General features: G+C 60.7%; 102 protein-coding genes and 4 pseudogenes (1 of these 106 running past the window's edge). 56 read left to right on the top strand and 50 right to left on the bottom strand.

The window, feature by feature from the left end:
* Positions 1-377: the 5' portion of a hypothetical protein gene (locus KSW38_RS20035; RefSeq protein WP_216926704.1), read on the bottom strand. 43 nt of this gene lie to the left of the window's left edge; the window shows 377 of its 420 coding nt (coding positions 1-377); its start codon is at positions 375-377; the stop codon falls past the left edge of the window.
* 195 nt (positions 378-572) lie between these two features.
* Here KSW38_RS20035 and KSW38_RS20030 point away from each other — a divergent pair, with 195 nt between their 5' ends.
* From KSW38_RS20030 to KSW38_RS20020, 3 genes are all read left to right on the top strand, one after another.
* Positions 573-1,082, top strand: a complete 510-nt coding sequence (locus KSW38_RS20030; protein WP_216926703.1) for a TIR domain-containing protein — start codon at positions 573-575, stop codon at positions 1,080-1,082.
* Positions 1,083-1,309: 227 nt separating this feature from the next.
* On the top strand, positions 1,310-1,927 hold the full coding sequence (locus KSW38_RS20025) for a macro domain-containing protein (RefSeq protein ID WP_308169453.1): 618 nt from the start codon (positions 1,310-1,312) through the stop codon (positions 1,925-1,927).
* Positions 1,924-2,385, top strand: coding sequence for an HIT family protein (locus tag KSW38_RS20020; RefSeq protein ID WP_216926702.1), 462 nt, complete (start codon positions 1,924-1,926; stop codon positions 2,383-2,385). Before KSW38_RS20025 ends, KSW38_RS20020 begins: the two co-directional genes overlap by 4 nt.
* 64 nt (positions 2,386-2,449) lie before the next feature.
* Here KSW38_RS20020 and KSW38_RS20015 read toward each other — a convergent pair whose 3' ends face one another.
* The 8 genes from KSW38_RS20015 to KSW38_RS19985 all read right to left on the bottom strand — a co-directional run bounded on the left by KSW38_RS20015 (position 2,450) and on the right by KSW38_RS19985 (position 11,328).
* Entirely contained in the window at positions 2,450-3,721 is a 1,272-nt protein-coding gene (locus KSW38_RS20015; protein WP_216926701.1) for an RNA-binding domain-containing protein, read from the bottom strand.
* A 496-nt stretch (positions 3,722-4,217) separates the two neighbouring features.
* Entirely contained in the window at positions 4,218-4,565 is a 348-nt protein-coding gene (locus KSW38_RS20010; protein WP_216926700.1) for a hypothetical protein, read from the bottom strand.
* An 83-nt stretch (positions 4,566-4,648) separates the two neighbouring features.
* Entirely contained in the window at positions 4,649-4,885 is a 237-nt protein-coding gene (locus KSW38_RS20005) for a hypothetical protein (protein WP_216926699.1), read from the bottom strand.
* Between the two features lie 1,890 nt (positions 4,886-6,775).
* The gene (locus KSW38_RS20000) at positions 6,776-7,129 is read right to left on the bottom strand and encodes a hypothetical protein (RefSeq protein WP_216926698.1); all 354 of its coding nucleotides are present in this window, start codon (positions 7,127-7,129) and stop codon (positions 6,776-6,778) included.
* A gap of 1 nt (position 7,130) precedes the next feature.
* Entirely contained in the window at positions 7,131-7,901 is a 771-nt protein-coding gene (locus tag KSW38_RS19995; protein ID WP_216926697.1) for a ParA family protein, read from the bottom strand.
* A 641-nt stretch (positions 7,902-8,542) separates the two neighbouring features.
* Entirely contained in the window at positions 8,543-8,674 is a 132-nt protein-coding gene (locus KSW38_RS23665; protein ID WP_256449765.1) for a hypothetical protein, read from the bottom strand.
* Between the two features lie 405 nt (positions 8,675-9,079).
* Positions 9,080-10,681 (bottom strand): MarR family transcriptional regulator, encoded by a 1,602-nt coding sequence (locus tag KSW38_RS19990; protein WP_254186729.1) that lies wholly within the window; start codon positions 10,679-10,681, stop codon positions 9,080-9,082.
* 401 nt (positions 10,682-11,082) lie between these two features.
* On the bottom strand, positions 11,083-11,328 hold the full coding sequence (locus KSW38_RS19985) for a hypothetical protein (protein ID WP_216926695.1): 246 nt from the start codon (positions 11,326-11,328) through the stop codon (positions 11,083-11,085).
* A gap of 659 nt (positions 11,329-11,987) precedes the next feature.
* Between KSW38_RS19985 and KSW38_RS19980 the strand changes: the two genes are divergently transcribed.
* From KSW38_RS19980 to KSW38_RS19970, 3 genes are read left to right on the top strand one after another with little or no spacing between them, the layout of a single operon-like run.
* On the top strand, positions 11,988-12,455 hold the full coding sequence (locus KSW38_RS19980; protein WP_254186728.1) for a hypothetical protein: 468 nt from the start codon (positions 11,988-11,990) through the stop codon (positions 12,453-12,455).
* Positions 12,456-12,899: a hypothetical protein gene (locus KSW38_RS19975; protein ID WP_216926694.1), complete on the top strand. Its 444-nt coding sequence runs from the start codon at positions 12,456-12,458 to the stop codon at positions 12,897-12,899.
* 6 nt (positions 12,900-12,905) lie between these two features.
* On the top strand, positions 12,906-13,820 hold the full coding sequence (locus KSW38_RS19970; RefSeq protein WP_254186727.1) for a hypothetical protein: 915 nt from the start codon (positions 12,906-12,908) through the stop codon (positions 13,818-13,820).
* Here KSW38_RS19970 and KSW38_RS19965 read toward each other — a convergent pair.
* Positions 13,817-14,965: an alpha/beta hydrolase family protein gene (locus tag KSW38_RS19965; protein ID WP_216926693.1), complete on the bottom strand. Its 1,149-nt coding sequence runs from the start codon at positions 14,963-14,965 to the stop codon at positions 13,817-13,819. The two genes, KSW38_RS19970 and KSW38_RS19965, sit on opposite strands and share 4 nt — an antisense overlap.
* A 574-nt stretch (positions 14,966-15,539) precedes the next feature.
* Between KSW38_RS19965 and KSW38_RS19960 the strand changes: the two genes are divergently transcribed.
* Genes KSW38_RS19960 through KSW38_RS19915 form a run of 10 tightly spaced genes read left to right on the top strand, consistent with a single transcriptional unit; the run spans position 15,540 to position 26,716 of the window.
* Positions 15,540-16,613: a M23 family metallopeptidase gene (locus KSW38_RS19960; RefSeq protein WP_216926692.1), complete on the top strand. Its 1,074-nt coding sequence runs from the start codon at positions 15,540-15,542 to the stop codon at positions 16,611-16,613.
* The gene (locus KSW38_RS19955; RefSeq protein ID WP_216926691.1) at positions 16,613-17,137 is read left to right on the top strand and encodes a hypothetical protein; all 525 of its coding nucleotides are present in this window, start codon (positions 16,613-16,615) and stop codon (positions 17,135-17,137) included. Before KSW38_RS19960 ends, KSW38_RS19955 begins: the two co-directional genes overlap by 1 nt.
* Positions 17,138-17,178: 41 nt before the next feature.
* Positions 17,179-18,357, top strand: a complete 1,179-nt coding sequence (locus KSW38_RS19950; RefSeq protein WP_216926690.1) for a MinD/ParA family ATP-binding protein — start codon at positions 17,179-17,181, stop codon at positions 18,355-18,357.
* Between the two features lie 14 nt (positions 18,358-18,371).
* A complete protein-coding gene (locus tag KSW38_RS19945; RefSeq protein WP_216926689.1) occupies positions 18,372-18,716 on the top strand; it encodes a hypothetical protein in 345 nt (114 codons plus the stop codon).
* Positions 18,717-18,719: 3 nt separating this feature from the next.
* Entirely contained in the window at positions 18,720-19,502 is a 783-nt protein-coding gene (locus KSW38_RS19940; RefSeq protein WP_216926688.1) for a hypothetical protein, read from the top strand.
* The gene (locus tag KSW38_RS19935; protein ID WP_216926687.1) at positions 19,483-21,366 is read left to right on the top strand and encodes a hypothetical protein; all 1,884 of its coding nucleotides are present in this window, start codon (positions 19,483-19,485) and stop codon (positions 21,364-21,366) included. The genes KSW38_RS19940 and KSW38_RS19935 overlap by 20 nt, the downstream gene beginning before the upstream one ends.
* A gap of 25 nt (positions 21,367-21,391) precedes the next feature.
* Entirely contained in the window at positions 21,392-22,954 is a 1,563-nt protein-coding gene (locus KSW38_RS19930) for a hypothetical protein (RefSeq protein ID WP_216926686.1), read from the top strand.
* On the top strand, positions 22,951-24,618 hold the full coding sequence (locus KSW38_RS19925) for an ATP-binding protein (protein WP_216926685.1): 1,668 nt from the start codon (positions 22,951-22,953) through the stop codon (positions 24,616-24,618). Before KSW38_RS19930 ends, KSW38_RS19925 begins: the two co-directional genes overlap by 4 nt.
* Positions 24,615-26,339 carry a type IV secretory system conjugative DNA transfer family protein gene (locus KSW38_RS19920; RefSeq protein ID WP_216926684.1) on the top strand — a complete coding sequence of 575 codons (1,725 nt, stop codon included), beginning with the start codon at positions 24,615-24,617 and terminating at the stop codon, positions 26,337-26,339. Before KSW38_RS19925 ends, KSW38_RS19920 begins: the two co-directional genes overlap by 4 nt.
* A complete protein-coding gene (locus KSW38_RS19915; RefSeq protein ID WP_216926683.1) occupies positions 26,336-26,716 on the top strand; it encodes a DUF4913 domain-containing protein in 381 nt (126 codons plus the stop codon). The genes KSW38_RS19920 and KSW38_RS19915 overlap by 4 nt, the downstream gene beginning before the upstream one ends.
* A gap of 853 nt (positions 26,717-27,569) precedes the next feature.
* Here KSW38_RS19915 and KSW38_RS19910 read toward each other — a convergent pair.
* Positions 27,570-28,730, bottom strand: a complete 1,161-nt coding sequence (locus tag KSW38_RS19910) for a hypothetical protein (protein ID WP_216926682.1) — start codon at positions 28,728-28,730, stop codon at positions 27,570-27,572.
* Positions 28,731-29,033: 303 nt separating this feature from the next.
* Between KSW38_RS19910 and KSW38_RS19905 the strand changes: the two genes are divergently transcribed.
* Positions 29,034-29,837 (top strand): hypothetical protein, encoded by an 804-nt coding sequence (locus KSW38_RS19905; protein ID WP_216926681.1) that lies wholly within the window; start codon positions 29,034-29,036, stop codon positions 29,835-29,837.
* Positions 29,838-30,300: 463 nt separating this feature from the next.
* Here KSW38_RS19905 and KSW38_RS19900 read toward each other — a convergent pair whose 3' ends face one another.
* The 5 genes and pseudogenes from KSW38_RS19900 to KSW38_RS19880 form a co-directional block, all read right to left on the bottom strand.
* Positions 30,301-30,579, bottom strand: coding sequence for an aspartate 1-decarboxylase (locus KSW38_RS19900; protein WP_377652247.1), 279 nt, complete (start codon positions 30,577-30,579; stop codon positions 30,301-30,303).
* A 168-nt stretch (positions 30,580-30,747) separates the two neighbouring features.
* Complete coding sequence (locus tag KSW38_RS19895) at positions 30,748-30,978, bottom strand: hypothetical protein (RefSeq protein WP_216926680.1); 231 nt, start codon at positions 30,976-30,978, stop codon at positions 30,748-30,750.
* A 157-nt stretch (positions 30,979-31,135) separates the two neighbouring features.
* Positions 31,136-32,302 (bottom strand): bifunctional 2-methylcitrate synthase/citrate synthase, encoded by a 1,167-nt coding sequence (locus KSW38_RS19890; protein ID WP_308169454.1) that lies wholly within the window; start codon positions 32,300-32,302, stop codon positions 31,136-31,138.
* Positions 32,299-32,678, bottom strand: a pseudogene (locus KSW38_RS19885) (beta/alpha barrel domain-containing protein); the annotation flags it as partial. The gene KSW38_RS19890 and the pseudogene KSW38_RS19885, both read right to left, overlap by 4 nt.
* 448 nt (positions 32,679-33,126) lie before the next feature.
* Positions 33,127-34,326, bottom strand: coding sequence for an FAD-dependent monooxygenase (locus KSW38_RS19880; RefSeq protein ID WP_428982412.1), 1,200 nt, complete (start codon positions 34,324-34,326; stop codon positions 33,127-33,129).
* A 135-nt stretch (positions 34,327-34,461) separates the two neighbouring features.
* Here KSW38_RS19880 and KSW38_RS19875 point away from each other — a divergent pair, with 135 nt between their 5' ends.
* From KSW38_RS19875 to KSW38_RS19860, 4 genes are all read left to right on the top strand, one after another.
* The gene (locus KSW38_RS19875) at positions 34,462-35,250 is read left to right on the top strand and encodes an IclR family transcriptional regulator (RefSeq protein WP_216926678.1); all 789 of its coding nucleotides are present in this window, start codon (positions 34,462-34,464) and stop codon (positions 35,248-35,250) included.
* A 116-nt stretch (positions 35,251-35,366) separates the two neighbouring features.
* Positions 35,367-36,500 (top strand): cupin domain-containing protein, encoded by a 1,134-nt coding sequence (locus tag KSW38_RS19870; protein ID WP_216926677.1) that lies wholly within the window; start codon positions 35,367-35,369, stop codon positions 36,498-36,500.
* Positions 36,497-37,321 carry a fumarylacetoacetate hydrolase family protein gene (locus tag KSW38_RS19865; protein ID WP_216926676.1) on the top strand — a complete coding sequence of 275 codons (825 nt, stop codon included), beginning with the start codon at positions 36,497-36,499 and terminating at the stop codon, positions 37,319-37,321. Before KSW38_RS19870 ends, KSW38_RS19865 begins: the two co-directional genes overlap by 4 nt.
* Entirely contained in the window at positions 37,321-38,076 is a 756-nt protein-coding gene (locus KSW38_RS19860) for a maleylpyruvate isomerase family mycothiol-dependent enzyme (RefSeq protein WP_216926675.1), read from the top strand. Before KSW38_RS19865 ends, KSW38_RS19860 begins: the two co-directional genes overlap by 1 nt.
* A 165-nt stretch (positions 38,077-38,241) precedes the next feature.
* Here the strand turns inward: KSW38_RS19860 and KSW38_RS19855 are convergent, their stop codons facing one another.
* Positions 38,242-38,568, bottom strand: a complete 327-nt coding sequence (locus KSW38_RS19855; RefSeq protein WP_216926674.1) for a hypothetical protein — start codon at positions 38,566-38,568, stop codon at positions 38,242-38,244.
* A 339-nt stretch (positions 38,569-38,907) separates the two neighbouring features.
* Positions 38,908-39,612, bottom strand: coding sequence for a mycofactocin system transcriptional regulator MftR (mftR, locus tag KSW38_RS19850; RefSeq protein WP_216926673.1), 705 nt, complete (start codon positions 39,610-39,612; stop codon positions 38,908-38,910).
* Positions 39,613-39,709: 97 nt separating this feature from the next.
* Between mftR (KSW38_RS19850) and KSW38_RS23895 the strand changes: the two genes are divergently transcribed.
* The 7 genes from KSW38_RS23895 to KSW38_RS19815 all read left to right on the top strand — a co-directional run bounded on the left by KSW38_RS23895 (position 39,710) and on the right by KSW38_RS19815 (position 49,193).
* Positions 39,710-40,264 carry an alpha-hydroxy-acid oxidizing protein gene (locus KSW38_RS23895; RefSeq protein WP_428982409.1) on the top strand — a complete coding sequence of 185 codons (555 nt, stop codon included), beginning with the start codon at positions 39,710-39,712 and terminating at the stop codon, positions 40,262-40,264.
* Between the two features lie 69 nt (positions 40,265-40,333).
* Positions 40,334-41,611 carry a cytochrome P450 gene (locus KSW38_RS19840; protein WP_216926671.1) on the top strand — a complete coding sequence of 426 codons (1,278 nt, stop codon included), beginning with the start codon at positions 40,334-40,336 and terminating at the stop codon, positions 41,609-41,611.
* 1,200 nt (positions 41,612-42,811) lie between these two features.
* Positions 42,812-44,512: a thiamine pyrophosphate-binding protein gene (locus KSW38_RS19835; RefSeq protein WP_216926670.1), complete on the top strand. Its 1,701-nt coding sequence runs from the start codon at positions 42,812-42,814 to the stop codon at positions 44,510-44,512.
* 55 nt (positions 44,513-44,567) lie between these two features.
* Complete coding sequence (locus KSW38_RS19830) at positions 44,568-45,806, top strand: FAD-dependent monooxygenase (RefSeq protein ID WP_216926669.1); 1,239 nt, start codon at positions 44,568-44,570, stop codon at positions 45,804-45,806.
* Positions 45,803-47,497 carry an FAD-dependent oxidoreductase gene (locus KSW38_RS19825; RefSeq protein ID WP_216926668.1) on the top strand — a complete coding sequence of 565 codons (1,695 nt, stop codon included), beginning with the start codon at positions 45,803-45,805 and terminating at the stop codon, positions 47,495-47,497. The genes KSW38_RS19830 and KSW38_RS19825 overlap by 4 nt, the downstream gene beginning before the upstream one ends.
* Positions 47,494-48,504 (top strand): substrate-binding domain-containing protein, encoded by a 1,011-nt coding sequence (locus tag KSW38_RS19820; RefSeq protein WP_216926667.1) that lies wholly within the window; start codon positions 47,494-47,496, stop codon positions 48,502-48,504. Before KSW38_RS19825 ends, KSW38_RS19820 begins: the two co-directional genes overlap by 4 nt.
* 512 nt (positions 48,505-49,016) lie before the next feature.
* Positions 49,017-49,193: a hypothetical protein gene (locus KSW38_RS19815; protein ID WP_216926666.1), complete on the top strand. Its 177-nt coding sequence runs from the start codon at positions 49,017-49,019 to the stop codon at positions 49,191-49,193.
* A 210-nt stretch (positions 49,194-49,403) separates the two neighbouring features.
* Here the strand turns inward: KSW38_RS19815 and KSW38_RS23890 are convergent, their stop codons facing one another.
* The 7 genes and pseudogenes from KSW38_RS23890 to KSW38_RS19775 form a co-directional block, all read right to left on the bottom strand.
* Positions 49,404-49,649, bottom strand: a complete 246-nt coding sequence (locus KSW38_RS23890; RefSeq protein WP_216926665.1) for a transposase — start codon at positions 49,647-49,649, stop codon at positions 49,404-49,406.
* A 19-nt stretch (positions 49,650-49,668) separates the two neighbouring features.
* Positions 49,669-49,822: pseudogene (locus KSW38_RS19805) on the bottom strand (IS1380 family transposase); the annotation flags it as partial.
* Between the two features lie 658 nt (positions 49,823-50,480).
* Positions 50,481-51,272 (bottom strand): SDR family NAD(P)-dependent oxidoreductase, encoded by a 792-nt coding sequence (locus KSW38_RS19795; protein ID WP_216926664.1) that lies wholly within the window; start codon positions 51,270-51,272, stop codon positions 50,481-50,483.
* 40 nt (positions 51,273-51,312) lie between these two features.
* On the bottom strand, positions 51,313-51,795 hold the full coding sequence (locus KSW38_RS19790) for an HtaA domain-containing protein (protein WP_216926663.1): 483 nt from the start codon (positions 51,793-51,795) through the stop codon (positions 51,313-51,315).
* Positions 51,792-52,112 carry a 2Fe-2S iron-sulfur cluster-binding protein gene (locus KSW38_RS23660; protein WP_216926662.1) on the bottom strand — a complete coding sequence of 107 codons (321 nt, stop codon included), beginning with the start codon at positions 52,110-52,112 and terminating at the stop codon, positions 51,792-51,794. The genes KSW38_RS19790 and KSW38_RS23660 overlap by 4 nt, the downstream gene beginning before the upstream one ends.
* A 1,289-nt stretch (positions 52,113-53,401) precedes the next feature.
* The gene (locus KSW38_RS19780) at positions 53,402-54,655 is read right to left on the bottom strand and encodes an NAD(P)/FAD-dependent oxidoreductase (RefSeq protein ID WP_216926661.1); all 1,254 of its coding nucleotides are present in this window, start codon (positions 54,653-54,655) and stop codon (positions 53,402-53,404) included.
* Positions 54,656-54,779: 124 nt separating this feature from the next.
* On the bottom strand, positions 54,780-55,991 hold the full coding sequence (locus KSW38_RS19775) for a M24 family metallopeptidase (protein ID WP_216926660.1): 1,212 nt from the start codon (positions 55,989-55,991) through the stop codon (positions 54,780-54,782).
* A 397-nt stretch (positions 55,992-56,388) separates the two neighbouring features.
* Here KSW38_RS19775 and KSW38_RS19770 point away from each other — a divergent pair, with 397 nt between their 5' ends.
* Positions 56,389-57,498: a zinc-dependent alcohol dehydrogenase gene (locus KSW38_RS19770; protein ID WP_216926659.1), complete on the top strand. Its 1,110-nt coding sequence runs from the start codon at positions 56,389-56,391 to the stop codon at positions 57,496-57,498.
* 57 nt (positions 57,499-57,555) lie between these two features.
* The gene (locus tag KSW38_RS19765) at positions 57,556-58,398 is read left to right on the top strand and encodes an HpcH/HpaI aldolase family protein (protein ID WP_216926658.1); all 843 of its coding nucleotides are present in this window, start codon (positions 57,556-57,558) and stop codon (positions 58,396-58,398) included.
* Between the two features lie 41 nt (positions 58,399-58,439).
* On the opposite strand, the pseudogene KSW38_RS23885 reads toward KSW38_RS19765, so the two are convergent.
* The 4 genes and pseudogenes from KSW38_RS23885 to KSW38_RS19745 all read right to left on the bottom strand — a co-directional run.
* Positions 58,440-59,182: pseudogene (locus KSW38_RS23885) on the bottom strand (IS30 family transposase); the annotation flags it as partial.
* 246 nt (positions 59,183-59,428) lie between these two features.
* Positions 59,429-59,776: a DUF4286 family protein gene (locus tag KSW38_RS19755; protein WP_216926657.1), complete on the bottom strand. Its 348-nt coding sequence runs from the start codon at positions 59,774-59,776 to the stop codon at positions 59,429-59,431.
* A gap of 13 nt (positions 59,777-59,789) precedes the next feature.
* Positions 59,790-60,176 (bottom strand): hypothetical protein, encoded by a 387-nt coding sequence (locus KSW38_RS19750; protein WP_216926656.1) that lies wholly within the window; start codon positions 60,174-60,176, stop codon positions 59,790-59,792.
* A gap of 292 nt (positions 60,177-60,468) precedes the next feature.
* Positions 60,469-61,626 carry an epoxide hydrolase family protein gene (locus KSW38_RS19745; protein ID WP_216926655.1) on the bottom strand — a complete coding sequence of 386 codons (1,158 nt, stop codon included), beginning with the start codon at positions 61,624-61,626 and terminating at the stop codon, positions 60,469-60,471.
* Between the two features lie 227 nt (positions 61,627-61,853).
* On the opposite strand from KSW38_RS19745, the gene KSW38_RS19740 reads away from it, so the two are divergent.
* From KSW38_RS19740 to KSW38_RS19705, 8 genes are all read left to right on the top strand, one after another.
* Positions 61,854-63,035, top strand: coding sequence for a PucR family transcriptional regulator (locus tag KSW38_RS19740; RefSeq protein WP_216926654.1), 1,182 nt, complete (start codon positions 61,854-61,856; stop codon positions 63,033-63,035).
* A gap of 71 nt (positions 63,036-63,106) precedes the next feature.
* Positions 63,107-63,940 (top strand): mycofactocin-coupled SDR family oxidoreductase, encoded by an 834-nt coding sequence (locus KSW38_RS19735; RefSeq protein WP_216926653.1) that lies wholly within the window; start codon positions 63,107-63,109, stop codon positions 63,938-63,940.
* A 38-nt stretch (positions 63,941-63,978) separates the two neighbouring features.
* On the top strand, positions 63,979-65,451 hold the full coding sequence (locus tag KSW38_RS19730) for an aldehyde dehydrogenase family protein (protein WP_216926652.1): 1,473 nt from the start codon (positions 63,979-63,981) through the stop codon (positions 65,449-65,451).
* 593 nt (positions 65,452-66,044) lie between these two features.
* Positions 66,045-67,994 carry an acetate--CoA ligase gene (locus KSW38_RS19725; RefSeq protein WP_216926651.1) on the top strand — a complete coding sequence of 650 codons (1,950 nt, stop codon included), beginning with the start codon at positions 66,045-66,047 and terminating at the stop codon, positions 67,992-67,994.
* 250 nt (positions 67,995-68,244) lie between these two features.
* A complete protein-coding gene (locus KSW38_RS19720; RefSeq protein ID WP_216926650.1) occupies positions 68,245-69,642 on the top strand; it encodes an NAD(P)/FAD-dependent oxidoreductase in 1,398 nt (465 codons plus the stop codon).
* A 52-nt stretch (positions 69,643-69,694) separates the two neighbouring features.
* Positions 69,695-70,531 (top strand): mycofactocin-coupled SDR family oxidoreductase, encoded by an 837-nt coding sequence (locus KSW38_RS19715; RefSeq protein WP_216926649.1) that lies wholly within the window; start codon positions 69,695-69,697, stop codon positions 70,529-70,531.
* Between the two features lie 19 nt (positions 70,532-70,550).
* Entirely contained in the window at positions 70,551-71,324 is a 774-nt protein-coding gene (locus KSW38_RS19710; RefSeq protein WP_216926648.1) for an SDR family NAD(P)-dependent oxidoreductase, read from the top strand.
* Positions 71,325-71,544: 220 nt separating this feature from the next.
* Positions 71,545-71,709: a hypothetical protein gene (locus tag KSW38_RS19705; protein ID WP_216926647.1), complete on the top strand. Its 165-nt coding sequence runs from the start codon at positions 71,545-71,547 to the stop codon at positions 71,707-71,709.
* A gap of 518 nt (positions 71,710-72,227) precedes the next feature.
* Here KSW38_RS19705 and KSW38_RS19700 read toward each other — a convergent pair.
* Positions 72,228-72,524, bottom strand: a complete 297-nt coding sequence (locus KSW38_RS19700) for a hypothetical protein (RefSeq protein WP_216926646.1) — start codon at positions 72,522-72,524, stop codon at positions 72,228-72,230.
* A 138-nt stretch (positions 72,525-72,662) separates the two neighbouring features.
* Between KSW38_RS19700 and KSW38_RS19695 the strand changes: the two genes are divergently transcribed.
* The 4 genes and pseudogenes from KSW38_RS19695 (at position 72,663) to KSW38_RS19680 (ending at position 77,619) form a co-directional block, all read left to right on the top strand.
* Entirely contained in the window at positions 72,663-74,174 is a 1,512-nt protein-coding gene (locus KSW38_RS19695; protein WP_216926645.1) for an aldehyde dehydrogenase family protein, read from the top strand.
* Entirely contained in the window at positions 74,171-75,778 is a 1,608-nt protein-coding gene (locus tag KSW38_RS19690) for a phytoene desaturase family protein (RefSeq protein WP_216926644.1), read from the top strand. Before KSW38_RS19695 ends, KSW38_RS19690 begins: the two co-directional genes overlap by 4 nt.
* A gap of 573 nt (positions 75,779-76,351) precedes the next feature.
* Positions 76,352-76,695, top strand: a pseudogene (locus KSW38_RS19685) (transposase); the annotation flags it as partial.
* 117 nt (positions 76,696-76,812) lie between these two features.
* Complete coding sequence (locus KSW38_RS19680) at positions 76,813-77,619, top strand: IclR family transcriptional regulator (protein WP_216926642.1); 807 nt, start codon at positions 76,813-76,815, stop codon at positions 77,617-77,619.
* Positions 77,620-77,788: 169 nt separating this feature from the next.
* On the opposite strand, the gene mftG is transcribed toward KSW38_RS19680, so the two are convergent.
* Genes mftG through mftA form a run of 7 tightly spaced genes read right to left on the bottom strand, consistent with a single transcriptional unit; the run spans position 77,789 to position 84,519 of the window.
* A complete protein-coding gene (gene mftG, locus KSW38_RS19675; protein WP_254186726.1) occupies positions 77,789-79,456 on the bottom strand; it encodes a mycofactocin dehydrogenase MftG in 1,668 nt (555 codons plus the stop codon).
* A complete protein-coding gene (gene mftF / locus KSW38_RS19670; protein WP_216926640.1) occupies positions 79,453-80,868 on the bottom strand; it encodes a mycofactocin biosynthesis glycosyltransferase MftF in 1,416 nt (471 codons plus the stop codon). The genes mftG and mftF overlap by 4 nt, the downstream gene beginning before the upstream one ends.
* Complete coding sequence (gene mftE / locus KSW38_RS19665; RefSeq protein ID WP_216926639.1) at positions 80,865-81,620, bottom strand: mycofactocin biosynthesis peptidyl-dipeptidase MftE; 756 nt, start codon at positions 81,618-81,620, stop codon at positions 80,865-80,867. Before mftE ends, mftF begins: the two co-directional genes overlap by 4 nt.
* Positions 81,617-82,819 (bottom strand): pre-mycofactocin synthase MftD, encoded by a 1,203-nt coding sequence (gene mftD, locus KSW38_RS19660; protein ID WP_216926638.1) that lies wholly within the window; start codon positions 82,817-82,819, stop codon positions 81,617-81,619. The genes mftE and mftD overlap by 4 nt, the downstream gene beginning before the upstream one ends.
* Before the next feature lie 33 nt (positions 82,820-82,852).
* Positions 82,853-84,088: a mycofactocin radical SAM maturase gene (gene mftC / locus KSW38_RS19655; RefSeq protein ID WP_216926637.1), complete on the bottom strand. Its 1,236-nt coding sequence runs from the start codon at positions 84,086-84,088 to the stop codon at positions 82,853-82,855.
* On the bottom strand, positions 84,085-84,387 hold the full coding sequence (mftB, locus tag KSW38_RS19650) for a mycofactocin biosynthesis chaperone MftB (RefSeq protein ID WP_216926636.1): 303 nt from the start codon (positions 84,385-84,387) through the stop codon (positions 84,085-84,087). The genes mftC and mftB overlap by 4 nt, the downstream gene beginning before the upstream one ends.
* A 15-nt stretch (positions 84,388-84,402) precedes the next feature.
* Entirely contained in the window at positions 84,403-84,519 is a 117-nt protein-coding gene (gene mftA / locus KSW38_RS19645) for a mycofactocin precursor MftA (RefSeq protein ID WP_216926635.1), read from the bottom strand.
* Positions 84,520-84,935: 416 nt separating this feature from the next.
* On the opposite strand from mftA, the gene istA reads away from it, so the two are divergent.
* Both istA and istB read left to right on the top strand, forming a co-directional pair.
* A complete protein-coding gene (gene istA, locus KSW38_RS19640; protein WP_216926634.1) occupies positions 84,936-86,153 on the top strand; it encodes an IS21 family transposase in 1,218 nt (405 codons plus the stop codon).
* On the top strand, positions 86,153-86,941 hold the full coding sequence (istB, locus tag KSW38_RS19635) for an IS21-like element helper ATPase IstB (RefSeq protein ID WP_216926633.1): 789 nt from the start codon (positions 86,153-86,155) through the stop codon (positions 86,939-86,941). Before istA ends, istB begins: the two co-directional genes overlap by 1 nt.
* Before the next feature lie 368 nt (positions 86,942-87,309).
* Here istB and KSW38_RS19630 read toward each other — a convergent pair whose 3' ends face one another.
* Positions 87,310-87,873: a P-loop nucleotide/nucleoside kinase family protein gene (locus KSW38_RS19630; protein WP_216926632.1), complete on the bottom strand. Its 564-nt coding sequence runs from the start codon at positions 87,871-87,873 to the stop codon at positions 87,310-87,312.
* A gap of 96 nt (positions 87,874-87,969) precedes the next feature.
* Positions 87,970-88,302, bottom strand: coding sequence for a hypothetical protein (locus KSW38_RS19625; RefSeq protein WP_216926631.1), 333 nt, complete (start codon positions 88,300-88,302; stop codon positions 87,970-87,972).
* Positions 88,303-88,912: 610 nt separating this feature from the next.
* On the opposite strand from KSW38_RS19625, the gene mftR (KSW38_RS19620) reads away from it, so the two are divergent.
* From mftR (KSW38_RS19620) to pntB, 4 genes are all read left to right on the top strand, one after another.
* On the top strand, positions 88,913-89,488 hold the full coding sequence (gene mftR, locus KSW38_RS19620) for a mycofactocin system transcriptional regulator MftR (protein WP_216926630.1): 576 nt from the start codon (positions 88,913-88,915) through the stop codon (positions 89,486-89,488).
* A gap of 996 nt (positions 89,489-90,484) precedes the next feature.
* Complete coding sequence (locus KSW38_RS19615) at positions 90,485-91,009, top strand: MarR family winged helix-turn-helix transcriptional regulator (RefSeq protein ID WP_216926629.1); 525 nt, start codon at positions 90,485-90,487, stop codon at positions 91,007-91,009.
* A 150-nt stretch (positions 91,010-91,159) separates the two neighbouring features.
* Positions 91,160-92,719 (top strand): Re/Si-specific NAD(P)(+) transhydrogenase subunit alpha, encoded by a 1,560-nt coding sequence (locus KSW38_RS19610; RefSeq protein WP_216926628.1) that lies wholly within the window; start codon positions 91,160-91,162, stop codon positions 92,717-92,719.
* Complete coding sequence (gene pntB, locus KSW38_RS19605) at positions 92,716-94,194, top strand: Re/Si-specific NAD(P)(+) transhydrogenase subunit beta (RefSeq protein WP_254186724.1); 1,479 nt, start codon at positions 92,716-92,718, stop codon at positions 94,192-94,194. The genes KSW38_RS19610 and pntB overlap by 4 nt, the downstream gene beginning before the upstream one ends.
* A 562-nt stretch (positions 94,195-94,756) precedes the next feature.
* Here the strand turns inward: pntB and KSW38_RS19600 are convergent.
* Complete coding sequence (locus KSW38_RS19600) at positions 94,757-96,961, bottom strand: amylo-alpha-1,6-glucosidase (RefSeq protein WP_216926627.1); 2,205 nt, start codon at positions 96,959-96,961, stop codon at positions 94,757-94,759.
* Positions 96,962-97,445: 484 nt separating this feature from the next.
* Between KSW38_RS19600 and KSW38_RS19595 the strand changes: the two genes are divergently transcribed.
* The 3 genes from KSW38_RS19595 to KSW38_RS19585 all read left to right on the top strand — a co-directional run bounded on the left by KSW38_RS19595 (position 97,446) and on the right by KSW38_RS19585 (position 101,151).
* Positions 97,446-98,570: a sugar ABC transporter substrate-binding protein gene (locus KSW38_RS19595; protein WP_216926626.1), complete on the top strand. Its 1,125-nt coding sequence runs from the start codon at positions 97,446-97,448 to the stop codon at positions 98,568-98,570.
* A 98-nt stretch (positions 98,571-98,668) separates the two neighbouring features.
* Positions 98,669-99,628, top strand: a complete 960-nt coding sequence (locus KSW38_RS19590) for an ABC transporter permease (RefSeq protein WP_216926625.1) — start codon at positions 98,669-98,671, stop codon at positions 99,626-99,628.
* Positions 99,625-101,151, top strand: a complete 1,527-nt coding sequence (locus tag KSW38_RS19585; protein WP_216926624.1) for a sugar ABC transporter ATP-binding protein — start codon at positions 99,625-99,627, stop codon at positions 101,149-101,151. Before KSW38_RS19590 ends, KSW38_RS19585 begins: the two co-directional genes overlap by 4 nt.
* Before the next feature lie 452 nt (positions 101,152-101,603).
* Here KSW38_RS19585 and KSW38_RS19580 read toward each other — a convergent pair whose 3' ends face one another.
* From KSW38_RS19580 to KSW38_RS19570, 3 genes are all read right to left on the bottom strand, one after another.
* On the bottom strand, positions 101,604-101,828 hold the full coding sequence (locus tag KSW38_RS19580; RefSeq protein ID WP_216926623.1) for a hypothetical protein: 225 nt from the start codon (positions 101,826-101,828) through the stop codon (positions 101,604-101,606).
* A 616-nt stretch (positions 101,829-102,444) separates the two neighbouring features.
* A complete protein-coding gene (locus KSW38_RS19575) occupies positions 102,445-103,341 on the bottom strand; it encodes a LysR family transcriptional regulator (protein WP_216926622.1) in 897 nt (298 codons plus the stop codon).
* Positions 103,342-103,768: 427 nt separating this feature from the next.
* Positions 103,769-104,134, bottom strand: coding sequence for a hypothetical protein (locus tag KSW38_RS19570; RefSeq protein WP_216926621.1), 366 nt, complete (start codon positions 104,132-104,134; stop codon positions 103,769-103,771).
* A gap of 190 nt (positions 104,135-104,324) precedes the next feature.
* Between KSW38_RS19570 and KSW38_RS19565 the strand changes: the two genes are divergently transcribed.
* A complete protein-coding gene (locus KSW38_RS19565) occupies positions 104,325-104,468 on the top strand; it encodes a hypothetical protein (RefSeq protein WP_216926620.1) in 144 nt (47 codons plus the stop codon).
* A 575-nt stretch (positions 104,469-105,043) separates the two neighbouring features.
* Here KSW38_RS19565 and KSW38_RS19560 read toward each other — a convergent pair.
* The 5 genes from KSW38_RS19560 to KSW38_RS23760 form a co-directional block, all read right to left on the bottom strand.
* Entirely contained in the window at positions 105,044-106,405 is a 1,362-nt protein-coding gene (locus KSW38_RS19560; RefSeq protein WP_216926619.1) for an MFS transporter, read from the bottom strand.
* Positions 106,406-106,415: 10 nt separating this feature from the next.
* Positions 106,416-107,723: an MFS transporter gene (locus KSW38_RS19555; protein ID WP_216926618.1), complete on the bottom strand. Its 1,308-nt coding sequence runs from the start codon at positions 107,721-107,723 to the stop codon at positions 106,416-106,418.
* Positions 107,724-107,835: 112 nt separating this feature from the next.
* Positions 107,836-109,023 (bottom strand): NAD(P)/FAD-dependent oxidoreductase, encoded by a 1,188-nt coding sequence (locus KSW38_RS19550; RefSeq protein ID WP_216926617.1) that lies wholly within the window; start codon positions 109,021-109,023, stop codon positions 107,836-107,838.
* A gap of 10 nt (positions 109,024-109,033) precedes the next feature.
* Positions 109,034-109,345 (bottom strand): 2Fe-2S iron-sulfur cluster-binding protein, encoded by a 312-nt coding sequence (locus KSW38_RS19545; RefSeq protein ID WP_216926616.1) that lies wholly within the window; start codon positions 109,343-109,345, stop codon positions 109,034-109,036.
* Positions 109,338-110,609 (bottom strand): cytochrome P450, encoded by a 1,272-nt coding sequence (locus tag KSW38_RS23760; protein WP_216926615.1) that lies wholly within the window; start codon positions 110,607-110,609, stop codon positions 109,338-109,340. Before KSW38_RS23760 ends, KSW38_RS19545 begins: the two co-directional genes overlap by 8 nt.
* Before the next feature lie 245 nt (positions 110,610-110,854).
* On the opposite strand from KSW38_RS23760, the gene KSW38_RS19535 reads away from it, so the two are divergent.
* From KSW38_RS19535 to KSW38_RS19525, 3 genes are read left to right on the top strand one after another with little or no spacing between them, the layout of a single operon-like run.
* The gene (locus KSW38_RS19535; RefSeq protein WP_216926614.1) at positions 110,855-111,706 is read left to right on the top strand and encodes an SDR family NAD(P)-dependent oxidoreductase; all 852 of its coding nucleotides are present in this window, start codon (positions 110,855-110,857) and stop codon (positions 111,704-111,706) included.
* Positions 111,707-111,709: 3 nt separating this feature from the next.
* Positions 111,710-112,642 carry an isocitrate lyase/PEP mutase family protein gene (locus KSW38_RS19530; protein ID WP_216926613.1) on the top strand — a complete coding sequence of 311 codons (933 nt, stop codon included), beginning with the start codon at positions 111,710-111,712 and terminating at the stop codon, positions 112,640-112,642.
* On the top strand, positions 112,639-113,079 hold the full coding sequence (locus KSW38_RS19525) for an HtaA domain-containing protein (RefSeq protein WP_216926612.1): 441 nt from the start codon (positions 112,639-112,641) through the stop codon (positions 113,077-113,079). Before KSW38_RS19530 ends, KSW38_RS19525 begins: the two co-directional genes overlap by 4 nt.
* A gap of 523 nt (positions 113,080-113,602) precedes the next feature.
* Here the strand turns inward: KSW38_RS19525 and KSW38_RS19520 are convergent.
* On the bottom strand, positions 113,603-114,331 hold the full coding sequence (locus KSW38_RS19520; protein WP_216926611.1) for a hypothetical protein: 729 nt from the start codon (positions 114,329-114,331) through the stop codon (positions 113,603-113,605).
* Positions 114,332-114,471: 140 nt separating this feature from the next.
* Between KSW38_RS19520 and KSW38_RS19515 the strand changes: the two genes are divergently transcribed.
* Complete coding sequence (locus KSW38_RS19515) at positions 114,472-114,681, top strand: hypothetical protein (protein WP_216926610.1); 210 nt, start codon at positions 114,472-114,474, stop codon at positions 114,679-114,681.
* Positions 114,682-114,733: 52 nt separating this feature from the next.
* Here KSW38_RS19515 and KSW38_RS19510 read toward each other — a convergent pair whose 3' ends face one another.
* Positions 114,734-115,087, bottom strand: coding sequence for a helix-turn-helix domain-containing protein (locus tag KSW38_RS19510; protein ID WP_216926609.1), 354 nt, complete (start codon positions 115,085-115,087; stop codon positions 114,734-114,736).
* Positions 115,088-115,343: the final 256 nt, after the last annotated feature.

Genomic DNA, 115,343 nt, shown 5'->3' with positions numbered 1-115,343 from the left:
TTACGGTAGGCAGCGACGAGGCTGGCCAGAGATCGTTCGGTTTTGTCACCGGAGGAGCGGTGTGGGGGTCGTCCGTTCTTCTGTGTCCAGGCAATGAGGTCGTCCCTGCGTTCGTGCCAGAGCCGGTCGCTTCCGAAAGCCCGGCCGTTCGCCCACCCCGGACAGCCCGCATCCAATAAGGCCGCCGCTTCCTGGTTGGACTTTCCCTGCCGGTGCAGGATCCGCATCCGCTTCAACGCACGGTACAGCTGCTCCTCTTCGCTGCCCGGATCGGCTGTCACCCGTGGCAAGGTCCCTGTCGTTGTGAAGAAGGCAATGATCCGTTCAGCGGACGCGACGGGGCCGCCAGGCATCGATGGGCGGGCTAGAGAAGCCATACCCTCACGCTATCGAAGTTCCGAAACTGCCCTCGTCAACGGCGCCACAGGGATTCCTGCACCCGGAATTCCTTAGGACATGAACATCATCACCAGTGTTTGTGACAAGGGCGTCCACACGGTAAGCGTTCTCTCGATAGGCTGTTCAGGCGGCCGAATCCGTACCGGCCCTCACGCAAATAGGGGACACAGCGAATGAGCTACCGAAACAAGACATACGTGGCATTCGCCAGCGAAAACATCAAGTCCTACCGTCTCATGGAAGCCTGGCGCGAAAACAAGAACATCCCGTTCGACTTTTACGATGCACACGACCTGTTCATTTCCAGAGATACAAGCCGCCCTGAGACGATCAAAAGAAATCTCCGGGAACGGATGAAGAATGCAAAACAGATCGTCCTCCTTGGCAGCCCGGAGGCCAAGAAGAAAGGTGGAGATGGGGTTTCTTTCCTGGCCTACGAGCTTCAGGTCGCGTTGGAGTTCAATCTTCCCGTTGTCGTCGCTCACATTGACGGTTCCCGCAGCGGAAATTCTGCCAACTACCCCAGGCTACTGTCGGACACTGACCACTACGCAGTTTCGGTGTCATTCCAGCCGGCCATCATCAAATATGCGTTGGACAACTACGCTGCTGGCTTTGCGACCAGCAAGACCACAGGGGAACGCATCTACGGGGCGACCGTGTATTCCAACCTCGGTCTCTAAGGCAACACGTGGCACGAAAATGGACGCGTCGGCAGTCGAAGGCGATAGGTCAACGGTTTCTTGCAGTCTTGGGCTTCAGCGCGGTCCCCATCGGTATTCTGGCGCCACTTGCCCCTCAATGGTGGGACGGTAAGTGGTGGCTGGTTCTCGGCGTTCTTGCGGTGGCCCTTGGGTGGGCTCTTCTCGGATTACGCCGAAAAGAGCCTCACCAGCGCTACCGTGAAAACGTGGCGATTCGGCTGGTCGTCGGGGACCTCTTCAAGCAGGATGCGAGCCCGGTCATTGGAATGACCGCAACATTCGACACCTTGGTTCCCGATGTCATCGCCGCCACGAGCGTCCAAGGAGTCTTTCTGAAAGCGGTCTACGCCGGTTCGCAGGAAAAGCTCGACGCCGATCTTGACCGCGCCTTGGCCGAATTCAGGCCGGAAGGAACAATCGCGAAACCAGGGAAACAAGTCGTCTATCCGCTGGGGACAGTGGCGACCCTTAGTCCCCCGGGCAGCATCCGCTACTATTGCGCCGCGTACACCCGAATGGACGAACAAAACAGGGCAAACGGAACAATCCGCAGCGTCCTGGACAGTCTTGACAACAGCTGGGAGGCAGCTGATGTCCACGGAAACGGCGAACCCATCTGTGTTCCTGTCATCGGACAGGGACAATCCCGCATCCCCGAGCTCACCCCCGAAATCTCGATCCGCCTCATAGCGTTCTCATTTCTGCTACGGAGTAAAAGATCGAGATTTGCCAGCGAACTTCGGATCGTCGTCCATCCCTCGGAACAGGACAAGATCAACTTTCCTGAATTCCAGGCATTCCTCACATCCTTGGCGGCATCATGACTGACTCACACATCAACCTGCCCCAAGATCAGCCCTGTGCATTCTGCGACTATCTCAGCGGCCGACGGGCATTCACAGTGCTCGGCCGCAACGACATCGTCGCCGTCCTCGTAACCCGGGAACAACGTGGAATGGGTCATGTGCTTGTGGTTCCCACGCGCCACTACCCCACACTGCTCGAAGCAACCACCGCCGAACGCCACGCCCTCATTGATACGGTCGCGGTCTGCGCTGAAGCCATCGACGCGGCTTACGAACGCCCAGGAATTGCAGTCTGGCAGAACAATGGAGTCGCAGCGCATCAAGCCATCGGTCATCTCCATTTCCACGTAGCAGGCACACTGCCCGGAGGCGGCACCGACTTCGGGAAAGTGGAAGAAGTGCCCGTCAAACAAACAGACGCTATCGCCCAGCGCCTCAATGACGCCGGATTCTCCCTTACCGCCGGGCTTCCCTAACTCGCTTGGACGGCTACCGTCATACCGTGGGCGACGCTTTCGGCGCTGAGTCCCACCGAACCCCTCAACTGAGGCTGCTCGATTGAATTCCCTCAAGGAGATCGAGTGTTACCCCATGCCAACCGAATAGCTCGCAGAATTCTAGGGCGGTCTCCGCTGCCAACCTGCGGGTGCCGGATATCACCACTTCATCGGTGACAAGGATTTCTTGACTTGCCCAGAAATTTGAGGCGTAAACGTAGTCCTGGTGGAAGCCACTGCGACGCGAGTCGGCCACAACGAGCTTCATGTTCGCCACATTTGCCATCTCGAAGCGAACCATTAGAGGCTCAGCGATCGCTAACTTGGTCTTGAGTCTGGCCGCAAACTCAAGGGCTTCCGTGAAGTTCAGGAGGGCAAACCACACGGGAATATTGCCAGAAGTCTCAGCCCGGCCGCCGAAGGAGTCCCAATCATCAGGCCATTCCCCTACCGTCCTGTAGTCTGCAAAAAGCCCGCTGGAATAGAAACGCCATCCCTCGGCGCGGCGGGTCGAAGACGACCCCTCACCAATGAAGTCTTCGCCGTTGCGAGGTTCGTTGACGTACGGAAAGGGCCAGCCCCTCAGTCGCACGGCCGAATCTCTCACCGATGAACTCAAATCGCGGCGAGGGACCTTCCGCGCATCGAACGACTGAGGATAGATCAGATGCCTGAAATGGGCCTCCGACGTAATCTGATTCAGCTCAGAGGAAGCCGTCGCAGCATCGATCTGAACTTGGAACTTTTCCCTATCGGACGGATTTCCTGCCCAAGCGATGCCCGCACCAGCGGCAGTTTCCCGAAAACGTCGAAGCCCCTTTTGCGTCGCAAGATCCAGGACTTCCCTCATCTCGTTGTGCGTGTGGTAGATCGAACTCTCCGGCTTCCGCAAAGAGCGTGTGTACAACTGACCCAGCACCAAAATGCCGGGATACTCCTTCACGCAAAGTGACGGAATCTCGCTGAATTCTCCCACTTCGACAACAACGACAGATTCGCCGTTCGGATGCGTCCTGGCCTCGACACGGAGTATCAGCGGCGGATCACAATAGCGGTTGAGTTTGTCGGCCACATCATCCAAACTGGTCCACTCACGAACCTGATTCTGACTCAGACCGGTGCTATCACCAGGATTGCTGTCGTCGACACCCAGAACGATGTTGCCACCGTCCCGTTGGTTTGCCATGGCCAAGGCAGCCCTGGCCACCAACGCAACATAAGCCTTATCAGACAGCTGTCCAGCAGCTTTGAACTCAACGCTCCGCGTCTCGTGGCCGACCGTGATGACGGCAGCGAGCTCCTCATTACTCAACATAAGGGGCAGTCTATGCATGGGCGGCCGTGCACGTGGGCGCCAACCGGCGAGTCTCAGGCAAAGTCTCGGTTTCCAGTGACCTCTTCCGGATTTGGTCAGGCGAGGTCAGGTGCAAAGCGCTCGAAGCCTAATACGAAGTTGCGTCTGAATCTGACCGACCTCAACTACAGCCTATCCATTGCCCACCTGGGCTTCGTCGATTTCACTGTTGTACATCGAAGACGGAACCAGCAGTGCGTCCTGCGCGGAAGCCGGCGCTGACGGCTCGGATATGAACTCGCGTTACGTGCAGTTAGGAGGACTCCCCTAGGTAGGCCCATTTGTCGGCTGCTCTGGTAGATCCATCTGCGAACACTTCCGCTCCGCAGTCAACCGATGGCCCTGGACGAACTAGAAACCTCTCGGTATTTGCGGACGGTGGACCAGCTCGCACCAGTCCTATCCACCGCTTCCGTGAGAGTCCAAGCAGGACAACCCGAAACACTAATTGCTTTGGTTACTGGGCGGCAGGCTTGAATACGGGCCTGAATGCACCAGCAAGGTGCTCGTAGGAATCCTTACTCAGGTAAATCTGAAACGGCTCGACGTCCGGGCGGTCCGTCTCGATGGTAAGGATCAGGCCGGGGGCTTCCGTCTCCAGGACTGTCCACTTGGCCAGGCCTGGAGGAAGGTCGCGGCCCATCCGGATTCCGTTCGTGTCCCGGTCCGGCCACCAGGGATGACCGTTCTCGACAGCGGCTTTGTGGTCGGGACAAACGAGGAACTCGCTTCCCGATTTCTCATTCTCGATTTCCTCTGAGGCAATCTCTGAGCAGCTCAGCACAGCGCATGTAGTCATACTCACGACCGTATCCAAAGGTTCGGCTCGACATATGGCTCTGGACAATGACACGCCCAAGCACCTCAGAGATAAGAGGATCCCCAGGACTACTTCAAGAGCCGCTTCTTAGACAGGAGATCTTGCCGGCTCGCTTCCTCAATGAGCTTCTGAACTCTGGACCCCGCTTTGTGATGGCGCTTGGCGAAGCGCGCCCAGAGCTCAATCCTAAGGATCTGAAGAAGGGTTCTGGCAGTCCTGGTGAAGCAGACGAGAAACACGCCCAGCACGGAAAAAAGTATCCAGAGGACCGGATCTCCAGTTACCCAAGTGGGGAAAACACCCATGGCCTCTACCTTCAAATTCGGAACATCAAACTCAAACCGTCGCCCCTCAGGTAGCCCGTCTATCGACTACCCGCTGTTTGGTTCGGTGTTCTGTTTTCTAGGTGAGACCCAGAGGCCCGGACGGACCCCGCACGACGAGCTAACACTCGTCATCCTGTGTAAAAGTCTCCCAGCAGCGGCTTACAGCGTCAAACCGAACACTCCTTAGCCGGGCTTAGGCCCAACCTGCCGGTGACGGGCGAAACCCCACCTGAACACGGAGTTCCACCACAAGCGATACACAGACCACAACGCTGGTCATCAGTTGGCCCCAGATCAGACGGGCCGAACGGCTTTTGGGCGGAGTGGCCACCGTTGATCAACGCCTCAACACAACTCCGCCGTGCAGGCCGGAATTCCCACACCAATTTGGCGCTGCTACTCAATGACGAGACCGACCAAGCATCGTTATACAGCCATCCTGCCTGCCTCATACACTCCGTTGCGGAATACCGCCGCGACACTTCTCGGCAAGATGACCCATCAAGACAGACGGCAAGCAGAAGGATCAGTGGAATCCAACGCTTGGCAACCGGCTCCCCTTACAGGGACGATGGCTGTCTCGTAAACCTTTTGTAGTCCAAGACAGTTGCGTGCCGTCGATACGCCACAACAAGTGCGACAACCCCTCCAAGTCCTGCAGCAACGGTCAGCGAAAGCCTCGTTAGGTCTGCTGGCGGCGTTGTCTAGTCCCCTACGTTAAGCCGAGGGGCGAGCACCAAAGCTGCAACGATTGCGATGACAACAGCGCCGTCTAGGGACAGCGCCGCGGCAAAGAACAGGTTGATGTGTCTGGCCCTAGCCCTTTCAGCCAATTCTGCAGGCGTGGGAAATGATGCTCCTACATCCGCTGGCCCCTCTTGCTCCACTTCCGCATGTGCCCATGCTGGCACGCCTAGGATGTAACGATCGGCAGAACGACCGCGTTTGCTTGTTGCGGCCAACCGCTTCCTAACAGTGCGCCCGGTGCAGGATCCCGACCAGGCAGCCTCATTTGATAGAGGGTGAGACACCGAGCTGGTGGGCATGTCTCATGCCAACTAACGCAAGAATCAGTGCCGTGGCTTGGCCTTCCCCATTGGCATCAACCTGACCAGGAACGACAAAAACCCGTGGATGCGGTTTTGACCCGCATCCACGGGTGTCTCACGTTTGTGTCGCACTGTCGCCAGCGTGTCGCCAGCGTGTCGCCAGCGGCGACCGCTGCGACGAAAACGGTCGATTACGACTCGCTGCCCTCGGGTCAGACTCGCAAGATCATTGGTGCCATGCAGGCGCATAGGGCTTCCCCGCACCCGATGGCTTCGCCTGTCCGCTCTTATACACATCGTCAGGCGGCGGGACGGGATACTGTCCGGCTGGCTAATATCGCGGGGCTTGGCATCGTTCCAGCTAGGCTTGAATCACCAGGCATAAAGCCTGGGTACCGTTAACGAACTGAAGACCCGACTTAGGCCTCGGGTCTTCGTTCTGAGCGGTGCGCTCATTGGTGCGGTAGAGGGCCGTAGAACCTCAATCCGAACACTTTGAGTCTATGGCCCTACGCACGTAGGGCGCAACGTTGTTGTGCCCACAAACGCGTGCGTGCCGTGCCCTGTTCCTCCGGGAGGAGGTGTCCGGCATGGAATCCAAACGGAAACGTGAAGAACCATGGGGCGCCTGGAACCTGGTGGTCAACATCATCCGACTAGTCGTTGATGTCGCCCGCCTGTTCTGGCACAACATCCCGTAAACGGGAGCGGAGGCCGCCAGCTGTTGCCTGGCGGCTTCCGTCGGGAAGTGCCGCAGCGCCGTCACCCAACACGTACCATCAACTTCCCGCGCTTCACCGACCTCATACGGGTACAAATTTTATTTCTGTCCAGACGTATTTATTGAGGCCAACTTCTCTCGGATTGCCTCATCAAGGAAATCCGTGATGGTGACACCAGTCTCGGCGAGGTATGCATCCAGGTCATCACGAAGGTTTATCTCAATTTTTGATGAGAAGGGCTCCATCCGCCGTTTCCCACGCGGCCTTCCTGGACCCGGTCGACGTGGCCCCGAGACGGAGCCTTCTGGCGATGATGCCGCCAATGGTTCTGGCTTCATGGCGAATGACTGTTCGTCGTCAATCTGCGCGTCAGCGGGCTTCGCCGTCGTCAACACATCGACCACGTCGGCTGCGGGCGCCTTGCGGATTGCGGATTTGCGTTCGAGTGCCATCTCAGTTGACCCCGTCCAGGTATCGCGCATGAGCAACGAACTTCTCTGTCATAATCGCCGCTCCCCTTCCCGGCATCTTCGCTAGGGGCGATTTCATGCTCACCGAGTCCTGCATTGCCGTCCGCAAGGGCAAATGAGGTTCGCGAACCTCAGAACCGTATGCTTCCTGAAGTTCCCCAATCTGGAAGGCATGCTCAGAGGTCAACGGCGAGCTCGTCTTATTGATGATGATGCCCAAGAAATCCAACGCCGGATTCAAGTGCGGCAAGGATTTGACCTTCTTGACCGTCTCGAGGAACTCTGTCACTCCCTTTACGGAAAAGGCGGCCGGCTCGGTCACGGCCAGCACTCGATCCGCCCAGATCAAACCATTGAGTGTCAGTCGACCCAACGCTGGCGGTAAGTCAATCAACACATGGTCATACTCTTCAAGCTCCGCCGCCCCATAGGCAGCGGTCTTGAGACGCATTTCCGGAGTCATGAGAGCCTCAGACTCCAAACGGGCCAGAGCCTCCGAGCTTGGAATCAGGTCGATCCCCGACCAGGTCGTTTCGGTGATTGCCTGCCCAAGTGTGCCGGCCTCGCCGCCGTAGAGAACATCAAAGACATCGAACTCCCCTGCCCCCTCCAAGGCCTCGGACACATTAGCTTGAGGGTCCAAATCGATGACGAGGACGCGCCTGCCAATCAGCTTCAAACCGGTGGCGAGACCGAGTGTGACAGAGGTTTTACCAACTCCGCCCTTGCGGTTTCCGATTGCTGTTACCTTCACGCCAGCACCCTTCTGGTCTTCTTGACGATCGTTCCTTCCCTCAATCTATCAACCAATCATTACGTATGTCCACCCACCTATCTATCAATCAATATTTCTGTCATGACAGAAATATTGATTGATAGATAGGTGGATGACATTATTTCTTTCTGTCTAGACAGAAAGATGGATGGGCTAAATGCCGGACACTGGCCCCCCGGCTCGGGCAGGGAATACGCACAACGGAACCGTAGGTTCCATCCATCCGCCTATCCATCTATGCGTCAATCTATGTATCTATCAATCAATATTTCTGTCATGACAGAAATATTGATTGATAGATAAAGCGCCGGCCGGGGGACTTTGTTAAGGCTGCGGTGGCCGTGAGCAAGCCCCCCCCCATAACGTCCAGTGCTTCTTCACCTCCGGCATTTTCTAAGCACCCAACCCACGGTCCGGTCACTGGGGCCGTATGGGACTGGCCTGATGATGCCGCCAGGATCGCAGAGCTCGCCGATGCAAATAGATATTTATTTCTGTCATTAACAAAATCTCCCTACTCTTCAAGCGTGCCATCAACCTAGGATGAGCCTGTCAAGAACTCCTGACAGAGAGCAATGATGGTGATTTGGGACTTGGGAGACGGTGTACACGTCGGCCGACTAGGAGTCGTTCTGGCTGATGGCAGACTTGGAGTACCTTACGAAGCTGGTGGCGTCGTCGTCGAGGGTGTGAGCGGTCATCACCACCGCCACCCTGAACGTCCGGGTTTTGAAATCGTCCCAGAGACTCAACCGTGGGATGGCGGGCCTCCTGCGAATGCGGTTGGGCGGACGACCCTAGGAATCGGGCCGGATGCCAATTCCGGATAGTGGGGACGAAACGTGAAGTCAAAGCGCTGCTGGGGTCTCCTGCTGTCCCGCCGATCGCAGTAGAGCAATCGGCGCTAGGGGAGTGGTGTCGGCATGCTTTGACCTGGGCGGTTGAGATGGCCGCCCGCAGTCTACGTCGAGCCTCCGTGCGACTAGATCAAGTCGTCGCAGAAGCTCGTACTGCCGGTGCAACCTGGGCAGACATTGGTCGCGAAACCGGTATGACAAGGCAAGCCGCTCATGAAAGATGGGCGAGCAAGTAACTAAATTCCGCAAAAATCCCTCGGCTCAAGGATTTCGCCGTGCGGGGAAATCCCTGGCCGAGACTCAGGCAGCGTGCCAAAGGTGGAGGTTGTCGTCTGGCGGGCCCCAGTGTTCGTCGCGTTCAGCGTCGTAGAGGTCGGTTTCATTGATGCGGGTGTCGCGGAAGCGGTCGAGGTGGGCGTGCCATTTGGCGCGTTCGCGGCGGTTTCGGGCGATGTGGTCGAGGTAGTCATCCAGGACGCCGAGTCGGGCGGCGAGCATGCGCAGATTGGCTGTGGTGGTCTTCCACACCCGTCCGTGGCGTTGGATCATGCCGAGGCTTTCCATTTCGGCCAGGGCATTCGAGCAAGCGCTGCGGCTGACACCGGTGGCGCGAACAAGGTCCGCGGTGGTGGGGGAGTGGCGGCCGCGTTCGATCGCCTCGTACACCAGTGCTGTGGCGTCGCCGAGGGCCCTGAAGACCGGCCGGATGGCGTGGATTTTGCCTTTGCGCCAGGTCAGTTCGCGGGCCAGTTGCTGGTACTGCTCGGGGAGCTGGATCAGGTACACGTCGGCGGCTTTGTAGTGGGCGTCGGCGATCTTGGTCAGGATCCCGTCCGAGGCACTGGCAAGGATGGGAAGGAGCCGGGCAATGGTGACGTGGTGCTTGCCCATCGCGGCGGCCAGGGTGCGGCAGCCGACGTCGAGGATGTCTGTTTCCTTGGCCCTCATGTACCCCAGCAGTCCACGGATAAGCAAGCGCAAGCCGAGGCCTTGCCTGCCCTTGGTTTGCAGTCTGTGGTCCAGGACCGCGTAGAGGATATTCTCCAGATCGTTCACGAGCTGGTGCGCAGCAGAACTGCTGGGTTCTTCCCGCCCCCCTGTGGTTAACGTTTGGCTTGTGTTGTTAATAAGTGCACTCTCTTCCCCGTGTTTCCGGGGGAGTGGTTTCTGCGAGGTCGGGTTGGTAGCGGTGAAGGCCTGGGCTTTGGCCCACTCGAATGGCAGCAACCGTGCCTGCCGTTCCGGGGATCCGTAGAGGGCGGCCAGGCCGGGGAACTGGCCGGCGAGTTCGTTCTCGACCTGGGTCAGGGACCAGCCACAGGCGCTGAAGTGGTTTAGCACAGCCATCCTGGCCTCGGACGGGCTCTTGTACCGGGCCGTGTCATACAAACCGGTCCGGGCTACGCGGCGCAGCGGTGCCTCACTGCCCGAAGCCAGGGGCAGGACCGGCAGGGTGCCGGTGCGTTGCGCGGCAACGGTCTTGGCGGTACGGGCCTGCAGGGCGCGCTTGCGAGCCAGCTCCGGGGCCAGCGCAGCCCGCAGCTTCATCACCGCGGCCGTGGGGTTGCGTCGGCGCAGGATGTCATACGCCCGGGAGAGGGGAGTGATCAGGGTTTGGTGGCCACCGGACTTATGCACCGAACCTGGCACGCGGATACACCCGTCCGTGACGTTCTGATGTGGACTCGGGTCAAGGCTCGATGCGGTCAGCGCGAAGGCCTCGACCAGGTCCCTGGCCTCGGCCGCGTCCAAACGATCCTGCAGCGGGACGTACAGGTGCCGGCCACCGCTGGGGGAGAAGTCCTCCACGAACACCAAGCCGCAGGCGGACAACAACCGACCCACACGCGCCGCGTCCGCGTCGACAACACCCTTCAAAGCCTTGGACGTATCAAAGTCCAAGCACAGGGTCGCGACACTGCCATCGACCCCATGCACAGCAACCGCAGCAGGCCGCTCCGGCAACAACCGTGTGATCTTCGGCGCACTCGCCGGCCGGGGATACTGAAACTTCTGACCAATCCAACGCCCCAAACGGTACGACGGGGCGCCAGCAATCAACGGAGCAAGACTCCACGCGTGCTCGGGTGTGATTGACGACGCGCCGACACTCGCGCGTGTATGCGTTGACGCCAAAACGGCATCCGGTACCATGGAGGCAATACTCCTTATCGTGGATGAGGATGTAACAAAGGGAGCGTCGTCGTTAGAGGAAGCTTCGAATAGTTCGGATCTGGTCCCGCCAAGAACGTGATCTGAACTGAATACTTATTGAAGGCCCGCCTAGTGCGGGCCTTCAGACTTTAACTTGCTTGCGCGATAGGCAGAGCCTCCGGCAACTGGTTCCGATCGAACCAGACGGGGATACCGTCTTGTGCGAGTTCGGTGCGTAGATGTTTGAGGATGACTTCCATGGCCTCGCTCTGGGACAGCCCCAGTTGCTCGGCAAGATCGACAACAAGCTTTTTGTCTGTTTTAGGGACAGTCGTCACCAACTGAACGTTGCCAATTCCTGTCCCGCGCTTTCTGCGAACGGGAGATGTAGTCATGGTCGTAAAACTAGCGTTAACGCTAGGCATTAAGTGGGAAGGCCTATTGGGCGTGTCGTGCCTGGTATAGGTGGCCCCTTCGCTGACCCCAGAGCCAGAGTATGAGGCACGTGAACTTGCCTCTCTCATAGTGACCGCTCCTTTCTGAGGATGAGTAGTCCGCCTCCGTGCCCGGAATCTAAGACGCAGAGATTGCATCTACGGCGCCAGGATCGCTTCAAAGCTTGCTAAGGCCCCTCTGTCTGCGAGGTGGCACGTATCATCCCGTCGAGTTTGTTGGGGCGGCCTTCCGCTCGATCTATCAGAGCTCCCACGTACTCGCCGAAAGACATGTCGTAACGCTGAGTCGCCTTCCAGGCGTTGTAGTGCTGGTGCGGGAGTACAAGGCAGTTCATTGGCGCCTTCTTTCCGATTAGCTTGGGCGGGTGGTATTCCTCCATGTGAATCTCCCTAAGTCCGGTTTAAGAGAGACCTGTAGCAATACAGGTCCTGTCGCGGCCGCGCACCTGCAGCATCCCCTTCAGGCCAATTGGGTGACAGCCTACCTACATGCTTCGCACATGCACAACTCATTGCCTGCACTCCCCGCGCAGTTTCAGGTAAAATTCTGAGTCAGCTGTCCGCCTGCTCTTTGTGGCGGTCTACACAAGTAGCCGAGCTTGACTGAAGGAGCTATAACGATGGCAGATGGGGGCCGCAGCGTGTTTCTTACGCAGCAGCAGAAGAAGGAGCGGCTGGCGGATCGCATGGCGATCCTCGAGGATATTTGGGAGGCCGACCACAACACCGCGCTCACCTACGCTCACGTCGAGGAAGCCCTTTCTACCCAGGGAATTCATCTGTCGAGGACCCGCTGGTCTTACCTGATCAACGGCAATGGCAGCCTAGTGACAGATCAAGACCTCCTAAAGGCGATCGCAGAATTCGTCTTCGCAGTACCTGGTGCTTATCTATGTGACCTCAACAGCGAGATTCCGCCTGAGGTGGAGGCGAGGAGGGACTTCCTCGTCCAGATGCGCAAGCTCAAGGTAAAGAATTTCGCTGCCCGGAACTTGGGAGAGATGTCACCTGAAACGCTCAGGACAATCACTGAAATCATTGATGCTTCGATGAAGGGTGAAGAGTGAATGGCTCTCCCACTCGTTCAGGATAAAGTGCGGGAACTATGCGGAGACGGCACTGCTTCTCTGTCGGAAGTCGTTGAGCGTCTAGCGGAGATTCGCGAGAAACCGATTGAGCTAGTTGAGCAGGACTGGGATTGGGGAACGCTGACAGCTTTTAAGTTGGATGCTGAGGATCGCATCAAGATCTTTTTCCCCCCGCAAAAATCGACGCAGTACAAGCTTCACTGCATCTATCACGAACTCGGGCACATCTTTCTGGAAAGTCTCCGGATTCCAGTTTCCGGGCCCACGTTCTCCAAGGAGATGCTAAAGGAAGCCGCCGGAGCGATAAGCATGAGCTGCCGTACTGTTCCGAACCACCCTGTCGAACGGTGGGTGGAGGATTTTGCTTTTGAGATGTCGAAAAAGACTCGTTCACGCAGCTCGGGCCCCGATCCTTTCCTCTGATAGACCATGAAACTGCTGCTCTTTGCGCTGCTCAGCGCCCTATGCCTGCTTCGGGTTCCTTCGGTGGTCAAGGTGACGGAATCACGGGCATCGTGGGTGGCATCGGTCTTCGGACTCGCTGCGCTTTATGTCCTGGGAACGGTAACACCCCTGGATGTGATTGATAGCTACCTCGGTGGCATCAACGTGACAAACCTGCTCCAAGCCATCTTCGCGCTACTGGCGATCTTCTTCTTCAACGACAGCGTGCGGCGCTTGGCTAAAGTATCCATTGTCAGATGGACCTATTACTCTCCGCTGCTGAGCATTCCGATAATGATTCTTAGCTTCGCTCTCGTTGAGAATAAAGGTCCAACGGCCGCGGACTTCATCGACACCCGCATGGACCAACTCGCAACTGCCGTTTACAGCGGCACGTACATGGTTGCGTTGTTGTTCACCGTGCTCAGAATCATCTACATGCTTCGCCACGAGGCTAAGAGCCTGTACGCAACATTCTCGGCCGGCCTGCTCGTGGTTGCTGCAGCCGTCTCATGCCATATCACCTACGTGGTGTTGTTCCAGTTCTCTCCATGGCATGCCTGGGCCCGAGCGATCGGTTCCTGGTTCGACCGCCTCTTTTATGTGGGACTTTCGGTGACGGCCGCGGGTTGGCTAATCCTTTTCGTGTCAAAGCAGATCCCGAGACTACGCCTCTGGATGGCCGATGCTCTCTGGCTCACCGCGTTGAGGATGCGGGTTCATGCAGATCCATCACGAGTCAGCCCAGCGTGGGATCTTTTCAATGAAACGCTCGAAAACGGCGTCTACAAAAGCCTCATAGTCCTACACAACTACGAACGCGGAAACCTGATGACGTTCCCGGAATCAACCCAACGCAGGATCAGCCAAATAGAAGCCAAGCTGGACGTGCGAGTCTAGCCAGACTCAGCGATCGTCTTCCTGACCCAGCTCGTTAGCTCATGGGTGAAGACAAGCGGCGATGTATTCCACTCCTGAGTGTGGTGGGACTCGGGCATTGCGATCAGTGTGACCGTTTCAGGATTGGCGCGTTGGAATGCCAGCGAGATCTCCCAAGGAACCTCTTGGTCTTTGATGGAGTGCAAGACCAAAGTTGGGACCACCACCCGGCTTGGTACATCGACCCATTCAAGCGCATTGAAGTTGATCGCTTCGGCTAGACCGAGCATCTTTGCGAAAGTGCGAGCCTGCAGCAGGCGCATGACAAAGCCTGCTCCAATCGCCGGGACACCTGCCCGCGCTGCTCCAGCTGTGATGGACTTGCGCCAGCTCGTCACAGGCCCAACCAGGACGATTCCAACAATGCGATCCCGGTGAACGCTGCGCTCCGCGGTGAGCAAGGCAATAGTCCCACCCATTGACCAGCCTGATAGGACGATTCTTCGCGCCCCATGAGCCACGGCGTAGGTCATGGCGCTTTCCACGTCGAGCCATTCGGTTTGTCCCAAGTGACTCGACGCCGCCTGTTGTGGGCTCACCTCCGTGTCGCTGCGAAATGAAGGAACCAAAGACGTAAAGCCTAGGCTCTTGAAAGCGTGGACGTCTCGAAACATGATCGATCGGTCGGTCCAGCTGCCGTGGATATGGATCACCCACACGTCCTTGTTCTCAGCTTCGAACAGCCACGCAGGAGCAAAGCCGTAGCTGGTGGGGACTGTCACCTCTTTATAGGGTCCGCCGACTGCGGAAGGTTCGAAGAAAACGTCGGGGGTCCAATCGACCAGTGGCCCCAGATTTGCCGGACCAGATCCAGAAGGGGAGAGCCGCCGCTCCACATACTTTTGAGCCTCATCAATCAGCATGACCTCGCCGACACGAAAATACTTCTCAGTTGCCGGATCGAAAACCCCAAAGTCCCCCGGGGCTCTGGTGTAGTCGTCCAAGTCGATGCGGAGTCGCAGCCCGCTATGCGTCAGTTCAGCTTGACGGTAATCCTTCGGGCCGCGTTTGACGATCTTGCGGGCCATGACAACAGCGAATCCAGAGAGTGCGGCCGCCGGCATGAAGACCGTCAGCCAAGCCGCAGCGCGTCTTCTCATCATCATTAGGGCTTACTCCTTCAGCACCGTTCCGAGGAAGTAACGGAGCCCGTTCATCCTAACGCCCTGCAAACTGGTGCTACATGCATAAGGCATGCTTGCTACAAGCATTGAACATGTTCGCTGCATGCGTGTATGGTTTTTACTGTCCAGCCGCCGCCTTTCTGGGTGTGGTGGACCAAAGGCAGAGCTGCTCATCTGACGAAGCAAGTCCTCCGAGCTGGCCGCGCCTGCCGTTGCTAGGAAGGAGGAGTCATATCGGCTGTTGAGGGGGCCGATGTGGTCGGTGAACGGACGCTCGCGAGGCAGTAGCGCAGCGCGCGACTGCCTCCCGCCTACCGTCTTAGCATTGCCCGCCAGTGCCTTGTCCCGGGCGGGCTTGTTCAAGGTGTATATGACCCGCTGGCCGTGTCGATGCTCATCAGCATCTGATGGGACGATTCCCTGTTCTTCTAGGTCGGCGGGAAGCAGTAGAAGTGGAAACAATGCCCATTGGGGAGGGACAGGTTTTGAAGAACACGCTGCCGTTCGGCATGCAGCCGATGAACGCGCCGCTGTGTACCCGCGCGGGGGCGCATCAGTGATCGCCCGGAAAGTTATCACCGGCGCGTCAATCGTTGCGCTGCTGACGGTCGGGCTGGTCACAGTGGTCCTGGATGACAGCGACCCGGCCCAGGCAGCATCCTCCTGCGCCGCGCCCGCAAGCGTGGCCATCGGCCCTGCCCCTACTGGGGGAGTGGCCGGGTTTGATGCCGAGCAGATGAAGAATGCCCAGTCGATCATGAACGCGGCCAAGTCCCTTAAGTTGCCGGTCGCGGCGCAGCTGATCGGGATCCAGGCCGCGATCGGTGAGTCCACGCTCCGCGTCATCGACTACGGTGACGGGGCCGGGCCGGACTCCCGTGGTTTGTTCCAGCAGCGGGCCAACGGCTCCTGGGGTTCGTACGCGGACCGGATGGACCCCACCGTTTCGGCGACGAACTTCTTCAAGGCACTTCAGAAGGTGGAGGGCTGGGAGGCCCTCGAACCGACCATCGCGATCCACCGGACGCAGCGGAACGCGGACCCGAACCACTACACGAAGTTCCGTTCCCAGGCCACGGAGGTCTTCAAAGCCTTGGGCGGGGAGTCCGGTGCGGCTGTGGACCCGTCCGGGGTGTGCCCGGCTGAGGGCAACCAGGTTGTCGGTGAGCTGGCTGGTAAGTGGGTCAAGCCCATGGATGGGGCGATCAACAGCAGTGGTTACGGTCCCCGCCCTGCACCGCCTGGCACTGCAGGGGGAGTGCTGGCCAACTTCCACTACGGCATTGACTTCGTTCACCCCGGGGGGCCGGGAAGGATCGTGGCCCTGGCGGATATGAAGATCGTCAAGGTCCGCAACCTCGATGGCCTGTTCGGCACCGGCGTGACCGGCCAGACCGTGGACGGGAAACTCACGATCGGCATGTATCACATGGAGGCCGGGTCGGTGAAGGTCAAGGAAGGTGACACCGTGGCCGCCGGGACACCGCTGGGCACCGAAGGCGCGACGGGCAACGTCACCGGCCGCCACCTTCACATGGAGTTCTTCGCCGGGGCTATGCCGAACCCCATGGTTCCGATCAACCCGACCATCGACCCGACTCCGATCATGAAAGAGAAAGGCATTCTCTGATGCGCCAGCACCTCGCACTGACAGTCGCACTTGCCGCCGCACTCTGTTTGAGTGCCTGCGCCGGTAACACGGGCACCGAACCTGCAACAGACCCCACCCCCACGGTCAACACCGGGCAGGAGAGCAACCATGCCGGGGCCGGGCACGACGACGGGGCCGACGAACACTACGGAATCCCCGAAGTGACGTGGGACGCCGCAGCCGAGAAGTCGGTCAAGGACACCGCGGCCAAGGTCATGGGTTTGTTCGCACGTCCCGAAGTTCCCGAAGCAACCTGGTTCGCTGACCTGGCCCCACACCTCGCACCTGAGTACGCGGAAGATGCGAAGTACATCGACCCGGCCCGGGTGCCGATCCGGAAGACCACGGACGGACCAGCGATCAGCAGGGACGCCGGTAATCCGATGACCGTCACTGCGACGTTCGCTACCGATGCGGGACGTTGGAGGGTGCTCCTGCACCGTTCCGGGCAGCAGCAGCCGTGGCTGGTGACCGCCATATCCCCGCAAGAGCCGACCTCATGAACCTAAAGACAGAACCGGAAACGAGCGAGAGGAATCATCCGATGAGTACGAACTGGCAAGGGAGCGAACGCAAGAGCCGCGCACCCATCAGCCTGACCGACACCGAGCCGGAAATGCCGACCGCGGATCCGGCCACGGTCATTCACGCCGTACCGGATGCCGAACCGGACGCGACCGAGACGAAGCCCGAGCCGGTGGATCACCGGGAGGCTCCGTTGGTCAGCGGCCGCCGCAGCGCGGTCGTGCTGCGTAAGGAGAACGTGAACGACCAGTTGCCGCCGGCCACCGGCTGGCAGGCGTTCCTCCGGGCGATCAGCTTCGGTCTGATCAGCCCCAAGGTCGGTGCGGCCGAGCTGGCCCGCCGGGCTGACTTGTCCGCGATCCAGCGCGTCTACTCCCGTCCGATGCAGGTCACGGTCGTCCAGCCCCTCGGTGGAGTGGGTAAGACGATGTGCAGCGTCGGTATTGGCTCTACCTTCGGGATCCACTCCGGTCAGCAGACGCTGGTGTGGGACAACAACGAAATGATGGGTACCGCCGGGGTACGCACCAACTCGAACGACTCCACGCGGACCGTGTGGGATCTGCTGAACGTTCTGGAGTCCTTCGAAACGGTCACCGCCCGCAAGGGCGAGCTGTCCTACTACACCCGCCATCAGGGCAACAACCAGTTCTCCGTCCTGGTCGCGGACGAGGACGCGGACAGGATGAAGTCCATCGGCGCCGACGAATTCAACCGCATCCACACGGTCGTGAGCCGTTTTTACGACACCATCATCGTGGACACCGGCAACAACACCCGGTCAGCGAACTGGCTGGCCGCGATCGAGGTCACCGACCAACTGGTGATCCCCACAACGCTCAAACGCAACGCTGTCGTCTCGGCCCTGCGGATGATCGAACAGCTCGAGTCCATGTCCGAACGCACCGGGAACCCGCGCTACAAAGACCTCGTGGCCAACGCCGTCGTCCTAGTCACCCAGGGCGGCGGGGCGAAGGTCTCCGCAGCCGAGCAGGCCGAACTGCGGGCCAACCTTGCCTCCGCTGTGCGCGTGATGATCGACATTCCCTACGACCCGGCCCTGGATACCGGCTCCATCATCGACTGGCAGCTCGTCGGTGACCCGGCCCGTCGCGCGTTCGAACGCGCATCAGCTCAAATCGCTGAAGGCCTCCTGGCCGTTGACCGCGCCACCTCAACCCACACCATCAACCGATAAGGAAACCACGGACCATGTTCAGCAGCATCGGCAACGAAATTCTCATCCGGTCCGCCGTGCCCCTCATCGACAACCCGCTGGAGGGCGTAACACCCAGCATCGCTGTTTTTGGCGTGAAGTTCACCGGAGCAGCCCAACTGATCCTCGGCGGCCTCTGGGCGCTTGCCCTGCTCATCCTGGCCGGATTTTTCATTTGGAACCTCATGAAGTGGGGCATCGCCCGCAACCGCGGCCACTCCGATGACATCGAAGAAGGCGCATCCGGGGCCAAGAAAACCGGCATCGCCTTCGGCGCCGCTGCCGGAGCCAGCGTCATCCTCGGCGGCATCCTGGCACTCGCCTCGGCAGCAGGAGCCTAGCCCATGCGGAAACACTGGAAACTCCTCACAGCGCTGGGGGCGGTGATCGTGATCATCGCCGTGGCCGTCGTTCTCCTGAACCCCTCGGCCCCGGCACCCAGCAAGGACGAACCCAGCTCCCTGCAAGCCTCGGGGAAATTCGGGTTCCCTGTCTCTCGGATCAAGATCGGCGAAGGTGGCACCAAAACCGCCAGCGACGGCAAAACCATCACCGGCTACAACGGCACCTGCGACTCCGCAGCCCAAGCCGCCGCCAACTACACACCCCTCCTTGAGGACATCAACACCTCCACCTGGGCACAACAGAAAAAGACCCTCTCAGAGATAGGCAAGCCCGGTCCATGGGTCGAAAAAATGACCTATGAGGGAGATTTGCTAACCACAGCCAAAGATCTTCCCAGCGGTCCCTTCGACGGAGGGTGGTTCACCCGAACTGATCTGGCTTCGGGTGGCCTCTACCGGGTTGCCAGCTGCGACGCGAAAAAGAAAGCCGTTGTGCAGGTGTTCTTCGGGGCAGTCAGCGCCAACGTAAAGACAGCCCCGAGTGCGTTCTTCCAAACAGTCTCCCTCGAACTCACATGGGCTGGGGACTGGAAGATTTCTGATGCTGCCATCTTGCAGAGTGGTCAGAACTTCGGCGGTCGAGTCAAGGACGGCGGTCCGATGAGTGTCGGCACCAACATGGAGGACGAGGCCACGCCAGTTCTGCGGAACGACATGGTCAACGCCTTCTTCAAGGACCTATCCCGTGAGGGGTGGGTTGAGTATGCAAACGCTAAGCGTTAGCAGAACCATCCGTCTGGTCGCGATCGTGCTGGCAGTTTTCCTCAGCTTTGGAATTCTCACCGCCGGTCCTGCCCAGGCAGCGGATGACGTGAGCAAGTCTGAGAAATTGAACGCGGACCAGCTCAAACGACTGGCCGGACTCCCATCTGACCAGCGCGACAAGATCAGGGACCGTCTGAACCAGGAGCTGGCAAAGAATGCCTGTGGGGATCTTGCTTTCCATACGGCAATGGGCCCCAGCGATTGTGAGACTATCTCCGCGAAAGCGTTCGGGTCGTTTCTGACCACGCCTGAGAAAGTGCTGGACTACGACGGCAAGAACACAACGGCCTTCTGCGCTGGACTGCCTGCAGCTGGCGCCCCTGACTCAGCGACTCTGTGGTGCGCCCAAGGGTCTTTAGTTGAGAAGTTCCTGCCGATTGCCGGGGTGGCGATGCGGGCGGCCCTTTCTGCGATGCCGGGCGGCAACGTGGTGTTGGGGACGGTCGATACCGTGGCGTTCATCGCGAACGCCAAGGACGGGTTTGAGAAGTTCGCCAACACGGTCAAGGCCGAGGGCGTGAAGTCCACCAATGAGGTGTTGAACAACCTGTTGAAGGTCTCCGTGTTCGAGGTTGACGACGCTTTCCGGGCCACGTGGGCTGCTTTCGCGGGGATCGGGATCCTGGTCATGGGTTTGATGTATTTCAAGCTCTGGAAGGACGTGTCCAACGAAGAGATCGACATGGACTCGGCACGAACATCCCTGCTCTGGTACGGGCCGTTGTCCATGATCCTGGTGCTGTTCGGACCCGCGCTCGGGCACGTGATCAACGGATGGATAACCGGCCTCACCGAGGGAATCACGTTCTGGACTTCCAGCCGGGTCACGGATTTTGGGGTGGCAATTTCCCGGTTCGCGTCCTACGAGTCCAGCGGCGCTTTCGGACCTTTGGCCGCTGTCCTGCTGTTCGGGCTGTTGTTCATCGCCGCCTGGGCCATGCTCGGGTTGCTCGCCTTGCAGCCCATGGGCCTGTCCCTGATCGGGGTTGGTATCGCTTTGATGATCGGGTTCATGATTCACCCGAAGTACCGCGAACGCGTGGGCAAGGTCGGTTCGTTGTGGCTGGGGATTTCCCTGTCCAAGCCCTTGTTGCTGCTGCTCATGGGCGCGGTGTTCAGCTACGTCGCCTCCCGCCCGGCCTTCGCCGGTGAGGGCGTTGACGACGGCATGGTCAACGCCACCTCGGTATTCCTGGCCGCAGCGGCCATGCTTGTGCTGGCCGTCGCGTTGCCGATGCTTTACAAGTACGTCCCCATTCTCCCTTCGTCATCAACGAGCATGGGCGAGGGCCGGCAGTCGGTCGCCGGGGCGGCCATGGTCGCCGGGGCAGGTGCGGCTATCTCGTCATCGATCAGGCAGCGCCGGACCGCCCAAGTACAGTCCGGCACCCCCGCCGGAGGTGCACGCCCCGGCAGCACCAGCGCAGCGGGGTCAGCGTCGATGGCCACCCAGACAGAGGCCCAGGCCGGCGGTCCGGGACGAGGTTCGAATGGTTCGGGTGCTTCCGGACGCCGCAGCGCAGCGTCAAGGATCCCGAACGAGCAAAGCACACCCGCAGCTCAGGGCAGCCAGGGGCAGCCGGACACCCGCACGATCGGCGAGCTGCAGAAAGCCGACCGTGCCGGAACCGGCGGGGCCAAGACAGCACAGGCGTTGAAGACCGGGGCCGAGGCCGTTGGCCGGGGATCGGTGAAGGTCGCAGCGGGCGGGGCGACAGCGTTCCTGCTGGCAGGCCGGGAAGCGGCACGGCAGGCCTCCCTGCGCGGTCAACGCTCAGCCCGTTCGATGGCACCGGATACCGACCACATCAGTGGCCGGTAAGCAGAAGCACGAGGAGTAGGTAGTCATGGGAAGAATGGTTGTTGTCGGCGGTGAAGTCCAGAGCCGTGGCCTGTTCGGAGGAAACCGGACAGCACCGGAATGGATCGGCCTGTCCGTGGCCATCGGCGCCGCGCTGGTGATCGCCGTGGCCGGCGGCATCCAGATCGTCCCCCTGATCCTCGCCGCCGTGTTGATCCTGGCAGGGGTCATCCTGACCACGCCCAACAAGTTCTCCGGCCACCGCTCCCTGGGCGCCCTCTACGTCGAGGTCCGCCACAAGAAGGCCCGGGCCAGGAACAAGTCCCTGGTTTATGTTCCGGTCAAGGACCGCCCGCAGACACGGATGATCAAAGCCGGGAAAAAGAACCGGGACCGGGCCGATGCGCACGGCATGATCGAAGTGCCCGTCCGGCACAAGGACAACGCCCCGCTCATGGTGGGCACCGTCCGCCACTTCACCATTGACACCGCGGAAGGCCCGCTGGTGATCTTCCGGCATCAGGGCAAAGTCAAGAAGCCCTACTACACGGCCACGATGGAGGTCATCGGCTCCTCCTCCGGGATCCGGGAGGAACACCGGAAGGAATCCGGGCACGTCGCCCGCGGCCAGTACCTCGCCCGGCTGGCACGCCGCCAATCCCTGGTAACCCATGTCCAGACGCTGGCCCGTGCCGTGCCGATGGACTCGGCCGATCACCTGCTGTGGGTCAAACGGCGCATCGCGCAGAACGTTCCACGGATCCTGTTGGAGTCCTACGGGGACCTGTGCGAGACCACCCGCTCACGCTCCGAACAGCACCGCACCTACGAGACGTTCCGGATCCCCGGCTCCGCCGCCCTGTACCGGCGGGCCGAAGCGTACGGTCCGGGGGACGAGGGCATCGGGCAGGCCATCTATCAGGAAATCCGCTCCGCCATGGCCCAGGCGTCCATGATGGGGTCGATCACCAACTCCCGGCCCCTCGGCCCGGCGGCGATGGCCGCCCTGCTGCGTCACTTGCAGGACCCGGACTTCGACATCGACGACTACGACGGCGCCGACCTGATGGACTGCTGGCAGCACCTGGACGGGGGAGCCTCGCCCATCTCGCTGATGGTCAATGATCACTGGCACATCCGCACCGCGTACGTGCCCGCCGCGGCGTTCAGCCCCGCACCTGTCCCGGTCGAGGCGCTGGAAGCGATCATCAGCGGCATCCAACCGGCCGTGGTGCATTCGGTGTCCATGGTGATGGAACTACAGGACGCCCGGACCGCCCGGTCCAAAGCCCGCACCGACGCCGCGATGGACAGGGCCACCGGGAACAAAGTCGCCAAATCCGGGGTCGTCACCGACGGCACCGAAGAAGTGCTGCTCGGGGCCTCCCACCAACGCCTCGTGGACCTGAAGCCCGGCTCCGGGCACCACGGCGCAGCCTACGCGCTGTATATTTCCTTCGCCGTCGAGGACGCGAACGAGATCCTGTCCACGACCGACATCGTTGAGGCAGCGGCCTCCGATGCCGGTATCGAGTTCATTGACTGGCTGGACCACCGTAATGACCTGGCCCTGATCACCACCATGCCATTCACGAGGGGAATCCGATGAGCACCACGAACGGCGTCAAGCGCCTGGCCCTTCCCTGGGCTGTGGCCGGCAAATCCACGCGGACCATCCGGTCACAGGCCCGCACCGGGAAACTGGAACTCGACGCAGCTGCAGCCGATACCGCGGCCGAAGGTTTGCGGGCCAAGAACCCGGTGAACAAGCCGTTGAGTAAGCGGGCGGTGAAAAATGCTGACAAGCAGGAAGCCAGGGACCGTGAGCTGATCGAGGCCACAGCGACCGCCCAGACGCGGTGGCACCATGACCGTAGATGGGCGTTCGCCTCAAAGCTGGGCTTCTACGACCCGGCAGCACCGGGCGTGCCGTCCTCGACCCGGCAAATGGAGTTCTCCCACATGGCGATTGCCTCCCCGCCCACGTCCCACCGTGGTCTGGTGTTCGGGGTCGATGCCGGGTCCGGGTGGATGATCGTCCATGACCCGTTCACCGCCTACGGGGACACCCTGGAATCGCCGAACGTCTGCTACATCGGTGACCTCGGCCAAGGGAAGTCCTCGGCCATGAAAACCTGGGGCGTGCTCCGTCAGCTGATCCTCGGCCGCCGCGTGGTCGTGATCGATAAGAAGTACCAGAAAGACGTCGGCGGCGGCGAGTACACACCCCTTGCACGCAAACTCGGGGTTGCTCCGGTCCGGTTCAGCATCGGTGGCGGCGGATCCCGGATCAACATCCTGGACCCCCGCATCGCCGCACGGCTGAACGAGGAAAACCACGACAGCGCCGAAGCGTCCCGCACCCCGGCCGGCCAATCCATGCTGGTCCGTGCCGTCATGGAAGAAGCCCTCCGCCGGCCGATGACACCCAAGGAAGGCAAAGCCGTCCGCATGGCGCACCGCCAAGCCCTGACGGACGCGAAAAAGGCCGGGGACGTCGCGCACATCGGGCACGTCCTCAAAGCCCTCTACGCCCCCAGCGAAGACGCCGCGCAGGCCACGAACCTGACCGTGGAGGAACTGCGCGAATGGGGCCAGGACCCGGCCTTCGAACTCGAACGCATGATCGAAGATGACCTGGCCGGCCTGATCGACGGCGAGACCAGTCCGGACATCCAGCTCAACGCCGGCCTGACGGTCTTCGACGTGTCCCTGCTCCCGGAGGACGGGCCCGCGTTGCCGATCGTCATGACGATCATCAACACCTGGTTGGCCAACACCCTCTACCGGCAGGAAGAAGCAGTCCCCACGGTCCTGCTGATTGAAGAGGCCTGGCACACCGTCCAGGGCTCGGTGGCCACCGTGACCCGCCGCAACACCAAACTCTCCCGCGCCCTGTCCCTGTCGTGCCAGTTCGCGTTCCACCACATCTCCGACATCCCGGCCGACAGCCCGGCAATCTCGATGCTGAAAGAGTGCGGAACGGTGCTGCTGTACAAGCAGCAAAAGAACGCCGACGCGTTGGCGTGCGAAGAGATGTTCACCCTCCCGGTCGGGACCGCCGAAGTGATCACCAAGCTGGTCAAGGGAACGTGCCTGTTCAAAATCGACCAGTTCGATCCTTTCGAAGCCATCCACGTCCGCAGCCCCCTCGAGGTGGAGCTGACCGACACGGACGGGGCCATGAAGTCCACCTCCACCATCGCCTTCACCGAAGAACCCGCCACCGATGAAGCCGCCACTGATGAAGCCATGGAGGAAATCCGCGCATGAGCAAGCAAACCTCGACAGATACCCTGATGAAACTTGGCCTCGTCGGCGTCCTTGTCGGCTTGGTCGCCATCGCATGGGTCTCCGCGTTTCTGGGTGAGTTCCTGACGCCCACGGGGATGCCGTGGACGAATGTCGCCGAGCTGGTGGCTCGGGTCAAGGCCGGCACGTTCGCTTGGCCGGGTGCCTCGACGTGGATCGCCGTTGTTTTGGCGGTCATGGTCATGTTTGGTGCGGCGCTGGCCGCTGCCGGCCGGGGCGGTTCGGGCAGTGCCGCGCAGCGTGAGTTGGGGTCCCGTCTCGCGACGGGGGCCAAGCTCGCCCCGTTGATGGAGAAGGAGCGGAAGAAGGACGCCCAGCAGTTGCATCCCAAAGCCGTGGGTCTGCCTCCTGGCCAGGTGCTGGGTCAGACCGCTGCCGGGAAACCCGCCGTTCTCTATCAGGGCTGGCGGGATCTGGGGGTGTGCGTCATGGGGCCCGGGTCCGGTAAGACGTCCTGTATGGTGGTCCCTCGTCTGGCGGCAGCTCCCGGTGCGGCGCTGATGACCTCGAACAAGGTAGACGGTGTGGCCCAAGTGATCGCTGCACGCCACCAGCTGGGAACGGTGTGGGTGTGGGATACCGGAAAGATTTACCGGCAGTCCGACAAACCGGACTTCATTTTTAGTCCCCTGTGGGAAGTGAAAGGCACCGAGGACGCCATGCGCCTGGCGTCGTGGATCATCACAGCGTCGTTGAAGAACAACCCACGTACCGAAAGTGAAGCGGCCGAGGACGCCCAGTTCGGCCCCTCCGGTGAGTCGTGCCTGGCGTGGACGCTGCTGGCAGTGGCCCTGGTCGGGAAGGCCCTGGCGGATGTCCACGAATGGATCTCCAAAGGATCGTTCGAGAAGGTCAGCAACATTCTTGCCGACGAATACCCTCGCCCCGCCGCGGAAATGAGGGGCTTCGACAAATGGCCTGACCGCACCCGCGGCTCCTTGGTGGCCACCACCCAACGCATGTGCCGCGACCTGGTGCACGACGCAATCCTGGCGTGGACCACTCCCACGCCCGGTATCAGGAACTTCGACCCGGCCGAGTTCATGGAGGGCCGGCAGACCATGATCCTTTTGTCCGAACGAGGCCCCGGCGGGGCCGGTGCCGTGCTCACGGCTATGATCAAAGCCATCTGCAACGCCGCCGTCCGCAAAACCCCGGGCGAAGCACGGTTGACCGTTCCCTTGGTCGGTGAGCTGGACGAAGTGGCCAACATCGTCCCGTGGCCGACGTTGCCGCAGGATTTCAGCCACTACGGCTCCCGTGGCCTCTGCTTCACCCTCTACCTCCAGGGATGGTCCCAGGGATGCGGCGAATGGGGCACCAAAGGGATGCAGACGCTGTGGCAGATGTCCGGTGCCCGCTTTGTTGGCAGCAACGAGGAAACCGACTGGACCGAAGGGCTGTCCAAGGCGATCGGCACCTACCAGCGCAAGGACCACGGCTCCGACCGGAAAGAGCGTCTGCCGAAGGTCAGTGTGCAAGACTTCGCCGAGCTGGCGAAGTTCTCCGGGATCCTCAGCAGCAGCGCCGCGCCCGCCGCGTTGCTCCGGCTCACCCCGTGGCACCAGAACAAGGAACTCAGCAGGACCATTGAAGCCGGCATGGAAGCCGCTACCGCCATCGCCAAAGGCGAACCGCAGCCCTCCACGGACCCGGTCCCGGAACAGCAGGTCGCAGCATGAGCGAAACAGCCAGTGAAACCCCGGAGCTGAGCGAACAAGACCTGATCGATAACTTCGTGGACTGGGTTGAGGCTTTCATCCACGACATCGAAGCCGTCACCGATGATGAAAACACCCGGTACTGGTGCCCGCAATGGTGGAACCACCCCGAAGCCGTCACCAGGCTCCGCGCCCTATACGAGGAGTACGTCCGGGCAGAGGACGAAAACACGCTCTCCGGCTGGTTCGTCTACCACTGGGACGCCCACTCAAGAACACTCTTCTCACCCACCGGCCCGTTCGAACTGTGCCGGGAAGGACACCACTTCTTCAACCGCCAAGAAACCTACACGCCGCGTCTGGTCACCGAAGCCGTTCCCAAGGATTGGGCACCATGAACGACAGACCCCGCCAACGACGTCGCTGCTGATCAGAACTTGGTCACGTCCTGACGGAAGACTGCGGTCCCTGAGCCCCGAAAAAACACCAAGTGATACAAAACTTCCAAATGCGCAGGCGGTGGCACTATTGATCCAAGCCGGGTTGGCAAGGGAGTCTCTGGAGGATGAATGTTCACGAATCGTTGGGTCAGTTCTAAGCCCAAGCCGCTAACGAAGGATAACGACTTATAACAAATCTCGTTATAAATCGTTATCAGCAGTTCCATGGGCACATGGACCCAGCTTGGGGCTGGAGACTGATCCGCGGTCGGCTACCAGAGATGAGGCGACGGAGGTGCGCCCAACTTCTCCATCACCGACTGCGACCATTCCGACAGAGCCTCCACGACATGGGTCTCCTGAAAATCGTCGGCTGTTCGGAAGTCTCCGGAATCGCTTCGGTTCAAGAGCAGTTCAAGCTGGTCCAGGTGCGTAGTTGATTGACCCATCAAATCTTTCACGGAGGGTATGTCCCGGCATGCAAACGCCGAGTTCTCAATTGCAAGGCGAACGGTCCGGAGGTCGGCGCTTCGTGGTATTGGGGCAGACGGTTGGATGATGAATCCGTCTCTCAGCTGTCCAGCGCGTTCCCTGACTGCCACATGCGTTTCCCAGCAGCGCTGAATCCGTTCCCGCTCAGCGGCATCGGCATCAATTTTGAGCGGAACGAGGACGCCAATGAGCACGCCGGAAATCGCGAAGCCCAAAAGCGAGGAAGCAATAGAGGTTCGCCTGCTCTTAACTTCGGCCCACAGCCCAGGCCAGAGGCTTTTTCGTCGGTGGGAAGTTTCGGTGCTGGCCGCGGATGGCTTCACTGAAGGGGTCCAAGTACTTTGACCCTTAGGAACGACACTTTTGAGCCGTTATTAGTATGAACATATATTTCGGGATATCTATAAACTTGGCCGCTTGTTGCAAAATCGTATCCTGGAACATCATGGATAGTGACTGAGAACTTAATATAGCAACTCCCTCCCGGTTTGTAGCTTCCGATGTTTAGAATTCCCGGCAACAAAGTATTTGCCGTCTGCTCAGATACGCTTTTGTAAGTTCCATCGGTAGCACTATTGGCGATTTTCATGTTGTTTGATACCATTTCCATGCCCGCGGGGAGATTTAGGTCCATCACGACATCATTTTGGAGTGTCGTGCCGGTATTTTTGTATTCTCCACGCATCTCTAACGTGTCTCCGACGCGGGCCGAGATGCTGGGCGTCAGCTCATGGTTCTGAGGAGATTTACCCAGAGTAGTTACCGTGAAATTTGGCTGATCCAAAATGAAATCGAAGGTAACGTACCCTGTGCACGTTTCCTCTCCACCAAATAGCCGTCCATCTAGTTGGTCGCAGCCAATTGGTGTACCGGTGGTGTAGAGCTCGTCTGGAAGGGGTAAGCCGTTGACCCGTCCTCGCGAGTGAATAACAGCGCTGCCCGGCACATATCTGAGCGCCACTTCAGATGCAGGATCAGTGAGCCTTATCACGACGCTGTCCCAGACCTCGAGGGGGTTTGAGTTTGAAGCTTGAAGAAATCCATTAATTTCCCCTGCACCTTTGATTGAACCCGGTGCCATCACTCGCATGGCCGTGTTTTCTGCTGGTGTTGCTATGCGGGATGAAGCCGCATTTCGATACATGAGAATCGCTGTGTAAGTCTTCCCAACTGCGACTTCTAGGTCATCTGTATATTCAGAGTTTGGAGAATCCTTGTTTTTGACCTGTAGGAAGTTCCGCTCATCTCCCCATGAACTCTTGGTAAGGGAGTTTAGGGTTATGTAGTCAGCTGGTGAGTCCTGACGAAAGGTCGGCCGCTCCGGTCCCCAGCCACCCAGGGCCACAGGATCTTGTAGTTTGTCGTCGGCAGGGCTGCTTGCGGCTGGAGTCGACCGCTCAGTTTCAGGAAGCGCAGCCGTGCAAGACGGCGCAAAGGCGACTAAAGCAAGGAAGAGGGTAAACTGCACTAATTTCTTCATCGACGGGCTCCGAGGTGTAGTTTCCATACACAAAAAAGGATAGAGCGCGGGATGGCGGCATGAGTGCGACTCGTTGACGTTTCTCCATAAGGCACCTCTGTTACGCATCTGACTCAGCTTGCAGTGAGTTATCGGCAGAGAGCGTCATGTCGGCTAACCTCAGAATCAACGATCTGCTCCGAGTTGAAGGATAGGTGGACCGTGGTCCCTAAGCGTTCCCCGAAGACCTTGAAACCCCTCGTCCGGCTTCGACGCCCCGGTTGGTCCCATGACCAATCAGCTGTGTCCTTCGGAAGCCTCATAGTGGCAGCCGTTGCACTGATCCTCTCCCTGGTAACAGGGGTGCAGAACTGGAGCACATCTGCGAATGCCGCTGACGGCTCGGCCCGACAACTTGATGAACAGCGACGCGCAAATGAAATCAACAGGGAAATGCTGGACAGAATCAATCAACCCGCATTGAGCGGACCAAATCCGGGTCCCACCGATCAGGCGGCTACGCCCAAGGCGAAGGGCTGCTTGAGCGACGGAACCTCAGTTCCAGCTGGGTGGGGGCCCGCTCGACCCATTTTTGCCGATACAGCAACACCGCAGTACGCCCTCTTCAACTCCATCCGTGACAATCCAAACCTAGGAGATGAAAGGAGCTTCTACGCCATAAAGGACGCCAAAGACACAAACGGCCCATGGAAAAAGCAGGTGAGAGTTGAAAAAGGACACACGTACCTTGTGCGCGTCTATATACGAAACGATGCCGCTGACGTGGGGGCGATAGCCACCGGAACTTCTGTCATGGTGAATCTCCCCACGTGCACGGGCACCTCTATCGCAACGAACGCCTGGATAAAATCAAACGATGCTTTCCCGAACGAGGTGTGGGATGGACTCACTATGAACTCCGATATCCCCTTCAACGTGGCCTACATGGAAGGTTCGGCAGCCATCTACAACAACTCACCGAACAGTCCATTCAGGCTGACATCAACAGACTTCCTTGAAGTGGAAGGGCAGAAAATAGGATTCGACAGCATGGATGGAGTCGTGCGGCCTGGGTACAGCAACGTTGCCTACTTGGTTTTCGAGATAAAGCCGCAGTTCGCCTCATAGGACGGCCTCGTGCTTGGAGTAAGCCGGTGACGGCCAAGTGTCGGTGATTCAATCCCTGATGCTCACCCGGCGTCGCGCTGAATCCGCTCACAGCCAGCGTGGTTGGCGGTCATCCCACGAACCGGCTTCATTCGTTCTCGCGCGGTTCCCTGACCAGCCACAGGAGACTCCAACCTCGGCATGACAGGTTGAACTCTAAGAATCCCATCAAGACCTGTCCAAGAAAAGGCTAATGGGCTCTAACCTGACGCGATTTCAGCCGGTGCCTGACGTCAGGTTGGGCTGTAAGCAAAACCCGACACCGACGTTGCCCCCGCAGGGCGGATAGCCTGTTGTCAGAGCCGGCGTCAATGTATATGGACGACGCTGCTCATCTTCTGTCGCGAACGAGCGTTTTCGTGTCGCTCAGACTGGTGGGTTATTCAGGGCGTGGGACGGGCGCAAGAGCCCTGGCGTGAGGCCTTCAGCCGGGTCGTTGCCCAACTGAATTACCTTGTTGTTGTAGTCCACGTGGCTCGTAGGATTTGGCTTCCTCCGTGGTCATTTCGGCGTAAGTGATCAGAATAACAATGTCGTTTTCCTGTACCAGATGGGCTGCCGGGCCGTTGATGCCGATCACGCGCCCGAGCCGCGCTCTCCAGCGATGGTGTTCGAGCCTGGCGCCGTTGGTTACGTCCACAATGGCCACAAGTTCACCGGGGAGTATGTCTGCAGCGTCAAGGAGGTTCAGGTCAACGGTCACGGAACCGACATAGTGTTAGTCGGCATGGGTGACGGTGGCACGGCGAATTTTGGACTTGATCATTGTTCGATTCATAAGAAGCTCCGGTAGTTGGTCCTTGTTTTAGACTGGTCCACAGGAGCTTGGGATGAAAGTTTTCAGCGTCGAAGGACCGGCCGAAATTGATTTCTAATAGAAGTTCACGGATTCAGGTGCCGGCAGGAAGTGCGCGAAAACCTGGCATCCCTCCTTGCGGAAAATCATCTGCCTTGAGGTGGCACCTTCCGCCGAAATCCAAAGAATCGATTGGTCTGGCATTACGGCCTCTACCGTTCCGTTACGGAAGAATTCCCCGTCTCTCCAAATCTCTACACGCTGCCCAAGGGCGCGATGCCAATCTGGTTGCAGGTGAAGGTCCATAGGGTTACTCCTTTATGCATGCGAGTTGGCTTGGAAGCGCTGTGTCAGTGTTCGGCGAGCCTTGGCGGTGAGGTGCCGCATGGCGTTGCGATAGTTAATGATCCGGGTGATCATCTGACACCTCACCGCAGGATTTTGGGCTGCAGGAGGCTGCCAGCTAGACGGGACGCTGTTCATGCCCGTTATATTCGCTGAGGGGGCGGATCAGAGAGTTGGAGGCCAGTTGTTCCATGATGTGTGCGGTCCAGCCTGTGATGCGGCTGGCGACGAAGATTGGGGTGAAGGTGGGGGTGTCGAAGCCCATGAGGTGGTATGTCGGTCCGGCAGGGTAGTCGAGGTTTGGCTTGATGGCTTTTGCCTCATCCATCGCCAGCTCCAGGCCGTTGTACAGGCCCAGTAGTTCATGCCGGCCGTAGTGGGCGATCATCTTGTCCAGCGCGGCCTTCATGGTGGTCACGCGGGAGTCGCCGTGCTTGTAGACGCGGTGTCCGAAGCCCATGACTTTCTTCTTCTGGGCCAGCGCGTCTTCCATCCATGCCCGGGCCCGTACCGCGGCTTCCTCCATGGCTTCTTCGCTGCGGATGCCGATCTCGTCGAAAGTATGCATGACGGCTTCGTTGGCCCCGCCGTGCAGCGGGCCTTTGAGGGCGCCAATGGCAGCGGTAACTGCCGAGTGCAGGTCCGAGAGGGTGGAAGTGACCACACGGGCGCTGAATGTCGAGGCGTTGAAGGAGTGCTCCGCGTAGAGGATCATCGAGACGTTGAACGCCTCAACTACCTCATCCACGGGGTCTTCGCCGAATGTCATCCACAGGAAGTTCGCGGAGTAGTCCAAGTCCTCTCGCGGTTCCACCAAGTCCAAGCCGTGGCGGCGGCGCTGGTCGAAGGCCACCACGGCGGGCATGGCGGCCCACAGGTCGATGGCTTTTTTCATATTGGCCTCGGGGGAGGAATCCCCTGTCAACTCGTGCCGGGCACCGAGAATGGATGCCGCCGTACGGCATACGTCCATGGGGTGCCCATCTTCCGGCAAGGCATCGATGATGAGTCTGAGGGCCGGATCGAGGGCGCGGCCGGCCCGCTCACGGGCGGTGAATTCAGCGAGTTGGGCCTCGTTTGGCAGTTCACCGTTCCACAGGAGGTAGGCGACCTGCTCGAAGCTGCATTTGGCGGCCAGTTCCTGGACCGGGTACCCCCGGTACAGCAGAGAGTTCGTGTCCGGGTTGACCTTCGAGACGGCGGTGTAGTCCACCACGACGCCGGCGAGGCCTTTTTTGATCGTTGTATCAGTCGTGCGAACTCCTTCGTTGCAGTTCTCGTTTATCGTGTGCCGGGGATTTGGAAGTTGAAAATGCCGGAATCGAATTTGTTGTAGGCCTCGTAGTCCACTAGGTCGTAGAGTCGGGTTCTGGTGAGCATTTGAAGCACGCGAACCTCCTGGCTTCCGAGGCTTCTTAGCGTGTCCAAGAACTGTTCAGTGGCGACCATCGCACTGCGCATTAGCGTGACGGGGTAAATGACTATGTTCACTCCGACGTTCTGCAGCTGTTTGGTGGTGAAGAGGTCGTTTTTGCCGAACTCGGTCATGTTGGCCAAGTTGGGCACGTCCACGGTGCCCCGGATGGCACGGAATTCATGGAGGTCACGCATGGCTTCGGGGAGATCGCATCAGCGCCGGCGCCCACGAGGGCCTTCGCCCTGGCGGTTTTGGATTTTAGGCGGATCATCGAAGCCTCTGGGACGATGGAATCGTGATGGTTGCGGCGCGCAAGGCTATAGGTTCCAGCGTTTCGTGCCTGTGGTGAAGCAAGAACTCGTGCCTGTAATGGAGCCCGATCCATGGGGAGGCAGTCATCTCATCGATTTCCAAGCTTAGATGTGAAGGGGACGTCTCTTTCTGAGCCCCTGAGTTGGACGCCCGAGAAGAGGACGCATCTTCGTCACGGCTTGCCGTTGGCGAAAGATCTTGACGTTTGCGCAGGAGCATGGTTTGTCCAGCTTTCGGAGTAGCAGGAATGAAGTGGCTGCGCTGGGGCCTTGTGGTGGTTCCTGTAGGTAGCGCGGAAGAAGAGGATATGGTGTGCAGGCGGAATGCGGCTGCTAGGTGGAGGGGCGGCTGCAGCCGCATCTGCCCAGCTAACTTTGCTGCTAGATAGAGGCCTTAGCCGACTGGCCGGCCACCGGAGCAGGGACGCCAGGTGCGTCCTGTCCATAGAGCCAGTCGCAGTATTGGTAGTTGCCGTCGCCGCGGCTCTTGAACAGCAGGTTCCGCAGCACCCTGCCGAGGCCCGAGACGTGCCAGGACTCGCCCCAGGTGCGGGCGGTGCGCTGGACCTTGGCGGTGCGGGCGGTGCGGGCCTCGTTGAAGGCTTTAAGCGCTTCTCCCCACGCCTCGTTATCAATCCCGTCAGCCTTGAAAACAGTGTCCCGGCTGATGTCCTGCAGTACCGCGGCGTCTTCAAGGGCCTGGCATGCCCCCTGCGCCAGGTACTGCAGCATGGGGTGGGCGGAATCGCCGATGAGCGTCATGCGGCCGTTGACCCAGTTTCCGATGGGGTCCCGGTCGTACATGGGCCAGCGCATGCTCGTTCCAAGGTTCTTCAGTGCGTTGCGCACAGCAGGTACGCAGTCCCGGTAAGCCGCTTCGAGTTCGTCGACTCCGCCGTACTGCTCCTCACCGCGTTCAAAGGATGCGGACTTGAAGACAGCGACCGTGTTCAGCAGTTCGCCCTTCCGAAGCGGGTACTGAACGAGGTGGCAGTCAGGTCCGAGGTACACAATGACGTCTTCCAGGTCCGCTGTTGACGTTTCCGGGGAAATGGGAACCGTCCCGCGGTATGCGACGTAGGCAGATGAGACCGGTCCATCGTTCGCGACGGTTTGGCGCAGCGTGGACTTGAGCCCATCGGCTCCAAGCACGGCATCGGCTTCGAAAACAGCGCCGTCGGCAGCATATGCCCGGGCCCGATTGTCTAGCGTATCTACCCGTTCGATCTTAACGTTGTTCTGCAGGGCAACGCCCAGCTCCTGGCAGGCTTCCAGCAGGATCCGGTGTAGATCACTGCGGTGAATCACTACGTAGGGGGCGCCGTAGCGCTCCTCGAATTCGCCGCCCAGGGTCTGGCGCGTGAGTTCTTCTCCGGTTATCGCATCGCGGAACACCAAGTGCTTCGGCCGAACGCCGATCTCCAGTGCCTTCTCAAGCAAGCCCCAGCGCTTCAGTGTGCGGGTGGCATTGGGTGCCATCTGCAGGCCAGCGCCGACTTCGCCGAATTCAGGGGCCATTTCTACCAAAGTGACGTCGGCTCCGTTTTCCCGGAGCGCCAATGCTCCGGCAAGTCCCGCCATTCCGCCACCGACGACGAGTACATCTGTGGACGATGAGGTTTTAGACAAGATTTACTCCTATTTGGGCTGTGCTTCTGTGTGATAGTGGGCACTAGCATCGTTCGCACCCGGGAATCGCAGCAATACAATTCTGATATGCAGAATCAGCGCATCCAGAAAAAACCGATGTACCCCATTGAGGCAGTAGACAACGCGCTTCGCCTGCTCCAGTTGCTGCGCGATGGTGGAAGCCTTCGGCTCAAGGACGCGGCGGCCGAGCTTAGTGTGGCGCCCTCAACTGCGCACCGGCTGCTCGCAATGCTGGTGTATCGGGGGTTTGCCGTACAGGACGAATCACGAGTGTACTACCCGGGTGCAGCCGTCGGCGCGGGGCCATCGGGGCTTGGCTGGGCACGTCTCCTGCGCACAGTTGCCCAACCTCACTTGGAGCTCTTATCTACAAAGATCAACGAAACAGTTAATCTGATGGTCCGGGTCGGCACCAACGTCCGGTTCCTGAGTACCGTCGAAGGTACCAACGCACTCCGGGTCGGAGACCGTCAGGGGAGCGTCATGCCAGCGTACAAAGCATCCGGTGGCAAGGCCATCCTGGCGGAATTGGATCCGGAGATGGTCAGGAAGCTTTTCGGCAGCGGCACCGCTGAAATCTCGGGGGACAGTATCCCAAGCCAGGACTATCCGGCATTCGCCAGGGAATTGGAGCTTGTCCGCCAGCGGGGCTTTGCTGCCAACTTTGAGGGTACTGAGGAGGGCATCAGCGCGCTAGGGATGGCTCTTCATAATGGTAAGGGTGAAGTAGTGGGCGCATTAAGTGTCGCCACGCCTGTGGCGCGCTTCCGCCCCTTGTTCGATCGGGACCTTGTGCCCATCATGGCTGAGACAAGACGGCAACTAGAGATCGATATAGCTGCCAATCCCGCCTAATCCCGTTCAGAGAAATTTGGCGAACAGATTCTTTTGGGCAGAATATTCTGTGGTCCCGAGGAATGCACGCTTACTGTGGCACTAGCCAGTGAACTTTGCCCTCGAGGAGGCCCCCCGTGTCCATCAGTGCCGAAAACGCTACTCACGAGTCGGTAGCGGCTGCTCACTCTGTTCCGGAGCATACGCCTGAAGAAGCTGTCCAGCTCAAGCAGCTGTATAAGGACTTCGACCGGGAAAACCTGATCCCTTTGTGGACGCAGATCGCAGACCTGATGCCGATGGTCCCGTCCCCTAAGGCGCTGCCGCATGTCTGGCGCTGGAATGATCTCTACCCGCTCGCTGCACGCTCCGGAGACCTGGTTCCGGTTGGCCGGGGCGGGGAGCGCCGGGCGATCGCCCTTGCCAACCCGGGGCTGGGTGGCAAGCCCTATGCGACACCGACGCTGTGGGCAGCCATACAGTACCTCGGCGCTCGGGAAACAGCCCCCGAGCACCGGCACTCACAGAATGCCTTCCGGTTCGTCGTCGAAGGGGAGGGCGTCTGGACGGTCGTGAACGGTGATCCTGTCCGAATGTCCCGCGGCGACTTCCTGCTGACCCCGGGTTGGAATTTCCATGGGCACCACAACGACACCGATGAGCCGATGGCTTGGATCGATGGCTTGGACATTCCTTTCGCGCATTACGCCGATGCCGGGTTCTTCGAGTTCGGCACCGAACGGGTCACCGACGAAGCCACTCCTGACATCTCCCGCTCGGAGCGGCTCTGGGCCCACCCCGGACTGCGCCCGCTGTCCGGCCTGGACATCACCACAAGCTCCCCGATCGCCGCGTACCGCTGGGAATACACCGACCGGGCACTGCGCGAACAATTGCTGCTGGAGGACGAAGGACACCCGGCCACCGTTTCGCAAGGCCACGCCGCGATCCGGTACACCAACCCGACCACGGGCGGCGATGTCATGCCCACCATCCGCGCCGAATTCCACCGTCTCCGAGCCGGCGCTGCCACTGACGCAGTGCACGAAGTCGGCTCCAGTGTCTGGCAGGTCTTCGAAGGGTCCGGTACGGCCGTCCTGAACGGCGAAACCCGGACCCTTGAAAAGGGGGACCTGTTCGTGGTCCCGTCTTGGGCTGCGTGGTCTCTTCAAGCGGACACTGAGTTCGACCTGTTCCGATTCAGCGACGCCCCCATCTTTGAACGTCTGAACTTCAACCGCACCTATGCAGAAGGACGCAAGAACGCATGAGACTACTCACCCTCCGTACTGAAAACGGCACCAAAGCGGTCCGCCAAGACGGCGACACCCTCACCGAAATTCCCGGTTTCGCTGACGTCGGCGAACTTCTCCAAACCGAGAACTGGGAAGCCACGGCGACGGCAGCCGACGGCGAAACGCACGCCCTCGGAAGCGCCGACCTGGCCGCAGTTGTGCCCGCACCGGGAAAAATCATCTGCGTCGGGCACAACTACCGCAACCACATCAAGGAAATGGGCCGGGAAGTCCCGGAATTCCCTACCCTATTCGCGAAGTACCGGGAGTCCCTCATCGGCCCGAACGATGACCTGGCGGTGCCGCAGGAATCGGACACCGTCGACTGGGAAGCCGAGCTCGCCGTCGTGATCGGCAAGAAGGGCCGGCGCATCAGTGAAGCCCACGCCGCGGACCACATTGCCGGCTACGCGGTCCTGAACGACATCAGCATGCGCGACTACCAGTTCCGCACCGTCCAGTGGCTGCAGGGCAAGACCTGGGAGAAGTCCACGCCCTTCGGACCCGCGTTGGTCACGAAGGACGAGTTCACGGTAGGGCCGCTGATGACCTCGGCCGTGGACGGTGAAATCCAGCAGCAGACCCCCACGGGCGACCTCGTGTTCACTCCGGAATTCTTGGTTTCCTACATCTCCACGATCATCACGCTGAACCCCGGCGACGTCATCGCGACAGGGACGCCCGGTGGCGTCGGCCACGCGCAGGACCCTAAGCGGTACCTCCAGGAGGGCCAGGTCTTGGTGACCACCGTCGAGGGCCTGGGCAGGCTTACGAACCGCGTGGTCAAGGAAGCCTGATGGTCGCCCGGCACGACAAGACGACGAACCCGAACCTGCTCGACGGGTTGCTGCAGGCGCGGCGCGGCACTGCGTTCTTTGCACGCAAGCTCAATGAGCTCAACGATGAAGAGCTCGACGACGGTTCGCTGCTGCCGGGCTGGACGCGCCGCCACGTCGTGGCCCACGTCGGATACAACGCCCGGGCCATCGCCCGGCTCATCGAATGGGCCGGCACGGGGGTGGAAACTCCGATGTACGTCTCGGCCGAGGCCCGGAATCACGAGATCGACTTCGGCGCCACGTTGCCGCCGTTTGCCTTGCGGAACCTCTTCGACCATTCGGCGATCCACCTCAGTGTGGAATGGCGTGACCTGGCCGCCGACGCGTGGCACGCCAAGGTGAAGACCGCCCAGGGGCGCGTTGTTGCGGCTGAGGAAACCATTTGGATGCGGACTCGCGAAGTCTGGGTGCATGCCGTCGACCTGGCCAACGGCGCGACGTTCTCAGACATCCCGGTCCCCGTCCTTGAGCGGCTGCTCAAGGACATCACTGGCGTCTGGAAGACCCGGGGGACGGACATAGGGCTGATTGTCAGAGTCACGGGCCGGCAACAGGAACTGGTGTTCGGCGATATCGGAGCGGAGGATCCGGTCACGGTGAGCGGAACGCTCGCCGACGTCGCTTCATGGGCGACGGGACGGGACACAGCGGCTGTCACCGCCGGCCGTGCTGGCACCATAACCCCGGTGGTGTCGGCGCCCGCCTGGATTTGATCCGCGGTTCTACGTCCGGGATTGGAGCGATCGGCTGCTCGAGCTCGACGAACGTCCCGTCAAGGACCAATGAGGGCCGCGACTGCGCGGGCTGGTTGTTCGTGGCGTCAGGACCTGGCGGTACTGGAATGCGGTAAGGCAAATAGGCGCGCTTGCCTCCACCGCCTAGGCGGTGAGGAGAAGTTCCTGGGCAATAGATCCGGTCTCGCCGGCGTTCAGGATACTGATCCGGCACTCGGTCTGGTGCGGATCGATCCGAGCAGGCAGGTGATGGGATCTAGAGCAGGCGCGCAGTTGCGCCAGAGCGTCAGGTTCGACCCAGGCGCCGGTCATGTCGACCTCCAGGGTCAGGCCCCGCATGAGTGAGTTGGCGCGCTTGACCACCACATAAAGAGCCTGAACGCTACGGACGGTGACATGACCCTGGGCCGCGACCCTAGCCCTTGCGCAATCGAGATCCACGCTGACCAGAACCTTGAGCTTTTCATTCATCTAACAACTCCCCCTTTGCCGGCCGCGACGCTGCGGCCTCCAAAAGACTAAGGGTGAAATGTGATCCAGGCAACAAATGCACTGTCATTACATACGCCGCACCAGCGGTTGTTAGCGTGCTCGTCGTGATACCTGAAAACCCCCGCTTCGAGCACTGTCTCGAAGCACGGCGAGCCCATTGAACGTCTGCGTCAGGGTTTTGTTTGCGAATTATCTCGGCGATGCTCGGGCCTCAGGGTCTGGTTCTCTCGACGCTGTGGCTGTGGTTTAACGCTTTCGCCGTCGACGAAGGGATGACTCGTTGCGGGAACAAGTGCCGGCTCTGGGAGCCCGAGCCCGTCACCACTCGTTCCCTTTCGGTGATGGCGGCCCCGACACGGACTCTCGGTAGGTGGGAAAGTCGCTGGGAGCTGAGGCGGAGGTTCCGGCAGCCCCGAAAAGTAAACCCAACGCGGCGAATGATTCGTCGATCAGCTCGAGAAGGTCCGAGGAGTCATCGGCCAGCCATTGCTCGTATGCGGAAAGCGAAATCCCCAAGCACGCCCACGAGAAGGCCTGTGCCACCGGGGACCGACTCACCAAGCCCAGGCGTTCCCCGACGAAGTCTGCGATCACCGCGCGCCACGCCGAGTACCGCATCGTGGAGTGAGCGACCAACTCGGGGGTCTCGAGAACGATCCTCATGCGGTGTCGGTGGTTTGCGTGCTCCTCATCGGGGATCTCGTTGAACTTACGCACGGCATCGCGCACGGCAAGTACCAACGGGCGGCCCGGCACATCATGCAAGTTAGCCCGGAAGTCGACCAGCAGCTCCTCGAAATCGCCCCATGCCACGTCGTTCTTCGACGCGAAGTAGCGGAAAAAGGTCCGCCGTCCAATGCCGGCAGCATGCGCGATGTCCTCGACCGTGACGTTGGAAAAGCCGCGGTCAATGAACAAGCTCAACCCGATTCGTCCGAGTTCTGCCTTCGACGTGGAGCGGGCGCGGCCGCGTCTTGAACCGCGATGAGAAGCTGTGGGCTCGCCCACGACGGGATCGTTCAAGAAGAAACTCTTTTCATTGGCACTGAATGCCATTATTATAGGCGGAGCCGCAACGGTCGTGGCAGGCTGAAAGATCTTCGAAGAAGAGAGTCGCACGATGAACCCCAGCCTGCTATTCCCTCACACGTCGCCCCACGCTGACCGCGCCAAGGCGGCGGAGTTGGAATCGCGCATGGAAGAGGTGCCGATCAGTTCGCGAGCAGTGGGACGGGCCAATGATGCTGAACGGGATTACAGGTCTGGACGACGTCCGTCTGTGGATGTCGGAATGAGCGCGATCTCGGTGTCTAATCAGGGCGGGAACAAACCTCGACTCCGCGTGGGTGGCGATTGGGATGATCCGTGCCATCGTCGACGAGGTCGACGAAAGCATCGAAGTGCTGCTCGATGGGGGATCCGACGCGGCAATGATGTCGCGAAAACTCTCGTATTGGGCGCGAAGGCTGTGCTGATTCGCGCTTGTCTCTGGGGCCTCACAGCGAAAGGTCGGGCAGGAGTCGAAACGTGCTCGACATTCTCCGTTCAGGTTTGGACTCGGCGACTCTCGGCCCGACCTTCTACCGTTGCAGGATCTGCGCCGCGAAGACTTATGGATACCCGAGGCGCATGTCGGCTGGGCGTGCCGGCCGACGAGAACCTCGCCGTTCGCTGATCCCTCCACGACAATCGCACCCGAGTAAACGACATTGCGCATCGACGCCGACGAAAGGAACGAACGGCTATGGCCGATCTGTCTGAATACCATACGAAGCTTCTCAACCCCGACTTCTATACATCGCTCGCGTACAGAGACGCCTTCAAACAGCTCCGGGACGAAGATCCCGTGCACTGGGTGGAGGACTCGGACTATGGGAAGGATTACTGGACAGTCACGCGCTACGACGACGTCAAGGATTACCTAGAGTCACCGGACAAATTCAGCTCGCGCTGGGACACCCGTGTCCCTCGCTCGCCGAAACGTCGGACGCCGGAGGAGCGCCATGCCCAGGGGATCGATATCGAGATATCCCGCAGCGACAACCCCTGGCACGACGTTTACCGCCGCCCCATGAACAAACACTTCTCCGTGCCGGCGGTCGCCAGGCTGGGCCACGACATCGACGCGATCGTCGATGAGATCATCGACGACGTGGCAGAGCGAGGCGAAGCGGACCTCGTCGAGGACATCGCGGGCAGGCTGCCCATCCTGGTCGTGCTGCGCATGCTGGGCGTGCCCGAGGAGGACTGGGACCTCATTACTCTCGCCTCCTGGCAGTGGTTCGCCTCCGCCGACCCGCGCTACATCATCGACGGCGACGAGATGAAGACCCACCTCCATGGCTTAAACACCGTCATGACCTACTGCGCGGCCTTGGCCGCGAATCGGCGGAAGAACCCGCAGGATGACTTCGCGACCGTGATCGCTAACATGGAGGTGGATGGAGACCCGCTCTCGCCTCACGAGATGAAGACGTGGTTCGCGACGATCATCGCCGGCGGCCTGGAGACTACACGCAATTCCGCCTCGGTCGGCACCTGGCTCTTCCTTAACAACCCGGATCAGCGGCGATTGCTGCTGGAGAATCCACGATCTGCCAAGGGCGCGGTAGAAGAGGTGTTCCGCTGGTCGACTCCTGCCAAGAACCGGCTTCGCATCGCGAACTACGATTTCGAATGGCATGACAAGAAGATAAGAACTGGCGACTGGGTCGTGGCGTGGCTGGCATCGGCGAACATGGACGAGCGGCAGTTCGAGGATCCAAATCGCTTCGACATCACCCGATCGCCGAACGAGCACCTTGCACTGGGCACAGGCGTGCACATGTGCTTGGGTCGTAACCTCGCCCGGCTGGAGCTGGGGACATTCTTTCCGAAGCTGCTCTCAACCTTCCCCGACCTCGAAGTCGTCGAAAACGAGAACCCCAGCTGGATCGCGGACCGCAGCGTGACGGGCTTTACCGAGATGAAGGTGCGTTTCACCCCTGTAGCCCGAGGAACGAGTCGACGCGGCCTTTCGTGATCATCGCTTATGGCAGGCGGATGGAGCCTGCCCGCTGGTAACCCTTGTGATCGGCCCAGGCGCTCCTCGAGCTTGAGGTGGTGGCCCACACGAAGGTTGTCGAGGAGCGGCCTACCGGCGGTGATCTTGGCCGGTTAGTCGGAATAGTAGGCCGCGGTTAAAAGGCTCTGTCGGTATGGGTAGGGCCGGGCATGTCCAGGACCGCGCGCTCGGTGATGGCCATCTGTCGGTCGGACACAGCGCGCTGAACGCTCCTCCGTCTTACTCGATAATCGTGGGGATCGCCAGGTCGGCGCCGGCGTCCAGATGGGAGTTCGCGCGCTACATCTGGTTGTTGTAGGAAAAGCTGTCGCCGCCTGTCCGGGTGTCGATCACGAGGTCGAGGTTGACGCGCGCACCCACTGCGATCGAGACGCGGTCGACCGCTTCCTCGATCGACACCAGTTCGAGCTTGGGCAGTACTGCGCACTACCTGGGTACGGTTTGATCTTCGAGGTGGAGCTCCGCTTTCTCGGCCGATCGAACGGTGCGATAGATGTTCCGGGTTCCTCCGAAACGCGTGTCGACGCGTTCGAGATCATAGGAAACTCGATCGTGTTGGTGATGCGCTCCGTCTGCTGAAAAAGCTCATGCATCGTCCTCTAACCTATTCCGGGACGACCTAGGTGGCCGGCTTCCACCGAGAAGCCGATTCCTCGCCGGTCGCATCGTAGAAGCGGATGCGCCCGGCGAACGCCAGGATCCCGCTTTGGCGAAGGTTCAGCACGTTGTACCGATGCGAACGTAGCCGGCTTTCTCAGACCTTTTCCGAATCACGTCCGTCGCGCGGGACGGGGCCACAGCGACGACGGAGCCGATGTTGTCGTAGACGGCTTCCCGGTGAACGTGTCGTAGAAGGCTGACTCTAACGATCCCTAGGTTCCTTCGGTCACGAAACCGAATCACGATCTCACTCGGGTCATGGCTGCTTGCTTCCGCACTCGACATCGTTGCGAATTGGCAACGCCATGCTCCGCAGTGGTTGCGCCGCCATCGCGGTCAGCGTAGCGGTTGCCCATGCGGCTTCCGTCGACTAGAGTTTGATCTGTTATGCAGAGCACTGTTCTGCAAGTTGATATATGCCACTGGTGCTCATGGACGGGTGCGCCCCGCCGCTCGGTGTCGAGTCGGTCCCGCACCTCCACACGTATAGGAGACTTCATGGATGTTTACGAGGCATTCGCCATCGAACTGCGCAAGGCCGGTGTCGAGAAGGCCTTCGGGCTCATGGGTGAGGAGATCGCCAACTTCATCGCGCTCCTTGAGGAGCACTCCATCACGTACTACAGCGGTCGCCACGAGCAGGGATCGGTCGGCATGGCGGACGGCTATGCGCGGGCGACCGGGCGCCTCGGCGTGGCGATCCTCAGCCGAGGGCCCGGAATCACGAACGGCATCACGGCGGTGAAGACCGCCGCGATGGCGCGGACGCCGATGATAGTCCTCGCTCCAGTGAGCGCGATCGGGTTGAAGAACCCCGGGATTGCCATCGCTGCCGCGAAGGCGCCGAAGCACCTCGACAACGAGGCTATCGCCGCGGCCGCCGGCATTGTCAGCGTGACACTCCGGTCACCCGCGACGGCGGTCGCCGACTTCCGCGCCATCATCGCCCGTGCCAGCGAGGGTATGACGATCATGGTCAACCTTCCGCCCGATGTGTTGAACGAAACCGCGGGGTCCGACGATGCGCAGGTCGTGCTTCCGGTGAGGCCGCCGGCGGGCGCCCCCGTTCCCGCTTCGGTGTCGGAGGCCGCCGACCTGATCGAGGCGCAGGGCGCCTCGGGCCGAGTCGTGATCCTCGCGGGTCGTGGTGCCGTTTTGGCTGGCGCTCGATCGGAGTTGGAGCGCCTCGGTGCGCTCACAGGAGCATTGCTGGGGAACTCCCTAATGGCCCGTGGCTACTTCGCCGGCGACCCGCACAACATCGGCACCATCGGCGGATTCTCCACCCCGGTTGCGAGACGGTTGCTTCGCTCCGCCGACACGATCCTCGTCTTCGGGGCTACGCTGAACAACTTCACCACCTACGTCGGCGAACTGTTCCCCGACGCCAAAGTCATCCAATTCGATGTCGACGCAGCCGCTTTCGGGCGGTATAACGCCGTGGACGTGTCCGTGCTCGGGGATGCCGGCCTCGCGGCCAGCGCACTGGCGGACGAGTTGGACCGCCGCGGCCACCACGTCGCGGGGTTCCGCGACAACGGCGTTGTCGCTGAAATCGCCGCGCTCGATCTCAGCGACACCTTCGACGATCAAAGCAGTGAGGGCGCCCTCGACCCGCGGTCAATCTGGCTGCAGCTGGATCGCATCCTCCCGCGCGAGCGTACCGCGGTCGTCGACGCCGGTCACCACATGGCTTTTGAAGCACAGTACCTCCAGGCGCCTGGCATTGGTTCTTGGATCTGGCCGCTCCAGTTCTCTGCGGTCGGCACGGGACTCGGTGTTGCCATCGGCGTCGCACTCGGGAAGCCCGAACAGCTCACTGTCGTCGGTATCGGCGACGGCGGCCTGATGATGCACTTAGCGGAGATCGACACCGCGGCTCGGTATGGCGCACGTCTGCTCGTCGTCGTCATCAACGACGCGGCCTATGGGGCCGAGGTGCAATTCATGCAGATCGACGGGATTCCCGATCGGCTTGCGCGGTACGACGACCGCTCGTTCGAGGAAATAGCCCGCGCTCTGGGCGCCGAGGCGGCGACGGTGCGTTCACTCGACCAGATACCGGCGCTCGCAAATCAACTGCAGAACCTGAACGGCCCCCTCGTGATCGACTTCAAGGTCAGCGACGAGGTTCGCGGCCACATCATTGACGAATGGGCTAAGTTCGCCGCCCCCCAAGCGGCAGCACTGGACCGATGAACAAGACCGACCGCAGAGCTCACCGGCGAGCATTCCCAGGAAAGGACCGGACACCATGAACCGCATCGCAATAGTGGGTGGGGGGATCGGCGGTTTGACGGCCGCTTCCCTCCTGGCCGGCGAAGGCTTCCAAGTCGACGTCTACGAGCAGGCTTCGAAGATCGCCCCCGTCGGGGCTGGGCTGGGTCTGTTCCCAAATGCCATGCGAGTCCTCACCAAGATGGGGCTTCGGGAAAAGATCGAGCTTCGCGCCGTGAGGCAATCACTTGAAGTCTTCCGGCGATTCGACGATGGCAGAGTGATCCGATCCGCTCGTGAGGAGCGACTCGAGCAGGACTTCGGTTCCCCCCGGTTTACGATCCATCGGGCTGACCTCCTTGACGCCCTAATCTCGGCGCTTCCCGCTGGAGCCCTTCATCTCGGTGAGCGGCTCCAGACCCTCACTCAGGACGACGACGGCGTCGATCTTCAATTCGTCAGCGGACGACGCGTGCGAGCTGACGTGGTGCTGGGAGCCGACGGCATCACCTCAACGGTCGCTCGGCTGCTCAATATCGGCACTCGACCGCATTCGTCCGGCTACGCGGTGAATCGCACAGTGATTCCTCGGGAACGAGTCGCTCATCTCGATCTGGGACCGGAGGATGCGACGACCATGTGGCTGGGACCGCACCGCCACTTCTCCCACTACTGGGTCTCGTCGGGCCGAGCGCTCAACGTCATGGCGACGGTGCATTCGCCGCTCGACTTGGAGGAGGCCTGGACCGTTGCAGCTGACCCTCTCGAGGTGAGGGAGGCATACAAAGACTGGCATCCGCAGGTTCGCGGCATTCTCGAAGCGGCGGAGAGCTTCTCCCTGTTTGGCCTCTTCCACCGGTACGCCAGCGAACGGTGGAACGTCGGACGAGTGGCACTACTGGGCGACGCTGCTCATCCGATGGTGCCCTTTTTCGGGCAGGGTGCTGCGATGGCGATGGAAGATGCCGAGGCTCTCCGGGCCTTGCTGACGGGTGCGCCAGGGTTAGACATCTCGCGTCGGCTCGATGTGTACTCGGCAACTCGATTCGAGCGCGCTCGTCGCTGCCAGAACATCGCGACCGATCACGCCCGGGAATGGGAGCTGCCCGATGGTCCTGAACAAAGTGCCCGTGATGCCCGCCTCGCCGGCACGACGGACGGCGCTGCTTCAGACGATGAATCAGGCAGCTATTTCTCGCCCAGTCAGTGGCTCTACGGCTACGACCCCGCAGAAGCCGTGCTGCAGGCACTTGAGACTGAAGGAGCGAAGCGATGACAGATCACCGCGTAGCCCAGCGTGGACTTTCGGCCCCAGTGTCTCCTCAATATAACGGCGCCACTTTCGAGACAGACGTCGTTATCGTGGGTGCCGGGGGAGCGGGTTTGACGACCGCCTTGTTCTCACGCTGGCAGGGCGATGAAGTGGCTGTCCTTGAGAAGGCGCCCGCTGTAGGCGGGACCGCCGCGAAATCAGGATTCGGCATTTGGATCCCGAACAACCGGTATCTGCGTGAGCAAGGGATCGTGGACTCCCGCGAGGACTACCTCCGCTTCGTCGCGCGCGTGTCCCGACCCGAACGCTACGAGCCAGATAGCCCAACATTCGGACTCGACGCGTGGGAGTTCGAGATGGTCGCAGCCGTTTACGAAACGGCGTCGCCGGCATTGGATCTGCTGACCGAGAAGGCGGGAGTCCAGTTCGAAGTTCACCGAACCCTGAGCCCCGAGTACTACGGTCACCTCGACGAGTCCGTCGTGGAGTGGGGAAGGTCTCTCTCACCGGTCGGTTCGGCCGGACTGGCCGGAGGGGGAGGAAGGGTAATCGTCGACCAATTAGTCGACGTCGCTTTGGACGCCGGCATCCAGATCGCGACTGATCGCCGGGTGCAGCGTGTCATCGTGAGGGACGGCGAGGTCATTGGTGTTGAGGCGACGGACTCGCACAACCACCTGTACCGTATCCACGCTCGCAAGGCCGTGGTCTTCGCCTCGGGCGGCTTCTCCCGGAATCCTGCCCTGCGCTCCGCGTTCCTTCCCGTTCCGTCGTTCTCCGGGTGCGCGGCGCCCACCAACGAGGGTGACTTCGTCCGGATCGCAGCGCACCTGGGTGCAGAGCTGCGCAACATGAACAGCATGTGGGCATGTCCCGTACCGCTGGAGAAGGTACTGACGAGCCCCGACGAGGTCGTCGGAATGTTCCAGCTCCCTGGCGACTCGATGATCCTCGTCAACAAGCACGGGCGGCGAGCGACGAATGAGAAACTTCCATACAACGAGCTCGCGCAAGCGTTCTACGGCTGGGATCCGATGGCGGTCGAATACCCAAATCTCGTCCTCATCCAGATCTGGGACGAGCGATCGCAGCGGCACAGTTCCGGTGTGAAGGGAGGCCTCATCGTCGGTCCCGGCGAGGACGACGCACACGTCATCGTCGGCGAATCCCTCGAAGCGCTCACCGACGAGATCGCGGCGCGTTTGGAGCGCCATGCAGGAGCGACCGGCGGATTCCGCCTCGGCGAGGATTTCCTGCCAAATTTGATTCGGACCGTTTCACGTTTCAACGACCTGGCCGAAAAGGGGCAGGACGACGACTTCGGCCGGGGGAGCGCAGCCATCCAGCGTGCTCTCAATGGGCCGGTGCGTGAGGAGCAGGGTCGCACTAACCCGACTATGTGGCCGATCAGCGGGCAGGGTCCGTATTACGCAGCGCTGGTCACTGCCGGTTCTCTGGACACCAAAGGGGGTCCGCGGACCAACACGGAGGGCCAAGTGCTGGATGATTCCGGAGAGCCCATCCCCGGGTTGTACGGCGTCGGCAATTGCGTCGCGTCTGCCTCAGGCCGGGGTTACTGGGGCGCGGGCGCCACGCTAGGCCCGATCATCGCCTTTTCGTATCGCGCTGCGCAGGCTGCTCACCGCGAGCGATCGCGCTCCGCGTTCGAGCAGAGCGCGGGGAAAGTGTCGTGAGCGCCATGGCTAACCAGCGGCCGAATGTGCCACTTACCCTCGCGATTAACGACTCCGACCAGGTCCGCGACCTCGTGTCGGGTCGTGTCGCAGTCGACGGTGTGGACCTGACGTGCCTGCTGTACCCCGTCGAAGAAATATTCTTCCGCTTCACGAAATTTCGTGAGTGGGAGGTATCAGAGATGTCCTTAGGCAAGTTCACGGCTTTGAGGTCACGGGGAGATACCTCGATCATCGGTCTGCCTGTCTTCCCGTCGCGCTCGTTCCGTCACTCAGGGATCTTCGTTCGTGCAGACGGACCTGTTGACGACCCGGCGGCGCTCGCCGGAGCCCGCATCGGCATACCGGAGTGGACCGTGACCGCCACTGTCTACCAGCGCGGGCTGCTCGAGCACGAGTATGGCATTCCCCTTCACGAGGTCTCGTGGGTGCAGGCTGGTATCAACAGTCCGGGGCGGGTCGAGACCCTTCCGGTCGGCTTGCCGCTTGGGGTCGAGATCGATCAGCGTCCCGATGCTACACTCAATGATCTCTTGCTCGCGGGCGAGATCGACGCGATGCTCGTTCCACACCCACCGCGTTCGTTCGAGGACCGATCCGGCGAGATCGTGCAGCTGTTTAGTGAGCCGCGGCGCGTAGAGAGGGAGTACTTCCAACGAACGGGCGTCTTCCCTATCATGCATCTGATCGTGCTGCGCGCAGACGCCTTCGCCGCGCATCCGTGGATCGCCATGAATTTCCTCAAGGCATTTGGTGAGGCGAAGGACCGCAGTTTGAGTCGCTTGCGCGATGCCACCGCGCCGCACTTTCCCTTGCCCTGGGGGCCGGAACGCGCGAAAGAGGACGAGCAGATTTTTGGCGCCGACCTTTGGCCATACGGCATTGAGGCAAACCGCACCACGCTGGAAACTTTCCTCGGCTTCGCCTTGGAGCAAGGACTCCTGGAGCGCGAACTCGCAGTCGACGACCTCTTCCCCGACGAGGTTCGCGAGGCATTCCGCATCTGACAGTCAGAGACGAATCCGTAGATAGTCGCGCCCAAACGAATTGGTTGAACCACCCGCGTGCGGGCACTCGTCGTTGTCTCGCGCAGGCATTCGATGATCATGCCGGCGGCCGGCGCGCGACGGTCTGAAGTTGCGGTTCTTCTGGAGGTCGTTGATAGGTGTTTTTGTCCTGATAGTGCGGACCCTCTTGACTCCCCGGGGCTACAGGAATAATACGCCAATCCCAGCCCTCGATCGACCGCGGATGTCGCTACCCGCTCCGGTGACGACAGACCCGCGTCGCCAGTGTCGCTCGATGTGCACGTCCGCCCCCTGCCCGGCGTTTCATGAGATAAGTGAGGGCATGTTAAAAGGCGGAAGGATGCTCTGAGCTGGGTAAATAGTGGGTATCGAGTCCGCTATTTCACTAGGCGAAGGAGCACCCTTCCGCTGGGTGTCCGCAGCACTGCCCTCGAACGCGACCGTCCACCCATTTTTCGAACGCACGGTGATGAACCCAGAATTGCCCAGTTATGGCTTCGAGGCCCCCGGGAAGCACGGGCCAGGAACATGCCGTCGGAACGCACAAGGGCGGATACGGGTTCGCCTCGTTCATCGCCAGCGTGGACTACGGCACGGCCACGGCACCGGGGAAAGTCCTAGCTTGCCTGCTGCGCTCCGACATGCCGGGGGGCGAACAGCACCGATGAACACATCCGCGTTTTCAGCACCGCCATGTCCCAGCTTCCCGAGGCGTTCTTCTCTGTCGGGAGGCTGGAGGGGCGAAGAATCCTGGTCCGCGCCGACAGCGCCGGCGCATCCCGGAAATTCCTGCATTTACCTACACTCCGTGGACGTCAGTTCTCCGTCTCTCCTACCCTGTCCAGGCGGGCTAAGCCCACATTTGGGCTGGCTCAGTGTCAAACAGTACTGTCAGCCTGCCCGGGACCACGAGAGGCCCATGTTCCGTCACCACTGTAGCGGCGATGCCGTTTCCAGATCGTCTGCCGCGGATCAAACTCGGCGGGCACATCGCGCCAGGCAATCCCGCACCGATGCCGGCAAGCAATGCCCTCCACAACCCGTCGATCGTCCCCGGAGCGGACGACCCCGACTACCGGCAGAGGACGACAGCAACGGCTGAATACAGGCCCGGGGCCGGGCATCCAGAAATGGGTAGTACTAGCGCGGTGCGCTGGTCAGGAACGCGGTGATGCGGTGCCCGTCGATATCGTGCAGGGATTGTTTCGCGCCGCGGTGAAGAGGCTCTGCCAGCAGGTAGATGGTCGGTGCCCGGCGGGTAGTCCGTCAGGAGGATCAATTCGCTAGCGTGGATGACCCCCCATCGGTACAGTCGGTAGATCCTGGCCGGGCTGCTGTTGTCGGCCGCGGTGACGTGGATTGGTCCATGTCTGTTGACTCGCGCCCACCAGCATCGCACCAATCTTCCCTGCACGACAGGGGACACACTGTCGAATCACATGAATCTGTTTGAGCAGCCATGCCATTGGGCCGTTCCCGCGGCCGACTGAGTACCAAGATCCATGCCCTAGTTGATGGCACAGGCCAGCCATTGGTGCTGATGGTTCCCCGGGCAGGGCCCGAGACGCGCCAATGTTCACCCACCTCATGAATCATTTGAGAATCAACCGAACCGGTCCGGGCAGGCAACGAACCCGCCCGAACCGTGTGTGCGGTAACAAAGCTTACTCTTCCAAGGCGATCCGGACCCACCTGCGGGACCGAGGCATCGTAGCGGTCATCCCGCAACCGTCCGATCAGATCGGTCATCGGACACGACGCGGTTCCACCGGCGACAGACCGCCAGCCTTCGGCAAAGAGGAATACAAGGGCCGGAACGTCGTCGAACGAAACTTCACACCTTCAAACAGTGGCGGGCCCTGGCAGCGCGCTACGACAAACTCGCTGACCTACGTCGGCGGAGCCGTTCTCCGGTCAATCAGCATCTGGCTGGCAGCTTTAGGAGACGCGCTAGCTCAGAGGAAGTTCGCTCCACCGTCCGCAACTAGCGATTGTCCGGTTATCGCCTCAGAATCGTCTGATGCGAGGAACAGCGTGATGCCGACGATGTCTTTCGAGGTGAGTCTTCGTCCGATGGACTGCGAAGCGATGATCCGGCTGGCCTGGTCTCCGGAGACACTGCCGCGCGGGATACCCGTCTCTACCGAACCGGGCAGAATGGAATTGACCGTGACGCCGAAGGGGCCCAGTTCACGGGCTAGGCCACGGGTGATCCCGAGAACGCCCGCCTTCGATGCGACATAGTGCAGATAATGTGGGCGACCGAACAGCACGGTCGCTGACGACATGTTGATGATGCGGCCGGTGCCTTGTCTGCGCATCGTCTCGGCAACGGCCCGACAACAATTGAACACGCCCGTGAGATTGACATCGATCACCTTGGTCCACTCCTCGGAAGGGATCTCATCGAAGGGACGCATCTCGATAGTAGAGAAGATTGCAGCATTGTTGACCAGCACATCGATGCGCCCGAATTCCGCGATCGAAGCGGCTACCAGGTTCTCGACGCTGGCCGCGTTGCCGACGTCGACCTGAACGGCAAGCGACGCCATCCCGCCGGCCTTAAGGTCGTCTGCAACCCTCCGCGCACTGGCGACATCGAGATCAGCGATGACTGTCTTGGCGCCCGCAGCAGCGAACTGTTCGGCCAGTGTCCTCCCGATGCCCTGTGCACTTCCAGTGACGATTGCGACTTTACCACTCAACGTTCCGCGCTCCGGAATTATGGTCTGGGTAACAGAACTCATATATAGAACCTATCTGCTCGAATGATTGCTCGACAACGTTCTAAGCCGCATGCGAAGCGGCCGAAACGGTATAGCTCAGCGGCGCCAACTCGGTGCCGGCGGGATAGTTGTCGTCGAAGATACGGACTCCGGTCCTAGCGAGAGTAACTTTTGCATCGGTCATGCTCGCGAGACTCGCGGCGGGATTGGTTGCCCCCGGCGTGAGGTAGGCAACGACAACGCGCGGAGCATCGGACTTTCGACTCATGGAGTCCACGACGGATAGCTGAATAGTTTCACCAAAGGTGATCCAGGGGTCCTCGAGGCAGACCGCAAGGATTCCCCGGTAGGCGCTGATCTCCACTCGGCCGCAGAATTTTAGAGTGGCATCGCGGGTTGGGGAGTCGACTGGCGAGGCAGGCCAGACGAAGCCCCCATCTTCCTCCAACGCTCCGTCAGAGACCTGCTCCGCGCCGTCCTCGATTGTCCGGACGTACTCGCGGAAGCTGTCTTTGACCCGCCAGTGGAGGAAGCCGCTATTCATAGCGTCGGGGCGACTTCAACCTCGACACCGTCCAGCTCAGACTGGACGACGAGCTGGCAGCCCAGTCTGCTGCGATCCGGCACGAAGGAGTCCATGATCTCCATGAGGTCCAGTTCCTCGTCACTTGGATCGCCGATACCCGAGGAAACTTCCGGCGAAAGGTACATGTGGCAGGTGGCACACGATACTTCGCCGCCGCACTCACCGGTCACGCCGGGCACATCGTTGTCAACCGCGACGCGCATGAATGACTGCCCGTCACACGCATCGACTTCCTGGCTGCCCCCATTGAGCAGCTTGAAGGTGATCTTGGTCACTGTCCCTATCAGTCCTTTGCTGTTAGTTCCGACGCTGATTATTTCAGCCAAGTTCTTCTGGAAAGAACACACTCCCATGGTACAGAAGACATGCTTGTGCCCGCAAGAGCCCGCGCTGACTCTCAGAAAACCTCCGCGTGACGGAGGGGTTGGGGGGTCGGCTGCGGATGAGGCTATGCCCGTTTCATGGAGCTAACGACGGCCCTGGGGCAAGCTGTGTCGAAAAAGAAGGAGGCGCTGGCGCAGGGGCGCGGATCGTGTGGGGAAGTCCTGGACCCTTAAGGCGCTGGTCGAGTGGACAGGTTGGGACGGCGACTGTTTCGGGCCGCGCTGCGGGAGGCTCTGGTATTGAAAATCATCAAGCCCACGCCGGGCAGGCTTCTGGCCCCGATGCTGCCGGTGCTGGCGCAACTGCTGCGCCGGGACGGGAGCTTGAGCTCAGCTATTATCGACCAGAAGACTGGCGGGGAACTCTGCTCGAGTCCCGGATTTCGATCCGCCCCGGGCCCAATGAGACGGCCACCGTCCCGGGGGTTCGAGGAGATCGATCCGGTCGGTCACCAAGTGGCAACAGCTTCCGTGAATTCTGCTGAACCTTCACGGTGACCGATACCAAACAAGGCCGCCAAATGGGTCTTCTGTATTAGCCAGAGACGTCAATGACAGTCGGCGTGGTGTGGTGACACGAAGAAACGACCTCCAAGTGGGGTGGGGCTTGTCTAGAGTCCCCCCACAAGGAGGGCTTCAATTTCCCATGCTAACGCGATCCTGACGCCGAAGGGTTGGCTCCGTCCGGCTCGGTGCATCGTCGATGGTAAGTGACCGCTGCGTCGCGCGGCGAACGGTTACAGGTCTCGTTCACGACCGCGGAGCGATGGGCGCAGATCACCTTCACCAGGTCCCACCCTGAAAAAAGAACGACGGCGCCCGCGTGGAGCAGAAAAGCTGGTCCTTTGGGTTCGGAACTGGTCGGCTAACTGTCTACCAACCCCAAACACCCACAGCCGCTTGACGAAGAACATAGGCACTTTCACGCCACATTCTCTGCGCTGACAGCCGAGCTGGAGACCCGGGCACTGGTAAAGGTGCCCGCCCGCATCGAACCCGTCAACCGTGCCTGGATCAACCGAGATCAGGCGGACGTAATCTCACTGAGGCAACGTAGCCAACTATCCGGAGGCTTTCTAAGGACGCAACGAATCACTCTTTCCAGAGGTATTGCAATGAGGCGCAGAGAGTCTGCACTGGTGCTTGGATCCCTTATAAAGGTGCGGCGCCCAGGGGACTGGTTACAGCTGGTCTGCTTGCACTTCGTTACGCGCGAGCAGCGACTTCAACAGATCGACGTCACGCACCTCGCCTGCACTGGCGACCGCGCCTGCTTCAACGAGCTGACGACCCTGCGCGAAGTCGCGCACGTTATTGATGCAGTCCAACGCGATGATCCTTCCATCGCGGAGGTAGACCACGCTGAACTTCGCGTTTTCGACGTCGCCGCGCACGATCGCTTCGTCGTAATCGGTCATGAGCCCCACCGTCTGCAGTTTCACTTCATACTGGTGTGACCAAAACCACGGAGCGGGAGTTTTGCCGTTAGGGATACCGAGAATAGCGTTCGACACGGCTTTGGCCTGTTCGGTGGCATTGGGCACCGACTCCAGCCGCACTCGTTCGCCGTTGGCAAAGGGATGGTGCTTGTTCGCGCAGTCTCCAGCGGCGAAGACCCCGTCAACGCTGGTGCGGCCGTCTGCATCGATGTTGACCCCGTTGCTGCACTCCACGCCGCCCACCGCGAGGGCCTCGATGCTCGGCACCAGACCGATGCCGACGAGCACGAGGTCGACGGGCAGGCTCTCGCCCTCGATGAGAGTGACCGCGCTGACCTTCCCGTCGGTGCCGTGAATCTCGCTCACGCCGCTGCCGGTCCGGATATCGACCCCCCGATCGCGATGCAGTTTCTCGTAGAACGCCGAGACTGTCGGACTGGTGACGCGCGCAAGCAGTCGGTCCGCCGCTTCGATCACCGTGACCGAACAGCCTCGCAGGCGCAGCGCAGCAGCGACTTCGAGACCGATGTGGCCGCCGCCGATGATGACCGCCGTGCGGGCGGTGCGCATTGCCTCTCTGATCGAGATCGCGTCCTTCAGGTCGCGCAGACTGTATACCCCGTCGAGTTCGGCCCCCTCGATGGGCAGTCGGCGGGGGCTGCCGCCGGCTGCCCAAACGAGGTGACGGTACTCGAACCGGTCATCCATAGACGTGTGGATGAGGTGGTCGGCGGGGGAGACAACGTTCACCGTGGTGCCGAAGAAGGTCTCGATTCCTTGCTCGGCCCAGTACGACGACGAGCGCAGCAAGAACTGGCTCGCCTCCACCTCGCCCCTGAGAAACGCCTTGGACAGGGGCGGTCGCTCATAGGGTTGGTGCGGATCATCGCCGATTAGGGCAATGCTGCCCGCGTATCCGCCCTGTCGGAGCGACTGAGCTACCTGGACTCCCGCCTGACCTGCCCCGACGATCACTGTGTCGTATGTGTAGTTCATTTCCCGTACCACTTTCCTATGAGCTGGCGGTGTACGCTCTGCGGAAAACAGGACATCTCGACCGTCGCGATCCTCATTCTTTAATCTGCCTTTGCCAGGCCATGCCGATGCACCCGAGGGTGGGTCACTGGACGTTCCAGCCTCGCCCTAGGTCGGCAACCAGTTCCGGCCCATTTGCGTTGACGAAAACGGTATCTTCGATCTTCACAAATCCGAAGCCCTCCTTCTGAAAGGAGGTCTCGATGGACACGACATAACCCGCCTGCAGCGGTTCGTCGACGTGGTCGGGTGTCACGTCGCCCAGGCTGATGAGACGCGGTTGCTCGTGGGTCACGTAGCCGAGACCGTGAATGTCGAGGAACATGTCTTCATGGAAGCGCGACTCGCGAACTGAGCGGCGGCCAAGATCGACCACATCCCGACCGATGCTGCCAGGCCGGAGAGCCTCGGCGATCCGGTTCTGGATGCCGAGAATGTCGTCCATGATGTCGTTGAGCATGCTGGAGGGTTCGCCGCGAATGCCCATGCGAGCAATGTCGCCGATGAATCCGTTCAGGTTGCCACCCGAGTCGAGTGATGCGAACTGGTTGGCCTGCCAAAAGACGTCTGGCGAGGGTTTGCGAAGTATGCTCGTCCCTGCGCTCACGAGCGAGAAGTCGAAAGTCAGGTCTCGCTTGACCTGCTCGTCGCGAAGACGATTGTTCAGCTGAAGGGTCGACTCGCCGACGGGTGCCTCGGAGAAGACGGCCATCATCGCCTGGGTCACTTTTTCGGTGGCGGCGCGAATCTGGTCGAGTTCCCACGCCGCCTTGATGGCGCGCTGCCGCTCCAGGATCGGGCCAGCCTCGATGAAGCGTGCCTTGGGCAGACCAGCCCTCAGAACATCGAACGCGTCCACTGTGAGGAAGCTCCGCTCGATCGCAATCGTCTTGGTGTCGAGGCCGAGTCGCTTGATCTCCTCGACCGTGTGTTGCGCGCCGAGGTGCTGGGCGATGTTGCTGTTGCGGACATTCTTTAGCCACAACGGCTCAACAGTCTGGTGCCAACCGTCGATGAGGTTCCCGACGTAGAACGTCTCGTCGGAGCGACCCGCGGGGTAGCCGACGAAGGGGAGCCACTGCGTGTTGCCTACTGCGGGCTCGGTTGCGTTAATCCAGTAGTAGTATCCGCCGAGCAGGTACCGACTGTTGGGTCGAGACGTGGCCAGAACGAGATCCACGCCCGCCTCCGCCAAAAGCGCGTCAAGCCGCGAAGTGTCGAACGGTGCGTCCCGCGTCGTCTTCTGAGCGGTGTCAATGCTCACAGCGGTGAATGATTCTTCCTGGGTTCTGTTCATCCTGGTTTTCCCCTCGCGTGTGCTTTCCAACATTTGCTTCCGCTAGATGGTCGACGCTCGCTCATCATTTCAGTCACGAATGCATCCATGAACGGCTTTGCGTACTGCTCCGCGAAAAATGTTCTTCTGAAAAGAACTTGGTTCTTCTGCTGCGATTACTATAGACTGCTAAACGCGGAGGATGTCAAGAGAAACTGTTCCTCACAGCCGTCCATCGGTCCTCCGCTACGCGTTGCCGAAAACAGTTCGGCTCCCGTCGAGGAACCCGCTGTTCGCCTCTGCGACCAGCGGAACGCATGTGCCCTCCGGCATCGGGGATCGTTGGCACCCGGCGGAGCACCGACGTCCCAACACCCGGGTGCGGTGTGCTCCGCGCCGCGTCAGGAAGGAACCAAAGATGTCTACCTCCACCGCCACTGCAGTTGTCTACGAAGGGCCCCGCGTTCTTACGATGAAGGAGATACCCCTCCCCACCATCGGACCGCAGGACACATTGCTCGAGGTCGTTTTGTGCGGTGTGGACGGCTCGGAATTGCATATGTACAACGGCAATTACGACTGGCTCAACGACAAGGCGCCCGTAACCTTCGGTGACGAGATCATCGGCCGAGTCGTCGACATCGGTGTCGCTGCCAAAGAACGCCACGGCCTGGTTATTGGCGACCTCGTAACGGTGGAGGCTCGCTGGCCCTGTGCGGCAGGCTGCGAAAACTGCGACCGAGGGCAGTACTTCCTATGCATGCACAATACGACTTTCCGAGGTTACGGAACCATCTCCCTAGCGGAACCGCCGCATCTGTGGGGAGGATATGCCACTCACGTGTTCGTTCCCGAAGGAGCGCTTCTCTACAAGGTGCCTCAGGAACTGCCGCTCCGCACGGCGCTCTTCGCATGCTCCGTTCTGGCGAACGGGCTGCGCTGGAGTGAGGTAAACGGAGCGGGCCCTGGCAAGACCACCGTGGTGATCGGCCCTGGTCCCCAGGGACTGGCATGCACGATCGCAGCAACGAGAATGGGTTCGACAGTGGTCGTGGTGGGCCTCGAGCACGATGGGGAGCGTCTCGCGCTTGCAAAAACCCTCGGCGCTGCACACACCTATGCCATCCCGGAAGGCGAAGAACCAGTCGAAACAGCGCGCAAGATCCGCGCACTGGTCGGGCGAGTCGACGGTGTGATTGAGGGGGCCGGCTACACCCCCGCGCGTGATCTCGCCTTCGAGGTCATCTCACCACTTGGCATAGTCACGCTGGTCGCCGCTCCCACGCCGCCCGTCCAGGAGATCAATTGGCGGAACGTCCGCGAGGTCACGATCAACAGCCCGCTCTCGCATCCCCACACGATCGCTCGTTCGTTCGACTTCGCGGTCCAACTCCTCGAGGAGGGAATGGACGTTGGGAGCCTGGTGACGCACGAGTACTCCCTCGAGGACGCGGAAAAAGCCATCGCGGTCGCGTCGTACAAGACCGATGAGCACCCTATCAAGGTCGTCCTGAACCCCGCGCTCTGATCGCGGACCCACAACATCCGATCGGCGCGAAGCCGAATTCAAAAGAAGCGAGCATCGATGGTGCACTTAAACGGTTTGATCCATGGGCTCACGGAGTCCTCGAGTTTTCCGGTCGGCGGGTGGTTCAGCAACGCGGACTACCTAACGGCGCGGATGATCGGTGACTCTTCAGCAGATTTCACCATCATCGATATGGAACACACCGGCTTCTCGATGCCGGATCTCGGCCAGACGATGCAGTGGCTGATCAGCCGCAGAAGGCTCGCGCAGGCGCGCCCGATCCCGGCATCTCCCATCGTGCGGGTCTCGCCTAATGCCGCGGAACGCAACCAGTGGGTTACCAAGCAGGCGTTGGACTACGGCGCCTTCGGCATTCTTGTTCCTCAGGTAGTTGATCCCGAGGACGTCGTCGCTGCCGTCTCGGCCATGCGATACCCCCAAGGACCGGGTGGCAAGGGGCCGGAAGGTGTGCGCGGAGCACTGCCCACCCATTCGTCGCGCTATTGGGGTATCTCGGTGCCAGAGTATATAGAGCGGGCCGACCTGTGGCCCCTCACCGAGTCCGGGGAGCTCACCCTCCTGCTGCTTGTGGAGAACGTCAAGGCCTGGGAACGGATCGATGAGATCCTCGCCGTGCCCGGCGTGGGCGCCTTGATCTGGGGACCCGCAGACGGTGCGATGACCCTTGGGGTACGCGACTTCAACCTCGCCGACTCCAAGCTTGACCCCTATCGCCGAAAGGTCATCGAGGCGGCCAAGGCTGCGGGTGTGCCGATCGGCACACCCGGAGCGGTCGACGTCTTTCAGGCTATCGACGAAGGGATGGACTTCCTCTGCCTACCCAAATGGAGCGAAGACACAGCCAACGCAATTCGTGATTATGCCGCTAAGAAGCGCTGACCGAGACGGGCCGCGTCGGTCCTGACGAGCAGTGGCGGTTTCTAGGGATCGTTGCAACACCTATTGGTTAGGTGGGTTAGTAGTAAATCACGTAAACGCTCGGCTAGGGTTTTCCAGTCGGGCGTTTTGCGTGAGCGTCCGCTGAATTCCTGGGCGGCGTGTTCTAGGCCTCAGGCCCGTAGACGGACAGATCTGTGCCTTTGGGGAAAGTACTGGCGCAGTAGTCGGTTGGTGTTCTCGTTTGAGCCGCGTTGCCAGGGTGCTGGCGGGGTCGCAGAAGAAAACCTGCATGTTGGTAGCCAGGGTGAAGGATTTATGTCCGGCCATTTCCGGGCCTGGTCCAAGGTCCGGAATCCTCGCGGGTGCGCCGGTGGGACGGCCATGGTGTTGATGAGTCCCGTCGCGGACTGTTTCAGTGGTGTGGTCATCCGGGAGGTGGACGAGCATCACGTAGCGGGTCGTGCGGTCGAGCAGGGCTGCGATCGCCAACTGGTTGTATGCCCCGGGGATGAGGTCCCCTTCCTGACGATGGCGGGCATGGCGCGATCCTCTACCATGGGCGGACGCTTGGAGATCATGACCTTGGGGTCGATGAACCTGTGGGGTGCGTTGTCCTCCGGCGTCCTGGGGGTAGAGGGCCTGGTACATCGTCTCTGGGCTCACGCGCAACCGGGTTCCTGGGGAACTCTTCGAGCAGCGTGTGGCTGATCTGTTCCGAAGACCAGCATGGGAGCAGTTTGTCCTTCACGTAGTCACGCAGGTCCGGCTCAACAGCGAGTTTGGCGGGTGCTTCCGTACCTTGCACAGGGTCAAAACCTGCCTCGCGAATCCATTGATGACAGGTCACCACACTGAACACCCTAACTCCCTCGCTGTGGCACTCAGGCTCTGAACCCGGTCGAGTAAGCGCAAGAACTGATCCTTCTGTTCCGGAGAATATCTCCGACACCTAGCGGGCTTGGCCGTTAAACACGACGCGGTCGTTGCAACTCCCAATCAGGATGTTGCAACGACCGCCATAGCCCGCCAGTCAGGCGTTGTCCGAGCGCGTCCAGTCGCCCAATTCGTCATACACGATTGCGAACTGCTCGGGCGCCTTCGCGGGGCTCATGTGGATGCGCCCTCCACGCACGGCAGTCACCAAATTCTCTAGAGCCACCGTAGGGTCGCCCTCGATCTCGTAAACGGCGAGGTACTCCAGCGGATCATCGGCGGCCGCGGTGTTACCGGCCGACTGGGTCACCGACTTGCGATACCGACGGGCAGCAACGAACCCGGGAACGGCAAGCATCTCGGGAAGATGCTGCGCGTCGTACCAATCGTTGTATTGCTCTTCGCTGCCGAGTACGGGTTTGGTCTTGACGATCAGGATGGGCATGCTGCAGGTTTCCTTACTTTGAGGCGGATAGTCCGGGTAGCCAGAGTGCGGTTTCCGGCCATATGACGAGTGCGATGAGCATCAAGTTGCCGGCGCCGATGACCGGCACGACACCTTTGAATACGCCGGTGATCCTCAGTGTGCACCCCACGCCACTCGTCGCCGTCGGGCGAGGGACAGCATGATGAACGTCAGATCGAGGATGCTGAGCAAAGGGTGATGAAGATTGCCGGCCGTTGACGTCGATCAGAATGTTCAACATCAGTCCGAACGCCAGCACCCTTCCGAGGGTTGCGGCAATAAGGCGGACCCGGTCGATGGCGCCAGGGGAACCGTTCGGGGACCGCTCATTGCGCGTGCAGGATCGGCAATGCTCCAGCGAGAGCTCTGGGTCGGACATTAATTGCATACTGCATCACTCTCAACTCCCTCGTTGAACGCTGGCGCCCGCCGAGACCCGTTGTGATTACGACCATAACACGACGGGACCGTTTAGAAGAACACAATTCTGCAGGATAGATCCGTGCACGCACGACGGTGGTCAGGCTAATAGCTGATGTCGAGCCGCTTGAACGCCCTCACATGGTCTGAGCAACACATTCGGGATCAGCAACCACGACCATCGATCGTCCCGGGGGTCGAAACGCTTGGCCGCGGGGTAACCGCCCCGGTGAGCAGCAAAGGTTTCATCGTCACCCCAGGTCCCGTAGCCCTTCGGCAATCGCCGAAGCAACTAACTCGGGCTGTTCCAAAGCCGAGAAGTGCCCCCCGTTTGGCAGATCGACCCAATTGACAATGTTCGCATGGTGCTCGGCCATTCGTCTGGTTGTCCGATACGGCTCGAAGGGCGGCATGGCGATAGCCGTTGGTACCTCGATCCGATGGGGAGAAGGGCCGAACTGGCCAGCGGCGCCGGTCTCGTAGTAGAGACGCGCCGCCGAACCGGCAGTCCCAGTCAACCAGTACGTCGATACGATAGTGAGAATTTCATCCCGGGAGAGGCCAGTCTCAACATTGCCGTCGTTCTCCGTCCACGCGCGAAATTTCTCAACTAACCATGCAGCGAGTGCCACAGGAGAATCACAGAGCCCGTATGCGAGCGTCTGAGGCTTGGTCGACTGGATCGAAATATAGCCCGTTTCCCAACGTGCGTACGCGGCCTGTTGATCGTGTAGTCGTTTCTCCAATGCCGTCGGCTCCCCATCCTCTGGGCGCAGTCCTGCGGTAGTGAGGAAGGTCAGGTGCACACCCATCACGCGATCGGAGTAGCGCCGGGCGAGATGGCCGGAGACGATCGCGCCGAAGTCGCCACCGTGTGAGAAGAACCGTGCGTAGCCGAGGCGAGTCATAAGTTCGGCGAACCTATCAGCTATCCCCATGGGGGTGAGACCCGTCATTGTCGTCGGCCCGCTAAACCCGAAGCCTGGCAGAGAGGGGATCACCAGATGATAAGCGTCTTCGGAGCGGCCGCCGTGGGCGACCGGATTGCTAAGCCGGTCGATGAGGCCGGTGAACTCGAAAGGCGAACTCGGCCAACCGTGCAGAAGCAGGAGAGGGCGAGCGTCGGGGACAGCGGAAGGTACGTGGTAAAAGTGGATACTCACACCGTCGATCAAGGTCGTGTACTGGGGGTAGGAGTTCAACCGGGCTTCGAACGCAGGCCAATCGAAGGATGATCTCCAGTACTCGACGAGTCCGCGCAGGTACCCGAGGTCGGTGCCCTGGCTCCAGCCGATCCCGCTGGGCTGGTCAGGCCATCTCGCGTCCCGGAGGCGTCGCCGAAGGTCTTCGACTTCGCCATTGGAGATGTTCACGGTGAAAGGTGTGATGAACGCGGAGGACTCCGCCATGTGCACTCAGAGCTCCCTGTCAGTGCCGAGCCTCAGGGCTCAGTCGTCGGATCTAGGTTATGAAGATACTGCATCGACACGCGTGGTGGCCGTCCGCTCCGACTTTCAACACATGTAGCACAGCAGGGTTTGCCCGGTTGCCCTTCCGTCGGCGTGGGTCTACAGTTTGATCTGTACAGCAGATCAGTGTTCTGTAAAATTCCCTCGGCCGATGAGGAGCAAACCTCGTGACACCGCGATACCAAGAGTTGGTGGATGCGCTCTACACGCGCTTCAGCACACCGGTCACGCTCTTGGACGCGCACTTCAACATCGTGGCCTTCTCTTCCCAGCCGGCGCACCTCATCGACTCCTCACGCGCGGACGCGATCCTACGCCGCCCGCCTAAGCCGGAGGTGCGAGCCTATCTGGATACTGCCATGCAATCGACGGATGATCGTGGAAGGGTCAGCGCCAATGAGGCGCTCGGTCTCCTTGAACGGGTCTTCGTCAAGGTACACGCAAAGGGCCGCCTGATCGGATACCTGTGCATCATCGATCCTGAGCGCGCCGTCACTTACGCCGCTCTGGATGATCTCAGCGAGAACCTCAACGCTGTCGGCAACGAATTGCAACTGGACCGGATCACGCGAAACGGCGTCCGGGAGGCCGTTCCCAGCCTCCTGACCGGGCAGCCGCCGGAACGAGAGATTGCGGCCGAGCTGATCGCCGCGAGGGCGCGCGTCGGTTACGGCGCCTATCGCGTAGTGATCATCGACGCGGGCGCCAACCGGGCGGCCTCCTCCGAAGCGACGTGGGCGCAACTCTTTCACGCAGAGGTCGCTTGGGGCCGGATCGGTAGTCAGTGCGTGGTGATCGTGGGAGGTTCCAGCGATCACGTGCTCCGCCGCATCCGGCAGGGAGCGCTGGACGCGGCCGGCGAGCGACCGATCGCCGCGGCTGGCGGAGTGGTCGACCGGCTCGAGGACGCGCATCGGTCCTACAGGGAGGCCACCCTGGCGCTGCAGGTTCTCCGCAGCGAGGCGCTCGCTGCGCGGACCGTGTGCTGGGACTCGCTCGGCGCCTGGCGGCCACTACTGCTGCTGGGTCGCGAAGAAGCGCTCCGGTGCATAGATCCGCGAGTCAACGAACTCATCAGGACATCGACGCGCACGACTATCCGCCTTCTGCAGCGCTACTTGGAACGCGACTCCGACACCACCACTCTGGCACTCGACTTCCACCTGCACCGCACGACGGTGTACGCGAGACTTCGGAGGCTTCAGGAGCGGTATGGACTGTCCTGGGAGGATCCTGAGGACCGGTTGGTTTCGATCATCGGAGTGCGAATCGCCCTGCTCTATCCCGTCGAGCAGGAGCCGGATAAATTGCTGGACACCCCGAGCCTCCCGATTCGCGGAGTCTCCTGACCCTACTGTCCACCACCCGTGCACGCCGCGCGGGATCGAGTGGCTGATATCGAGATAAGAGGACGAAGGACATGACTGGACGCGTTGAAGGCAAAGTTGCATTCATTACAGGTGCTGCGCGCGGGCAGGGTCGCTCGCATGCAGTCAGGCTTGCCCAGGAGGGAGCCGACATCATCGGGCTGGACGTCTGCGCCAATACCGGGTTCGACTATGAGGCGTCCACCAGCGAGGATCTGGCCGAAACCGTGCGACAGGTCGAGGCAGTGGGGCGCCGGATGCATGCCGGCGTCGGCGACGTCCGTGACTACGAGTCCGTGAGCAGTGTTCTGGCGGCGGGGGTGGAGCGTTTCGGAAAGGTCGACATCGTCCTCGCGAATGCCGGGATCGCCAACTCGGGCAAGCTCTCGCACGAATGGAGCGACCAAGAGTGGCGCACGATGATCGACACCAATCTCACTGGCGTATGGAATACCACGAAGGCAGCAACCCCCTACTTTATCGAGCAAGGGACGGGCGGATCAATGGTCATTACCAGTTCGCTCGCCGGAATGAAGGGCGCCCGAGGCTGCGTCGGCTACGTCGCCTCGAAATGGGGCGTGCTCGGGATCACCAAGTCGCTTGCTCGCGAACTGGCGGAGTACCGGGTGCGGGTGAACGCGGTGAGTCCCACCAACGTCGAGACGCCGATGCTCGATAATCCGATGATGTACAAAGTGTTCCGGCCGGACCTGGAGGCCCCCACCCTCGACGACGCGATAGGCACGTACGCGACAATCAACCTTTGGCCCATCCCTTGGATCCAGCCGATCGACGTGTCCAACATGATTCTCTTCCTCGCATCCGAGGAAGGTCGATACATTACCGGCGCCGTGCTGCCGGTCGATCTCGGCGCGAGTGTTCTCTAGCCGTCGGTCATCACACGACATACATTGAGAGGAAGTTTATGACCATCATCAAAGACGCCCCCACTGAACTGTTCCCGGACCCATTGCCCCTTATAGGCAAGGGCCGACCTCGGTCGGTGAATGGGGGGTTGCACCAGCACATCTACCCCGCGACCGGCCGCCCGACGATTGAGGTACCTCTGGCCGGACCTGACGACGTGGATCACGCCGTCGCGACGGCCCGGAGCGCAGCCCGAGAATGGCGCGACACGCCACCGAATGTGAGGCGTCGGCTGCTGTGGCAACTTGCCAAGTTGGTCGAAGCGAACATCGAGGAGCTCACCGCTATACAGGTTGCGGAGAACGGCACTCCGATCGTTTCCGCAGGCCGGTACGCCAGTTCGGTCGTGGATGTGCTCGAGTATTACTCCGGGTGGCCTGACAAGCTGGTCGGTCAAGTCCATCCCGTGTGGCCGGTCGCCGCATTCGACTACTCAGTGCGTGAGCCGCACGGCGTTGTCGCAATCATCATCCCGTGGAACAGTCCCCTCTTCAGCGTTGGTACAGTGGTGGGACCGGCCCTGGCCGCCGGCAACACGGTGATCGTGAAGCCGCCGGAACTCACGCCTTTTACTTCGTTGAGGTTTGCCGAGTTGGCGCTTCAGGCGGGCATCCCGGCAGGCGTGGTCAATGTCGTTCCGGGCGGTGCAGCAGTCGGCGCCGCTCTCGTATCGCATGCCGGAATCGACATGATCCACTTCACAGGCAGCGGACGAACCGCAACGCGGATACTCCAATCGGCTGCTGAGAACCTCACACCGGTGGGCCTGGAGCTGGGTGGCAAGTCGCCCAACCTGATCTTCGCCGATGCTGATCTCGAGAGCGCCGCTGCTGCCGCCGTTCGCTACAGCTTCCAGAACGCCGGCCAAGGTTGCGTGAACGGCACCCGGCTCCTGGTTGAGGATGCGGTTTTTGACGATGTCGTGTCTTTGGTGAAGGAGCGCTCCGAGGACACTTATCGCGTCGGCGATCCGGTGTCTCCGGAGACGACGCTGGGCCCGGTGATCAATCAGGCCGCGGTCGATCGCATCCTCGGAATGATCGATCGTGCCAAGACATCGAGCGGCGGTCGCGTGATCAGCGGCGGTGCCCGGTATGGCGGCGAGTTCGCCGACGGGTACTTCCTGCAGCCTACCGTCATCGCCGACGTGGATCCACGCGCGGAGATCGCCCAAGACGAGGTCTTCGGCCCGGTTCTCTCGGTCGTCCGGTTCTCCGATGAGGAGCAAGCCGTCGCAATCGCGAACGACACGAAGTTCGGTCTGGCTTCGTACATACAGACGTCTGACATCACCCGCGCGCACCGTCTGGCGAACGAGCTCGACACCGGGATGGTGTGGATCAACGGGGCCGGCGGGCTACCCCCGTCGATCCCCTTCGGCGGCGGAAAAGACAGCGGTGTCGGCCGCATCGGCGGCCTTGAGGGCCTCCAGCTGTTCAGCCGAACCAAGAACGTGTGGATCGCACTCTAACGCGTCAACGATCGTCAGCCTGCTGTTCCTCGACGTCAACGATCGATTCGAAGACGAAGAGCAGCAGGGCTGACGACCGTTCTCCCATGCCCAGTGTCACTCAATATTCCAAACGAACTCAGAACGGACTCGGGGAAATCTCCAGATCGGTCCCGTCAGGCGGCGAGTGCTCGTCGATGCGGCCGAGCCGGCGACGGGCGCTTCGCCAGAGTCCTCGCGCCGACGATCGTATCCCTGGTGGGAACGTATCCCCGTTGCCGGATGATCGCCGCGCCCACAGACCGGTCCCGCCGGTCTTGCACGCATCAACGCGACAGGCGTAGGGCCGCTGCTGCTGACGATTGGGCCCTGCTCAAAACAGCGCGATAATTCTGCTATACAGATTGACATCCGATGTTGCAGAACGCTATTCTTCAATCGGTAGTTGTTGAGCGCCGCAAACGATGAAGTTTGAGTGGTTGAAACGATGAGCGTTACAAGGTGGGCACACCGGCCCAGAGGTGTTGCGGCCGTGCTTTGGGCCCCATTCAACTGAGGCTCTGCGTTTCTTCCGTAATCCAGCGGACCTTGCGTCCGCGAGAGAGGACCAGCTTGTGACTTCACCCCAAGCGCACAGTACGTATGAGCACGAATTCGCACGCTCTGTCGAGGATCCGGAGGGATTCTGGCGCGAGGCAGCTCAGGACATTGGATGGGTACGACCGCCGCAGCGGATCCTCGATGACACTCGCGCGCCGTTCTATCGATGGTTCGCCGACGGTGAGCTCAACGTCTCGTGGAATGCTCTCGATCGTCATGTCGAGGCGGGCCGCGGCTCTCAGGATGCCATCATCTTCGACTCAGCAATGACGGGTCAGCGCAGGCGAATCAGCTATTCCGAACTGCTAGATGAGGTATCGCGGTTCGCGGATGTGCTGCGCAGGCATGGCGCAGCACGCGGGCACCGCGTCATCATTTACATGCCGATGATTCCGGAAGCCGTCGTTGCGATGTTGGCATGCGCGAGGATCGGCGCCGTCCACTCGGTCATCTTCGGCGGTTTCGCCGCACCCGAGCTCGCCGCGCGGATCGACGATGCCCGCCCAAATCTCGTCATTACCGCATCAGGCGGGATCGAACCTTCAGGGCCGATTGCATATCTGCCGATTCTTCGAAGGGCTCTTTCCCTTGCGAGCAACGGGAAGCAAGGTACTGTCCAGGCCGTGATCGTCAAGGAACGCGCGGAGGTGCCCGGAAACGCCATCGGACTGGACAGTGTGGCGGGAGAGGGCTGGCTCGACTGGAACAGCGAAATCGCCCAATCTCAGCCGGCGGCGCCCGTAGCTGTATCCGCAAGCGATCCGCTATATGTTCTGTACACCTCCGGGACGACGGGGCGACCGAAGGGCGTAGTACGGGACAGTGGTGGCTACGCCGTTGCACTGGCCTGGAGCATGCGCAACGTGTACGGGATTGATGCCGGAGACGTCTGGTGGACGGCATCCGATGTCGGGTGGGTGGTTGGACATTCCTACATCGTTTATGGTCCGCTTATCGTCGGCGCCACGACGGTGCTTTACGAAGGCAAGCCGGTAGGCACCCCTGACGCCGCGGCCTTCTGGCGTGTGATCGAACGGTACCGAGTGCAGGCGCTTTTCACAGCGCCCACCGCGATTCGCGCGATCCGACGCACCGACCCCGAACTGGAGTTGCTGGGCGGAATCGACGTGTCCAGCCTCGAGGCGGTCTTTCTGGCCGGAGAGCACTTAGACACCGAAACCTACCACTGGCTGGCTGAGGCCTTAAGCGTTCCCGTCGTCGACCACTGGTGGCAGACCGAAACCGGCTGGCCGATCGTAGGAAACCCCCGCGGCCTTGGGCTCCTAGAGGTCAAGCCCGGATCAGCGACCGTTCCCATCCCGGGTTTCCAGGTCGAGGTTGTGGACGGCCGCGCTTCCCGCTGCGAGGCTGGGACCGCGGGGAACATCGTGGTGAAGCTACCACTTCCGCCCGGAGCCCTTATCTCCCTCTGGAGCGGCGAAGAGCGTTTCAAAGAGGCCTATTTAGATGCCTTCCCCGGCTATTACTCCACGGGCGACGGGGGAATGATTGATGAAGACGGATACGTCTTCATCCTGGGGCGCACCGACGATGTCATCAATGTCGCCGGACACCGCCTGTCCACAGGCCAGCTTGAAGACACTGTGCTCACCCACCCGTCCATCGCTGAGGCCGCGGTGATCGGGGTACGCGATTCACTCAAGGGCGAAAGACCGTGTGCCTTCGTCACATTGAAAGCAGGACTTGAGACCAGTGATGATGCGGCGCTCAGGGACCAAGTCGTCGACCTGGTCCGCAACACGATTGGACCGGTCGCGTCATTCAAGGATCTGTTCGTGGTGCCAAGGCTTCCGAAAACGCGCTCGGGCAAGGTTCTCCGCAAGACGTTGCGGGAGATCGCGAACGGTGATGGCTTAACGGTGCCGGCGACCCTCGATGACTCCGACGTCTTGCAGGCGTTGCAAGCCGCCGTTACGACCAACACAAAGGCCGTGTCTCGATGATCTGGTCATCGCGACACGGAAGATCCCATCTCGAAATCCCGAAATCGAGATGCCACCAAGCGGAGCAAGAGGATGACCGCCGATATGAACCAGCGTCACGCAACAGCGCGTCTTGCCGAGCAGCGGATTCCCGCACCCCAACCAGATCGGTTGCAATGTCTTCGAATCCGCATTCGCTGAGTTCGCCGCTTTCCCTCAGGACTGGCCAGGCGAGCGAGTCGCAGACCCCACATCAACTTATGGAGCCATCATGACAGAGACCAATGAGACAAAAATCGGCCCGAGGTACGGTCGGGCTGTCATCATCGGAGCGAGCATCGCGGGCAGTGCCACTGCCGCCGCAATCGCACCGTACTTCGATAAAATCACCATCATCGATCGCGACCGGCTGCCTGAAGAGCCCGGACGCCGAACGGGTGCACCGCACAGCTACCAGTTTCACTCCCTGACGGCGGCCGGCCTCGAGAACCTGGAAGCTCTCTTCCCGGGCTTGACCAAGGATCTCACCGAACGCGGTGCACCGCATGTCGACCCCTCACAGGTGTTGCGATACCGCTCCAAGCGTGGGTGGTTCCCTCGCCAGCAGTCCGGCATGCGGCAATTGCGCGCGACTCGACAGTTGCTGGAGTGGTATCTGCGCAGCAAACTCCGCGAACTTGAGAACGTCGAAGTGGTGCAGAAGACCACAGCAACTGGACTAATCATCGAGAACGGACACGCCGTAGGTGTGCTCACTGAAGGCGAGTCCTCCGGCGAGATTCGGGGCGACTTCGTCGTCGACGCAAGCGGTCGCCCTTCCCTCACCCCCCACTGGCTGGAAGCAGCGGGCTATCCGCGACCGAAGGAGACAGTCGTCGATGCCCACTGGGGCTACACGACGATGTATCTCAAGGTTCCGGAGGATTGGGATCCGGGTTACTCCTCCATGCTCATCGCGCCAAGGATCGATGGCGATGGTCCCGCGGCCACACGGGGAGGATGTGTCGTCAAGCACGAAGACAATCTCGTCGTCATGACCGCGCAAGGGTGCGCCGGCGACTATCCGCCCCGCGATATCGAAGGTTTCAAGGATTTCCTCGGTAGCTTCGAGTCGAGCGAGTTCCTCGACATCGTCGAGAAATTTGAGGTCGTCGGTCCGATTCAGTCGTGGACGAATACCGCCGGTCGCCTCCGCGACTATGTGAACCTGCCTACCAGGCCCGAGAACCTGGTGGTCCTCGGGGATGCGGCTGCGGCACTCAATCCCGTCTACGGCCAAGGCATGAGCTCCGCCGCGATCGGCGCTCGAAAGCTGGGTACGGCCCTCAGGTCATACCAGGACGACGGAGCAACGACGCTAGACGGACTAGCAGAGAACTTTCAGAAGGATCTCGACTCCATCATCCAATTGTGCTGGAACTTCTCCACGAATGCGGACTACTCCATCCCGGGCGTGGAGATCGACGGAGTCGTTCAGGAAGGAACCAAGTCGGAGGCAGCGGAATACACCGACCGTGTCCTCGCATTGGCGACGGAAGAGCCCGAAGTGTCCTTGAAATTCCAGGAAACGGGCAACCTCGTGCGCGGTGGCGAGTGGCTTTCCGATCCTGAGTTGCGACAGAGGATCCAAGAAGACTGGGATCGTCTCGGAGCGCTGGGCAAGGGCTGAAGCTCGCCGCGAGACGCTTTTAGAAACGCCGTACGACGAAAGGAAACCAGACATGTCAGGAAGAGTCGAGGGCAAAGTCGCCTTCATCAGCGGAGCGGCGCGAGGGCAAGGACGCAGTCACGCCATCCGTCTCGCGGAAGAGGGTGCGAACATCATCGCGGTGGATATCGCGGCCGAGATCCCGGACAACATGGCTCCCGGGGCGACAGGGGAAGACCTCAATGAAACCGTTCGGATGGTCGAGGCACTCGGTCGGCGCATCGTCGCCATGAAGGCAGACGTGCGCGACTTCGACGCGCTCAAAACAGCGGTGGATGCCGGCGTGGCCGAACTGGGACGACTCGACATCGTTGTCGCGAATGCGGGCATCACCGGCCTAACACATCTTGGCGAGGATTTCCCCGAAGAGCAGTGGCAAACGATGATCGACATTAACCTCAGCGGCGCCTGGCACAGCGCGAAGGCGGCGATCCCCCACATCAAGGCCGGTGGTGGCGGCGGGTCAATCTTGCTCATAAGTTCTGCCGCGGGGCTTCGGGGTTTCCCGCGCGCGGCGCACTACTCCGCGGCGAAGCACGGCCTCGTGGGCTTGATGCGCACGCTCGCGCTCGAGCTCGCCGGAGATTTCATCCGCGTGAACACCATCCACCCCACGCAGGTGAGTACCGAGATGATCCTCAATGACAGCATGTACCGGCTCTTCCGTCCGGATCTTGAGAATCCCACGATCGAGGACTTCCGCCCGGCATCGCAGTCGCTCAATGCCATTCCTGTCCCATGGGTTGAGCCCGTGGACATATCGAACGCGGTGCTCTTTCTTGCCTCGGACGAGGCACGCTACATCACAGGCGTCGCGCTGCCCGTCGATGCCGGCGCCGTAATCAAATAGGACAAGGAAAGGGAATATCATGACACGATTGTCAGGGAAAGTAGCCATCATCACGGGAGCGGCGAAAGGCCTGGGCCTAGCCGCAGCACAACTCTTTGCTGCGGAAGGCGGCCGCATCGTCCTCTGCGACATCTCTGAACCCGATCTGGCGGAAGCCGTTGACAGTATAAAGGCGGCCGGTGGCGACGCAATCGCTGTTCGCCTGGATGTGACCTCTGAGGACTCGTGGAACCACGCCGTCACTCGAACACTCGAGGCCTACGGTTCGATCGACATCCTCGTGAACAACGCGGGCATCATTATTACCAAGGGCGTTCTGGAGACCGAACTCGACGAGTGGAATAGGGTTCTGGGAGTCGACATCACCGGTGTCTGGTTAGGTGCCAAGCATGTCATCCCTCACCTGAAGGCTGGAGGGGGCGGATCCATCGTGAATGTCTCGTCTGTCGCCGGTATTGTGGGCGGGTTCGCGGGAGACGGTGGCAGCGCCGCTTACAGCGCCTCAAAGGGCGCTGTGCGCTCGCTCACGAAGCACATTGCCCAATGGTTCGCGGGAGACAACATCCGCTCAAACTCTGTGCACCCTGGTCCGATTTTTACGCCGATGTTTGTGCTGAACGGGATACCTACGCGCGAGGCCGCTGGGGAGATCTTCAGGGGTTACGTGCCACTGCCTCCGCACGTGGGCGAACCGCAGGATATTGCTTACGCGCTGCTATATCTCGCCTCTGACGAATCCAAGTTCGTCACCGGCGAAGAACTGATCGTCGACGGCGGTCTTGTGAGCCACTGACCCGAGACCAGCGACTGGCGCAGTGGAGCCTGGAGCCGGAGAGAGCGCTCCGCTGCGCCCTTGCATGTCGCTCAATAGATCAGTAACGGGCCACACCCTCTTGCCCCAGTGAGATACCTCCGCCTGATCTCAGTTGTTCCAAGGGCGACTGGTTGAACGTGGGCGGGCTTCTTTGCCAGTGGCAGGGTTTCCAGGTCGGCTGCCAGAGCCAGGATGTGGCGTGAGACTGCCTGGGTTTGATCTTTTTGAAGGCGGCTTTCATGTGGATGACCAAGCGTTTGCGCATCCTTTCGTGCCTGACCGCGCGTTGGTGAGGCGTGGCGAATGCGTCGTGTTTCTCGGCGACCTCGCCCCCGTGGCGCTGTTGGAGACCAGCTTCTGCTGAGGCAGTAGATAACTGGTGAATACCCTGTCCAGCGCCCAGATTTCGTTGAGGTCGGCCAGAACAGCGGCGCTGTCGAAGCGCAGTTAGTCGACCAGCTCCCGGACCCGGGACCATTTTTCTGCTCCGCGTGTGCGCAGTCGTTCTTGTTCCAGGGCCGAGACCCGATGAAGGTGATCTGACGGGCGCGGCAGTAGTTTGATCAGGAGCTGGTGGATGAACTCCGAACCGTCGTCCGAGCTAATCCGAATCGATCCCGATGATCGGGACGGGACACCGCCGTGACGTGCTCCAAGGCTTCGAAGACCCATCTGGCGGCCTTGTTTGGCAAGTGTCCACGCGGTGGCGATATCGATCACCGTGAAGGTTCAGCAGAATTCACCGAAGCTGTTGCCATCTGGTGACCGACCAGATCGATCTCCTCGAACCCCGGGACGGCGACCGTCTCGTTGGGCCGGGTGTGGATCGAAATCTGGGGCTTGAGCAGAGTCCCGGCTTGGTCTGGGACCGTCCCTGCGGGATCAGTTTTCGCCCGTTCCCCGCCAGTCTTCCGGTCGATAATCGCTGAGCTCAAGCTCCCCATCTCGGCGCAGCAGTTGCACCAGCACCGGCAGCATAGGGGCCAGAAGCCTGGCCGACGTGGGCTTAGGGATTTTCAACACCAGAGCCTCCCGCAGCGCGACCCTGAAACAGTCGCCGTGCCAGCCGGTCCATTTCACCAGCGCTTCAAGAATCCAGGACTTCCCCGCACGATCCGCGCCCCCTGGGCCAAGGCCTCCTTCTTTTTCGACACAGCTTGCCGCATACGCGGTCAACACCCCCACCACTCCGTCACGCGGGAGGTTTTCAAATGAGGCAACGCGGACACTTGACAGTCGCGGTGATCGCCAAATATGGTCGTATTGTTCTTCTAGATCGACTACCTATCTGCATTACAGAACAGAATCGGGGAAACAGTGACTGACATCCTTCCCGTCGCACCCTCGGACGCGGGAACGCTCGGGCCCCCACGCGACTGGTCATTATTCATCGGGAATAAGTTCGTTCCCTCCGCTGGCAAGCGCATTCCAGTCATAAACCCGGCAACAGGCGAACAGATCGGCACGATCGCCGATGCGACCGCCGAAGACGTAGACCATGCGGTGGAGGTTGCAAGATCCGCGCAGGTCTCGTGGGCGCGTAAGGCTCCCCGCGCGAGGGCAAATCTGCTCCTGCAAGTCGCGCAGGTCCTGGAGGCTCACGCCGAGGAGCTCGCTCTGATCGATTCCGTCGACAACGGAAGTACGCTCCGCATGATGCGCGGCGACATCGCACTCGGCATCCGGCAAATCCGGTACCTCGCCGGGCTGACCACGGAGCTGAAGGGACAATCGATCCCCACCGATGAGCGCGACAGCCTGGACTTCACCATTCATCAGCCCTTTGGTGTGGTTGGCAGGATCGTGCCCTTCAACCACCCATTCATGTTCGCCGCGTCCAAGGTAGTCGTACCCCTTGCCACCGGCAACACAGTGATTCTTAAGCCGTCAGCGGAGACCTCGTTGTCCGCTCTGCGGTTCGCAGAACTCGCCGCGCAAGTGCTCCCACCGGGCGTCCTCAACGTGCTCACCGGTCGCGGAAGCCACGCCGGGGATCTGCTCGTGCGCCACCCCGACGTCCCTCGCATCGCTTTCACGGGCAGTGTCGAGGTGGGTCTGCAGATCCAGCGTTCTGCAGCGACCAACCGAGCCAAAGTCGTTACCCTTGAACTCGGTGGTAAGAATCCGCTGATTGTATTCGCTGACGCCGACCTGGACGCTGCAGTTGGCGGTGCCGTGCGTGGGATGAATTTCACTTGGCAGGGCCAGTCGTGCGGTTCGACCTCCCGGGTGTATGTCCACCGCAGTCTCTGGAGCTCATTCATCGAGCGCATGGGCCGCCAGCTGGAGGCGATGCAGGTCGGCGATCCACTCGATCCAGCATCCGATGTCGGCGCAATCGTCTCTCGCAAGCAATACGATTCGGTACGCGGCTTCCTGGAGGAAGGACTCGCCGATCCGAACGCTCGCCTCGTCACAGGCGGCCTGGAGGACAGACCGAGTGTGGGCACCTTCATCCGGCCGACCTTGTTCGCCTTCGATGGAGGGGGCAGCAGATCGCGCTTGGTGAACGAGGAGATCTTCGGGCCGATCGTGGTCGCGATGCCCTTCGACGACTACGACGAGGTGATCGAAGAGGCTAACCGCCTCGACGTCGGCCTCACAGCGAGCGTGTGGACAACGTCGCTGGCTACCGCCATGGCTGCTACCCGCGACCTGCAAGCAGGATACGTCTGGGTCAACCACAGCGGACAGCACTTGCCGGGCGCTCCGTTCGGCGGCATGAAAGACAGTGGTATTGGCCGCGAGGAGAGCTTGGAAGAGTTCTACTCGTATGCCCAGCAGAAGAATGTATATATCAACTATAGTGAGAGCGGTGCTCGAAAGTGACCGAAACGTACGACGGAATAATCATCGGATCGGGACAACACGGCTTGGTGCTGGGCAGCTATCTCGCCAAGCAAGGTCTGAAGATCGCGGTCCTCGAGCGACGGATGATGTTCGGGGGAGGCCTCAGCACCATTCAGCCGGGCCCCCCAGGCTTCTACCAGAACCCGCATTCGATTAATCACTTCAACCTCACCGAGACTCCCTGGTATAAGGATCTGGGGCTTAGCGCGAAGGTCAAGTACGCTACTCCGCGATACGACTTCGCCCAGCCTCACGCTGACGGCACGTCCCTCGTTTTCTCCCGTGACGCGGAGGAAACCATCGCCTCGATCGGCCGCTTCTCGCAGAAGGATGCTGAAGTCTTCCGCGACTGGAATAAGCGCGCCGATGCCATCAGCAACGCAATCTTTCTTCCCGAGCGCTTCTCCGAACCGTTGCCAGAGGCAGAGCGCACCGCACTCCTGGAGACTTCGAAGCTCGGGCGCGACTTCCTCGAGATCATCGAGCATCAACCGATCGACCTGATGAACAACCTGTTCGAGAACGAGCGTGTGCGGCTCCTGATGCTCTTTAAGCTCTCCCTGTTCGGTACGGTGCTTTATGACGCGGTGTCGGAACGTAGCCCGATGGGTGCGGCACTCAGAGGATTTGATCTTGCGGCCGGATACCAGGTGGCCGTCGGGGGGAGCTGGAACCTTGCCCGTGGGTTGATGGAGACGTTCATCGCTGCAGGAGGTACGTTCATCAATCACGCACAGGTCGACCGGATCGTCGTTGACAACAATCGCGCGACGGGTGTCGAGCTCGCCGATGGCCGGCGACTTCGCGCGCGCCAGTTCGTCGCGAGCACGATCGATGTTCCGCAGACCTTCAATCGCCTGGTTGGCCTCGACCAGCTGCCTTCTGACTACCAGGAGAAGGTTAAGAAATTCAAGCAAACCGCGTGGACACTGTTCGGATTGCACCTCGCGCTCAAGGAAGAGCCCTCCTACATCGGCGCCGACTTCGACCCGAACATCAACCGTGCGCTGAAGTACAACATCGGCTGCGAGTCGGTCGATGAACTGTTCGAGCTCCACTCCCAGGTAGCAGCGGGGCGGGTGCCCGACCCTTTGTCGTTCGGAACAGGACACATCACACAGTTCGACCCTTCCCAAGCCCCTGACGGCCAAGCAACCGCATACGCGTGGCTCGCGATGCCTTACGCGCCAGGAGGTGCTCCTGAGAACGTCGAGTCCATGAAAGAAGAGATTACCGACAAAATCATGGACAAATGGCGGGAGTACGCACCCAACCTCACACCCGACAACGTGTTGCATAAGTACGTGCACACTGCGCACGACTACAGTCGCGACATCACCAACATGGTGGAAGGGGACATCTTCATGGCTTCTTTCGCCGGCGACCAGACCATGTGGAACCATTTCGGCTACCGCACGCCTATCGAGGGGCTTTATATGGCGGGATCGCCTACCCACCCCGGCGGGGCTATCTCAGGCGGGGGAGGCTATATCTCGGCCAAAGTCATCGCTGAGGATCTCGGGTTGACACCTTGGTGGACTCCGGTGGACGCCCGCTCGGCCCTCGAGTCGATTAGGGACTAGTACTGCAGTTGCGTTTATTTTCTCTGCGGTCGGGGCGCTTAGTCTGTGTTCGAGCATGCGGATGTGTTAATCCTTGGCGGTGGGCGATGATATTTGCGTGGCGGCCATGGACATGCTCCGCGTCCTGGACGCAGGAGTCCCGGCAGCCTGGGTAGCAGGGGACGGTCTACGGCCAGTACCCCTGCTACGCGGCCCACGGAGAAACGCGGCCTCCATTGTGTTCGCCTCTCGGTGTCCCAGCGCGTCATTGTCAAGGACGGAACCTTTGCTGGCACCGAAAGCCAACCGATGCTGCTGCGGCTGACCTCGCACCGGCCGCGTGGCGGCGCAGCCGGTGGGAGGTGATGGCTGCGGAGCAGCTCCGTGTCACTTCCGCAGGAATGGGTCGCGCTGTCGCCTGGCCCGCACCGTCACGCACGTCGGGTACCAGGTTGTCGAGGCCGCGCGGATGAACGCCCGCTCCGACCGCGTTATCGGCAAGTCCGATCCTTTGGACGCCCACCGCATTGCCTCCGCATTCCTGCCCTCGGCCGTTACGAACTGCGCCTCCCCGCAGGGATGACGGCGGCGTCGGGGCCCATGACCGCGGCAATCGCGCTGACCGCCTGGTCCCACCTCGGACGAGTTCGTTCCGAAGCCGTGTTCGCCGCCCTTGCCGGCACAAGCCCCATCCCTGCTTCCTCCAGAAACACCATCCGCCATAGACTCAACCGCAGGGGCGATCGGGGCCTCAACAGAGCATCAAGCACTGCCACAATCACCCGCATGTCTCACGACCCGCGCCCCGCACCTACGTCGAAAAATGGAGTGCTGACGGCCACACAACAAAGGAGATCCGCCGCTGCCTCAGGCGATACGTGGCCCGCCAGATCCACCGCGTGCTCAATGCTGCCGAGGCAACACCTAGCCCCGTTTGACAAACACAGAAGGATCCTTGGACCGTAGCGCCGCTTGAAGCAATTGGTTCGCCTGACCCGGGGAACTGGTACAGTCTGATTGAACGATGTTCCACCAAGCAGAATTTGGAGACCACTGTGAGTGAATCAAGATCCGCCCTAGCGCTGGTGGACGAGGCGTCCGGCGACACGCCGAACTATCCGATCGGCTCTGTCGATAACGCGCTGAGGCTCATCGTGATGTTCAGCGAACGCAAGTCCGTACGCATATCAGATGCGAGTCGTCTGCTAGGTGTCGCGCGTTCCACTGCGCATCGAATGATCCAGATGCTGCAGTATCGCGGCTTCGTGGTGCAGGACGAGGACACGCGGGCCTACGTGCCCGGGCCGCAACTGCTGCGCATCTCGTTCGCGATCGTGCAGAACCTGGATCTGCGCACGGTCGCCCAGCCTGTCATGGAGCAGATTCGCGATGAACTAAATGAGACCGTGCATCTCACCGAGCTTCGTGGGAAGGATGTTTACTTTCTGCACTCCATTGAGAGTACCCGCTCGCTTCGTGTGGGGTCCCGGATTGGAATGACGCTGCCCGCTTACTGCACCTCCTCCGGCAAGGTGATGCTGGCGGACCTATCCTCACAAGAGCTCACAGAGGTCCTTGGGACAGCTACCCTGCCGAAGCTGACGGAGAGAACGATCAATACGCGGAAGGAACTAGATGCCGACCTGCAGCTAGTCCGTGAGACCGGGTTCGCCACGAACTTCGGTGAGAGCGAGCCAGAAGTGCACTCAGTCGCGGTGCCGATTCGTGATGGCAAAGGGCGCGCCAGGGCTGCTTTGGCGATTGCAGCGCCGCCCTCAAGGCTCGAGCCGAGCCAGGCTGAAGAGATAGCTCGAATTCTTGAAACGGGTGCGTCAAAGATCGGTGAGTCGCTCCCGGCTTGATGAAACTCAAGGCAGTCGTGGGCGACCTGTGTCGAGGTGCTCGTCGCGCGAGCTTGCACGAATTGTAGTTTTTCCTCCGAGCTTTCGCAAAGGCGTACAGGGCCACGCACGAGGGCTGGGTATCAGAGGCTCCGAGCCCGGGAGAGAAGGATAGAAACGGGCGGTTGGGTTAGTCTCGAATCGAACGGATACCACCCGAGTGCCGTCGTCTTGGTGTTGACTCGGGATTCAGCATGAAGTGAGCGATTCGTTCGCCGATCATTATCGCTGTGGCTGCTGGTCCACGCGTTGGCGCCCAAGGCAGGATTGATGTATCTGCGAGGCGGAGTCCCTCGACGCCATAAACCCGGCCGAATTGGTCTACCACTGCTTCAGGATCGTCAGGTGTGCCGAATTTTGCTGTCCCGCAAGTATGGAAGGCTGTTCCAAGGTGGTTCCGGATCCACATGTCCAGCAGATCGTCGTCGGCCACCGTTTCATCCGCAAGATCTGGAAGCCTGTGGAACAGTGGCCGAAAAGCCGTTGACTTTAGAAGTCGGACAGCGACACGGACGGCTTGCCTCATGCGTTCGATGTCGCTTAGCGTAGAGAGATAGTTGAATTCGATGCGCGGTTGCGCGTCGGGGTCAGATGACTCCAAGGTGATATCACCACGTGAAGTCGCTGCTTGGAGTGACACAAGAAAAGCAAGATCCTGGCTGTCTTGATCTGCCCCGTGGAGCATGTAGCTCATCGGTTTCAGCAGCGGGATAATCTCAAGGTCGCCAATGACGTTAGAGCCAGACGCCGTGAAGTTGAGGACCCCACCCATCGATTGGGGCGTGCCGTAATCCACAATCGGGGTTTTTGAACTCCAAGTTACCGCGATATTGGGATGATCGCTGAAGTTCTTTCCTACTCCTGGCAGGTTTCTAATTACGGGGATGCCCAACGCCCCCAGCTCCGCTTCGGGTCCTAGACCGGAGACGAGCAAGATGTGGGCAGTTTTTATGGCGCCTGCGGCGAGCACGATTTCTCGTGCTCGGATGACTTCAACCCGTCCTTCACGAAGAACCTCTACTCCTGTGGCACGTTTTCCGTCAAATAGCACCTTTCGTACGTATGATCCGCCGCGAACGGTGAGGTTTGGGCGAACCAGGGCGCGACTAATGTAGGCGCTACCGGTGTTTATCCGAAGGCCTCGGGGACTGGTGGTGGGCATCGGGCCATAACCGGGGGAGTGTTGGCCATTTTTGTCTGGTTCCAGAGGAAATCCGAGTTCTCTAGCAGCTTCGGCAAAGGCTTGATTTGCTGGATGATCCTGCGGCGGGCGGGAGATAATCATTGGTCCCCGCCGGCCGTGCCCCTCCGCGTCCCCAAACTGCAGGTCATTCTCGAGCTTTCGGTAGAACGGCAGTACTCTATCCCAGGCCCATTCGTCGCTGTCGCGCGAGGACCACCCATCGAAATCCTGCTTTCTGCCACGAATGAAGTACGTTCCGCTGATCGAAGTCGAACCTCCAAGGATCCTTCCGCGTGCTAGCGTGTATGGCCGACCCGCCATTAGGTTGCTCTTGAATGACCAGTTGTTCGGATGGTCGGGAGCGGCTCCTTCTACGGTCCCGGCGTTCAGCAGCTCCGATGGAAAGTTTGTGGCCTCAGTGGGTACGGGTCCGGCTTCGAGTAGCAGGACAGAACAGCGGGGATTTTCGCTCAGGCGTGCCGCTAGAGGGGCGCCGGCACCCCCTGCCCCGACGACCAAAACGTCATAGGCTTCATCATTTCCGTATGTCCGCGTAACGTCGCGTCTTTGACTCAAGGTTTCAGTAGTCCTGACCGCAGTATTCACCAATGTCATTTGGAAGTTCGCCAACGGATATCGGGCAGCAGACAGCGAATCGCTCCTCCTTTAATTGCGCCGAACCACACTCCGGCCCCATACGCGACGTCGTCCAGCCGCCGTGCGAGCAGAAAACGAAGCGGATCGAGATGTGGCCTGGACCGGCGGTATTCCCAGGCAGCATCGGCAAGGCAAGCGACAGCAACGGCGCGGCGCATCCGTCGGGAGAAGATGCAGCCAAGAAGAGCCAGCGGCCACCAATGACGAAGGAGCAGGCCCATAGTTTGCGCGTAAGCTGCTATGGATCCCCTGGTCGCTAGATAGAGGCCCAACTGAATCGGTTGCTCGCTGCGACTTAGCTTTCTCGAGATTTGCACGCCTGCGGCTGCGGTGATCGCCAATGCCGCCGCGATGGACCATCTTTTCTGGAGTAATGTCACCGCTACGACCGCGACCGACCAAGGTGTTAGGACAGCCGGTGCGACCGCTGTCGAATGACGGAGAGCCAGAGGATGTGCGGAGGTTCCGTAGAAGGCTTTTCGGGAAAGCCAAGTGGTCAGGGATTGCCGATGCTCATGCCATACCTTTGCCTCCGGCTCGAACCTGACACGCCACCCGTCTTCAACCAGACGCCATACGAGGTCGACATCTTCCCCAACGCGGGACGTAGATGAAAATCCTTCTGATATGGCATGCGTTCGGGCAAGCAGGAAAGCTCCCGGTAGCCAGGAGACAGGGGACCTTGGGCGCACCGTACCAGGTCGGCCTCCAAGATCGAGTGACGATTTTGCATGTTCGTAGCGTTCGATCCAGGTCATTCCCGACCCGCGTTTCAACCCATGTATCCGGGGTCCAGCCAAGGCAACCCTGGGGTCGGCGAAATGCTTGGAAAGGATTTCGATCGTGTCCGTGGCCACGACAATATCTGAATCAACAAAAGCAACGTAGGGAGTGTTAACGCGCTTCAGGCCTTCGTTGCGTGCGTGGCCTGGACCACCGTTCTCCCGGAGACGTACCAGACGCGCATGATGTTTTTCCGTGACGGCCAGGATGGCTTCCTGATCAGGGGAACAATCGTCAACAACTACAACGTCGTACTTTCCTGCCATGCTGGCGAGCAACCTGTCCAAGGCAAGGGGTCGTCCGTATACGGGGACTACGACTGTGACTGACGAGGGGTCTGCGGCCGGAAGGGTAGAGAGGCAAGGGTCCGCCATGCCGGCATCCAGCAGGTGGTCCACGAGCTTGCGGCTATTGTCATCAGCGACGACGGCCCTTCCGTTCGTGATGAGCCGACGAGCTGACGCTGAGAGATAGAGCACGCGCGTGGGGGAGCCACCAACGAGGTCTCGTCCGGTACGCCCAGTCCGGACGAGATCATTGAGCTCAACGGCGAATCCGTGTGGCAAACCAAAACCGCTAATCTTCACGCCGACACCCATGTTGAAGCAGGATTGTTTTGTAGGGTGAGCATTCCGTGAATGTTGGTTCGTCCGTGCAGGCACCGATGCTGGGAATCGACGACCATCTCATGGAAGATCTTGCGGCCTTCATCAGCTGTTGCGTCGGTAGGATCACCGAGCACCCCGGAAGGTGAAACGGATCCCACGCCTCCGGCCTGAAGGAGTGGAAGTATCTCGGCCAAAGACCGTTTGTCTCCGGCTCCACATTTCGCAGCCCGCACGCTTTCCGGCTGAAGATGAAGCATGAGTGATGTTTCGGCCTTTCCGGCGTGAAGGTCACCGTTTCTTGGTGTACATGGGAGCCAGGCAACATCGTGTTTCTCTGCGATCAACTGCTGCACAGCGGCCGACAACGCGGAGACATTGCCCCCATGGCCGTTGACTAGAATGACGGGGCCCGCCCATGTCGAAAGGGACCGCACGAGCTCGACCACCAGGATTCGTAGAGCTTCAAGCCCGATGGACGTCGTCCCTGGAAAGGACTGGTGCTCTCCGCTTGCACCATAGCTCACAGCCGGGGCGACTACGACACCTTGGGGCGTTTCTTCGGCGATAGCGCCGGCCAAAGCCACCGCCAGTGCCGCGGCCACAACAGTGTCGGTGTCAATCGGCAGGTGGGGTCCATGTTGCTCGGTCGAGCCCAAGGGTACAAGAACCAATGGTCTTGTGTGAAGTTCCTGCCAAGTGAGGTTGCCCAGCAAGTGCGGTGCAGTTGTCATGACCGGGTGGTGGCGGGCAGGCCCAGTACCCGCGGAAACGATTCGGGGATGATCAAGTGTTCCGGTCGAAGGTCTTGTACCGATGCGACGTTGAGGCCCATCAGTGCGGAATCGATGCCTCCACGCATGATGTCCAGTACATTTTCAACACCAGCCTGCCCGTTCGCGGAGAGTCCCCACAGATATGCCCGCCCGATCATGACAGCACGGGCTCCCAGAGCCAGAGCCTTCACCACATCGCTGCCACGCCGGATGCCGCCGTCGAGGACGACTTCCACCTGATGGCCCACAGAGTCGGCGATAGCTGGCAAAACCCTTATCGGTGCAGGGGTTCCATCGAGGTTATTACCGCCGTGGTTCGAGACCGAGATCGCAGTGACACCCGCGTCAACGGCACGCAGTGCGTCGTCAATGCGGCAGACACCCTTTAGCATGACCGGCCCGCCCCACTCTGTGACCATCCATTCGATGTCCTGCCACGTCGGTGGGGGCGTCTTCATCCACTCGTAGTAGGCCCCAAAGAACGTGGGGCCCTTTTCCCCAATAGGTGCGAGATTGGGAGCGGTCAGGTCAGGCAAGTCACGGGCAAACGAGGCTAACCACCGGGGCTTGAGTGCAACTTCGGGTGCGAGCCTGATGGCCGCCTTGAGGTTGACTTTCTCAGGGATTTCGGGGCTTCCCCAGTCCCGCCCCATGGAAAATGACCAGTCAGTGGTGATGATCAGGCCTTTCGCGCCCGCAGCGCGGGCTCGATCCATGCGGCTGAGCATCTGCTCCCGCGTTCCAGTCCAGTACATCTGGTAGAACGTCTTCTTGTTTGCCGCGGCGACCTCCTCAACGGATTTTGAAGCGAAGGAACTCAACCCGACAACGGTTCCCCTCGCGGCCGCGGCGCGAGCGACGGCAACTTCGCCTTCGGGATGCACCGCTTGGACACCCGTGGGGGAAATCATGACCGGAAAGGATATCTTCTGACCCATGACAGTGGTGGCCAGGTCCCGTTCAGGTGGTTGACCGACAACGTGCGGCGCAAACCCAAGCTCAGCAAAGGCCGAGATATTGTCATCAAGGGTTGTCCCACGCTCGGAGCCGGCAACAAGGGCGGCGTAGACAGAAGCTGGCAATCGCTTCTTCGCCCGGCGCTGCGCCTCAGCTACAGATTCGAACCAGGGGTTTTTGGCCCAAGGATTCTTAAACATGTCTAACCTTTCAAAAGTGTTTTGTGCTAACGTCTAGGGCCGGAATCCGGCCAGAGGGCTTGCTGCACAGGCCGACACCGGAGGATCTGTAACTTCTGGACGCCGAAGACTCAACTGGACCATGACGGGTTGCACCCGCTTAGGTAGGCTGGAACGTGAGTGGTCTTGGCTGGGCTGGGGCCTGCTACGGTCTGCAGCGAGGGCCACTTCGCCGTACCCCTGCACGCATTCAGGATCCGGACCATCCAAGGGGAGGCCTGTGAAGAATTTGGCCGCCATGCAGCCGCCTCGGCAGCTGTCAAAAAACGTGCACCGAGTGCAGGCCCCCGACGTCTGGGGATTACGCAGATCGGTGAACAGGTCCGACTCCTGCCAGACTTTCTTAAATCCCCCCTCATCCAGAACGTTTCCTGCCAGGAACGTGTCGTGGATCGCAAAGGGGCACGCGTAGACATCTCCAACAGGGTCGATCAAGCACACCACCCTCCCGGCGCCACAAAGATTAAGCCCGGGAAGGCTTTCCCCGAAAGCGGCGAGGTGGAAGAAGGAATCACCCGTGAGGACGTTTTCCCCATTGGCCATCAGCCAGTTGTAGATGGTCCGTTGTTGCTCAGGAAGAGGATGCAGTTCGTCCCACACATCGGCGCCGCGCCCGGACGGGCGCAGCCGGGTCAGCCGCAGTAGGGCCCCATGTTCATCGGCAATTCGTTTGAATTCGTCGAGTTGGTCAACGTTTTGCCGGGTAACAACAACGGAAATTTTGGCGTTCCTGAAACCAGCTTCTTTGAGGTTCTTAAGGGCGCGGATCGCAGTGTCATAGGAGCCGGGTCCCCGGACGTAGTCGTTGACCTCGGCAGTGGCCCCGTCGAGGGAGATCTGGACATCCACGTAAGGCGTGGAGGCAAGGAGAGCCGCTTTTTCCTGATCGATGCGGATTCCGTTGGTGGAGAACTTCACGCCAACCTGGTGGTCGACAGCATACCGAAGGAGGTGCCAGAAGTCGGGACGGACCGTAGGTTCTCCACCTCCGATGTTGACGTAAAACACCTGCATGCGCTGAAGCTCGTCAATCACGGCTTCGCATTGTTCAGTTGTCAGTTCGCGCGGATCCCGCCGACCGGAAGAAGACAAACAATGCACGCATGCCAGGTTGCAGGCGTAGGTCAGTTCCCATGTCAAGCAAATCGGTGCGTCCAATCCGAATTCGAATTGGTCCACCAAAGATCCGCCGGACGGGCGTTTCACGGGAGTGCTGATACTTTGGGTCATTGCTCTTTTCCTTCACGGGCGCGGGCGCGGATCATGTCTGTTTCAGCCAGACTTCGCAGCGCTGTGATGTAGGCGGGCCACTGGTGTTCTGGTAAACGGGCCACCACCATTGCCTCCCGCACTGTGGCGCATCCCGCCAATGACTCCACCAGTCGCACGATTTCCGGCCGCTTCAGGAAAGTCAGTCTCCGGTTATCGAAGTGGTAGGCCATGGCACCGAATGGCTCAGGCCTCAACGCCACCGCCGGGGACAGCACCCACGCTTCATCAAGCATGGTGTCTGGGCTGGTCGTATTCATGAGTTGGCGGTCCGCTTAGTAGACGCCGCACATGCCATCGATTGACACGTCTTCGATGAGATCCTCTGCCACTAGTTCGGTGTCCTTGTCCGCTGCTGCGGATGTTTCAAGGTTCGGGTTCACGTACTCCATGGTTCTTATCCTCTGGGTATGGGTTGGTCGTCTCCGGTTGAGCTCCGGGGGTGAACTCAGAGTAGTGGCACTCAGGGCAAAAAAGATAGGGGCTGTGGGAATCGGGCGAAGAAATGACCTCACAATGATCCTGCAGACTGCGTCTGGGCTGCTGCCAACGTAGCGGTCCATGTCTGGATCGCGCGTTTGGGCAGCAGAAAGTGGATGCGACGGCGATGAGCAGCAGCTCACTGCTGAATCAGCAGGCGTGTGGGTGGCTCGTGGCCGCATTTCCATTCAAAACGCGCCCTTGGGAGCCGGCTCCATAGGACCGCCGGGATCTCGCTACGGTACCTGGTCGCCCTGTCGGTGACGGTCGAAAAGTGAGCCATTGTGACGGTTGAAAACTGAGCCACTCGTTCCAAACGATTGGGTGGGTGATCACTGTGGAGGATTGGGCGCTTATTCGGCGGTTGCATCTTGCCGAGGGTGAGTCGATGAGGTCTATAGCCGCGCGGCTGGGGGTATCGAGAAATACGGTTGCCAAGGCTGTCAGAGCCGAGGGGCCGCCGGTGTATGTGCGCGCGCCGCAGGACTCCGGGATCAAAGCCGTCGAGCCGGCCATTCGGGCGTTGCTGAAAGAGAACCCGCGGATGCCAGCCACCGTAATGGCAGAGCGGGTGGGGTGGACTGGGTCACCGGCTTGGTTCAGGGAGAACGTGGCCAGGATCCGGCCAGAGTACGCACCGGTCGATCCCGCGGATCGGATCAGTTACGAACCGGGCGACCAGGCCCAATGCGACTTATGGTTCCCGGAGGTGCGGATCCCGGTCGGGTCCGGGAAGCCGAAAATCCTGCCGGTGCTGGTGATGGTGTCCTCGCATTCGCGGTTCATCATGGCGCGGATGATTCCGTCCCGCATGACCGGGGATCTGCTCGCTGGCATGTGGGAGCTCCTTAGTGGTTTGGGCGCCGTTCCGCGGCGACTGATCTGGGATAACGAAACCGGCATCGGTCGCCGGAACAGCTTCGCGGCCGGTGTGTCCGCCTTCGCGGGGGTCCTCGCGACCAAGATCGTGCAGGTCAAGCCCTACGACCCGGAGTCCAAGGGAGTGGTGGAACGAGCCAACGGGTTCCTGGAAACATCATTCCTGCCGGGTCGGTCCTTCGCTTCACCCGAGGACTTCAACACCCAGCTCGGCCAGTGGCTGCCCAAGGCCAATGCCCGGTTGGTCCGACGGACCGGGGCCCGGCCCACGGAACTGCTTCCCCAGGACAAGGCGGCGATGTTGGCCCTGCCGCCGGTCCAGCCAGTGACAGGATTCGCCGCGAGAATCAGGCTCCCACGGGATTACTACGTCCGGGTGGTATCGAATGACTACTCCGTCCACCCGCAGGCCATCGGCAGGTTCGTCGAGATCACCGCAGACCTGGACACGATCCGCATCACCCTGGACGGCAGAAGCGTCGGAGTCCACCCGCGGTCCTGGGGCACCGGACTGACCATCACCGACCCGGACCACGTCGACGCTGCCCGGACCCTGCGCAAAGCCTTCCAAAACCCCGCACCAGCCGAAGACACCGCGGGGATGCGGGACCTTGCAGACTACGACCGTGCGTTCGGCGTCGCACTCGATGACGGGCAGGTCGCATAATGCCCGGGACCAAAGAAACCGCCGGCCAGATCGAGTACTACTCCCGGGCCATGAAAGCACCCCGGATCCGGGAAGCGGCAGCCCGGCTCGCTGAGCAGGCACGAGAGACCGGATGGACCCATGAGGAATACCTCGCCGCGGTCCTTTCCCGGGAAGTCGCCGCCCGCGAAGCCTCCGGAGCCGAAGCCCGTGCCAGGGCCGCGGGGTTCCCGGCCCGTAAATCGTTGGAGGACTTCAGCTTCGACCACCAGCCCGGCCTCAAACGCGACACCATCGCCCATCTGGCCACCGGGGCGTTCCTGACCGAGGCGTCCAACATCGTCTTGCTCGGCCCGCCCGGAACCGGGAAAACCCATCTCGCGACCGGGCTGGGACTGCGCGCTACACAACTGGGCCACCGGGTTTTGTTCGCTACCGCCATCGATTGGGTTGCCCGGCTTCAGGCAGCGCATCAGAACGGACGGTTGCCGCAGGAGCTCATCCGGTTGCGGCGCTATGGGCTGATCATCGTCGACGAGGTCGGCTATATACCGTTCGAGCAGGACGCAGCGAACCTGTTCTTCCAACTCGTTTCCTCACGCTACGAGCACGCCTCGCTGATCCTGACCTCCAACCTGCCTTTCGCCCGCTGGGGTGATGTCTTCGGAGACCAGGTCGTGGCCTCTGCCATGATCGACAGGATCGTCCATCACGCCGAAGTCATCACCCTCAAAGGCACCAGCTACCGGCTCAAGCACACCCAAACGGACTCATTACCCTCGACAAGACCAGAAAATACGGGAGAATAACCAACGTCAACGTGGCTCACTTTTCAACCCACGAAACGGCTCACTTTTCGACCAGCGCTGACACGCCCCCGGGGGCGTGCCCATTTGATCAAAATCCCATGCCGCAGCACCTGTGCGCGCATGAGGTTGATTTGAGACGAGGCCCCTTCAGGAGCATTTCGAGGATGAATGGGCGGCGGAACGCCCCCATGGCTACTTCACGACGCCCTAAACCGTGGGTCAGTCAGAGGCCGTGGGTTCCTGGGTTGAACAAGGCGGCGTGCCAAACTACGTGGGAAGTGATCCGGCTGGGATGCCCCAGGTCGACCGCCTAGGCGACGTCTCGAGAACCTGGCCGAAACGTGCCTGCCTGCAGGAGTCGTCCGAGCTTAGTCCCGCCCGGTTCTCATCCTGTCAACATGCGGAAGGCTAGGCCAGCGCCCCATAGCCCATTCAGACCATCCGACCCATCCAGGCGGAGGCTGGTACTGTGCCGCTCCTGAGATCTCCTCCGGCGTGGGTTCTTGGAAGTAGTCAAGAAAGGATTCGAAGCGCTCAACTGATACAGGGTAGACCTGGTCGGGATCCTTGGCTAGGCGGCGCAGTGAGCGCTCCAGTTGTGTTGCTGGATCGATCGGCAGGTAGACGATCTTCGGTTGGACGCCTAGTTCTTCGGCCAGCCATACCAATGCCGAGCGCTCATCCCTAGACCATAATCCCAGATCCAGTACTACGTTTAAGCCAAGCTGAACGGCCCTGAAACCAATTGAAATCAACTGGGCTTCCACCACGTTCCGCTTGCTGTCGGGGTCATCTCGGCCAAACAAAGGAATCATGCATTCGTCTGAGCTAAGCCGGAGTGCGCGCTCAGTCTCTTCCAGCCGGCGGGCTTCAGTCGACTTGCCGGAAGCCGGAAGTCCGACGAGAAGGAAAAGTAAGGCTTTTGAAGGCATACGCCATTATGGGCGGCTCAACCGCTCCGGCAGTAAAGAAGAATCAGCGTGTCGGCCGCTTAACAAATCATCGGAACACAAGGCGAAGCGGAGATCCTAAAGTACACGAACCATTGATCCGCAGGAGAGGACAGCGGGCTGCGGCGTGCCGGATGTCGCAGCTTGAAGGCCGAAGGTGTTTTCCAATCTGTGCCAATAAAAGAAGATTCCATTCCTCTGACCTAATGCCAGGCTGTGGTCGGCGGCGTATGCATTTCTGGGTACACGTCGGAGGTCCTTCTCAACGATTTGGCGGTGCCCGGCGCCTTCCTGGGCCAGCCAAAGGATCGAACCGTCCGGAGTCACCATGCCAACGATGCCACGGTCGACGAGTTTGTGACTGCCACAGATTTCCACGACGAACCCCGGCAGCCTGGCCCAGTCATTCACTGGTTCCAATCCACGTCCGATACCGCCGATTGTTCCTTAGCTGGCTAGTTTGGTCATTTTTTCTCTTCGGTTGCGGCAGTGGTGCGCGCGCCGGCTCAACAAGTTCGGCACCGCCAAGGGGTTTGGGAGCGGTGAACAGCGTCGTCGGGATCAACCCGATCCGAATTGTCAATCCCCGTAGGCACCCACCGCATGGCCGTTACTCGTGTCTCCGTCCAAGCGATCGATGCGCTGGCATCATCGAGATTGGGTCAAGGACGCGATGAGGAGTTCGCAATGCCCCGCTGGAATTTGCCGGCATGTCAAATGCGCTCCGAGCAGGGTAAGTGTCTAGATGTCAATCGCGGCCGCATCCGACTCCGGCGAAGAAATCGGCGGCCCTAATGTCACTTGGCTTCTGTTAAAAGTCGGGCCTTTAACCCCATCGGCGCTCCGGCCAGAACTCGTGCGCGGCAGAGACGCAGTCGAACACTTCTTCTACGGTGTTGGGGTCTTTCGAAGTGGTGCGGGAGAATAAATGCACCAGTGGTGACAACGATAGATGCATTCGTTGTCAAAATGAAGAACCCCGAGGAGGAGACAGTTGGCCCATCGCAGTCAGACACGGTCCTTGGCGCTTGGACGCCCAGAAGCAACGTCGCATGCCGATATTGAACAGGCGGCCTTCCGGATATTCGCCCAGCGGGGATTTGAGGCGACGACGCTCGACGCTATCGCAGAATCTGTGGGGGTCGGGCGCCGCACCCTGTTCCGCTACTACCCCTCCAAAAACGACATCCCCTGGGGGCAGTTTGACTCCACTCTGGAGCATTTCCGCGAAACTCTGGACTCCATGCCGCCGGAAATTCCCCTCCACCAGGCAGTTCACCGTGGCATCCTGGCTTTCAACAGCTTTCCGGAGGACGCGCAGCCCCCGCACCTTGAGCGCATGAGATTGATCCTACAGACACCGGCGTTGAAGGCTCATTCGGCAATCCGATTCACCCAATGGCGCCAAGTCATCGCGGATTTTGTTGCTAGTCGCACGGCAACCGCTCCGCACAACGCGCTGCCGCAGGTTGTCGGTCACGTCTCCTTGGCCCTGGCACTGACGGCGTACGAGCAGTGGCTGATGCGCCCGGACGATTCGCTGCACCATCTCATCGACGAGTCGATGGACTTGCTTACCGATTACCTGCATCAGTGAACCTAGAGAACCGCGGCCCTAGGGTACCGGTGCACCGCCGCTGCACAGGCACAAGCTCCGACCGAAAAATCCGACAGTTCCTGAGCTGACGTTCGGCGGCGGCCGGCGCACTATGACGGGCAAAGGAAATGTTGCCTGACGTGAAAATGAAGCTACCGAAATCGCCGACCGGCTGGAAATCCTCGCCGGCTACGCGCTACGCACGCCGTCTACCGGTCTGACTACGACACGCTTCCGGACCGTGTCTTCACCGCGGAAGTCACGTTCGACATGATGGATGCTGGCGGCCCGCAATTGACTTGGGCACTCGTGCGCGAGCCTGACTCTTCGGCGGCACGGGATTCCCTCATTTCTTCCACATCACGGTCCCAGGCCCGCTACCATGATGAGCTCTTGCGCACCGAGCGCGGCGGATTGTTTCGCGCCGATGGGAGAACGGTTGTGTCTTCAGTTGGGAGCGCATGGCCTGGGCAAGATAGGAGCTGGAGATGGCGGCTTCGATGGCCTCAACCAACCGGCCCACCGGCGCGGAATAGCCGCCGCGGGCAGGTCAGCTGCGCTGAGGAGCATCGGGGCGTCACGGAGTTCCGCGTGAAGCGCAACGAAGACGCTCCTCTCTCCTCGTTGCGCAGCCAGAGCTGCTGCCCTGCACTCTAGCTCCTCGAGCACCTCGAAGAGCTCGTCGACGTCCTCCAACAAATACCAGTAACGACGACACCGCGATCTTGAGCAGTCTGCGTGAGACCTTGCCGCCTAGCCTGCCAAGTGCCTCCCCGAGAGGAGTGCGGGAGAGGCCAAGCCGTTCCGATTGTTCGACTTCAGCCAGAACAGTTCCCGGCAAAAGACGCTACTCACCGATGTCTTCACGAAGGTTGTAGGCCCGTTCGGAGGACGCATAAAAAGGATTGTATACATCAAGGGCACGCACGCATGAAAAAACTGAATATAAGTCATTTTGTGTATACATTGATAGCTCCTCACTCTAGAATCGTTGCGATGAGCAACCTGTACGCTACTCCGCCGCGCGTCGATGAGGACGCTGTTGAAACGGAGCTTCAGAACTTGGAACACCAGTTCAGTCTCTTTTGGATGCAGGCAAGGGCCGTAGCCAACCAGCTGTCCCGGAAGGTCCACCCCGATATGGAGTCGGCCGCCTATGGGCTCCTGAAGGTTATCCGCTCCGTGGGCTCCATTCGGCTGACAGAGCTCGCAACGAACATTGGAGTCGGCAAACCATCTGTCAGCAGACAGGTTGCATTTTTGGAAGACATCGGCCTGCTGTCCAAGGAAGCGGACCCGCTGGATCGCCGTGCACAGTCCATCCGCCTCACGCCCAAGGGCGAGGAGAGAATGCGTCAGGTCCAGGATGCCCGGAGGCGGGTTTTCCGGGATCGCTTGGGTGAATGGCCCGTGCACGAACTGAGAGAACTGGCGCGCTACATGGGAAGGCTGAATTCCATGTACGAGCGGGGCGGGTTCTCGAAGGATGGGCCTGCGGCACGCGACGACGAGGACAGCTGACGAGTCTCACGGGGTGATGGCACTCCCGAAGACACTGTGAGGGAGAGTCAGCACGCAGTTGCTGACTGTGACCCAGAATAAACGAACCGATACCGTGCTGCACCGGGCAAGGGTGTGCCCCATCAGCAAGTTGGACTAAAGGGAGAAGATTTGAAGAGCATTGGCATTGTGGCCGAGTTGGGTCGCGAGACGAGGGTGGCGGCGACGCCTGTCACCGTGAAGCATTTGTTGGGGCTGGGCTACCAGGTTGTGGTCGAGAAGGGCGCCGGGGAACATGCATCATTCCAAAACGAAGCGTATGCGGATGCTGGCGCACTGATTGTTGGTGCGGAAGAGGCTTGGGGTGCCGGCGTCGTGCTTAAGGTGAACCCGCCCACCGAGGAAGAAATCGGGCGTCTGGCCGACGACGCAACCCTGATCGGGACGTTGAGTCCTGCACTTCGGCCTGATCTTGTGGAGGCCTTGACGCAACGGCAAATCACCGCGTTGGCGTTGGATGCCGTTCCGCGTATCTCCCGCGCACAGTCGATGGACGTGCTGAGCTCCATGGCGAACATTGCCGGGTACCGGGCCGTCATTGAAGCAGCGCACGAATTTGGCAGGTTCTTCACCGGCCAGGTGACCGCGGCGGGCAAGGTCCCGCCAGCGAAGGTCCTGGTCGTCGGCGCCGGTGTCGCCGGCCTCGCAGCGATCGGTGCCGCGTCCAGCCTGGGCGCGATTGTCCGGGCGACGGACCCTCGGCCTGAAGTCGCTGACCAGGTGAAGTCCATCGGCGGGACCTACCTCAAGGTCGAGGTCCAGGAGGTAATGAACTCCTCTGACGGGTATGCCAAGGCCACGTCCGAGGCTTACAACGCACGGGCTGCTGAGATCTACACCGAACAAGCAGCGGATGTGGACATCATCATCACCACAGCCCTGATCCCGGGACGGCCGGCGCCGAAGCTGCTCACGGCCGAGGACGTGGCGGGCATGAAACCCGGAAGCGTGATTGTCGACATGGCCGCCGGCCAAGGCGGGAATGTCGAAGGCTCGGTCGCCGGGGAACGGATTGTCACTGACAACGGCGTAGTGATCCTGGGCTATACGGATCTTCCGGCGCGTTTGCCAGCCCAGGCGTCCCAGCTGTACGGGACGAACCTGCTGAACCTGCTCAAACTCCTCACCCCGAACAAGGACGGGATCCTGCGCCTCGACTTTGATGACGTGGTGCAGCGCTCGGTGACGGTGGTGCGCGAGGGTGAGAAGACCTGGCCGCCGCCCCCGGTCCAGGTCTCCGCCGCCCCGGCAGTGAAGACCGACGTCGGGACCTCCACTGAAGGTGCCGCGCCGAAGAAGAAGGCCGGGGTGAGCCCGGCAGGTAAGGCGGGGCTTTTTGCCGCGGGCATCGCGGCATTGTTGGTGGTTAACGCGGTCGCCCCGGCGCCGCTGCCCCAGCACTTCACGGTGCTGATGCTTTCGGTCGTCGTCGGGTTCTACGTCATCGGCAAAGTCCACCACGCCCTGCACACCCCGCTGATGTCGGTCACGAACGCGATCTCCGGGATTATCGTCGTCGGCGCCCTGCTTCAGGTCACCTCCGAGAACATTGTCATGCAGGTCCTGGCCGCGGTCGCGGTGCTGCTGGCCAGCATCAACATCTTCGGCGGATTCGCAGTCACCCGACGCATGCTGGCGATGTTCTCCCGCGGTGAGAAGGCCCGTTCATGAGCACCGTATCCGAAACAGCAGCCCGAATCGAATCGAGGAGCCTTACCGTGTCTGACACCGCCTCCGGTCCGCTGACCGCCGACTCCATCGCCGGAGCTGCGTATATTGTCGCGGCCCTGTTGTTCATCCTGAGCCTCGCCGGTCTGAGCCGGCATGAGAAAGCCCGGGCAGGGGTCATCTACGGCATCACCGGCATGATCATCGCCCTCGCCGCGACCATTTGGCTGACCGTCCAAGGCGCCTGGGGCACCGGCCACGCCCTGACCGGCCTGGTACTGCTGCTGGCCGCGGTGCTGGTGGGCGGGGCCATCGGGCTCTGGCGCGCCCGGGTCGTTGAAATGACCGGGATGCCCGAGCTCATCGCGCTGCTGCACAGCTTCGTGGGCCTCGCCGCAGTGCTGGTCGGCTGGAACGGGCACCTCGAAGCCCCCACCCTTACCCCGGAACTGACGGCAGTCCACCACGCAGAGGTGTTCATCGGCGTCTTCATCGGCGCAGTCACCTTCACCGGTTCGATCGTGGCGTTCCTGAAACTCTCCGCCAGGATGAAATCCTCGCCGCTGATGCTGCCGGGAAAAAACGGCATCAACCTCGGCGCCCTCGCCGCCTTCGTCGCCCTGACCGTCTCGTACGTCAACGACTCCCAGCTCTGGCTACTCATCGTTGTCACGGCCCTGGCTCTGGGGCTGGGCTGGCACCTGGTCGCCTCCATCGGCGGCGGTGACATGCCCGTGGTGGTGTCGATGCTCAACAGCTACTCCGGCTGGGCCGCAGCCGCCGCCGGCTTCCTGCTGAACAACGACTTGCTCATCATCACGGGCGCCCTCGTCGGATCCTCCGGCGCCTACCTGTCCTACATCATGTGCAAGGCCATGAACCGGTCCTTCATCTCCGTGATCGCCGGCGGCTTCGGCATCGCAACGCCCACCAGCAAGGGGGAGACAGACCAAGGCGAGCACCGCGAAATCACCGCCCAGGCCACCGCAGAAATGCTCACCAACGCCACCAGCGTCGTCATCACCCCCGGCTACGGCATGGCCGTCGCCCAAGCCCAATACCCAGTCGCCGAACTCGCCCACCAACTCCGCGAACGCGGCGTGAACGTCCGCTTCGGCATCCACCCGGTCGCCGGACGACTCCCAGGACACATGAACGTCCTCCTCGCGGAAGCCAAAGTCCCCTACGACATCGTCCTGGAAATGGACGAAATCAACGACGACCTGGACGAAACCTCAGTGGTCCTCGTCATCGGCGCCAACGACACCGTCAACCCCGCCGCCGCCGAAGACCCGTCCAGCCCCATCGCGGGCATGCCCGTACTCCGGGTCTGGGAAGCCGAGAACGTCATCGTGTTCAAACGATCCATGGCCGCCGGCTACGCCGGCGTCCAGAATCCACTCTTCTACCGGGACAACTCGCAGATGCTCTTCGGGGATGCCAAACAACGCGTCGAGGACATCCTCCGAGCCTTCTAAAGGACTTTCCCGGCCGTCGGCGGGTCGGCGGTACGCCGCCCGACAAGGCCAGCGCGCTCAACCCGATCAACACTGTTCGCGACGTTGGTCGGATGCACTTGCAGGCGAGCACTGGCCTTAGCCATGGGCAGGGCCCCTCCCTGGTGAAACTGAGCAGGGCCAGCAGTTCAATAGCCTTCTTCGGCCAGCTGGTGGCCCTGAGGGCCGACCTGAATAGCTCAAGGACCGGACATCCAGATGTTCTCACCGCGGGCGCCGTACGAGTGACCGGTTCCCGATCACGATGACAGCTCAGGGTTTCGCGACAGTCGCTCACGAGCAGGAGCGTGGCCGCTGCATGCCTCAGGCAGCCTATTTGCGAAGGTATTGCGCAGACCGGGAGGGCGCCGTCGGCTTTGGCTTAGCCGCCGGCTCGAGTAGGCCCGCTGCAATAGCGTCTCCGCGTTATTAGGACACCCTAGGCTTGGAGTTTCACCCGCGGACTGACTTCCGTCTTCTCACGGCTTCCGTCGTTCGTCATGCGACAGAGGCTGCTGGCGGCCCGAGGAGGCTAATAAGGCGGCTAATGAGACGTGCTTTTTCCCCGGCGCTGCCAGCCGCCGCTTCGGTTACCCTTCCGGCTCAGTCTGTCCAGCTCCAGTGGGTCACCAAACGAGGGCCGCGTTCCCCTGTGCAGCACGATTCCTTCTGGCAATCCCTCCACGGTAACTCTGGTCCCGGATACCTCGACGGATAGCCGCGCCCTGCCCACAGATACATTCGTGGCCTGCACGCTGCCCCACGTTGTCGGTAAAAGAGGGTTCATCCAGAGTCCACCGAGAGAGACGTCCGCTTCGTAACACAACAGGCTCCGGAGAAGCATGAGTGGCGTCGCCGACGCCCACGCTTGAGGTGAGCAGGCAGTCGGATATGGAAGCGGTTGGGGATAGTTGGATCGGCTGAACCCGCAGAATAATTCGGGAAGCCTGTTATCCGTGTACTCGGCTGCCTCCATCAGCGCCGAGGAAATTGTCTGGGCTTCCTTTACAAACCCGTAGCGCATCAGGCCGGCAACTATGAGCGCGTTGTCGTGTGGCCAGACTGAACCATTATGGTAACTGACCGGATTGTAGGCACCCATATTCGTCGCTAGGGTGCGAACACCCCAGCCGCTGAACATCTCCGGCGACATGAGCCGGTCTGCAACCTGTTGGGCCTTGTCCACATCAATAATGCCAGACCATAAGCAGTGCCCCATGTTGGACGCGCAGGCATCGACCGGCCGCTTATTCCGGTCGAGTGCGATGGCATAATAGCCACGCTCCGGCAGCCAGAACATGTCGTTGAATTTTTTCTTCAGCATCGCTGCACGGTCATGCAATTCAGCTGCCAACGCCTGCTCGCCGGTACGAAGGGCCATCGAGGCACGGGCAAGGTATGCGCTGTAAACGTAGCCCTGCACTTCGCACAATGCGATGGGGGCCTCCGCAAGGCTGCCATCTGCAAAGTTGATTCCATCCCAGGAGTCCTTCCAGCCCTGGTTGATGAGGCCTTGGTCGTTGAGTCGCTCATACTCGACGAACCCGTCGCCATCGCGGTCGCCGTAGTCCCTTATCCATTCCAGGGCGCGGTCAGCGTTTTGGAGGAGCGGGGCGATGTCCTCCGCGGCAACGCCCCAGCGGCTGACTTCGCCGAGTAGGGTCACGAACAGGGGGGTGGCATCCGCTGTGCCGTAATACGCAGATTTGCCGCCAAGCGCCAAGCCAGTACCGACACCAAGCCGCACCTCGTGCAGGATCCGCCCCGGCTCTTCCTCGGTCATCAGATCCACCGTAGAGCCCTGTCTATCGGCCAAGGTCTGCAACGTCCCCAATGCCAGTGACGGGTCTATTGGGACCACCATGAAGGAGGCCAGTAGTGAGTCCCGGCCAAAAAGTGCCATGAACCACGGCGCCCCTGCTGCGACGACCATGCGATCTGGGTGGCGTGAGTCAACGATCCGGAGGGCCCCCATGTCGTCATAACTGCGCAGGAAGGTCCGTTCCACAGACGGATTGCCGACGCGAAGAACGGGTACATTTGTAGCCCAAGCTTGCTGTCGCCGTTCCTGGGGCGAGACAGTATCGGAATCGACACGCACAGTCGCCGCCACTGCTCCTTCATCCGGGTCCGGGTCCGGGACTACAGTTACCCGGACGCCCCGCTCGCCATGCGCGGGGACGATTGTAGTAAGGCGAAGGCCTTCCGGGATTGCCCCGGTGCCAGGTGCGCGTACGTAAACGCCCTTCCGCACGCTTTCCCAGACGGCCTCAATATGTACTGCGCCTTCTTCAGAACGCCGTTCCTGTTCCCACTGCCGTTGGAATCGCCCGTCTTTGACTTCAAATAGATCCGCGAAGTCCGCGTCGATGGACAGCACCATATCGCACTTGGTCGGCTGCTGGGCAAAGTTGCGGATCGTGATGGTCTCACTAATGCCGGCTCCCAACTCACGTTTGCGCTCGACCGTCAACGGGCTGTCCGCCCGGCCATCAGCACCTACGGCCCTGCCGACATACACCCCTTGGTGGGGCGAAGGCGTCCACGCGCCGAGCGGCTCCAGGGGCTGCCCGTTGATGGTCAGGCACCAGCGGGACAGAACTCGGGTGTCCTGATAGAAAACGCCATGAGGGTGTTGGGGGGAAATGTCCCCGTTTTGCATAGAAATGCAGAACGAAGACCCCTCCACCAGTGTTACGGCCCCCTGCCCGGTGGGGCCCGCCACGTTGTCTGCATTCCATCCGGCCACCGCTGGCTCCTTTGCAACCGCCGCGCCATATCGAGTGAATTGAATCTACGCCAGCCACCACGCAGGCACCAGACAGCCAGACGAAGCAGGGCGGCTCTTAAGCAATCGCACTGAATGCTGGACGTACCTTCAGGCGACGTAGGTCAAGGGCTCGGCCGGGAGAAAGCCAGCCGATTCGATGAGTCTGACTGCCGATGGCGATTCTCAATGGATTCCTGATGGCATTAGCCCCGTACTTCAGGCGAGTGTCCTGCCCATCGAACGTGTTGTCTCCGCCCTGCCTCTTCGGCAGGCCGCAGTTCCCGCATCCGGTCTGTCGTTCAGGGCGGGCGTGTTTGTCCAGCCTCGTTGGGAGAACGCCCTCCCGGGACCCGACCGTTGACATATCTCGAGCCCGATCCTACGCTAAAGTTCTGCAATAGGGTCTGATGTTCTATTTTGCAGAACAGGTTTGTTCCAACACAATGATGTAGAAGGAGCACGGATGCGCAAACAACCGAAATTTACCCTCGGTCTCGGAATAGCGCTGGTTATCACATTGGCTGCCTGCAGCGCCCAAAGCGGTGGCTCGGGGCCCGACACAGCCGGCAGCGCTACCCCCTCGGCTTTGAGTGCAGATGTACCGACCACTGAGCCCTCGAGTATCCCTATGACGGAGCCGCTGAAGGAGCGCCCCGCACCGGGAAAGAAGGTGATCGTGCAGTACTGCAGCGCGCCGACTTGTGCCCGATTCAACCAGGGGTTCGAGGATGCGGCAAAGGCACTCGGGTGGACCGTCGAGACAATGGTGTACGACACGAATGACATGAGCGCGTCCCTCAGGAGCGCCGTGGTCCGACATCCGGATTTCATCGTCACCTCGGGTCAGCCGAGAGAAGCGCTTGAAGCTGGCCTCAAAGATGCCCACAAAGCGGGAATCCCCGTCTTTGTAAACTCCACGGATATCCAAACCGACGAAAGCGCTGGTCTATACGCCGGAGTCAATATGGCGCCCACCACTGAACGCAGCGCTGAGTACCTCGCCGACTGGATGATGGCCGATTCCGGCAGCACTGCAAACGCGGTGTACTTCTATCTGGGTGACCGACCGGTTCAGCAGGCTTCAGCTGCCGCCCTGAAGAACCGGTTCGCGGAATGCGCCAAGTGCTCGTTGAACCTGCATTCGATCAGCCTGGAAGAGATCGGGCGTGGCGCGGTCCCCGCGAGCGTGGTTGCGTTTGTTCAGGCGCACCCGGAAGTGAAGTATGTAGCGTTCTCCTTCGGCGACGCCGCCACGGGGGTTGGTGCCGCACTTGCTTCAGTAGGTCTTGCCGATCGGCTAAAGCTGATCGTCGACGGGACCACCTCACCTGCGGTAACGCAAGAGATGGTGCATGGAACGGTCTCCATGATGCTCCCACAAGCAGCCCACTACATGGGTTGGGCATCCGTCAACCAGATGGCCAGGTACGCGGCAGGGCTTCCCCAGCCGTCGGAGGAGGAGCGGCTGATGCCCGCATGGGTGGTTGAGACACCGGAAGCCGCACAGACGCTCATCCCTAAGGGCGGTCTCTGGCCGGGTCCGTCGGGGTTTGAGGAGCAGTTCAAGAAGATCTGGCACGTGCAGTGACGCCGGACTACACGATGACCGTCCAGGGGCGCATAGTGGCTGCTGTCGCTCGCCTCCGCCTCAGCCGATTCAGCGCTGTGGGGCTGTGGGTGCTCTTCATGGTTACCTTCGGCATTCTCGAACCGTCCACCTTCTTATCAGCAACAACGTTCTCCATCGTCTTTCACCAAGGTGTCGTGCCCTGCCTGGTCGCGCTGGCCTTCCTGGTCCCTCTCACCGCAGGAGCGTTCGACCTTTCAGTTGGGGGACTATTAGCGCTCAGCCTCTCCCTCTGCGTGTTCCTCAATATCGCGACCGATCTTCCGATCCTATTTATTGCGGTTATCGCCCTCCTGGCAACCTCCGCAGTGGGAGCGTTATCGGGCTTTATCGTCGTTAGATTGCGCATCGATTCGTTCATCGCCACGCTCGGAGTAAGTCAGCTTCTTCTCGCGGGTTCGATCCTGATCTCGGGGAACTCACAGATCATTGGCCACTTTCCAGATTTCTGGGCTGCGCTGGGCATCGATCGATTTCTGGGCGCTCCAATCATCATCTTTTTCCTGCTGGCGGTATCACTTCTAATGTGGTTCATCTTCGAGCACACACGCATCGGCCGGTACCTCTTCGCCACCGGTGGGAATGCGGAAGCCGCCCGCCTCGCCGGTGTCCCAACAGATCGGATGATCTGGGGTTCGTTGATCGCGTCGGGCTTCATCGCCGGCCTCGGAGGCATCGTTCTATCAATGCAGTTCGCGGTGTTTGCTCCCACCACTGGGCCGGGGTACCTCTTCCCAGCAGTCACGGCCGTTTTCCTTGGTGCGTCCCAATTCCAGCAACGACCAAACGTGTGGGGGACATTGGTGGCGTACTTCGCCCTAGCCTTCGGCATTCAAGGACTCACCCTGGCCGCCCCCTCCGCATCCGCTTGGAGCCAGCCGCTGTTTCAAGGTGCGGCACTAATCCTGGCGGTCGCCCTCGCCAGTCGTCACTTAAGGCAGCTTCGCAGGGGACGGCATCCCCGAAAGACCGATCCGCCTAGCGTCCGTCGCAGCCCTGCGAAGGCAGCACTGCGATGAGCCAGGAGGTCCGCGAGGGAGTTGTAGTGTTACGTGGGTTCAGCAAAGCATTCGGCGACGCCCTGGTTCTCGATGACGTTTCGCTGGACATCCGTCGGGGCGAAATCCACGCCCTGCTCGGCGGCAATGGCTCCGGCAAGTCGACGTTGATCAAGATACTGTCGGGATTCCACACGCCCGAGCCGGGCGCCTTAGTTGAAGTCGACGGCGTACCCGTGAGTCTCGAACGCCATGGTCTCGCAGACGCCGGATTCCGCTTCGTACATCAAAACCTAGGCCTAGTCGACGCACTAAACACAATAGAGAATCTGGGGCTTGGAGTCGGCTACCCGACGGGTGTGCTGGGCCGCATCCGATGGCGTGCCGCGCGCCGCGACGCGGAAGAGCGCTTGCGATCGCTGGGCTACGAAATCGACGCGCGGATTCCCGTCGGCGAACTGTCGGCAGCACAGCGAACTGCCGTCGCAGTCGCTCGAGCACTTCACGACTGGCGGAGCGCGAGGGTTTTGGTATTGGACGAGCCGACGGCAGCAATGCCGGTCGGGGAGTCGACGGCGCTGTTCGACATGATGGACCGGTTACGGCGCTCAGGCATGTCGGTGGTTTTCGTCTCGCATCACCTCGACGAAGTTTTCGCGATCGCGGACCGAGTGACAGTCCTGCGGGATGGCCAGCGGGTCGCGACCATCCCCACTGCCGATATCGATAAGTCTCAACTCGTCTCGCTGATGCTCGGGGATGTCGAGTTTGCCGAGCTTCCCGCTAAAGAAATACGCGGCACAGGGCCTGTTCGGCTGGAGGTGGGCGGGCTGTCCGGCGCAGTGATCCAGCAAGCGGATCTGCAAGTAAGGGCGGGAGAAATCGTGGGTATCTCCGGGCTGACTGGCTCCGGGCGAGACGAACTGCTGCAGCTGATCTTTGGAGCATCCCGACGCAGTGGTGTCATTCGAATCAATGGGCAGCCCATCGACTCGGGAGATCCCCGGGCCTCGATCCGAAACGGGATGGCTCTGGTCGCAGCGGATCGCGCGCGGCAGTCGAGCATCGGGACGCTGAGTGTAAAGCACAATCTGACATTGACAGACGTGAGTCGGTTCAGCGGAAAATTCGGCCTCCTCAGTGACAGACGCGAGGAGCAGGAAGTGCTGGGCTGGATTCAGCGGCTGGGAATTCGCCCTACGTCTACAACAGCGGTCTTTGCAACCCTTTCGGGTGGAAATCAGCAGAAGGTGGTGCTTGCCAAATGGCTACGAAAGAACCCTCAGGTGCTTCTGCTCGACGAGCCGACGCAAGGTGTTGATATTCACGCGAAATCGGCAATCCACACCTTGACTATGGAGGCGGCGCAAGCCGGGTGCGCCGTCATCGTCGCGAGTTCCGACGACGCTGAGCTCTGTCAGCTTTCCGATCGGGTGCTTGTCTTTCGTGACGGAAAGATCGTCGTCGAACTCCTTGACGAAAAGATCACTCAGACCGAAATAGCACGTCATCAGCACACCGCAATCGCGACGGTATCGCTTTAGGTATTGGCCGCTCAGCGGGCGTTGCCGCCCCTTTCGCTTCAGTCAAGCCTCGGCGTTCTTCCGTCGCCTACACGGCGAGGACCGAAGCAGTCAAAACCCGTAGGAGCCTGTGCCTACCAACCCGTTGAGAAGCGAGGGCTCCCGGCAACTATGAACTGCTCCCCTGAAGTTGGAATGAGAAATTTTCAGTTCCGATTTGAGGGGAGCAGTTTTATGCGTTCGAGAAGTTCTTTGTCTGTGTCGCAGCGGGTGTCCGCTGGCGATGGAGTCGTCTTTGGCGGACGTGAGCCGTAGGGGGCGGCTGAGTGTGTGGCGTGGCGTTCGATGGTTGTGGGGAGTAGCCGAGGGTTTCGGCAATGATGGCCACGGGTGCCAGTCCGGTGAGTTCGTGGAAGTGTTCCCAGCCGTGCGGTCGCGGGTGCTGAAGAGGCCGCGGGTGCTGAAGAGCTTGCTCAGGCGGGTTGTGAGGTGTCATGGATTGATGTGACGTCCGGGTGATGCTCCGCGGAATACCCCACTTGGCGTGGCGTGTGCGCGGTCAGTTCGTGACCTGGGTTTGCGGCGAGCTCCCGCCATGGCTGGGCTACGGGGTCTGGCAGCGCGATCTGGATTTTCCCTAGTTGGATAGTGACTAGGTCATCGCTGACGATGACGCCGTCCCAGATTAAGCGTGCCATGTTTTTCGGCTTGTTGTCCGAAGACGAGGATGAGGATAGCTGCCGCCCGATTAGGTGACTCTAATTCGTTGGTTTGGATGCCTTAGGCGTGCGGCGCGGGTGCTGAAGAGTGTGCTGAGGCGGGTTGTGAGGTGCCCTGGGTGGATGTGGCGTCCGGGTGATGCTCCGCGGAACACCCATTTGGTGTTGGGGTGCGCGGCGGTCAGTTCGTGGCCCGGGTTCGCGGCGAGCTCCCGCCATGGCTGCGCAAGGGGATCTGGCAGCGCGATGTGGATAGTCCCCAGTTGAATGGTGACCAGTTCGTCGGTGACGCTGACGTCGTCCCAGGTTAGGCGTGCGATGTGCTCGGCCTGTTCACGCTCACTGGGCCAAGGAGCCGAGGACGCGGTCCAAGCTTCTTACCAAAGCCGTCGCTTGTTTGGAACGCCGATAATTGACCACCACCGGCGAGTCGCGTTCGTCGTAGCACGCCGTGGACGGTGATGCCCATCGGTTTGTGGCCGCAGCGTACGCCACCGCCTGACGCGTTCGCATCGCCCAGACGTCCGAATAGGGCATATAGAACTGACCGTTGGGGGCCGATTTTAAAGATTCGATGCAATCTTGCCTGGCCAGGTCAGGACGGAAGGATGCTGCGGGCCGATTCCTCCTTGAGCAAGTTGATCACTCGTCGGGCGGCTTGAGATGTCGGGCGGTTTTCGACCGTGACGACCCCCACATCAAGGTGAGGGCCGAGGCGAGGAACCAGTACATGGAACGTGTATTCAGCACGTAGTTCGAGGAGGCGTTGGGACGTGATCAGCAAGGCGTCCGAGTGCGACGCCAGGCGAAGCAGCATGTCATAGTCATCAAGCTCCAGAGCGGGCTGGCGTAGGCCGATACTGGCGAGATCGTCGCGTTCCAGCAGCGCACGAGCAAAACTTCCGGAGATGACCGGGAACTCCGTGATCGAATTCGCGTCAGGTTGCTTCAGGAGAGGGTGATCGGTACGAACGTAAACCCCGACATGGCTGGTCGCTAGCCGTTCGTACTCCAAGCCGTAGCTGCGCGCGTAGTCCTTCTCGCGCGGCATCCCTCCAACGAAGAATTCGATCTCGCCGTTGAGGAGCTTGGCCCGCAGATCGGTGTTGGACCCGATCCTGACGCTGAGGGCAATCGAGTCTTCGAGCAGGATGTGGCTAAGGAGTCCTTCAAGCAGCATCGACCCTGTCATCGGGCCGATGCCAAATGACACGATACGTCGGTCACCGGATGCCAAGGCGCTGAGATCGTGCTCTACAGCTTCCGCGTGAACGAGGAGCGCTTCGGCGCTATGCAGGACGTCGCGTCCCTCAACGGTGAGCTCGACGCCACCCCTTCGGCGGGCGAACAGCTGCATCCCATACTTCGATTCGAGGCTCTGGATGCTTCGGGTAAGCGCGGGCTGTGAGATGTAAAGCGCGTCGGCCGCCTTGACGAACGAGCCGTACTGAGCGAGGGCGCGCAGGTGCCTGAGTTTGTGGAGATCGATCACACGCAGAACCTATCACTGGCGGAAACGCTGCACGTTCGCGGCGCGGTGTTCGTGGGTTTGTGCGTAGGGGACGTCGAGGCTGAGAGTGACGGTGTAGGAGGTATAGTCGTGTGGGCGATCGGGATGCCGTTGCGGCGTTCCTGCGTGGCGTAGCCGCGGACGATATCGACGGCGGTGTTCAGGACCCGGTTGGAGTGATGCTTGATCACGGACGGCTCGCTTTTCGTGTGACCGTCGAGGAATTGGGAGGGCAGGGCTTTGTGCGCCGGTGTGGGGGAATGGGCTGCATTCGCCGGGGCGCTCCTGCATTCGTTGATGGGGCGGCTGGCTGGTGCTGTTCGGCGGGCGCGTCCGCAAGTGTGTGTTCCTGCGGGGTCATCACCGCCAGTGGGCACGATTGGTGGACCGGACCGCCAGATAATGTCCGTCATTCCGGGTGCGAACGCACCGGCCGCATGCCATACGAGCGAACCGCAGTATGCCAGGAATTGTTTGGCCACCTCATTTCATAGAACAAGGCGGTTAGGTCTTCTGTTACCCAGGCCTCACGGTTCTCGGCCTTGTCGAACAGGCGGCGGGTTTCCGTGTGGTCGCCCTCAATCCAGAGCATCGTTCCGTCGGCCGTGACCGACTCGACCCGGCCTCGCCTTACAGTGACGCCATTTCGACGTATATCGGCATCGGCGCCTACGAGAATTGACCAATCCTCGATGAGGCCAATTCGGGGCGAAAACGCCGAGATCGGCCGGTCGGCCTCCCTGTCGGGGGATACGAGTTGAACGGCGTCCATCATCAAGCTCCTTGGGATGAGGTGGTGGTAAGAACAGGACTGGTGCTTAGCAGGCTGGCTTAGCCATCCACCCGATCCACGGAGCGGCTTCTTGGATTTCGAAGCTTGCAGCAGCGGGCTAAAGGCGTTCAGTCAGCGCAGTCGGGCCAGAGCTGACATCCAACTGATTCGTAGCAGGAATAGGAATCTCCCAATGAACTGGAGCAAGAGGGTGCTGTTCGACGGTCCGGCCCGGCACTTTCCCAGCGTTCGAGCGGAGGGCACGGGTTGGCAGCAGAACTTCCTGCGGCTGGAAGTAAGCTTCCCCACGCCTGGGGGCGTTGGTTGGCGGCTGTGATCCGTTTCATCCTTTGGGTCTCTTTTCTGTGACGTCCACTACGTCGGGGGCTACGGCCAGTCCACCACATGAATAACCGAACGTCCAATGCATATTTTTGCTTTTGAAATGCGTCTCATGCATAGAGCTCTCCCCGGCTTTTCGGGATGCCTTACCCCAGATCAACTTCCCGAAATGGGATCGGCAGAAGTGAGTAACGCCGCGATCCGTTGCGACCTCTGAATCGTCACTGCGATCCCCAGCACATCCCATCATCGTGTTGATCGCCACCCGGACCCTCCGCTGCCGGGTGAGCAGGGAATGTAACAACCGGCCCGGACCCCTGCCGGCCATCCAAGGGCCGGAGATCGGAAGGTGCCCCGCTTGCGCGCGTTTTCTGGGTTTCTACCGACAATCGGGAAGCAGTTGGGGTTCGCCGCCCGTGCCTTTCTCAAGTTGATTCGCGATGCCAGGGTTGCGATTCAGTCTTGGCCGTAAAATCCATTGCCACGGCAACCGTGCTCCGGCCACCGGTTGGTGCCTGTGGGCGACCAAGACGTCGGCCAGTCGTGTTCCGGTGCGAAGGGCTCACCCTTTCAAGGGGTTCTTCTTTGGCGTTGTGCCCCACGGAATAGCAGTAGGCTAAGTCCGGTTGCGGCGATGGCCGCGCTGAGCGCCAATAAGAGCGGCGTGGTTAGGTTGCTTACGGTCGCGGGGGAATGTTGTGACATTAGAGCCCCGACAATTGCTGCAGCACTGGCGGTTCCGAACATCCGGATCTGGGCGTTGAGTCCGTTTGCTGCCGCGAGTTGGTTGACGTGTGTCGATGCCATCACGATTCTCGGGAGCGCTGCGAATGCCAGTCCGAATCCCAGTCCGAGCACGACATTGGCCCACAGGATCGCCCAGGAGGAGGAGCCGAAGAGAATGGCGAGGCCGATTCCGACTGCAGAGCCTCCACAACCCAGCGCTGCGACTGCCTGGATGGGCTGGTTTCGCGTGGCTTGCGCCAGGGGAGGAGCTCCGATCGCTTGGCTCAGGCCGCAGGACATCATGACGAGTCCTACGGCAAGGGGCGAGATCGCCGCCGCGTTGAGGAGGTGCGGGAACACTACAAGTGTGGACATGATCCCGAAGTTGAGCAGGTAGGACATTGCGTTGGCCAGCATGAGCTCACGACGAATTGAGGCGCGGACATCTATGAGGGGTGTCCGTGACCGGGCCATGTGGACTATTGCGGCGGCGAGCAGGACCGCTCCGGCAGTGGCGGTTATTCCCTGGACAAGTTGGCTCTGCCCGTCGAAGGGTCCCCCGATTCCGATGATCAGCCCGGTGGAACCGGCAAAGGTGCCAATCGCCCCGATCCAGTCGAATGATGCGGCTGCCGGTCGTCCGTCCGAAGGGACTGCCACCGCGGTCCAGGTTATGGCTATGAGGGCAGCCAGCGTGCTGAACCAAAACATGGATTGCCAGCCCCAGAGAACGTTGAGCGCGGCGCCAACGGGGAATCCGAGCGCCGAGCCGACTCCCATTGCCCCGGAGACCAATCCGAGGCTGCCTGGAAGTCGTTCAGGCTGCGCTACGGACTTGATGATGGAAACGCTCAGTGGAACCAATCCGATCGCCAGTCCTTGCAATGCGCGTGCCGCGATCAGCAAGCCAATAGATGGGGCCAGAGCTGCCATCACAGATCCTGCGGCCAGGATTAGGAGGAGAAGTAGAGAGACGCGCCTCTTGCCGTGGATGTCACCGAGGCGCCCTGATATGGGTGCTGACGCGCAGCCAGCGGCGATGGCAGCAGTTACTACCCAAGAGGTCTGGGCCATGGGGGCACCGATGAGCTGCGGGAGGTCGCTTTGGATAGGGAGCACAACGGTCTGTATCAGACTGGCGTTCACGCAGACAAAGACGAGCGCGGCGACCGCGTTGCGGCCACCGCGCTCATTTAGATTTTGCACTTAATAGTCTCTACTTTGCTTTGTGCCCGATGTAGACCGGTTTGCCCTGCCGCGCCGCGCGTCGGCTGAGAGCGCCGACGACCACCATCAGAACCATTCCGCCTCCGTAGAATGCCGCGCCCAGGTATCCGGCGATTGTGTAGTTGCCCGTCAGATCACGCAGGGCTGAGAAAGTGATTCCGCCCAGGGACGCGCACACTCCGGCGATAAGGAATGCGTAGCCAGAGATGACCGCAAACCGTTTGGGGCCGAATTCGCGCAGCAGGAAGAAGGCTGGGAAGTCTGCTTCCGCTCCTTGGGCCATGCCAATGGTGAAGACTGTGACCAGCAGTAGGGGGACCGCCAGGGTGCTTGCGGACGTGGTGAGTGTGAAAGCGGCAATGGCTGCAGCTGTGAGAACGATGATTGGCACCAAGTAGGGCCAGATACGGTCGAGCAGGAAGCCTCCTAGGATCCGTCCGGTTAGTACTCCCATGAGGATCGCCATGGTCATGGTGGTTGCAGTTCCGACTGGGATGCCGCTCATGAGCAGCATGGGCTGGAGGTGGGCGATGAACCCTCCCAGTGCCAGCGTTACGAGAGCGATCGAGAGCATGAGCACCCAGAAACGTGCATCCGTGAGGACGTAGCGGTAACTGGCAGATTGCTCGGTGGGGGATGAGCCTTTTTGATTTTCGCCGGCCACGGAGTCATCGAAGAGGGCGGTCTTAGGTTCGCGGAAGCCCCAGAGGACGATGGGCAGGCTGATCAGGGCTACGAAACCTGTCAGCACCCAGTAGCCTGCCCGCCACCCGGAAGAGTAGATGGCCGGGGTGATCAGGGGGATGGCCAGCAGCGGGATGAGTGAAGCGGCGCCTCCAACGATACCGAAGGCCAAACCAAAGTTTTTCCGGAACCACTGCGACAAGTACTTTGCCGTGGTAGCGGTGAAACCGAGCGAACCTCCCAGTCCGATCAGGATTGCGACGGTGAGGAAGGTCGCCTCACTGGCCGGGAGCGCCGCCAGGGCGATCAGGCCGGCGACCATCGTGCACAATGCGCCGATTGCCAGGGGCCTGGTGCCGGTACGTTCCATCAAAGCCCCAACGGCAGGTTGCGCAAGGGCCAGCATCAGCGTGACGATCGGGGCGATTGCAATCACCGAAACGGGAAGCCCTGTCGCCTCCCTGATGGGCTGGATAAAGAGGCCACCTGTTTGGAGAAGGATGATGGGGCTTCCCCCGTACAGGGCGACCGCTCCGAGAAGTGGCCGCCATCCCTGAGTTAATTCAGACCTGGCTCGCGCTGGTTTCGTCACGGCCGTCGGCATTGTCTGCATGGGTTCCTCGTTTTCGTCATTGAAATAGGGGGTGGGGTGGCAATCGTTGTTCGGCTGGTGTGATGTGTTTTGGAGCAGGCAAGAGACATCGCAGAATGCGCTACGCGGAGCGTTATGCGGTTAGTGTCTTTTGAGCTGTGGAGGGCCTCAGAAGCTTCCTTGCTGCGGCAAAACCCTTGGAGTCATTAACAGTGTCCACCGCGATAAGCGCGTCCTGTAAGTAGTAATGAACCGAGAAACTTCCGGTTGCGGGGTCGCCTACGAGATCAAGTTTGTCGTAGCCGGTGAATACGCCCACGGTCTTGATCCGTACGTCGAATTGGTCAGACCAGAACCACGCGGGCTCCGCAGCCGGCAGGGGTGCGCCCAGGAGCGCTGCGGCAACGATCTTTGCCCGGCTGGTGACGTTTGGTGCCGATTCCAGTCGGAGACGTGAGCCGTTCACGATCGTGTTGGCGCAGTCGCCGAGTGCCCACACGTCTGGAAGGTTGGTCCTACCTTCAAAATCAGTGTCGACGCCATTTGAGCATTCGGCGCCCCCCGCCGCGAGCTCCTCCACATTGGGAGTGATTCCAATCCCGACGATGACGACGTCGGCCGGGAGGGTGACCCCGCTGCTGAGCCTGACTCCACTTACTTTCCCGTCCTGTTCGGTAAGGCACTCAACGCCTGCGTCCAAAAGCAGTCGCACCCCGTTGCGCGTGTGGAGGTCCTGCAAATACGAGGAGACAGGCTCCGATGTGACCCGTGCCAGGACCCGGCTGAATGACTCCACGATGGTTACGTTCGGCACCTTGAGTGCTGACTTGAGGACGGCACCGGTCTCCATGCCAATGTAGCCAGCGCCGATGATGACAACGTCGTTCACCGTTTGCAGGGCGTCACGGAGGTTGTTGACGCCTTCCAGGGTGCGAACGTAGTGAACGCCTTCAGCCTCTGAACCTGGAACCGGCAGGACCCTCGCACGTCCACCGGCCGCCCAGACCAATGATCCATAGCCAAGTCGCAGGCCTGTTAGACACTGAACGACTTTGGACTCGGTATCAACAGCGGAAACACGCTCGGCGGTTATCACTGAGACGTTGTTGCGTTCCCAGTACAGCTCCTCCCGCAGCAGGATTTGGTCGCTCTGAACCGTTCCTGACAGGAATGCTTTTGACAGAGGTGGCCGTTCGTAAGGAAGGGAAGGCTCATCACTGACGATGCCTATAGAGACACTGCTGCCGAGGCGGCGGATGTTAGCCGCCATTTCCGCACTGGCATGACCTCCGCCAACGATCAGCACGTCGAAGTACTTCATGATCTATCTCCTAGGCGTCCGGGACGGTGAAGCGGATGGTGTCCTCGGCGGGGACGCGCAACTGGCATCCCAACCGGCTGTGGGGCTCTAGCGTGTCAAGGCTCGAAAGGACGTCCAGTTCATCCTCGGATGCTTCCTCAAACCTGCTCTGGTGGCCCTGCATAACCACGACGTGGCAGGTTGCGCACGACATTTCTCCGCCGCACTCTCCAACGATCCCCCGGACGTTGTTGTTGACTGCGACCTTCATGACGTTCTGGCCGATGTTGGCAGTTACCAGCTCAGTGCTTCCGTCGGGGTAGGCGAATTCGATCTCAGGCATTGGTCAGCGCATTCTCTCGTGGTTTTTCCGGTGTGAACCGGATTGGGAGGCCCTTCAGGGCGGTTGTGTTGTTATCGGCGACCCAGCTGACTTCGCCGTTGGGTTCGTAGTCCGGGAATCGGGTGATGAACTTCTCGATGAGGATCGCAAGTTCCAGCCGTGCGACGTTGCGCCCGAGGCACAGGTGCACCCCTTCGCCGAAGCCCAGGTGTGGGATGGACTGGCGTCGAACGTCGAACTCGGAGCCGTTTCCGAACACCTCATCGTCGCGGTTGCCTGAGACGATCCAGGCAACTACCCAGTCGCCCTTCTTGATCTGCTTGCCATTCAGCTCGACGTCGCGGGTGGCGACCCGGAGCCGGTTCTTTGACGGGGTGACCCATCGCACAATTTCCTCTACCGCGTTCGCAATAGCTTTCGGGTGCTCGCGGAGGTACTGGGCCTGGTCAGGGTGCAGCATCAACTCCCGCAAACCGATCACGCCGGCGTTCCTGGTCGTCTCCAACCCTCCGCCGATGATCTGGAAGTAGTACCAGCCGACCAGACGGGGGTCCAGCAGCTCTCCGTTGACTTCGAGGTGGGCGATGACTGTGGCGAAGTCATCGTCCATCGGGTTCTCGCGACGGACTTTCCCTAGTTCAGTAAGGAAGGCCACCAGGTCCAGCATGCAGGTGCGCCAGGTCTCCTCGGGAGTCATGCCCGGGAGCTGGTAGGTCGGGTCGTTGGGGTGCATCATCGACATCGTCCATCGACGTACTCGTGCCCAGTCTTCCTTCGGTACATTGAACATCCCGAGGAACAAGCGGGCGGGCAGTTCGGCCACGATGTCGGACATTACGTCGCATTCGCCCCGTTGGGCAACCGAATCCAGGACGTCATCCACGATTTTCTCGATTTCGGCGCGCATCTTACCCACTGCCGGCACTGTGAAGTGGCGGTTCACCGGCCGGCGAAGTGTGGGGTGGCGGGGCGCATCGTTGAAGGGAAGCAGGACGTCAAAGCCCAATGCCTGTTTTTCCTCCTCGGACAGGTCAACGCCCTGAACAGGAAGATGTGTGCCGCGCTGGGAGCTGAACGTCTCGGCGTCTGACAAAACCGCCAGGCAGTCCTGATGGCGTGTTACGGTCCAGAATCCCCGTTCGTAGTCTCCGTCTGTCCAATGCACGGGGTCGTGCTCGCGAAGATAGGCAAATGTCGCATGAAAGCTGGGGTCAGCGAAGAACTCTGCCGAAGTGAGGTTTTTGTCGATAGTTGCTGTGTCCACTGCAATACCGGTCCAATCTCGTCGTTGGGTTTGGCAGCATCCGGGGGATGCGGGTCTTGGTTGCTCCAAGACTGACACCACCCAACTCGTGCCGTCCAATGCATAATTCGAAGATTTCCATGCCTTGAAGACATGCCGACCTATATGCTTTCGGCTCATGGAAAGCACTGAAAAATGCATTGGACACATTGGGCGTCCCTTGATGAGCTTGCCATGTTAAGTGACTCAAAGGAGAGGTGTTCCCCATGGCAGATTTGCAGTATCGAGGTGCGACGGCTGTCGTTACAGGTGGCGCGCGAGGCATCGGAAGGTCAATCGCGCATGAGTTGGCAAAGCGCGGGACAAATGTGATTATCGCGGACCTTCATGAGGAATCGGCAATTGAAACCGCAAGAGAGCTCGAACAACTCGGTGTCAGCACTCTGGCGCATGCCCTTGACGTGAGCAATGTTGACGCGGTTGAGGATATGGCCGATCGTGTATTTTCGCGGTTCGGCACCGTTGACATCCTGGTCAACAACGCCGGGGTTACGATGCGCCCTTATCGGTCCATCTGGGAAGCGTCCCAGGACGATTATCAGTGGATGCTTAATGTCAATTACCTGGGTGTCGTCAACTGCGTACTCGCCTTCGTACCCCGTATGAGGGAACAGTCCGGGCGCCGCCACATAGTGAACACGTCATCTGTCGCCACGCTCTCACGGAACACCGGCCATGCCATGTACGGGGCATCGAAGGCTGCCGTGGACGCGTTCTCGGACACGCTGAGGGAGGAGTTCAGTGATCACGGCGACGATATCGGTGTGACGATCCTCTACCCCGGATACATCACTACTTCGATAGCGCAGACCAGCGAACAGAGCAGGAACGAGACGAACCGCTCGGACAAGCGTCCGGTCGTCGCATACCCGCACCTGGACAAGAAGGCTCCGGAGTCATTCCACTCTCCCCTGGCGCCCGAGGCGGTCGGCCCTATGGTGCTGCGATCGATGGATCTGGACGCGCCATACTGCACGACCCACCCAATTGAACCGGCCTTCATGGACGAGCGGACCCGCTTGGTAGTCGCCGGGTACTTCCCTGAGAACAAGGAATAGCAGATGACATTCTCAAAGAACACTGTCCGTTCTACCACTGCCCTGCGTACCCTTCTGTCCCGGCCCGGCGTCCTTCACATGCCCGGATGCTACGACGCCCTCTCGGCACGCCTCATCGAACTCGCCGGATTCGACTGCGCGGCCATCAGCGGTTTCGCCGTGGAGGCGACCCATCTGGGAGGACCCGACATCGGCCTAATGACGATGACCGAACTTACTCAGCAGGCCGGCCGGATCACCGAGGCCGTGGACATACCTGTCATCAGCGATGTGGACACTGGCTTCGGCGGCATCCAAAACATCCACCGGACCATCCGAGCGGCGGAGAATGCCGGCCTGGCGGGGGTGCACATTGAGGATCAAGCGCTGCCCAAACGTTGTCCCGTCCTTCCAGGACGCGTGTTAGTGTCCATCGAAGAGGCCTCGGACCGCATCGCCGTGGCGGTAGAGGCCCGCCGTGACCCCGACTTCGTGATCATCGCTCGTACCGACGGCGACAGCGTGTCATTCGAAGATCAGATCGAACGAGCCAATGCGTATATGAAGGCAGGCGCGGATCTGGTCATGCCCATGATGGTTCAGTACAACGATTCCTCGTTCTCGGATCTCACCCCGGACCGACAGATGGGAGTCATTCAGGAAGCCGCAGCAGCGATCGATGGTCCCGTCATGTATGTAGGAGACGCGCCCGAAGGCTATTCCTCCGCTGATCTGGGCGAGGTTGGCGTCAAGATTGCTTCCCCGTCCGCGCTAACCTTGGAGGCTGCTGTTGAAGCGGTGCGTGCCGTCCTTGAGCAATACCGCTCCTCGTATAGCTCCGCCGGCTACTTTGCGGACAAGCCCAACCGCCTTAAGGCTGGCCGGCCTATCCTCGACACTGTGAGGGTCGGATACTACCTGGACCTTGAAGAACGCTATACGAGGCAGCGTGCATGATGACTCCTCAGGACGTCGCCCGGCTCCACTGGGGGATTGATCCCCACTTCCTCGCATACGTCGGGAGTCTTCCTGACGGAATGATCGAGGCTCGGGAGCCAGCGGAGCAACGGGACCACGACTTCCTCTTTCCGGAGGTGGGGACCCAGCCGGGCCGGATTCAATTCGCAGGCGCCATCCGCTTTTTTGGCCATGGAGGGCTCCTCGAAGTCCTGCTCCAGGATCCCGCCATTGAGTCCGACAAAAACGGCTCAATCCTAACGGTCACAGGGCCATCGGGACGAGCGGCAATGTTGAACCTCAGGACCACGGATTCGGAAAGGGGAACCCTTTTCGAATCGACCCTCCGCGGTGAGGCAGTCCAGTGGTTTGGCGGCGTCTACCTACCCGGGCGGCCTTTCGGCCAGGTGCGGATATGTCGCCGCCAGTCCGGGTGAAGGCAAGATGATCGGATCTCAGGAAACTGTCTCACATGCGGCATTAGATCTCGCGAGAGCGCGTATGGTGGTGGTGCTGCGGCTTGAACGGGCGTGGTGCAATTGTTCGTCCGGAATCGCGAGGAGCCGCCCTCACGCCGGAAGGTCAGGCGTTCCTGCTGCAGGCAGGAGCTGGGCCTCACCCAGTGATTTTCGACTGGTAGCGAGACGTGTTGAAGTGGGACGAGTTAGGGCCTTGGCATTTCGGGCGTCTGCTGGTGCCATCGCATTTACACTTCGGTTATGGAATTCGTCCCCACTGTGGCCATAGGGACCAAGCTCGAAGTCGTGCCGACTGTGGAAGGCGGCCAGGACACACCTTTGCTTGGTGGTTCTGCCGTGAAGACTAGATTCAGCTACCGACCAAATTGGGGCCTGCCTGGCTGGGCCGACGGCGAGCAAGCCGGTGCGCCGATATTGGGTTTCTCAAGGCAGAACATTCAGCCGGGTGAAACAGTTCGCGCCGTAATCGCGCCCTTCTTCTTTAGAGGCACGCCAGCTTGGCGGGACGTAAGACCGGGCGATGAGCTTCGCATGTATGAAGGTGCACGGATCTGTGATCATGTGTCGGGGCGGCAGCCAACTGACGCCAAGGCTCATCGAGCGGGTGTGTGAGGGCAATCTCGACGGTTCCGAGGGTGATGATTACGTCCTCGTCGGTGACCGTGACGTGGTCCCAGGCGAGTTTGACGACGTCGGAGACCTGCTGGCCAAAGACCAGGACGAGGATCGCGGCCGCACGGTCCCGCGGGCTCATCTCGGTCGCGCGGGTGAGGCTTTGGACGATTTCTTGTTGCTTGGCTGCGTCGAGTCGGGGGCTGGTGCCGCGACGGTGGGGTTGCAGCTTCAAGGAGCGGTCAATGAGGTTGGTTTTGGCTGCCCAGTCGAGGAAGCGTGATGCGATGCCTCTCGTCGTGGGGCCCTGTGCCTGCCAGCGGTCCAGGTGCGCCTGCGTGATGGCTGTGAGTTCGGTGTCGTGTTCGTTGAGCCAGTTGAGCAGTTCGATGGCGACGGTGAGCGATTGTTTGGCTCTGAGGAAGGTGCCTTGGGTGACTTCGTCCATTTGGTTCATGCGGCGTTGGTGGTGCCAGCGGATGTAGCGGCGGATGATGTCGCGATGGTTCTGGGTGGTGATCCGGTCGATCGCTTGCCCGGCCCAGCTGCTGCCGCCAGTTCCCGGAGGAAGTCGGTGACGTGGGGCTGTTGGATCCACGTGAGCCCGCTGTTGGCTCGTTTCATGGATTTCAGTGCTGTTGCGATGGCCTGGAGTTCGGGGGAGGGGGTCTGCTCTTCCGGTGTGAGGAGCCGGTCGACTGTTGCTGAGAGGACGCATGCCCAGCAGCGGTTTCCTGAGTGGATTTCGTCTTCGTTGCCGCAGCCGATGCAGTCGATATTGAGTTCGACGCCGGAGCATTTACGGCAGGCCGGGAGCGCGTTTACCCGACCTGGAAGGATGCCTTCGTGGCCGCAGGCGCAGGTGCCCCGGGTTCGTTTGGCTTGCTGGTAGCAGTAGCCGCAGATTCCGTTGTCGGGCCAGCGAACGACGATCTGGTGGTGTTCTGAGCAGCGCCCGCAGGGTTCGGGCCACTTCGTGGGGTCGCCGGGTTTCCGGGGTCTAGGCATCTTCATCCGGTGGCAAGACCCTGATCCGCCGTGCGACCGGGGAATCGGGCTGGATTCCCAGGTCCTCTGGCCGCTTGGGGGCGTTGGCGGTCTTGGCCGCCCTCATCTGGACGAAGGGTTCAAACAGGTCATTGGGCGTGCATTCGAGAATGTCGCAGAGCGCCGCGAACGTCTGGGCGGGAATGCGTTCCGGTGTTCCCGTGACAAGCCGGTGAACCTGGGCATTGGAGAGGTTAATGCCGCGGGCTTTGAGGAGGGGGAGAAGTTCGGTGGTCTTCCAGAGGTTCCGTTGGGCCATCATCTGCCGAAGGTTCCATCGGTAGCCGATCCGTCGCTGTTCAGCCATGGGCCGTTCCCTTCGTCAGTACCGCTGCCGCGTAGCCGCTGAGCGATCATCTTCTGGACAGTCTTCTGTTTGAAGTCCGCCGACACGGAAGTATAGAGGGCTGTGGTCGATGAGTAGCTGTGGCCGACCTGCTGCTGGATTATCTTGAGCCCGTCGGGCTGGTGTGCCTCTGGCCTGCGGTTTTGTGTTGGTGGGTGTGTCCGGGACGTGCATGACGGTGGCATTGGCTGTCCTTTCCTTCTCGTGGATCCGTTAT

It is taken from the genome of Paenarthrobacter aromaticivorans (assembly GCF_019038615.1).
GTDB lineage: Bacteria > Actinomycetota > Actinomycetes > Actinomycetales > Micrococcaceae > Arthrobacter > Arthrobacter aromaticivorans.
Note: the sequence above shows the minus strand (reverse complement) of the source record. Positions and strands in the feature narration are given on the sequence as shown.

Coding starts and splice junctions, on each gene's coding strand:
- KSW38_RS19590 (WP_216926625.1), top strand. CDS start 98,669: ATGGTTACCTTCGGCATTCTCGAACCGTCCACCTTCTTATCAGCAACA.
- KSW38_RS20000 (WP_216926698.1), bottom strand. CDS start 7,129: ATGGCACTCGAACGCAAATCCGCAATCCGCAAGGCGCCCGCAGCCGAC.
- KSW38_RS19970 (WP_254186727.1), top strand. CDS start 12,906: ATGAAACTGCTGCTCTTTGCGCTGCTCAGCGCCCTATGCCTGCTTCGG.
- KSW38_RS19840 (WP_216926671.1), top strand. CDS start 40,334: ATGGCCGATCTGTCTGAATACCATACGAAGCTTCTCAACCCCGACTTC.
- KSW38_RS19955 (WP_216926691.1), top strand. CDS start 16,613: ATGCGCCAGCACCTCGCACTGACAGTCGCACTTGCCGCCGCACTCTGT.
- KSW38_RS19965 (WP_216926693.1), bottom strand. CDS start 14,965: ATGATGATGAGAAGACGCGCTGCGGCTTGGCTGACGGTCTTCATGCCG.
- KSW38_RS19985 (WP_216926695.1), bottom strand. CDS start 11,328: ATGACTACATCTCCCGTTCGCAGAAAGCGCGGGACAGGAATTGGCAAC.
- KSW38_RS19835 (WP_216926670.1), top strand. CDS start 42,812: ATGGATGTTTACGAGGCATTCGCCATCGAACTGCGCAAGGCCGGTGTC.
- KSW38_RS19915 (WP_216926683.1), top strand. CDS start 26,336: ATGAGCGAAACAGCCAGTGAAACCCCGGAGCTGAGCGAACAAGACCTG.
- KSW38_RS23895 (WP_428982409.1), top strand. CDS start 39,710: ATGAACCCCAGCCTGCTATTCCCTCACACGTCGCCCCACGCTGACCGC.
- KSW38_RS19770 (WP_216926659.1), top strand. CDS start 56,389: ATGTCTACCTCCACCGCCACTGCAGTTGTCTACGAAGGGCCCCGCGTT.
- KSW38_RS19580 (WP_216926623.1), bottom strand. CDS start 101,828: ATGGCACGCTTAATCTGGGACGGCGTCATCGTCAGCGATGACCTAGTC.
- KSW38_RS19855 (WP_216926674.1), bottom strand. CDS start 38,568: ATGAATGAAAAGCTCAAGGTTCTGGTCAGCGTGGATCTCGATTGCGCA.
- KSW38_RS19545 (WP_216926616.1), bottom strand. CDS start 109,345: ATGCCTGAGATCGAATTCGCCTACCCCGACGGAAGCACTGAGCTGGTA.
- KSW38_RS19815 (WP_216926666.1), top strand. CDS start 49,017: ATGGCTTCGAGGCCCCCGGGAAGCACGGGCCAGGAACATGCCGTCGGA.
- KSW38_RS19945 (WP_216926689.1), top strand. CDS start 18,372: ATGTTCAGCAGCATCGGCAACGAAATTCTCATCCGGTCCGCCGTGCCC.
- KSW38_RS19525 (WP_216926612.1), top strand. CDS start 112,639: ATGATGACTCCTCAGGACGTCGCCCGGCTCCACTGGGGGATTGATCCC.
- KSW38_RS19750 (WP_216926656.1), bottom strand. CDS start 60,176: ATGTCCGACCCAGAGCTCTCGCTGGAGCATTGCCGATCCTGCACGCGC.
- KSW38_RS19755 (WP_216926657.1), bottom strand. CDS start 59,776: ATGCCCATCCTGATCGTCAAGACCAAACCCGTACTCGGCAGCGAAGAG.
- mftE (WP_216926639.1), bottom strand. CDS start 81,620: ATGACAACTGCACCGCACTTGCTGGGCAACCTCACTTGGCAGGAACTT.
- KSW38_RS19595 (WP_216926626.1), top strand. CDS start 97,446: ATGCGCAAACAACCGAAATTTACCCTCGGTCTCGGAATAGCGCTGGTT.
- KSW38_RS19920 (WP_216926684.1), top strand. CDS start 24,615: ATGAGCAAGCAAACCTCGACAGATACCCTGATGAAACTTGGCCTCGTC.
- mftG (WP_254186726.1), bottom strand. CDS start 79,456: ATGACATTGGTGAATACTGCGGTCAGGACTACTGAAACCTTGAGTCAA.
- KSW38_RS19510 (WP_216926609.1), bottom strand. CDS start 115,087: ATGGCTGAACAGCGACGGATCGGCTACCGATGGAACCTTCGGCAGATG.
- KSW38_RS19745 (WP_216926655.1), bottom strand. CDS start 61,626: ATGGCGGAGTCCTCCGCGTTCATCACACCTTTCACCGTGAACATCTCC.
- KSW38_RS19950 (WP_216926690.1), top strand. CDS start 17,179: ATGAGTACGAACTGGCAAGGGAGCGAACGCAAGAGCCGCGCACCCATC.
- KSW38_RS19830 (WP_216926669.1), top strand. CDS start 44,568: ATGAACCGCATCGCAATAGTGGGTGGGGGGATCGGCGGTTTGACGGCC.
- KSW38_RS19715 (WP_216926649.1), top strand. CDS start 69,695: ATGTCAGGAAGAGTCGAGGGCAAAGTCGCCTTCATCAGCGGAGCGGCG.
- KSW38_RS19940 (WP_216926688.1), top strand. CDS start 18,720: ATGCGGAAACACTGGAAACTCCTCACAGCGCTGGGGGCGGTGATCGTG.
- KSW38_RS20030 (WP_216926703.1), top strand. CDS start 573: ATGAGCTACCGAAACAAGACATACGTGGCATTCGCCAGCGAAAACATC.
- KSW38_RS19585 (WP_216926624.1), top strand. CDS start 99,625: ATGAGCCAGGAGGTCCGCGAGGGAGTTGTAGTGTTACGTGGGTTCAGC.
- KSW38_RS19825 (WP_216926668.1), top strand. CDS start 45,803: ATGACAGATCACCGCGTAGCCCAGCGTGGACTTTCGGCCCCAGTGTCT.
- KSW38_RS19780 (WP_216926661.1), bottom strand. CDS start 54,655: ATGAACTACACATACGACACAGTGATCGTCGGGGCAGGTCAGGCGGGA.
- KSW38_RS19765 (WP_216926658.1), top strand. CDS start 57,556: ATGGTGCACTTAAACGGTTTGATCCATGGGCTCACGGAGTCCTCGAGT.
- KSW38_RS19860 (WP_216926675.1), top strand. CDS start 37,321: ATGGTCGCCCGGCACGACAAGACGACGAACCCGAACCTGCTCGACGGG.
- KSW38_RS19565 (WP_216926620.1), top strand. CDS start 104,325: ATGAACTGGAGCAAGAGGGTGCTGTTCGACGGTCCGGCCCGGCACTTT.
- KSW38_RS19775 (WP_216926660.1), bottom strand. CDS start 55,991: ATGAACAGAACCCAGGAAGAATCATTCACCGCTGTGAGCATTGACACC.
- KSW38_RS20020 (WP_216926702.1), top strand. CDS start 1,924: ATGACTGACTCACACATCAACCTGCCCCAAGATCAGCCCTGTGCATTC.
- KSW38_RS19795 (WP_216926664.1), bottom strand. CDS start 51,272: ATGAGTTCTGTTACCCAGACCATAATTCCGGAGCGCGGAACGTTGAGT.
- KSW38_RS19880 (WP_428982412.1), bottom strand. CDS start 34,326: ATGGCGGGACTTGCCGGAGCATTGGCGCTCCGGGAAAACGGAGCCGAC.
- KSW38_RS19730 (WP_216926652.1), top strand. CDS start 63,979: ATGACCATCATCAAAGACGCCCCCACTGAACTGTTCCCGGACCCATTG.
- KSW38_RS19910 (WP_216926682.1), bottom strand. CDS start 28,730: ATGAAGAAATTAGTGCAGTTTACCCTCTTCCTTGCTTTAGTCGCCTTT.
- mftB (WP_216926636.1), bottom strand. CDS start 84,387: ATGAATACGACCAGCCCAGACACCATGCTTGATGAAGCGTGGGTGCTG.
- KSW38_RS19875 (WP_216926678.1), top strand. CDS start 34,462: ATGCAGAATCAGCGCATCCAGAAAAAACCGATGTACCCCATTGAGGCA.
- KSW38_RS20015 (WP_216926701.1), bottom strand. CDS start 3,721: ATGTTGAGTAATGAGGAGCTCGCTGCCGTCATCACGGTCGGCCACGAG.
- KSW38_RS19935 (WP_216926687.1), top strand. CDS start 19,483: ATGCAAACGCTAAGCGTTAGCAGAACCATCCGTCTGGTCGCGATCGTG.
- KSW38_RS19930 (WP_216926686.1), top strand. CDS start 21,392: ATGGGAAGAATGGTTGTTGTCGGCGGTGAAGTCCAGAGCCGTGGCCTG.
- mftA (WP_216926635.1), bottom strand. CDS start 84,519: ATGGAGTACGTGAACCCGAACCTTGAAACATCCGCAGCAGCGGACAAG.
- KSW38_RS19720 (WP_216926650.1), top strand. CDS start 68,245: ATGACAGAGACCAATGAGACAAAAATCGGCCCGAGGTACGGTCGGGCT.
- KSW38_RS19555 (WP_216926618.1), bottom strand. CDS start 107,723: ATGCAGACAATGCCGACGGCCGTGACGAAACCAGCGCGAGCCAGGTCT.
- KSW38_RS19895 (WP_216926680.1), bottom strand. CDS start 30,978: ATGGACCTTCACCTGCAACCAGATTGGCATCGCGCCCTTGGGCAGCGT.
- KSW38_RS19975 (WP_216926694.1), top strand. CDS start 12,456: ATGGCTCTCCCACTCGTTCAGGATAAAGTGCGGGAACTATGCGGAGAC.
- mftC (WP_216926637.1), bottom strand. CDS start 84,088: ATGACCCAAAGTATCAGCACTCCCGTGAAACGCCCGTCCGGCGGATCT.
- KSW38_RS19865 (WP_216926676.1), top strand. CDS start 36,497: ATGAGACTACTCACCCTCCGTACTGAAAACGGCACCAAAGCGGTCCGC.
- KSW38_RS19535 (WP_216926614.1), top strand. CDS start 110,855: ATGGCAGATTTGCAGTATCGAGGTGCGACGGCTGTCGTTACAGGTGGC.
- KSW38_RS19925 (WP_216926685.1), top strand. CDS start 22,951: ATGAGCACCACGAACGGCGTCAAGCGCCTGGCCCTTCCCTGGGCTGTG.
- istB (WP_216926633.1), top strand. CDS start 86,153: ATGCCCGGGACCAAAGAAACCGCCGGCCAGATCGAGTACTACTCCCGG.
- KSW38_RS19790 (WP_216926663.1), bottom strand. CDS start 51,795: ATGAATAGCGGCTTCCTCCACTGGCGGGTCAAAGACAGCTTCCGCGAG.
- KSW38_RS19630 (WP_216926632.1), bottom strand. CDS start 87,873: ATGCCTTCAAAAGCCTTACTTTTCCTTCTCGTCGGACTTCCGGCTTCC.
- KSW38_RS19550 (WP_216926617.1), bottom strand. CDS start 109,023: ATGAAGTACTTCGACGTGCTGATCGTTGGCGGAGGTCATGCCAGTGCG.
- KSW38_RS19570 (WP_216926621.1), bottom strand. CDS start 104,134: ATGATGGACGCCGTTCAACTCGTATCCCCCGACAGGGAGGCCGACCGG.
- KSW38_RS19530 (WP_216926613.1), top strand. CDS start 111,710: ATGACATTCTCAAAGAACACTGTCCGTTCTACCACTGCCCTGCGTACC.
- KSW38_RS23890 (WP_216926665.1), bottom strand. CDS start 49,649: ATGCCCGGCCCCGGGCCTGTATTCAGCCGTTGCTGTCGTCCTCTGCCG.
- mftD (WP_216926638.1), bottom strand. CDS start 82,819: ATGTTTAAGAATCCTTGGGCCAAAAACCCCTGGTTCGAATCTGTAGCT.
- KSW38_RS19615 (WP_216926629.1), top strand. CDS start 90,485: ATGAGCAACCTGTACGCTACTCCGCCGCGCGTCGATGAGGACGCTGTT.
- pntB (WP_254186724.1), top strand. CDS start 92,716: ATGAGCACCGTATCCGAAACAGCAGCCCGAATCGAATCGAGGAGCCTT.
- KSW38_RS20005 (WP_216926699.1), bottom strand. CDS start 4,885: ATGGGTGTTTTCCCCACTTGGGTAACTGGAGATCCGGTCCTCTGGATA.
- KSW38_RS19735 (WP_216926653.1), top strand. CDS start 63,107: ATGACTGGACGCGTTGAAGGCAAAGTTGCATTCATTACAGGTGCTGCG.
- KSW38_RS19710 (WP_216926648.1), top strand. CDS start 70,551: ATGACACGATTGTCAGGGAAAGTAGCCATCATCACGGGAGCGGCGAAA.